Source organism: Variovorax sp. MSC1_012, assembly GCF_023667525.1.
GTDB classification, from domain to species: Bacteria; Pseudomonadota; Gammaproteobacteria; order Burkholderiales; family Burkholderiaceae_C; genus Variovorax; species Variovorax beijingensis_B.
The window spans coordinates 2,638,437-2,751,394 of record NZ_CM174443.1 but is presented as its reverse complement, the minus strand read 5'-3'; the positions used below and the strand labels follow the sequence as shown (position 1 = coordinate 2,751,394).

104 protein-coding genes and 2 tRNA genes (2 of these 106 cut by a window edge) are annotated in these 112,958 nt (G+C 67.6%); 68 read left to right on the top strand and 38 right to left on the bottom strand.

All coding sequences use genetic code 11. The annotated features are described in order from the left end of the window. The 23 genes from L1081_RS13065 to L1081_RS12955 form a co-directional block, all read left to right on the top strand. Nucleotides 1–846 carry the final stretch of a thiamine pyrophosphate-dependent enzyme gene (locus L1081_RS13065; protein WP_489412601.1) on the top strand. It extends 1,347 nt beyond the left edge of the window, so 846 of the gene's 2,193 nt are visible here — the last part of the coding sequence; its start codon lies beyond the left edge, outside the window; the stop codon is at nt 844–846. 4 nt (nt 847–850) lie between these two features. Continuing rightward, nucleotides 851–2,359: an indolepyruvate oxidoreductase subunit beta family protein gene (locus L1081_RS13060; protein ID WP_489412600.1), complete on the top strand. Its 1,509-nt coding sequence runs from the start codon at nt 851–853 to the stop codon at nt 2,357–2,359. Between the two features lie 20 nt (nt 2,360–2,379). Next, a complete protein-coding gene (locus tag L1081_RS13055) occupies nt 2,380–3,372 on the top strand; it encodes a 2Fe-2S iron-sulfur cluster-binding protein (RefSeq protein ID WP_489412599.1) in 993 nt (330 codons plus the stop codon). A gap of 19 nt (nt 3,373–3,391) precedes the next feature. Continuing rightward, nucleotides 3,392–4,705 (top strand): Rieske 2Fe-2S domain-containing protein, encoded by a 1,314-nt coding sequence (locus L1081_RS13050; protein ID WP_489412598.1) that lies wholly within the window; start codon nt 3,392–3,394, stop codon nt 4,703–4,705. Beyond that, complete coding sequence (locus L1081_RS13045) at nt 4,705–5,193, top strand: aromatic-ring-hydroxylating dioxygenase subunit beta (protein ID WP_489412597.1); 489 nt, start codon at nt 4,705–4,707, stop codon at nt 5,191–5,193. Before L1081_RS13050 ends, L1081_RS13045 begins: the two co-directional genes overlap by 1 nt. A 10-nt stretch (nt 5,194–5,203) precedes the next feature. Next, entirely contained in the window at nt 5,204–6,829 is a 1,626-nt protein-coding gene (locus tag L1081_RS13040) for an AMP-binding protein (RefSeq protein ID WP_489412596.1), read from the top strand. Continuing rightward, nucleotides 6,826–7,998: a thiolase C-terminal domain-containing protein gene (locus tag L1081_RS13035; RefSeq protein ID WP_489412595.1), complete on the top strand. Its 1,173-nt coding sequence runs from the start codon at nt 6,826–6,828 to the stop codon at nt 7,996–7,998. The genes L1081_RS13040 and L1081_RS13035 overlap by 4 nt, the downstream gene beginning before the upstream one ends. Then, the gene (locus L1081_RS13030; protein WP_489412594.1) at nt 7,995–9,248 is read left to right on the top strand and encodes an SDR family NAD(P)-dependent oxidoreductase; all 1,254 of its coding nucleotides are present in this window, start codon (nt 7,995–7,997) and stop codon (nt 9,246–9,248) included. Before L1081_RS13035 ends, L1081_RS13030 begins: the two co-directional genes overlap by 4 nt. A 16-nt stretch (nt 9,249–9,264) precedes the next feature. Continuing rightward, nucleotides 9,265–10,080 (top strand): cyclase family protein, encoded by an 816-nt coding sequence (locus L1081_RS13025; RefSeq protein WP_489412593.1) that lies wholly within the window; start codon nt 9,265–9,267, stop codon nt 10,078–10,080. Between the two features lie 139 nt (nt 10,081–10,219). Beyond that, nucleotides 10,220–10,942, top strand: a complete 723-nt coding sequence (locus L1081_RS13020; protein ID WP_489412592.1) for an SDR family oxidoreductase — start codon at nt 10,220–10,222, stop codon at nt 10,940–10,942. A gap of 54 nt (nt 10,943–10,996) precedes the next feature. After that, the gene (locus L1081_RS13015; RefSeq protein ID WP_489412591.1) at nt 10,997–12,163 is read left to right on the top strand and encodes an ABC transporter substrate-binding protein; all 1,167 of its coding nucleotides are present in this window, start codon (nt 10,997–10,999) and stop codon (nt 12,161–12,163) included. A gap of 361 nt (nt 12,164–12,524) precedes the next feature. Beyond that, the gene (locus tag L1081_RS13010; protein WP_489412590.1) at nt 12,525–13,670 is read left to right on the top strand and encodes an ABC transporter substrate-binding protein; all 1,146 of its coding nucleotides are present in this window, start codon (nt 12,525–12,527) and stop codon (nt 13,668–13,670) included. A 36-nt stretch (nt 13,671–13,706) separates the two neighbouring features. Then, the gene (locus tag L1081_RS13005; protein ID WP_489412589.1) at nt 13,707–15,032 is read left to right on the top strand and encodes a Rieske 2Fe-2S domain-containing protein; all 1,326 of its coding nucleotides are present in this window, start codon (nt 13,707–13,709) and stop codon (nt 15,030–15,032) included. Further along, nucleotides 15,029–15,496, top strand: coding sequence for an aromatic-ring-hydroxylating dioxygenase subunit beta (locus L1081_RS13000; protein WP_489412588.1), 468 nt, complete (start codon nt 15,029–15,031; stop codon nt 15,494–15,496). The genes L1081_RS13005 and L1081_RS13000 overlap by 4 nt, the downstream gene beginning before the upstream one ends. A gap of 51 nt (nt 15,497–15,547) precedes the next feature. Continuing rightward, nucleotides 15,548–16,711 (top strand): ABC transporter substrate-binding protein, encoded by a 1,164-nt coding sequence (locus tag L1081_RS12995; RefSeq protein WP_489412587.1) that lies wholly within the window; start codon nt 15,548–15,550, stop codon nt 16,709–16,711. A gap of 52 nt (nt 16,712–16,763) precedes the next feature. Beyond that, on the top strand, nt 16,764–17,819 hold the full coding sequence (locus L1081_RS12990) for an ABC transporter permease subunit (RefSeq protein ID WP_489412586.1): 1,056 nt from the start codon (nt 16,764–16,766) through the stop codon (nt 17,817–17,819). Continuing rightward, complete coding sequence (locus tag L1081_RS12985; RefSeq protein ID WP_489412585.1) at nt 17,816–19,606, top strand: ATP-binding cassette domain-containing protein; 1,791 nt, start codon at nt 17,816–17,818, stop codon at nt 19,604–19,606. Before L1081_RS12990 ends, L1081_RS12985 begins: the two co-directional genes overlap by 4 nt. 82 nt (nt 19,607–19,688) lie before the next feature. Beyond that, complete coding sequence (locus tag L1081_RS12980; RefSeq protein WP_047785234.1) at nt 19,689–20,420, top strand: ABC transporter ATP-binding protein; 732 nt, start codon at nt 19,689–19,691, stop codon at nt 20,418–20,420. Then, nucleotides 20,410–22,014 (top strand): ATP-dependent acyl-CoA ligase, encoded by a 1,605-nt coding sequence (locus L1081_RS12975; RefSeq protein ID WP_489412584.1) that lies wholly within the window; start codon nt 20,410–20,412, stop codon nt 22,012–22,014. Before L1081_RS12980 ends, L1081_RS12975 begins: the two co-directional genes overlap by 11 nt. Continuing rightward, nucleotides 22,011–22,772: a glucose 1-dehydrogenase gene (locus L1081_RS12970; protein ID WP_489412583.1), complete on the top strand. Its 762-nt coding sequence runs from the start codon at nt 22,011–22,013 to the stop codon at nt 22,770–22,772. Before L1081_RS12975 ends, L1081_RS12970 begins: the two co-directional genes overlap by 4 nt. Before the next feature lie 52 nt (nt 22,773–22,824). Next, nucleotides 22,825–23,601 carry an SDR family NAD(P)-dependent oxidoreductase gene (locus tag L1081_RS12965; protein ID WP_489412582.1) on the top strand — a complete coding sequence of 259 codons (777 nt, stop codon included), beginning with the start codon at nt 22,825–22,827 and terminating at the stop codon, nt 23,599–23,601. After that, complete coding sequence (locus L1081_RS12960) at nt 23,601–24,128, top strand: MarR family transcriptional regulator (RefSeq protein WP_489412581.1); 528 nt, start codon at nt 23,601–23,603, stop codon at nt 24,126–24,128. The genes L1081_RS12965 and L1081_RS12960 overlap by 1 nt, the downstream gene beginning before the upstream one ends. After that, nucleotides 24,128–24,586: a thioesterase family protein gene (locus L1081_RS12955; RefSeq protein WP_489412580.1), complete on the top strand. Its 459-nt coding sequence runs from the start codon at nt 24,128–24,130 to the stop codon at nt 24,584–24,586. The genes L1081_RS12960 and L1081_RS12955 overlap by 1 nt, the downstream gene beginning before the upstream one ends. Before the next feature lie 6 nt (nt 24,587–24,592). On the opposite strand, the gene L1081_RS12950 is transcribed toward L1081_RS12955, so the two are convergent. Further along, entirely contained in the window at nt 24,593–24,991 is a 399-nt protein-coding gene (locus tag L1081_RS12950) for a hypothetical protein (protein WP_489412579.1), read from the bottom strand. Between the two features lie 500 nt (nt 24,992–25,491). Between L1081_RS12950 and L1081_RS12945 the strand changes: the two genes are divergently transcribed. Further along, on the top strand, nt 25,492–25,698 hold the full coding sequence (locus L1081_RS12945) for a short-chain dehydrogenase (RefSeq protein WP_489412578.1): 207 nt from the start codon (nt 25,492–25,494) through the stop codon (nt 25,696–25,698). Nucleotides 25,699–25,748: 50 nt separating this feature from the next. Then, nucleotides 25,749–26,156 (top strand): hypothetical protein, encoded by a 408-nt coding sequence (locus tag L1081_RS12940; protein WP_489412577.1) that lies wholly within the window; start codon nt 25,749–25,751, stop codon nt 26,154–26,156. Between the two features lie 54 nt (nt 26,157–26,210). Here L1081_RS12940 and L1081_RS12935 read toward each other — a convergent pair. Further along, nucleotides 26,211–26,286 (bottom strand) — tRNA-Lys (locus L1081_RS12935). 136 nt (nt 26,287–26,422) lie between these two features. Between L1081_RS12935 and L1081_RS12930 the strand changes: the two genes are divergently transcribed. From L1081_RS12930 to L1081_RS12860, 15 genes are all read left to right on the top strand, one after another. Then, nucleotides 26,423–27,130 (top strand): SDR family NAD(P)-dependent oxidoreductase, encoded by a 708-nt coding sequence (locus L1081_RS12930; protein ID WP_489412576.1) that lies wholly within the window; start codon nt 26,423–26,425, stop codon nt 27,128–27,130. A gap of 257 nt (nt 27,131–27,387) precedes the next feature. Beyond that, nucleotides 27,388–27,534: a hypothetical protein gene (locus tag L1081_RS12925; RefSeq protein ID WP_164547758.1), complete on the top strand. Its 147-nt coding sequence runs from the start codon at nt 27,388–27,390 to the stop codon at nt 27,532–27,534. Between the two features lie 10 nt (nt 27,535–27,544). Beyond that, nucleotides 27,545–28,129, top strand: coding sequence for a prepilin peptidase (locus L1081_RS12920; RefSeq protein ID WP_489412575.1), 585 nt, complete (start codon nt 27,545–27,547; stop codon nt 28,127–28,129). A 39-nt stretch (nt 28,130–28,168) separates the two neighbouring features. Then, entirely contained in the window at nt 28,169–29,011 is an 843-nt protein-coding gene (gene cpaB / locus L1081_RS12915) for a Flp pilus assembly protein CpaB (RefSeq protein WP_489412574.1), read from the top strand. A 23-nt stretch (nt 29,012–29,034) separates the two neighbouring features. Beyond that, nucleotides 29,035–30,540: a secretin GspD/PilQ domain-containing protein gene (locus L1081_RS12910; RefSeq protein WP_489412573.1), complete on the top strand. Its 1,506-nt coding sequence runs from the start codon at nt 29,035–29,037 to the stop codon at nt 30,538–30,540. Nucleotides 30,541–30,551: 11 nt separating this feature from the next. Further along, a complete protein-coding gene (locus L1081_RS12905) occupies nt 30,552–30,830 on the top strand; it encodes a hypothetical protein (protein WP_489412572.1) in 279 nt (92 codons plus the stop codon). A gap of 132 nt (nt 30,831–30,962) precedes the next feature. Next, entirely contained in the window at nt 30,963–31,178 is a 216-nt protein-coding gene (locus L1081_RS12900; protein ID WP_489412571.1) for a Flp family type IVb pilin, read from the top strand. 90 nt (nt 31,179–31,268) lie between these two features. Beyond that, on the top strand, nt 31,269–31,445 hold the full coding sequence (locus L1081_RS12895; protein WP_489412570.1) for a Flp family type IVb pilin: 177 nt from the start codon (nt 31,269–31,271) through the stop codon (nt 31,443–31,445). 46 nt (nt 31,446–31,491) lie between these two features. Then, nucleotides 31,492–32,721: a pilus assembly protein TadG-related protein gene (locus L1081_RS12890; RefSeq protein WP_489412569.1), complete on the top strand. Its 1,230-nt coding sequence runs from the start codon at nt 31,492–31,494 to the stop codon at nt 32,719–32,721. Between the two features lie 10 nt (nt 32,722–32,731). Next, entirely contained in the window at nt 32,732–33,190 is a 459-nt protein-coding gene (locus L1081_RS12885) for a TadE/TadG family type IV pilus assembly protein (RefSeq protein ID WP_489412568.1), read from the top strand. After that, nucleotides 33,187–33,636, top strand: coding sequence for a TadE/TadG family type IV pilus assembly protein (locus L1081_RS12880; protein ID WP_489412567.1), 450 nt, complete (start codon nt 33,187–33,189; stop codon nt 33,634–33,636). The genes L1081_RS12885 and L1081_RS12880 overlap by 4 nt, the downstream gene beginning before the upstream one ends. A 29-nt stretch (nt 33,637–33,665) precedes the next feature. Further along, the gene (locus L1081_RS12875) at nt 33,666–34,817 is read left to right on the top strand and encodes an AAA family ATPase (protein ID WP_489412566.1); all 1,152 of its coding nucleotides are present in this window, start codon (nt 33,666–33,668) and stop codon (nt 34,815–34,817) included. A 54-nt stretch (nt 34,818–34,871) separates the two neighbouring features. Beyond that, nucleotides 34,872–36,245, top strand: a complete 1,374-nt coding sequence (locus L1081_RS12870) for an ATPase, T2SS/T4P/T4SS family (protein WP_489412565.1) — start codon at nt 34,872–34,874, stop codon at nt 36,243–36,245. Between the two features lie 9 nt (nt 36,246–36,254). Then, nucleotides 36,255–37,247: a type II secretion system F family protein gene (locus tag L1081_RS12865; protein WP_489412564.1), complete on the top strand. Its 993-nt coding sequence runs from the start codon at nt 36,255–36,257 to the stop codon at nt 37,245–37,247. A 12-nt stretch (nt 37,248–37,259) separates the two neighbouring features. Continuing rightward, nucleotides 37,260–38,165, top strand: a complete 906-nt coding sequence (locus L1081_RS12860) for a type II secretion system F family protein (RefSeq protein ID WP_489412563.1) — start codon at nt 37,260–37,262, stop codon at nt 38,163–38,165. 18 nt (nt 38,166–38,183) lie between these two features. Here L1081_RS12860 and L1081_RS12855 read toward each other — a convergent pair whose 3' ends face one another. The 3 genes from L1081_RS12855 to L1081_RS12845 form a co-directional block, all read right to left on the bottom strand. Beyond that, on the bottom strand, nt 38,184–38,873 hold the full coding sequence (locus tag L1081_RS12855) for a response regulator (RefSeq protein WP_489412562.1): 690 nt from the start codon (nt 38,871–38,873) through the stop codon (nt 38,184–38,186). A gap of 18 nt (nt 38,874–38,891) precedes the next feature. Then, complete coding sequence (locus L1081_RS12850) at nt 38,892–40,580, bottom strand: histidine kinase (RefSeq protein ID WP_489412561.1); 1,689 nt, start codon at nt 40,578–40,580, stop codon at nt 38,892–38,894. A 320-nt stretch (nt 40,581–40,900) separates the two neighbouring features. Next, nucleotides 40,901–40,976 (bottom strand) — tRNA-Ala (locus L1081_RS12845). 94 nt (nt 40,977–41,070) lie between these two features. On the opposite strand from L1081_RS12845, the gene L1081_RS12840 reads away from it, so the two are divergent. Beyond that, nucleotides 41,071–41,937, top strand: coding sequence for an alpha/beta fold hydrolase (locus tag L1081_RS12840; protein ID WP_489412560.1), 867 nt, complete (start codon nt 41,071–41,073; stop codon nt 41,935–41,937). Between the two features lie 12 nt (nt 41,938–41,949). Here L1081_RS12840 and L1081_RS12835 read toward each other — a convergent pair whose 3' ends face one another. After that, nucleotides 41,950–42,927 (bottom strand): GMP reductase, encoded by a 978-nt coding sequence (locus L1081_RS12835; protein WP_489412559.1) that lies wholly within the window; start codon nt 42,925–42,927, stop codon nt 41,950–41,952. A gap of 358 nt (nt 42,928–43,285) precedes the next feature. On the opposite strand from L1081_RS12835, the gene azu reads away from it, so the two are divergent. The 4 genes from azu (at nt 43,286) to L1081_RS12815 (ending at nt 51,592) form a co-directional block, all read left to right on the top strand. Beyond that, nucleotides 43,286–43,738 (top strand): azurin, encoded by a 453-nt coding sequence (gene azu / locus L1081_RS12830; protein WP_489412558.1) that lies wholly within the window; start codon nt 43,286–43,288, stop codon nt 43,736–43,738. A 59-nt stretch (nt 43,739–43,797) separates the two neighbouring features. Further along, nucleotides 43,798–46,227: a UvrD-helicase domain-containing protein gene (locus L1081_RS12825; protein WP_489412557.1), complete on the top strand. Its 2,430-nt coding sequence runs from the start codon at nt 43,798–43,800 to the stop codon at nt 46,225–46,227. Between the two features lie 137 nt (nt 46,228–46,364). Beyond that, entirely contained in the window at nt 46,365–50,075 is a 3,711-nt protein-coding gene (locus tag L1081_RS12820) for a DUF2339 domain-containing protein (RefSeq protein WP_489412556.1), read from the top strand. After that, a complete protein-coding gene (locus L1081_RS12815; protein WP_489416734.1) occupies nt 50,072–51,592 on the top strand; it encodes a DUF3999 family protein in 1,521 nt (506 codons plus the stop codon). The genes L1081_RS12820 and L1081_RS12815 overlap by 4 nt, the downstream gene beginning before the upstream one ends. A gap of 9 nt (nt 51,593–51,601) precedes the next feature. Here the strand turns inward: L1081_RS12815 and L1081_RS12810 are convergent, their stop codons facing one another. From L1081_RS12810 to L1081_RS12800, 3 genes are read right to left on the bottom strand one after another with little or no spacing between them, the layout of a single operon-like run. Continuing rightward, a complete protein-coding gene (locus L1081_RS12810; RefSeq protein ID WP_489416733.1) occupies nt 51,602–52,426 on the bottom strand; it encodes a BPSS1780 family membrane protein in 825 nt (274 codons plus the stop codon). A gap of 10 nt (nt 52,427–52,436) precedes the next feature. Beyond that, nucleotides 52,437–53,483, bottom strand: a complete 1,047-nt coding sequence (locus tag L1081_RS12805) for a homoserine kinase (protein WP_489416732.1) — start codon at nt 53,481–53,483, stop codon at nt 52,437–52,439. A gap of 43 nt (nt 53,484–53,526) precedes the next feature. Next, on the bottom strand, nt 53,527–53,892 hold the full coding sequence (locus L1081_RS12800) for a hypothetical protein (protein WP_124957007.1): 366 nt from the start codon (nt 53,890–53,892) through the stop codon (nt 53,527–53,529). Between the two features lie 97 nt (nt 53,893–53,989). On the opposite strand from L1081_RS12800, the gene polA reads away from it, so the two are divergent. The 3 genes from polA to L1081_RS12785 are packed head-to-tail and all read left to right on the top strand — an operon-like array spanning nt 53,990 to nt 59,042. Then, nucleotides 53,990–56,812, top strand: a complete 2,823-nt coding sequence (polA, locus tag L1081_RS12795; RefSeq protein ID WP_489416731.1) for a DNA polymerase I — start codon at nt 53,990–53,992, stop codon at nt 56,810–56,812. Between the two features lie 33 nt (nt 56,813–56,845). After that, entirely contained in the window at nt 56,846–58,132 is a 1,287-nt protein-coding gene (locus L1081_RS12790; RefSeq protein ID WP_489416730.1) for a glutamate carboxypeptidase, read from the top strand. Between the two features lie 7 nt (nt 58,133–58,139). Then, nucleotides 58,140–59,042: a LysR family transcriptional regulator gene (locus L1081_RS12785; protein ID WP_124957001.1), complete on the top strand. Its 903-nt coding sequence runs from the start codon at nt 58,140–58,142 to the stop codon at nt 59,040–59,042. 16 nt (nt 59,043–59,058) lie between these two features. On the opposite strand, the gene L1081_RS12780 is transcribed toward L1081_RS12785, so the two are convergent. Beyond that, on the bottom strand, nt 59,059–60,279 hold the full coding sequence (locus L1081_RS12780) for a D-amino acid dehydrogenase (RefSeq protein ID WP_489416729.1): 1,221 nt from the start codon (nt 60,277–60,279) through the stop codon (nt 59,059–59,061). Nucleotides 60,280–60,512: 233 nt separating this feature from the next. On the opposite strand from L1081_RS12780, the gene L1081_RS12775 reads away from it, so the two are divergent. The 5 genes from L1081_RS12775 to L1081_RS12755 all read left to right on the top strand — a co-directional run bounded on the left by L1081_RS12775 (nt 60,513) and on the right by L1081_RS12755 (nt 64,600). Further along, nucleotides 60,513–61,400: a transporter substrate-binding domain-containing protein gene (locus tag L1081_RS12775; protein ID WP_489416728.1), complete on the top strand. Its 888-nt coding sequence runs from the start codon at nt 60,513–60,515 to the stop codon at nt 61,398–61,400. Between the two features lie 112 nt (nt 61,401–61,512). Further along, nucleotides 61,513–62,274: an amino acid racemase gene (locus tag L1081_RS12770; RefSeq protein WP_489416727.1), complete on the top strand. Its 762-nt coding sequence runs from the start codon at nt 61,513–61,515 to the stop codon at nt 62,272–62,274. A 107-nt stretch (nt 62,275–62,381) separates the two neighbouring features. Continuing rightward, the gene (locus tag L1081_RS12765; protein ID WP_489416726.1) at nt 62,382–63,281 is read left to right on the top strand and encodes a dienelactone hydrolase family protein; all 900 of its coding nucleotides are present in this window, start codon (nt 62,382–62,384) and stop codon (nt 63,279–63,281) included. A 105-nt stretch (nt 63,282–63,386) separates the two neighbouring features. Further along, on the top strand, nt 63,387–64,253 hold the full coding sequence (locus L1081_RS12760) for a ZIP family metal transporter (protein WP_489416725.1): 867 nt from the start codon (nt 63,387–63,389) through the stop codon (nt 64,251–64,253). Between the two features lie 134 nt (nt 64,254–64,387). Beyond that, a complete protein-coding gene (locus L1081_RS12755; RefSeq protein WP_012746693.1) occupies nt 64,388–64,600 on the top strand; it encodes a hypothetical protein in 213 nt (70 codons plus the stop codon). A 9-nt stretch (nt 64,601–64,609) separates the two neighbouring features. Here the strand turns inward: L1081_RS12755 and L1081_RS12750 are convergent, their stop codons facing one another. The 14 genes from L1081_RS12750 to L1081_RS12685 all read right to left on the bottom strand — a co-directional run bounded on the left by L1081_RS12750 (nt 64,610) and on the right by L1081_RS12685 (nt 81,811). Beyond that, entirely contained in the window at nt 64,610–65,995 is a 1,386-nt protein-coding gene (locus L1081_RS12750) for an amidase (protein WP_489416724.1), read from the bottom strand. Between the two features lie 63 nt (nt 65,996–66,058). Further along, a complete protein-coding gene (locus tag L1081_RS12745) occupies nt 66,059–67,699 on the bottom strand; it encodes a dipeptide ABC transporter ATP-binding protein (protein ID WP_489416723.1) in 1,641 nt (546 codons plus the stop codon). A gap of 2 nt (nt 67,700–67,701) precedes the next feature. After that, nucleotides 67,702–68,667: an ABC transporter permease subunit gene (locus tag L1081_RS12740; RefSeq protein WP_489416722.1), complete on the bottom strand. Its 966-nt coding sequence runs from the start codon at nt 68,665–68,667 to the stop codon at nt 67,702–67,704. Nucleotides 68,668–68,705: 38 nt separating this feature from the next. After that, nucleotides 68,706–69,647, bottom strand: coding sequence for an ABC transporter permease subunit (locus L1081_RS12735; protein ID WP_489416721.1), 942 nt, complete (start codon nt 69,645–69,647; stop codon nt 68,706–68,708). A gap of 142 nt (nt 69,648–69,789) precedes the next feature. Then, nucleotides 69,790–71,388, bottom strand: coding sequence for an ABC transporter substrate-binding protein (locus L1081_RS12730; RefSeq protein ID WP_489416720.1), 1,599 nt, complete (start codon nt 71,386–71,388; stop codon nt 69,790–69,792). A gap of 6 nt (nt 71,389–71,394) precedes the next feature. Next, entirely contained in the window at nt 71,395–71,934 is a 540-nt protein-coding gene (locus tag L1081_RS12725; protein WP_489416719.1) for a MarR family transcriptional regulator, read from the bottom strand. Between the two features lie 234 nt (nt 71,935–72,168). After that, nucleotides 72,169–73,626, bottom strand: a complete 1,458-nt coding sequence (locus tag L1081_RS12720) for an amidohydrolase family protein (RefSeq protein WP_489416718.1) — start codon at nt 73,624–73,626, stop codon at nt 72,169–72,171. Between the two features lie 13 nt (nt 73,627–73,639). Further along, complete coding sequence (locus L1081_RS12715) at nt 73,640–74,638, bottom strand: oligopeptide/dipeptide ABC transporter ATP-binding protein (protein WP_489416717.1); 999 nt, start codon at nt 74,636–74,638, stop codon at nt 73,640–73,642. Beyond that, nucleotides 74,635–75,675 (bottom strand): oligopeptide/dipeptide ABC transporter ATP-binding protein, encoded by a 1,041-nt coding sequence (locus L1081_RS12710; RefSeq protein WP_489416716.1) that lies wholly within the window; start codon nt 75,673–75,675, stop codon nt 74,635–74,637. Before L1081_RS12710 ends, L1081_RS12715 begins: the two co-directional genes overlap by 4 nt. 8 nt (nt 75,676–75,683) lie before the next feature. Beyond that, complete coding sequence (locus tag L1081_RS12705; RefSeq protein WP_489416715.1) at nt 75,684–76,571, bottom strand: ABC transporter permease subunit; 888 nt, start codon at nt 76,569–76,571, stop codon at nt 75,684–75,686. 25 nt (nt 76,572–76,596) lie between these two features. Further along, nucleotides 76,597–77,532: an ABC transporter permease subunit gene (locus tag L1081_RS12700; RefSeq protein ID WP_489416714.1), complete on the bottom strand. Its 936-nt coding sequence runs from the start codon at nt 77,530–77,532 to the stop codon at nt 76,597–76,599. 21 nt (nt 77,533–77,553) lie between these two features. Then, nucleotides 77,554–79,134 carry an ABC transporter substrate-binding protein gene (locus tag L1081_RS12695; RefSeq protein WP_489416713.1) on the bottom strand — a complete coding sequence of 527 codons (1,581 nt, stop codon included), beginning with the start codon at nt 79,132–79,134 and terminating at the stop codon, nt 77,554–77,556. A 31-nt stretch (nt 79,135–79,165) separates the two neighbouring features. Continuing rightward, nucleotides 79,166–80,617, bottom strand: coding sequence for a M81 family metallopeptidase (locus tag L1081_RS12690; protein ID WP_489416712.1), 1,452 nt, complete (start codon nt 80,615–80,617; stop codon nt 79,166–79,168). A gap of 33 nt (nt 80,618–80,650) precedes the next feature. Continuing rightward, on the bottom strand, nt 80,651–81,811 hold the full coding sequence (locus L1081_RS12685; RefSeq protein WP_489416711.1) for an FAD-dependent oxidoreductase: 1,161 nt from the start codon (nt 81,809–81,811) through the stop codon (nt 80,651–80,653). 203 nt (nt 81,812–82,014) lie between these two features. Here L1081_RS12685 and L1081_RS12680 point away from each other — a divergent pair, with 203 nt between their 5' ends. The 3 genes from L1081_RS12680 (at nt 82,015) to L1081_RS12670 (ending at nt 84,765) form a co-directional block, all read left to right on the top strand. Continuing rightward, nucleotides 82,015–82,731, top strand: coding sequence for a helix-turn-helix domain-containing protein (locus L1081_RS12680; RefSeq protein ID WP_489416710.1), 717 nt, complete (start codon nt 82,015–82,017; stop codon nt 82,729–82,731). 14 nt (nt 82,732–82,745) lie between these two features. After that, nucleotides 82,746–83,384: a methyltransferase domain-containing protein gene (locus L1081_RS12675; protein WP_489416709.1), complete on the top strand. Its 639-nt coding sequence runs from the start codon at nt 82,746–82,748 to the stop codon at nt 83,382–83,384. A 109-nt stretch (nt 83,385–83,493) separates the two neighbouring features. Beyond that, the gene (locus tag L1081_RS12670; RefSeq protein ID WP_489416708.1) at nt 83,494–84,765 is read left to right on the top strand and encodes a glutamate carboxypeptidase; all 1,272 of its coding nucleotides are present in this window, start codon (nt 83,494–83,496) and stop codon (nt 84,763–84,765) included. A gap of 21 nt (nt 84,766–84,786) precedes the next feature. Here L1081_RS12670 and L1081_RS12665 read toward each other — a convergent pair whose 3' ends face one another. From L1081_RS12665 to put2H, 8 genes are all read right to left on the bottom strand, one after another. Beyond that, nucleotides 84,787–86,751 carry a DUF3300 domain-containing protein gene (locus L1081_RS12665; RefSeq protein ID WP_489416707.1) on the bottom strand — a complete coding sequence of 655 codons (1,965 nt, stop codon included), beginning with the start codon at nt 86,749–86,751 and terminating at the stop codon, nt 84,787–84,789. 155 nt (nt 86,752–86,906) lie between these two features. Then, entirely contained in the window at nt 86,907–87,548 is a 642-nt protein-coding gene (locus L1081_RS12660) for a DUF3299 domain-containing protein (protein ID WP_489416706.1), read from the bottom strand. Between the two features lie 3 nt (nt 87,549–87,551). Continuing rightward, entirely contained in the window at nt 87,552–88,814 is a 1,263-nt protein-coding gene (locus L1081_RS12655; protein WP_489416705.1) for an FtsX-like permease family protein, read from the bottom strand. Nucleotide 88,815: 1 nt separating this feature from the next. Beyond that, entirely contained in the window at nt 88,816–89,565 is a 750-nt protein-coding gene (locus L1081_RS12650; protein ID WP_489416704.1) for an ATP-binding cassette domain-containing protein, read from the bottom strand. Nucleotides 89,566–89,569: 4 nt separating this feature from the next. Further along, the gene (locus L1081_RS12645; protein ID WP_489416703.1) at nt 89,570–90,148 is read right to left on the bottom strand and encodes a ZrgA family zinc uptake protein; all 579 of its coding nucleotides are present in this window, start codon (nt 90,146–90,148) and stop codon (nt 89,570–89,572) included. Continuing rightward, nucleotides 90,145–91,053, bottom strand: a complete 909-nt coding sequence (locus L1081_RS12640; protein ID WP_489416702.1) for a rhodanese-like domain-containing protein — start codon at nt 91,051–91,053, stop codon at nt 90,145–90,147. Before L1081_RS12640 ends, L1081_RS12645 begins: the two co-directional genes overlap by 4 nt. 38 nt (nt 91,054–91,091) lie before the next feature. Next, the gene (locus L1081_RS12635) at nt 91,092–92,009 is read right to left on the bottom strand and encodes a DMT family transporter (protein WP_489416777.1); all 918 of its coding nucleotides are present in this window, start codon (nt 92,007–92,009) and stop codon (nt 91,092–91,094) included. A gap of 28 nt (nt 92,010–92,037) precedes the next feature. Further along, a complete protein-coding gene (gene put2H, locus L1081_RS12630) occupies nt 92,038–93,180 on the bottom strand; it encodes a putrescine 2-hydroxylase Put2H (RefSeq protein ID WP_489416701.1) in 1,143 nt (380 codons plus the stop codon). Nucleotides 93,181–93,392: 212 nt separating this feature from the next. Here put2H and L1081_RS12625 point away from each other — a divergent pair, with 212 nt between their 5' ends. The 4 genes from L1081_RS12625 to L1081_RS12610 all read left to right on the top strand — a co-directional run bounded on the left by L1081_RS12625 (nt 93,393) and on the right by L1081_RS12610 (nt 97,747). Further along, nucleotides 93,393–93,659: an exodeoxyribonuclease VII small subunit gene (locus tag L1081_RS12625; protein WP_012746712.1), complete on the top strand. Its 267-nt coding sequence runs from the start codon at nt 93,393–93,395 to the stop codon at nt 93,657–93,659. 80 nt (nt 93,660–93,739) lie between these two features. Continuing rightward, nucleotides 93,740–94,657, top strand: coding sequence for a farnesyl diphosphate synthase (locus L1081_RS12620; protein ID WP_489416776.1), 918 nt, complete (start codon nt 93,740–93,742; stop codon nt 94,655–94,657). A gap of 38 nt (nt 94,658–94,695) precedes the next feature. Then, the gene (gene dxs / locus L1081_RS12615) at nt 94,696–96,552 is read left to right on the top strand and encodes a 1-deoxy-D-xylulose-5-phosphate synthase (RefSeq protein WP_489416775.1); all 1,857 of its coding nucleotides are present in this window, start codon (nt 94,696–94,698) and stop codon (nt 96,550–96,552) included. Between the two features lie 112 nt (nt 96,553–96,664). Continuing rightward, complete coding sequence (locus tag L1081_RS12610) at nt 96,665–97,747, top strand: TRAP transporter substrate-binding protein DctP (RefSeq protein WP_489416700.1); 1,083 nt, start codon at nt 96,665–96,667, stop codon at nt 97,745–97,747. Between the two features lie 98 nt (nt 97,748–97,845). Here the strand turns inward: L1081_RS12610 and L1081_RS12605 are convergent, their stop codons facing one another. Then, the gene (locus L1081_RS12605) at nt 97,846–99,654 is read right to left on the bottom strand and encodes a TRAP transporter large permease subunit (RefSeq protein WP_489416699.1); all 1,809 of its coding nucleotides are present in this window, start codon (nt 99,652–99,654) and stop codon (nt 97,846–97,848) included. 12 nt (nt 99,655–99,666) lie between these two features. Continuing rightward, the gene (locus tag L1081_RS12600) at nt 99,667–100,263 is read right to left on the bottom strand and encodes a TRAP transporter small permease subunit (protein WP_489416698.1); all 597 of its coding nucleotides are present in this window, start codon (nt 100,261–100,263) and stop codon (nt 99,667–99,669) included. A gap of 198 nt (nt 100,264–100,461) precedes the next feature. Between L1081_RS12600 and L1081_RS12595 the strand changes: the two genes are divergently transcribed. Beyond that, nucleotides 100,462–101,754, top strand: a complete 1,293-nt coding sequence (locus L1081_RS12595) for an SUMF1/EgtB/PvdO family nonheme iron enzyme (RefSeq protein WP_489416697.1) — start codon at nt 100,462–100,464, stop codon at nt 101,752–101,754. A gap of 6 nt (nt 101,755–101,760) precedes the next feature. Here L1081_RS12595 and L1081_RS12590 read toward each other — a convergent pair whose 3' ends face one another. The 3 genes from L1081_RS12590 to aptA all read right to left on the bottom strand — a co-directional run bounded on the left by L1081_RS12590 (nt 101,761) and on the right by aptA (nt 105,783). Beyond that, the gene (locus tag L1081_RS12590; RefSeq protein ID WP_489416696.1) at nt 101,761–103,212 is read right to left on the bottom strand and encodes an MFS transporter; all 1,452 of its coding nucleotides are present in this window, start codon (nt 103,210–103,212) and stop codon (nt 101,761–101,763) included. 36 nt (nt 103,213–103,248) lie between these two features. Next, nucleotides 103,249–104,361, bottom strand: coding sequence for a substrate-binding domain-containing protein (locus L1081_RS12585; protein WP_489416695.1), 1,113 nt, complete (start codon nt 104,359–104,361; stop codon nt 103,249–103,251). 66 nt (nt 104,362–104,427) lie between these two features. Further along, nucleotides 104,428–105,783 carry an omega-aminotransferase AptA gene (gene aptA / locus L1081_RS12580; protein ID WP_489416694.1) on the bottom strand — a complete coding sequence of 452 codons (1,356 nt, stop codon included), beginning with the start codon at nt 105,781–105,783 and terminating at the stop codon, nt 104,428–104,430. A gap of 108 nt (nt 105,784–105,891) precedes the next feature. Between aptA and L1081_RS12575 the strand changes: the two genes are divergently transcribed. Then, nucleotides 105,892–106,839, top strand: coding sequence for a LysR substrate-binding domain-containing protein (locus L1081_RS12575; protein WP_489416693.1), 948 nt, complete (start codon nt 105,892–105,894; stop codon nt 106,837–106,839). A 172-nt stretch (nt 106,840–107,011) separates the two neighbouring features. On the opposite strand, the gene L1081_RS12570 is transcribed toward L1081_RS12575, so the two are convergent. Continuing rightward, nucleotides 107,012–107,797: an FCD domain-containing protein gene (locus tag L1081_RS12570; RefSeq protein WP_489416692.1), complete on the bottom strand. Its 786-nt coding sequence runs from the start codon at nt 107,795–107,797 to the stop codon at nt 107,012–107,014. A 187-nt stretch (nt 107,798–107,984) separates the two neighbouring features. On the opposite strand from L1081_RS12570, the gene L1081_RS12565 reads away from it, so the two are divergent. The 6 genes from L1081_RS12565 to L1081_RS12540 all read left to right on the top strand — a co-directional run. Beyond that, on the top strand, nt 107,985–109,190 hold the full coding sequence (locus L1081_RS12565; RefSeq protein ID WP_489416691.1) for an ABC transporter substrate-binding protein: 1,206 nt from the start codon (nt 107,985–107,987) through the stop codon (nt 109,188–109,190). A 126-nt stretch (nt 109,191–109,316) separates the two neighbouring features. Then, the gene (locus tag L1081_RS12560; protein ID WP_012746725.1) at nt 109,317–110,177 is read left to right on the top strand and encodes a branched-chain amino acid ABC transporter permease; all 861 of its coding nucleotides are present in this window, start codon (nt 109,317–109,319) and stop codon (nt 110,175–110,177) included. A gap of 8 nt (nt 110,178–110,185) precedes the next feature. Further along, nucleotides 110,186–111,148 carry an ABC transporter permease subunit gene (locus L1081_RS12555; protein ID WP_489416690.1) on the top strand — a complete coding sequence of 321 codons (963 nt, stop codon included), beginning with the start codon at nt 110,186–110,188 and terminating at the stop codon, nt 111,146–111,148. Further along, entirely contained in the window at nt 111,145–111,915 is a 771-nt protein-coding gene (locus L1081_RS12550) for an ATP-binding cassette domain-containing protein (RefSeq protein WP_489416689.1), read from the top strand. The genes L1081_RS12555 and L1081_RS12550 overlap by 4 nt, the downstream gene beginning before the upstream one ends. A gap of 74 nt (nt 111,916–111,989) precedes the next feature. Next, entirely contained in the window at nt 111,990–112,703 is a 714-nt protein-coding gene (locus L1081_RS12545; RefSeq protein WP_489416688.1) for an ATP-binding cassette domain-containing protein, read from the top strand. A gap of 34 nt (nt 112,704–112,737) precedes the next feature. After that, nucleotides 112,738–112,958: the start of an allantoate amidohydrolase gene (locus tag L1081_RS12540; protein ID WP_489416687.1), read on the top strand. Its footprint extends 1,036 nt past the window's final position; only the first 221 of its 1,257 coding nucleotides appear in the window; its start codon is at nt 112,738–112,740; the stop codon falls past the right edge of the window.

The window sequence follows — 112,958 nt, the reverse complement described above, 5'->3', positions numbered from 1 at the left end:
AGCGCCGACATCGGCTGCCACCTGTTCTCGATCCTGCCGCCCTTCAACATCGGCAACACCACCATGGGCTACGGCCTGGGCGGTGCCGGCGCGGCGGCGCTCAATGCACCGGCAGGCAAGCGCGCGATCTCGATGATGGGCGACGGCGGCTTCTGGCACAACGGCCTGACCAGCGGCGTGGCCAACGCGGTGTTCAACAAGAGTGACAACCTCACCATCGTCGTCGACAACAACTACACCTCGGCCACGGGTGGGCAGGACATCCTCTCGTCGAATGCCGTCAACAAGACGCGCAGCACCGGCCACGAGATCGAACGTGCGGTGCGCGGCGTGGGCGTGGAATGGGTCAAGACACTGCGCCGCACCTACGATGTTGCCGGCATGCGCGACGCACTGAAAGAAGCGCTCACCACGTCGAAGAAGGGCCCCAAGGTCCTGATCGCACAGTCGGAGTGCATGCTCAACAAGCAGCGCCGCGAGAAGCCGCTGGTGCGCAAGGCCATTGCGGACGGCAAGCGCATGGTGCGCGAGAAGTTCGGCGTCGATTCCGACACCTGCACCGGCGACCACTCGTGCATCCGCCTGTCGGGCTGTCCTTCGCTCTCGATCAAGCCCAATCCCGATCCGTTGCGCAGCGATCCAGTGGCCACGGTGCTCGACAGCTGTGTGGGCTGCGGCGTGTGCGGCGAGGTTTCGCATGCGGCGGTGCTGTGCCCTTCGTTCTACAAGGCGCAGATCGTGAGCAACCCGAGCCGCTGGGACCTGCTGCGCGAGCGCGTGCGCGCCGCCATCATCGGCTGGCTGCAGCGCGGCGAAGCGCGCCGCCGCGAAACCTATGCCTTCTGAAGCGATGACGAACAAGGTGCAACCGATCAAGATCGCGATCCTTGCCATGGGCGGGGAGGGCGGCGGCGTGCTGGCCGACTGGATCGTCGACATGGGCGAGGCCAACGGCTACGTCGCGCAGACCACCTCGGTGCCCGGCGTGGCGCAGCGCACCGGCGCCACCATCTATTACGTCGAGCTGTATCCCAATGCGCAGGCCGAGGCGGACGGCGGCCGGCCCGTGCTCGCGCTGATGCCGTTGCCGGGCGATGTCGACGTGGTGCTGGCCTCGGAACTCATGGAGGCGGGGCGCGCAGTGCAGCGCGGGCTCGTCACCGGCGACCGCACCACGCTGATCGCGTCGACGCACCGCGTGTTCTCCATTGCCGAGAAGAGCGCGCTCGGCGACGGCCGCGTCGACAGCGCGCAGCTGCTCGCGCACACCGGGCGGGCCGCCAAGCGCTTCATCCGCTTCGACATGGCGCAGGCGGCCGAAGCTTCGGGCAGCGTGATCAGCGCCGTGCTGTTCGGCGCGCTGGCCGGCTCGGGCGTGCTGCCGTTCAGCCGCGCGCAGTTCGAGGCCACCATCGAGCGCGGCGGCGTGGGCGTGAAGCCCAGCCTCAAGGCCTTTGGTGCGGCGTTTGCGCGTGCGCAGGGTGGCGACGACGGCGAGGCGCTGCCCGAAGCGGCGGCTGCCATGCCAGCGCCGCGGCCGCGCCATCCGGCCGTGCGTGCATTGGTCGAGCGTGTGCAGCGCGAATTTCCCGCCGCATCCCACGACCTGCTGCTCGAAGGCGTGCGCCGCCTGATCGACTACCAGGACACGGCCTACGCCAGCCTGTATCTCGATCGCATGGCCGCCGTCGCAGCGCTGCCGGACCATGGCGACCAGCGGCTGCTGCGCGAAACCGCGCGCCATCTTGCGCTCTGGATGTCGTACGAAGACACGGCCCGCGTCGCCGCGCTCAAGACCCGCGCCACCCGCTTCGAGCGCGTGCGCGGCGAGGCCCGCGTGCAGCCGGGCCAGGTGCTTGCCATCAACGAATACATGCATCCGCGCCTGCAGGAAATCTGCGAGACGCTGCCGGGCGGCATTGGCCGCTGGCTCATGAACTCCACGCTGCCGAAGAGGATCGTCGAGCGCTTCACGCAGCACGGCCGCGTGATCCAGACCAGCTCGCTGCACGGCTACCTGATGCTGCGCACGGTGGCCGCCATGAAGCGCTGGCGCCGCTCGACGATGCGCTATGCGGAGGAAAACCGCCGCATCGAGGAATGGCTGCAGCGCATCGCCGCCACCGCCCAGCGCAACCCCGACCTGGCCGTCGAACTCGCGCAGTGCCAGCGACTGGTCAAGGGCTACAGCGACACGCACGAGCGCGGCATTCGCAACTACGACACCGTGATGCGCGCGGTCGAGCGCGCCGGTGCGGGGCTGGCCCCGGCCACGCTGCGCGAGCTGCGCGATGCGGCGCTTGCCGACGAACACGGCCACAAGCTGCAGGCTGCGCTGGCGCAGCACGCATTGGCCTGAAGAGACAAGACGGACGCACGATGACCGCTCCCACCGCCACGCTCCGGCTTCGCATTGCCGAAGCGCGCCAGCTCAATCCGCTGATCCGCATGCTGCGATTGCGCGCGGAAGATGGCCGCGCGCTGCCCGGCTTTGCGGCCGGCGCCCACATCCGCGTGCAGGTCTCGCTGCCGGACGGCAAAACTGACTGGCGCCACTATTCGCTGATCAACTTTGCGACCGAGCGCAATGCCACCAACGCGCCGACGGAATACGTGATTGCCGTGCGCAAGGAAGCCGAGGGCCGCGGCGGCTCGCGCTTCATGCACGAAGGGCTGAACGAGGGCGACACGCTCGCCATCGAGGCACCGAAGAACGACTTTCCGCTGCACACCGGCCCTGGCGGCTCAGTGCTGGTGGCGGGTGGCATCGGCGTCACGCCGCTCGCCGCCATGGCCGCACGCCGCCGCGCCGAGGGTGCCCCGGTGCGCATGCACTATGCCGGCCGCAGCCGCGATCTGATGGCCTTCCTGCCCGAGCTGGAGGCGCTGCTCGGCGACGACCTGCGCGTGCATGCCGACGCCGAAGCCGGCGCGCCGCTCGACATCGACGCGCTGCTCGACGGCGTGCCCGCCGGCGACCGCCTCTACGTCTGCGGCCCCAAGGTCATGCTCGACGCCGTGCTCGCCCGCACCCAGGCGCGCGGCTGGGAACACGACCGCGTGCACTTCGAACTCTTCACCGAACCGGTCGCGGAAGAAGGCGACCAGCCCTTCGAGGTGGAGCTTGCCCAGACGGGCCAGCGCTTCACCGTGCCGGCCGGCCAGAGCATCCTCGACTGCCTGATCGAGCACGGCTGCGACCCGATGTTCGACTGCAAGCGCGGCGAATGCGGCGTGTGCGCCACGCCCGTGCTCGAAGGCGAGATCGATCACCGCGACTACGTGCTGACCGCCCGCGAGAAGGCGGAAGGCAATGTCATGCAGATCTGCATCTCGCGTGCCAAGGGTGCGCGCCTGGTGCTCGATATCTGAAGCAGGAGCCACGAGAACCATGACCTCGTACCGAGACAACCCCGATGCCATCCGCGCGCTGGTGCAGAACGACCGCGTGCACCGCGACCTGTACACCAGCCAGGAGCTGTTCGAGCTGGAGCAGGAGCATTTCTTTGCCAACACCTGGAACTACGTCGGCCACGAGAGCCAGCTGGCCAAGCCCGGCGACTGGATCAGCAACGAGATCGCCGGCCGCCCGCTGATCGTGGTGCGCCACGCCGACGGCAGCGTGCGCGCGATGATGAACCGCTGCGCCCACAAGGGCTCGCGGCTGGTGAACGGGCCTTGCGGCAACACCGGCAAGTTCTTCCGCTGCCCGTACCACGCGTGGACCTTCAAGACCGACGGCTCGCTGCTGGCCATTCCGCTCAAGTCCGGCTACGAGAACACCGCGCTGCACGCGTGCGAATCGGCCAAGGGACTGACCACGCTCGCGCATGTGCGCAGCCACCGCGGCTTCATCTTCGTGAAGATCAGCGATGCGGGGCCGGACTTCGACGAATACTTCGGCGATTCGCTGAGCTCCATCGACAACATGGCCGACCGCTCGCCCGAGGGCGAACTGGAAATCGCGGGCGGATGCCTGCGCTTCATGCACCAGTGCAACTGGAAGATGTTCGTCGAGAACCTCAACGACACCATGCACCCCATGGTGGCGCATGAGTCGTCGGCCGGCACCGCCAAGCGCATGTGGGCCGACAAGCCCGAGGACGAGCCCAAGCCCATGGCGGTGGAGCAGTTCGCGCCCTTCATGTCCGACTACAAGTTCTTCGAGGACATGGGCATCCGCACCTACGATAACGGCCACAGCTTCACGGGCGTGCACTTCAGCATCCACAGCAAGTACAAGGCGATCCCGGCCTATGACGACGCCATGAAGGCGCGCTACGGCGAGGAGAAGACCGCGCAGATCCTTGGCATGGCGCGGCACAACACGGTGTACTACCCGAACCTCACGATCAAGGGCGCGATCCAGGCGATCCGCGTGGTCAAGCCGATCTCGGCCGACAGGACGCTGATCGAGAGCTGGACCTTCCGCCTGAAGGGCGCGCCGCCCGAACTGCTGCAGCGCACCACCATGTACAACCGGCTCATCAACTCGCCGTTCTCGGTAGTGGGGCACGACGACCTGCAGGCCTACCGCGGCATGCAGGCCGGCCTGCATGCAAGCGGCAACGAGTGGGTGAGCCTGCATCGCAACTACGACCCGTCGGAGCTCGAGGGCGGAGAGATCACCACCGGCGGCACCAACGAGCTGCCGATGCGCAACCAGTACCGCGCGTGGGTCCAGCGCATGACGGAGACCATGTGATGGCCGGCATCGAAATCACCCGGCAGGACCTGATCGACTTCGTCGTGAACGAAGCGCACCTGCTCGACACGCGCCGCTACGAGGAGTGGAATGCGCTCTTCACCGACGATGCCTTCTACTGGGTGCCGCTGGTGCCCGACCAGGAAGACGGCCTCAACCACACCTCGCATCTCTACGAGGACAAGCTGCTGCGCGAACTGCGCATCGAGCGCCTCAAGAGCCCGCGCGCGTTTTCGCAGCAGCCGCCGAGCCGCTGCCACCACCTGCTGCAGGTGCCCGTGGTCGAGCAGTTCGACGCCGAGGGCAACCGCTTCGTGGTGCGCACCGAATTCCACTACACCGAATCGCAGGGCGACGAGCTGCAGTTCTATGTCGGCACCTTCTTCCATCACCTCGCGGTGCAGGACGGCGCGCTGCGCATGACGCTCAAGCGCGTGAACCTGCTCAACTGCGACGCGGCCCTGCCGGCCGTGCAGCTCTTCATCTAGCAGGGACGCGATGCCACACGCCACCGTCCACGACGTCTTTGCAGCCACCGCGGCCCGCACGCCGCAGGCCGAATTCCTGTTCACCGAATCGGTGACCGCGGCTGCCTACGGCATCCCGGCGGGTGCCATTCGCTGGGGCGAGGCTGCCGCCGAGGTCGAACGCCTTCGCACGGCCTATGCGCAAGCCGGTTATGGGCACGGCCACCGCGTCGGCCTGTTGCTGGAGAACCGGCCCGCATTCCTGTTCCACTGGTTCGCGCTCAATGCGCTGGGCGCGAGCGTGGTGCCAATCAACGCCGAGATGCGCTCGGCCGAGCTGGTCTACCTGATCGGCCACAGCGAAATCGGCCTTGCCGTCACGCTTCCCGAGCGTGCCGCCGACCTGCGGGCAGCAGCGGCTCAAGCCGGCGTGTCCTTCGAGACCATGGGTCCGGACGATGCCGTGCCCCGCGCGAAGACTCCCGCACCGCGCGCCCACGAGCCCATCGGTGTCGACACCGAATGCGGCCTGCTCTACACCTCCGGCACCACCGGCCGCCCCAAGGGCTGCATCCTGAGCAACGCCTACTTCCTGCGCGCGGGCGAATGGTATGCGGCGCTCGACGGCGTCTGCAGCATCCAGCGCGATGCCGAGCGCGTCATCACGCCGCTGCCGCTCAACCACATGAATGCGATGGCCTTCTCCACCATGGTGGTGCTGGTTGCGGGTGGCTGCCTGGTGCAGCTCGACCGCTTCCACCCGAAGACCTGGCTCGCCAGCGCACGCGAAAGCGGCGCGACCATCGTGCACTACCTGGGCGTGATGCCGGCCATGCTGCTGTCCGCACCCGCATCGGCGGCCGACCGCGACCACGCCATCCGCTGGGGCTTCGGTGCCGGCGTCGACCGCAAGAACCACGCGCCCTTCGAAGAGCGCTTCGGCTTCCCATTGGTCGAGGCCTGGGCCATGACCGAGACCGGCGCGGCCGCCTGCATCATGGCCAACCGCGAGCCGCGCTTGGTGGGCACGAGTTGCTTCGGCCGGCAGGAGGACTTCGTTCAGATCCGCCTCGTGGGCGAAGACGGCAGCGACGTCGGTACCGATGCGCCGGGCGAGTTGCTGGTGCGCTCGGCCGGCGGCGACCCGAAGCGCTACTTCTTCTCCGGCTACCTGAAGGACGAGGAAGCCACGCGCGAGGCATGGGCCGGCGGCTGGTTCCACACCGGCGACCTCGTGCGCCGCGATGCCGAAGGCAACTTCTTCTTCGTCGACCGCAAGAAGAACGTGATCCGCCGCAGCGGCGAGAACATCTCGGCCGTCGAAGTGGAAAGCGTGCTCAACCAGCACCCGGCAGTGAAGGCTTCGGCCGTGGCCGCCACGCCCGACGCGGTGCGCGGCGACGAGGTGCTGGCCTGCATCGTGGTGCGCGAAGGCGCCGATGCATCGCAGCGCGGGCAGCTCGCCGCCAGCATCGTCGAGCATGCGCTCGCGCAGCTGGCCTACTACAAGGCGCCGGGCTACGTGGCCTTCGTCGATGCGCTGCCGCTCACGCCGTCGCAGAAGATCCAGCGCGGCCAGCTGCGCGAGATGGCGCAGTCGCTGCCGGGCCAGGGCCATTGCATCGACACGCGCTCCATGAAAAAGAGGCAGGCATGACGAAGCGACGGCTCTCCTACGAAGGCGTCGCCGTCGCGGTGCCCATCACCGTGCCCTATGTGCGCTACTCCACGCGCACCGCGCACTGGTTCATCGGGCAGGCCATCGAGGCGCTGGTCGAAGCCAGCGGCGTGGCCAAGGAACAGATCGACGGCCTGTGCCTCAGCAGCTTCTCGCTCGCGCCCGACACGGCCGTGGGCGTCACGCAGCACCTGGGCCTGTCGCCGCGCTGGCTCGACCATGTGCCCACGGGCGGTGCCTCGGGCGTGATGTGCCTGCGCCGTGCGGCGCGCGCCGTGCAGGCGGGTGATGCCGACATCGTGGCCTGCGTGGGCGCGGACACCAACCACGTCGACTCCTTCCGCCAGACGCTCGGCAGCTTCAGCAACTTCGCACGCGATGCGAGCTATCCCTACGGTTCCGGCGGGCCCAACTCGATCTTCGCGTTCATCACGGCCAACTACATGCGCACCTACGGCGCAAGGCGCGAGGACTTCGGCCGCATCTGCGTGGACCAGCGCACCAATGCGCTCGGCAATCCGAACGCGATGTTCAAGAAGCCGCTCACGCTCGACGAGTACATGGCCGCGCGGCCCATCTCGGACCCGATCCACCTGTTCGACTGCGTGATGCCCTGCGCGGGTGCCGACGCCTTCCTCGTGATGAGCGAGGAGCGTGCGCGCGACCTCGGTCTTGCGCACGTGGTGATCCGCGGCGCCATCGAGCGCCACAACGCCTATGCCGACGATCCGGTGATGGTGCAGGGCGGCTGGCGCATGGACCGCGACGATCTCTACGCCCAGGCTGGCGTGCAGCCCGCCGCGCTCGACTTCGTGCAGACCTATGACGACTACCCGGTCATCGTGATGATGCAGTTCGAGGACCTGGGCTTTTGCGAGAAGGGCGAGGGCGCGGCTTTCGTGCAGGCCAACACGATGACTTTCGACGGCAGCTTTCCGAACAACACGAGCGGCGGGCAGCTCTCGGCCGGGCAGGCCGGTGCGGCGGGCGGCTTCCTCGGCATGGTCGAGGCGATCCGCCAGTTGACGGATCAAGCCGGCAAGCGCGCAGTGCCGAATGCGCAACTGGGCCTCGTCGCCGGCTTCGGCATGGTGACTTACGACCGCTGCCTGTGCACAGGCGCCGTCATTCTCGGAAGACCCGCATGACGATGCCCTTGATGCGCCCCCCGCGCAAGAACCCGGTGCTGCGCACCCGGCAGATGAACCTGCCGCCTGGCGCGCGCGGCCGCGTGGCGCTCGGCCTCACAGCGGCCGCTGCCGAAGGCCGCTTCGAACTGCAGACCTGCGAGCAATGCGGCACGGTGCAGTACCCGCCGCGCGAGGTCTGCCACAAGTGCCTCTCGGCCTCCTTGCGCTGGCGCGCACAGAGCGGCGAGGGCGAGCTGCTCGGCAGCACCACGCTGCACCACAGCAACGACCTGTTCTTCCGCGAGCGGCTGCCCTGGCGGCTGGGCCTGGTGCAACTGGATGCCGGCCCGACGCTCATGGTCCATCTGCATGGCGAGGTCGGCGATGCGCCGCAACGAGTGCGCGTGGGAGCCCGTCTCGACCGCGCGGGCCAGGCCGTTCTCATTGGTTTTCCGTTTGAAGGGAGTCCCCACATGGCCGACGACAAGATGCTGCGTGAAATGACCAGCGATCCGAAGTTCCGCAAGGTGCTGGTGACCGACGGCAAGACCGAGGTGGGCCAGGCCATCGTGCGCGCGCTGGTGAAGGCCGGCGCCGACATCGTCTGGGTCGGCCATGCCGAGCCGTGGAAGAAGATGGGCGAGGGCCTGGACGACATCTCGGCGCTGCCGCAAGTCACGCTGGTGCCGCTGGACCTGACCAACGGCCGGCAGGTGACCGAGCTCGCGGGCTCCATCGGCGGCAAGGTCGACATCGTGATCAACAACGCGGAGGTGCACCGCACTTTCGGCATCGGCGCGCGCCGCGGCACCGACGTGGCCAAGGCCGAGATGGACATCAACTACTTCGGCCTGCTGCGCCTCGCGCAGGAGTTCGGCCCCGCGCTCAAGGGCCGCTCGGCCGACGGCGCGACGGGTGCCACGGCCTGGGTCAACCTGCTGTCGATCTACGCGCTCAGCAACTTCCCGCCGCACGGCACCTTCAGTGCCTCGAAGGCCGCGGCGCACTCGCTCGCGCAGTGCCTGCGCGCCGAGATGCGGCCGGCCGGCATCCGCGTGATCAACGTGTTTCCCGGCCCCATCGATGACGAATGGAACCAGCACACACCGCCGCCCAAGCTGGCTCCATCTGCGCTGGCCAACGCCATCGTCAAGGCGCTGCGCGACGGCGTCGAGGACGTGTATCCCGGCGACGTCGCCCAGGAGTGGCTGGAACGCTGGCGCGACAACCCGAAGGTGCTCGAACGCGAACTGGCCGCAGGCGGCTGAGAACAGGAGCCACACGATGACGACAACCACCACTGAACTGATGTCCGCCACCGAAATCCTCGGCGGCCTCGTGACCGCGATGGCCAGCGGCCGCATCCGCGTGATCGACCTCACGCAGACGCTCACGCCCGAGTTCCCGCAGATCGCCTTGCCGCCCGAGATGGGCCAGTGCTGGCCCTTCCGCATCGAGGAAGTGTCGAAGTACGACGAGCGCGGGCCGGGCTGGTACTGGAACAATTTTTCCTGCGGCGAGCACACGGGCACGCACTTCGACGCGCCGATCCATTGGATCTCGGGCCGCGACCTGCCGAACAACTCGGTCGATACCATTCCCGTGCAGCACTTCGTGGCGCCGGCCTGCGTGATCGACTGCTCGGCCGACGTGCAGGCCAACGACGACTACCTGCTGAGCGTGGCCGACATCGAGCGCTACGAAGCGGCGCACGGCCGCATTCCGAAGGGCGCGTGGGTGCTGATGCGCACCGACTGGTCCAAGCGCAGCGACCCCGAGGCGTACCAGAACTTCGACGAGACCGGCCAGCACACGCCCGGCCCGAGCACCGAGGCCGTGCGTTTCCTGGTCGAGCAGCGCAACGTGCTGGGCTTCGGATCGGAGGCCATCGGCACCGATGCAGGGCAGGGCTACCACCTGCGGCCGCCGTACCCGTGCCACTACTACATGCACGGCGCGGGGCGCTATGGGCTGCAGTGCCTGAGCAACCTCGACCTGCTGCCGCCCTCGGGCGCGGTGCTGATCTGTCCGCCGCTCAAGATCGAGAGGGGCAGCGGCAGCCCGCTGCGGGTGCTGGCGCTGGTGGGAGCGCCATCATGATCCGCGGTGCCGACTTTGGCTCCTTCTCCCGCTTGCGGGAGAAGGCGGGGGATGAGGGGGCTTGCGAAGGTGGCAGGGGACACCCTCACCCCAACCCTCTCCCGCAAGCGGGAGAGGGAGCAAGTCGGGGAGAGCGCGCATGAACAAGGTAGCTGCAGTCACCGGCGGCAGCGCCGGCATCGGCAAGGCGATCTGCGATGACCTGCTCGCGCAGGGCTACGAGGTGGTCTCGCTCGCGCGCCGCAAGGCCGGCATCGACCATCCGAAGCTGCACAGCATCGAGGTCGACCTGAGCGACCGCGCCGCCACCGGCGAGGCGGTGCGCGAACTGGTCGATCGCTTTGCGCCGACCACCATCGTCCACAACGCCGGGGTCATCCGCGCGGCCTTGCTGCCCGAAGTGAAGCTCGAGGACCTCGATGCGCTGGTCGACCTGCACCTGGCCTCTGCGATCCAGCTGGTGCAGGGCGCATTGCCTGCGATGCGCGCGCAGCGCTTCGGCCGCGTGGTGCTGCTGTCGTCGCGCGCCGCGCTGGGCCTGGCCACACGCACAAGCTATTCGGCCACCAAGGCCGGCATGCTGGGCATGGCGCGCACCTGGGCGCTCGAACTTGCCGCGGACGGCATCACCGTGAACGTGGTGGCGCCGGGCCCGATCCGAACCGACATGTTCTACGACGTGGTCGAGGCCGGCAGCGAGAAGGAACGTGCGCTCGCCGCCTCCGTGCCGGTCAAGCGCCTTGGCGAATCGGCCGACGTGGCGCGCGCCGTGCGTTTCTTCGCCGACCCGGACAGCAGCTTCATTACCGGGCAGGTGCTCTACGTCTGCGGCGGCACCAGCGTCGGCAGCCTCGCCCTCTAGTTTTTCTCCGCGTTCATTCGTTCCGTTCAAAAACATCACCTCTGGAGCATCGCCATGAAAGTCCTGAACCGATTCCGTGCCATTGCGGGTATTGCTGCGGCCTTCGGCGCGCTGAGCGCAGCGGGCGCGTGGGCGGCCGATCTCAAGGTCGGCTTCATCACGTCGCTGTCGGGTCCGGTGTCGTCGCTCGGCATTCCCTACGAGAAGGGCATGAAGGCCGCCATCGCCTACCAGGCGGACATCGGCGGCCGCAAGATCCAGCTGGTGCAGCTCGACGATGCGTCCGACCCGTCCACAGCCGCGCGCAACGCGCGCAAGATGATCGACGAGGACAAGGTCGACGTGATCATCGGCACGGCCGGTTCGCCCGGCGCGCTGGCCATTGCCGGCGTGGCACGCGAAACGAAGACGCCGCTGATCTCGATCGCCAACGCCAACCTGCCGGGCGAGGAAGGTGCATGGATGGTCACGCTGCCGCAGCCTGCGCCGCTGATGGTGAGCGCGGTGGTCGAGCGCATGAAGAAGTCGGGCGTGAAGACGGTCGGCTACATCGGCTTTTCCGACGCCTGGGGCGACCTGGTGTACGGCGCGCTGCAAAAGAGCGCGGAGCCGGCGGGCATCAAGATCGTCTCGAACGAGCGCTATGCGCGCGCCGATTCGTCGGTGACCGGCCAGGTGCTCAAGATCGTGGCACTGCGGCCTGACGCGGTGATCACCGGCACCTCGGGCACGCCTGGCGCGCTGCCCTACCTGGCGCTCGCGGAGCGCGGCTACAAGGGCCAGATCTACGGCATGCACGCGCTGATCAACCCGGACTTCGTGCGCGTGGGCGGTGCCTCGGTCGAAGGCCTGCTGGCACCTACCGGCCCGGTGATCGTGGCCGAGCAACTGCCGAGCGAAAACCCGATCCGCAAGGTGTCGATGGATTTCCGCGCGGCCTACCAGAAGGCCAACGGCGCACCGCCGACCGATGCCTTCTCGGCCTACACCTTCGATGCCTGGCTGCTGTACCTCGACGCGGCCCAGCGCGCGCTCGCCACCAAGGCCGAACCCGGCACGCCGCAGTTCCGGCTCGCGCTGCGCGACGCCATCGTGAGTACCAAGGAGCTGGTGGGCACGCACTCGGTCTACAACTTCAAGCCGACGGACCGCTATGGCTCGGATGAACGTTCGCGCGTTGTCGTGAAGCTCGAGAAGGGGCAGTGGAAGCTGGTTCCCTGAAATGACTGCTTGCTTTCCTTTGCGTCCTGCTGTGGGTCATTCAGGGCGCGCTCCCGCCGACGGGGTACCTTGCTCCGCGAATGTCCTCCGGCCTGTGGCCTCCCCCTTGATTTCGCTGCGCAAGGCACCCCATCGACGGGAGCGTTGTTCAGAGCGGTCGTTGATCAGAGATGCGCAACGAGCGTGCCCTCGTGCACAGGGCATCGGGTGCTCCCCGCAGCGAAATCAAGGAGGAGCCCGAAGGGCGGGGGACATTCGCGGAGGGGAGTACCCGGTGGCCTGTGCACACGCCCTGAACAACAGCGCCCCGAACAGTAGCGCAAGACAACCCAAAAAGACACCACAAGCTGGAGCACCAACAATGAAACAGAACCTGACCCGAATCCTGGCACTCACTGCAGCAGCATTCGCGGCCGCACAAGCCATGGCGGCCGACCTCAAGATCGGCTTCATCAGCTCGCTCTCCGGCCCGGTCGCGGCTTTGGGCGTGCCGTACGAGAAGGGCATTCGCGCCGCCATTGCCGAGCATCCGGAAATCGGCGGCCGCAAGGTCCAGCTGATCGTGCTCGACGATGCCTCCGACCCCACCACCGCCGGCCGCAATGCGCGCAAGCTCGTGGTGGAAGACAAGGTCGACGTGCTGATCGGCACCTCGGGCGTGCCGGGCGCGATGGCCATTGCCTCCGTGGCGCGGGAACTCAACACGCCGCTGATCTCGCCCACGCCCGTCACCATCCCCGGCCCCGAAGGCGCGTGGACCGTCACGGTGTCGCAGCCATTCCAGCTCATGGTCGCGGCCGTGGTCGAGCGCATGCAGAAGTCCGGCGTGAAGACCGTGGCCTTCATCGGCTTTTCCGATGCGCTGGGCGACCTGGCTTACGACTCGCTCGTGAAGAGCGCCGACAAGGCCGGCATCAAGGTGGTGGCGAACGAGCGCTATGCGCGCAGCGACTCGTCGGTGGCGGGGCAGGTGCTCAAGATCGTCGCGCAGCGGCCCGATGCGGTGTTTGCCGGCAACTCGGGCACGCCCGGCGCACTGCCCTACCTCGCGCTCGCCGAGCGCGGCTACAAGGGAAAGATCTACGGCACGCACGGCCTCATCAACGCCGACTTCGTGCGCGTGGGCGGCGCTTCCATCGAAGGCCTGCAGGTGCCCAGCGGCCCCGTGCTGGTGGCCGACCAGCTGCCCGACAGCAACCCGATCAAGAAGGTGTCGATGGGCTTTCGCAGCGCCTACCAGAAGGTCAACGGCGCGGTGCCGACGGATGCCTTCTCGTCGTACACCTACGACGCCTACCTGCTGCTGGCCGATGCCGCCTCGCGCACCAAGGGCGAGCCGGGCACGCCGCAGTACCGCAGCGCGCTGCGCGATGCCATCGCCGGCACCAAGGAATTGGTGGGCACGCACGGCATCTACACCTTCAAGCCTGACGACCGCTATGGCTCCGACCAGCGCGGCGTGGTGATCGTGCAGATGAACAAGGGCCAATGGAAGCTCGTGCCCTGAGCACGTGCTGAACGAACGTCGACCGAGCCCTCGCCGATGACCAGCTACGGCCATCATCCCGACCGCATCGCCGCGCTTGTGCAGGACGACCGCGTGCACCGCGACCTGTACCTGAGCGAGGAGATCTTCGCGCTCGAACAGGAGCACCTTTTCGCGAACACCTGGGTCTATCTGGGCCACGCGAGCCAGGTGCCGGAGCCGGGCGACTTCGTGGCGCAGGACGTTGCGGGCCGGCCGCTGCTCATGGTGCGCCAGCCCGACGGCGCGGTGCACGTCATGTACAACCGCTGCGCCCACAAGGGCACGCAACTCGTGACCGACGAATGCGGCAACACCGGCCGCTTCTTTCGCTGCCCCTACCACGCCTGGACCTACAAGCTCGATGGTGCACCGCTCGGCCTGCCGCTGAAGAACGGCTACGACGGCACGCAGCTCAAGGCCTGCGAGTCGGGCCGGGGGCTCTCTGTGGTGAAGCACGTGAAGGTCTACCGCGACTTCGTCTTCGTGCGGCTCGCGGACAGCGGCCTCTCGTTCGAGGACTACTTCGGCGAGGTGCTCGGCGCCATCGACAACATGGTCGACCGCTCGCCCGAGGGCAGGCTCACGGTTGGCGGTGGCGTGCTGCGCAACATCGTGCACTGCAACTGGAAGATGTACCTCGAGAACATCAACGACACGGTGCATCCGATGTCGACGCACGAGTCGGCCACCAAGGCGGCCGAGGCGCTGTGGGAGGGCCATGCGCCCACCGATCCCAAGCCGATGGCGATGGAGCAGATCCTGCCCTTCGGCTCGGGCTACGAATTCTTCGACAAGATGGGCGGGCGCGTGTTCGCCAACGGCCACAGCGTGCTGGGCGTGAACTTCAGCATCCACTCCAACTATGCGCAGTTGCCCGAGTACGAGGCGGCGATGCACGCTGCGCACGGTGAGGCGCGTGCGGCCGAGATCCTGCAGCGCTCGCCGCAGAACTCGGTCTTCTACCCGAGCCTGTCGGTCAAGGGCTCGCCGCAGGCCATCCGCGTGATCCGCCCGCTGGCCGCGGACCGCACGCTCATCGAAGCCTGGAGCTTCCGCGCAGCGGGTGCGCCCGAACTGCTGTTCGAACGTGCGATGAGCTACAACCGGCTCGTGTTCTCGCCGATGTCGGTGGTCGCGCATGACGACGTGCACCTGTTCGAGAGCATCCAGCAGGGCCTGCGCGCGGGCGGCAACGAATGGGTGAGCCTGCACCGCAATTTCGATGCGGCTGAACTCGCGCAATCGACCCTCACCACCAACGGCACCGACGAATTGCTCATGCGCAACCAGTTCCGCGCCTGGGCGAAGTCGATGGCGGCGGGCATGGAGGCCTCGTCATGAACCGCGATCCGCGCGATTTCGTCGCCCATGAGGCCACACTGCTCGACGAGCGGCGCTTCGACGACTGGCTGGCGCTCTTTGCGGACGACGGCCATTACTGGATACCGCTGCTGGGCGCCGCGCAGGCCGACCCGTTCTCGCACAACTCCCTCGCCTACGAAGACCGGCTGCTGCTGCAACTGCGTGTCGATCGCTTGAAGAACCCGCGCGCCCATTCGCAGCATCCGGCGAGCCATTGCCAGCATGTGTTGCAGCCTTCGCGCATCGAGGTAGAGACGAACGATGCGGCCCGCCTGCGCACGCCTTTTCTCTACGTCGAAGCGCGCGGCGAATCGCAGATCCTTTTGACCGGCACCGCCCGCCACCACCTCGTGCGCACGTCCACGGGATGGGCCGTCCGAGAAAAGCGAATCGACCTGCTCAACGCCGCGCGCCCATTGCCGGCGATCCAGTTGTTCATCTGAGTTTCCCCGTCCATTTTCCATCCATCCATCCATCCTCACCGGAGCTACGACATGAAGAGCCTGATGTTGACCTTGACGCGCGGTGCCCTCGCCGCGGCGCTGACCGCCTGTGGTGTTGCGAGCGTGCTGGCGGCCGACCTCAAGGTCGGCCTGAGCGTGTCGCTGTCGGGGCCCAACTCCTCGCTCGGCGTGCCCTATGCCAAGGGCATGCAGGCCGCGCTGGCCTACAAGCCCGAGATCAATGGCCGCAAGGTGCAGCTCATCGTGCTGGACGACGGCTCCGACCCGACCACTGCCGGGCGCAATGCGCGCAAGCTGATCGAGGAGGACAAGGTCGATGTGCTGATGGGTACCTCGGGCGTGCCGGCCGCCATTGCCATGGCGCAGGTCGGCAAGGAAGCCAAGGTGCCGATGATCGGCCTCACGCCCATCCTGCTCGACGCGAACGAGAACCCGTGGGTCATGACGGTGGCGCAGCCCACGCAGCTGATGATCGATGCGGTGGTCGAGCGCATGAAGCGCAACAACGTCAAGACCGTGGGCTACATCGGCTTCACCGATGCCTGGGGCGACCTGGTCTACAACGCGCTGATGAAGGCCGCGCCCGAGGCCGGCATCAAGGTGGTGAGCAACGAGCGCTATGCGCGCGCCGACGCCTCGGTGACCGGGCAGGTGCTGAAGATCGTCGCGCTGCGGCCCGATGCGGTGATGACCGGCGGCGCCGGAACGCCGGGCGCGCTGCCGTTTCTTGCACTGCAGGAGCGCGGCTACAAGGGCGGCGTGTACGGCCAGCACGGGCTGATCAACCCCGACTTCGTGCGCGTGGTCGGTGCCTCGGGGCAGAACGCGCTGATGCCCACCGGCCCGGTGATCGTGGCCGAGCAGCTGCCCGACAGCCACCCGACCAAGAAGATCGCGACCGATTTCCGCGCCGTGTTCCAGAAGGTCAACAACGCGCCCACCAGCGATGCCTTCTCGGCCTATTCCTTCGATGGCTGGCTGGTGTTTGCCGATGCTGCATCGCGCGCCATGAAGAAGGCCGAGCCGGGCACCGCCGAGTTCCGTGTCGCATTGCGCGATGCCATCTTCAGCACCAGGGAAGTGGTCGGCACGCACGGCGTCTACAGCTTCAAGCCCGGCAGCCTCTACGGCGTGGACGAACGCGCGCGTGTCATCGTCAAGCTCGACAACGGCCAATGGAAGCTCGCACCTTGAACCATCCCATGCAAGCAACAACAACGACAACGATATTGCCAAGGGCTTTTCTATGACATGGGACGTGGCGCTGATTCTCGTCACCGATGGCCTGGCCAACGGTGCCGTCTATCTGCTGGCAGGGCTCGGGCTGGTGCTGATCTTTTCCGTCACGCGGGTGGTGTTCGTGCCGTTCGGCGACATCGCGGCCTTCGCGGCCCTGTCGCTCGCGGCCTTCGAGACCGGCCGCGTGCCGCCGACCATCGGCATGGTCGCCGTGCTTGCGGCGCTCGCGCTGGCGACGGAAATCGGCAGCCTGCTGCGGCGCGGCGAGGCCGCGCGCATTCCCAAGGCGGTGCTGATGTGGGGCGTGCTGCCGGCCATTCCGTGTGTGCTGGCCTGGCTGGCGGCACGGCCCGGCGTGCCGGTGGCGGTGCACATTGCCGTGGCGGTGCTGCTGGTGGTGCCCATTGCGCCGCTGCTCGCGCGGGTGGTGTTCCAGCCAATCGCGGACGCCTCGGTGCTGGTGCTGTTGATCGTGTCGCTGGCGCTGCACTTCCTGCTGTCGGGCCTGGGACTCCTGTTCTTCGGACCCGAGGGTTCGCGCACCACGCCGCTCACCAGCGCGGTGTTCACGCTGGGCGACGGCTTCACGGTCAGCGGCCAGGTGGTGCTGATGGTGGGCGCGGCCATCGTGCTGAGCGGCCTTTTCTTCCTGGTGTTCGAGCGCACGGTGGCCGGCAAGGCGCTGCGCGCCACGGCCGTCAACCGGGTGGGCGCGCGGCTGGTGGGCATCCGGCCGGTGCGCACGGCGCTGCTGGCCTATGGCTGCGCCTCGCTGCTGGCCGGGCTCATCGGCGTGCTGATCGCGCCGGTGACCACCATGTACTACGACTCGGGCTTCATCATCGGCCTGAAGGCCTTCGTGGCCGCGATCATCGGCGGGCTCGTGAGCTATCCGATGACGGCCGTGGGTGCGCTCGCGGTCGGCGTGGTGGAAAGCTTCGCCTCGTTCTGGAGCGGAGCGCTGAAGGACGTGATCGTGTTCAGCCTGCTCATACCGGTGCTCATGCTGCGGTCGTTCATGGCCGCGCACTCCGAAGAGGAAGACGACGAGGTGGAGCAATGAACGGCAACCGAAAACGCATGATGTGGATCGCCGCGGTGGTCGCCGTGCTGGCCCTGGTGCCGGCGATGGCGGGCAGCTTCACGGTCTCGCTGCTCAACGACATCGGCATCGGCGCGCTGGTGGCGCTCGGGCTGGTGCTGCTCACCGGCGTGGGCGGCGCGACCTCGTTCGGGCAGGCGGCCTTCGTCGGCATCGCGGCCTATGCGACGGCCTGGCTCACCACCACGCAGGGCCTGTCGCCGTGGATCGGCCTCTTGTTCGCGCTGCTGCTCACGGGCCTGTCGGCGCTGGCCATCGGCATGCTGACGCTGCGGCTGGGTGGGCACTTCCTGCCGCTGAGCACCATCGCCTGGGGCCTGTCGATTGCGATGCTGTTCGGCAACGTCGATGCGCTCGGACGCCACACGGGCCTGTCGAACATTCCAGCGCTGCAGATCGCAGGCTGGTCGCTGGCCGATCCGCGTTCGATGTACTACCTGATCTGGGTGGTGGTCGGGCTGGCCTGCCTGTTCAGCCACAACCTGCTGCAGTCGCGGCCGGGGCGCGCGATCCGCGGACTGCGCGGCGGTGCCACGCTGCTCGCGAGCGTGGGGGCCGACGCCTACCGCGTGCGGCTCACGCTGTTTGTCACGGCGGCTCTCTTCGCGGGGCTGGCGGGCTGGCTCTATGCGCACATGAACCGGTTCGTGAGCCCTTCGCCCTTCGACGTGCGCGCGAGCATCGAATACCTGCTGATGGCGGTGGCCGGCGGGCTCGGGCAGCTGGCGGGCGCGCTGGTGGGCGCCGCGCTGGTGCTGGTGCTGAAGAACGGCCTGCAGGACGTGCTGCCGATCCTCACGCAGCGCGCAGGCCAGCTGGAGGCCGTGGCTTTTGCGACGCTCTTCATTTTGCTGCTGCACTTTGCGCGCGGCGGGCTCATGGGCCTGCTGCGGCGCTGGACGCGCCGCCGCGCCGGCGCACCGGGCGCTGCGTCGCGCCACGAAGCGCCCGCGGTCGATCCGCTGCCGCACCGCCAGCTGCCCGCGCGCGGCACGCAGGTGCTGTCGGTGAAGGGGGCGGTCAAGCGCTTCGGCGGGCTGGTGGCGGTCAACGATGTGAGCTTCGAGGTGAATGCTGGCGAGATCGTCGGCCTGATCGGGCCCAACGGCGCGGGCAAGTCGACCATGTTCAACCTGCTGACCTGCACGCTGCCGATGACCTCGGGCCAGGTGCGCTTCCTCGACCACGACATCGCCGGCATGCCGCAGCGGCAGGTGGCGCGGCTGGGCCTGGCGCGCACCTTCCAGCACGTGAAGCTCAGGCCGCACATGAGCCTGCTCGACAACGTGGCGCTGGGCGCGCATTCGCGCACCCGCTCGGGCATCCTGAAGGCCGGCCTGCGGCTCGACCGCGGGGAAGAGAGGCAGATCCTGCAGGAAGCGCAGCGCCAGCTCGACCGCATCGGCCTGGGCGACCGCGCGCACGAGCTCGCGGGCAGCCTGCCGCTGGGCACGCAGCGCATCCTGGAAATCGCACGTGCGCTGGCCGCCGACCCGGTGCTGCTGGTGCTCGACGAGCCCGCGGCGGGCCTGCGCCGCAAGGAAAAGATGGCGCTCGGCGACCTGCTGCGCAAGCTGCGCGAGGAGGGCGTGACCATCCTCATCGTCGAGCACGACATGGACTTCGTGATGAAACTGGTGGACCGGCTGGTGGTGATGAACTTCGGCTCCAAGCTCGTGGAGGGCGTGCCGTCGGCGGTGCGCGCCGACGAGCGCGTGCAGGCGGCTTACCTGGGGAGCGTTGTATGAGCGCCGCACGGCCGGCCGAAGGCGCGGGCCCCCTTCAGGGGGTGCGCGAAGTACACGAAGTGACAAGCCTGGGGGTGACGAAATGACCGCAATGCTGGAGATCGGCGACCTGCATGTCTCGTACGGGCAGGTCGAGGCAGTGCGCGGCGTGTCGCTCGACCTGCAGCCGGGCCAGATCATCTCGGTGATCGGGCCCAACGGCGCGGGCAAGACCACGCTGCTCGCGGCCGCCATGGGGCTGCTGCCGTGCAAGGGCACGCTGCGCTTCGAGGGTGAAGACCTGCAGGGCCTCGACGTGGAGGCGCGCGTGGAGCGCGGCCTGTGCCTGGTGCCCGAGAAGCGCGAGCTGTTCGGCGAGCTCACCGTGCTCGACAACCTGCAGCTCGGCGCCTATGCCAAGCGGCTGCGCAGCGATGCGATGAAGCGCCAGCTGCAATCGGTGTACGACCGCTTTCCGCGCCTGGCCGAGCGCCGCTCGCAGCGCGCCGACACGCTCTCGGGCGGCGAGCGGCAGATGCTCGCAGTGGGCCGTGCCCTGATGTCCGCGCCACGCCTGCTGATGCTCGACGAGCCCAGCCTCGGGCTCGCGCCGCTGATCGTGCGCGATATTCTTTCCATCGTTCGCAAGCTGCGCGAGGACGGTGTCTCGATCCTGCTGGTGGAGCAAAACGCGCGCGCTGCGCTCGAAACCTCGGACCATGGCTACGTGCTGGAAACCGGCGAAATCGCGCTGTCGGGCGCATCGGGCGAACTGGCGAGCGATCCGCGGGTGCAGGCCACCTACCTCGGCGGAGGCACGCACGATGACGAGTGAAGCGCGCGCGCTGCCGCCGCACCAGCGCACGCTGCCCGCGATGCTGCAGCGGCAGTCGGAACGCTTCGCCGCTCGTCCGTTGCTGCGTATCGCGGGCCGGCAGTGGACGCATGGCGACGCGGCCGAGGCGGCTGCAGTGCGTGCCGGCGCACTGGCCGAGGCCGGCGTGGCGCGCGGCGATCGCATCGCGGTGATGTGCGGCAACCGCATCGAGTTTCTCGAAATCTTTCTGGGCGCGGGCTGGCTTGGCGCATCGGTGGTACCGGTCAACACCGCGTCGATGGGGCCGCAGATCGAATACTTCCTTGCCAACAGCGAGGCGAAGCTGCTGGTGATCGAGGCGGGTTTTCTCGAACGGCTGGAGGCGGCCGACCTGGGGCGCACCTCCCTGCGCGAGCTCTGGATCGTCGGCGAAGCGCCTGCTTCATGGACGCCGCCCGCGGGTGTTCGCGCCTCCAGCTACCCGGAAGGCGCGCAGGCCATCGTGCCCGCCGCGGTGCAGCCCGGCGATCCGCTCGCCATCCTCTACACCTCCGGCACCACCGGCCCGGCCAAGGGCGTGGTTTGCCCGCATGCGCAGTACTTTTGGTGGGGTGTGAACAGCGCCGAGGTGCTCGGCCTCGGCTGCGACGACGTGCTGTGCACCACGCTGCCGCTGTTCCACATCAATGCGCTCAACACCTTCGCGCAGGCCGCGCTGACCGGGGCCGAGGTGGTGTTCGAATCACGCTTCTCGGCCTCGGGCTTCTGGCCGTCGATGCGCGCCAATGGGGCGACCGTGGTCTATCTGCTGGGCGCGATGGTGCCCATCCTGCTTGCCCAGCCCGAGGGCGAAGGCGAGCGCGATCACCGCGTGCGCATCGGACTCGGGCCGGGCGTGCCGTCGGCGGCCGGGCAGGCCTTCAGGGCGCGCACCGGCGTGGCGCTGCTCGAAGGCTATGGATCGACCGAGACCAACTTCGCGATCGCCACTGCACCGGATTCGCCGCGCGGCGGCGTCATGGGCTGGCTGCGCCCCGGCTTCCAGGCGCGCGTGGCCGATGAAGGCGATGTGGAGCTGCCCGCAGGCGAGGCCGGCGAACTGCTGCTGCGCGCGGACGAGCCGCATGCCTTTGCGAGCGGCTACTTCAACATGCCCGAGAAGACGGTCGAGGCCTGGCGCAACCTCTGGTTCCATACCGGCGACCGCGTGGTGCGCGATGCCGATGGCGCCTTTCGCTTTGTCGACCGCATCAAGGACGCGATCCGCAGGCGCGGCGAAAACATTTCGTCGTTCGAGGTCGAACAGGTGCTGCTGAGCCACCCCGGCGTAGCTTCGTGCGCCGTGTACCCGGTGCAATCCGAACTGGCCGAGGACGAGGTGATGGCCGCGCTGGTGCCGCGCGAGGGCGAGCGCATCGATCCGACCGAACTGGCGCGCTTCTGCGAGAGCCGCCTGCCGTACTTCGCGGTGCCGCGCTACATCGACGTGCTGGCCGACTTGCCGCGCACCGAGAACGGCAAGGTGCAGAAGTTCAAGCTGCGCGAGCGCGGAGTCGGCGAACAGACCTGGGACGGGCGGCCTGCCGTGCGTCCTCCGGCCAGGGCGGCATGAGTTCCGCGCCGCCGCCGCTTGCCGGTCAGGCCGCGTTCGTGACCGGCGCGGGGCAGGGCCTGGGTGCGGCCATTGCGCGCGGGTTGGCCGAAGCGGGTGCGCGCGTGGTGCTTGCGGACATCGACCGAAGCAGCGCCGAATCGGCGGCAGCAAGCTTGCGCGCGAACGGCGCCGATTGCATCGCAATGGAACTCGACGTGCGCAGCGAGCCGGCATTCGCGCGCTGCTTCGATGCGGCAGTGGCTCGCTTCGGCGCGATCGACGTGCTGGTCAACAATGCCGCGCGCACGCCGTTCACTTCGCTCTGGGACATCACGCCCGACGAGTGGGACGATGTGCTGGCCGTCAACCTGCGCGGCAGTTTCTTCGGCTGCCGCATTGCCGGGCGGCACATGCGCGAGCGCGGGTCCGGGCGCATCGTCAACCTGGCGTCGTTGGCAGGCCAGCAGCCCAGCGCCGCAACCGGTGCGCACTACGCGGCCAGCAAGGCCGCGCTGCTGGCACTGACGCGCAGCTTCGCGCAGGAACTCGCGCCGCACGGCGTCACGGTGAACGCACTGGCCCCGGCAGCGGTTCGCAGCCCCGCGCTCGATGCACGGGACCCGGCGCAGCAGCAGGCGCTGAAGGCCGCCATTCCGCTCGGCCGCTTCGGTGAGGCCGAAGAGGTGGCGGCCGCCCTCGTCTATCTCGCGTCGCCGGCGGCGGCCTTCATGACGGGCGCCACGCTGGACCTCAACGGCGGCCGTTTCATGCGCTGAACAGGCGATGCGCCGCACACGCTAAAATAGTTCAGGACTAAACAATTCAGGTATGCACGCAAATTCATTGACCGGCCGCCATGCCCTCGTCACCGGCGCCGCGCGCGGCATCGGGGCCGAGATTGCCCGCACCCTGGCTGCCGAGGGTGCAACGCTCACGCTGCTGGGGCGAGACCTCGATGCGCTCCAGCGCGTAGCCGCGTCGCTCGCGGGCCAGGGCCACGGCGTTGCCGCGGCCGACGTGGCTGACGCGCAGGCCGTGCAGTCGGCCTTCGCGCTGGCGCGTGCCGAGCGCGGGCCGCTTGCCATCCTCGTCAACAATGCGGGCGCAGCCGAGAGCGCGCCTTTTCTCAAGACCTCGGCCGAGCTCTGGCAGCGCATGCTGTCGGTGAACCTCACCGGCACATTCCTGTGCACGCAGGCCGCGCTGCCCGACATGCTCGAAACCGGCTGGGGCCGCATCGTCAACATCGCCAGCACCGCGGGCCAGAAGGGCTATGCCTACGTCGCAGCCTATGCGGCGGCCAAGCATGGCGTGGTCGGGCTCACGCGCTCGCTCGCGCTCGAGGTGGCGCGCAAGGGCGTCACGGTGAACGCGGTGTGCCCCGGCTACACCGACACGGACATCCTGCGCGCGAGCGTTGCCAACGTGGTGGGCAAGACCGGACGCAGCGAGGCCGATGCGCTGGCCGAGTTCTCCAGCGTCAATCCGCAGCGGCGCATCGTTCAGCCCGCCGAGGTGGCCGACGCGGTGCGCTGGCTCTGCGGCAGCGGCGCTGCATCCGTCACCGGGCAGTCGGTTTCGGTGTCGGGCGGAGAGGTGATGTGATGCGCAACGACGCCTCGCACGCCGCGCTCAGCGATGCCGAGGAACTCGGCCACGAGGCCCGCGCCGGCCGCGAAGACCACGCCATGCTCAGGCTGTGGCTGCGCATGCTCGCAAGCACTACGCAGATCGAAGCCGAGATACGGCGCCGGCTGCGCGAGCGCTTCGGCATTTCGCTGGCGCGCTTCGACTACATGGCCCAGCTCTACCGCTATGAAGAGGGCCTCAAGATGCGCGTGCTGTCGCGCTACCTGATGGTGACCGGAGGCAACGTCACGGGCCTGACCGACGAACTCGAGCGCGACGGCCTGGTGGGGCGCGCCCACAGCCCCGACGACCGCCGCTCGTGGATCGTGAGCCTCACGCCCAAGGGCCGCGCGAGCTTCGAGACCATGGCCAAGGAGCACGAGCAATGGATTCTCGAGATGTTCTCCGGCCTCGACATGAAGACCGTCAGGCAGATGCATGCCCAACTCGGCCAGTTGCGCGTGCACGTGATGCGCAGCGAGCCTGCGGGCGAGGAGGGCTGATGGCGACGAGCACAGGCGAAACCGAAACGCCCCAGGCGGAGTTCCAGCGCGCGCGGATGATCCGCTTTTCCGATTGCGACCCCGCGGGCATCGTCTTCTATCCGCAGTACTTCGTGATGCTCAACGGCCTTGTGGAAGACTGGGTAAGCGAAGGGCTCGGCGTCGACTACCACGCGCTCATCAGCGAGCGGCGCATCGGCCTGCCCACGGTGCGGCTCGAGGCCGACTTTCGCGCCGTGAGCCGCATGGGCGACCGCGTCACGCTGGGCCTTGCCGTGGAGCGGCTGGGCTCGCGCTCCATGGCGCTTGCGCTGCGCTGCTTCGACCCCGCCAGCGGTGAGCCGCGCATGCAGGTCAAGCAGGTGCTCGTGACCACTTCGCTCGAGAGCCATCGCGCTGTGGAAATTCCGCAAGACCTGCGCACGGCCATCCTGCGCGGCGCGCCCGCGCTCGCCTGAAGCGCATCAGGGCGGCGGCGGCGGCTCGTCGCCGGGCGCGCGCGCCGCGCGCTGCCTGAGCCAGCCGCTGAGTTCCCTTTTTCCCTTGGCATTGGCCTGCCGCCAGGCCGCGCGCGCGGCCGCGATGAAGCGCTCTTCGGCCGCATCGGGCACTTCCGAGGGCCGGTCTTCCTTGTCGAGCCAGCCCGCCTCCACCTCGCAATGCTGCTCGATCTGCCGTGCCAGGTTGTCGCCGATGGGCCGGGAACTCTTGATCTGGCTCCACATGCTGGGGGAGATCTCGATCTTCCTGGCAAAGGCCTGGTCCAGTCCCTTGGCGGGCAGGCCGGCTGCAATGGCCCCTTCGAGAAAGCGGCGGTGCAGCGCAAGAACATTGCGGCGACGCGCGACGGTGGTATTGGGCACTGTTTGAAAAGAACAACAACGAGACAGGGAAAGATTGTCCCGGTTGTTGACGCTCTCGTAAACACTATTTACAGTTCGGCTCATTCGCGGTTTCGGCCGCGCCAAAGAAAAGCTTAGACCAGGAACCATCGTGACCACCGCCGCACTGAACCTCACCAGCATTCGACCCGCTTCGGGCCGATCGCTCGTGCGCGTTGCAGCGTTCAAAGGTCAGACGCCCCCGGGCGGAGGTTGCGCTTAGAACGCACTTCCCCAGCTCTCTTCACCAGAGGCCCGGACACCGCAAGGTTCCGGGCCTTTTGTTTTTTTGTTTTGCCATTTCGGGTGTGCCTTCGCCACACCGCCAGTTTCCAGCCGCGTGGACGGCCTGGCGGGATGTGCAGGAAAGTGGACCGTTCCTGTGCGGCGACGTCGTACGGGGCAGCACCTGAGGGTGCTGTCCGTCGCGCGAGGACACAACCGAAATGGAAAGCTAAACGCCCTCAACCCAAGGAGTCATCATGCGCAAGCGCAGCAACACCCCCATCCGGATGATCGCGGTCCGTCCGGCGCAGCCGCGCCGCCGCATGGCGTGGGCGCTTGCGCAGCGCCTGGGCATCGGCGCGGTGGCCGGGAAGGGCGCACTGGCGCCTTCGCTTGCGCCAACGGACCGCAGCCTTGAATATCCCGACCTCGACCAGCGCGTGCGCGAAGTCGGCGAATGGTAGTGGTGCAGGCCATCGATACAGACATGAATGAATGAAGGAGTGACTGCCGCATGGACAACAAGCAAGCCATCATCGAAAGCCTTGCGCGGGCGTTGGAAAGCTGGGTCCGCCATGCGGGCGCCGCCCAGCTCTGGCAGGTGCAGCAGCAAGGCGGCCTGGGGGCGTCCATCGCGGTGGAAGAAGACATCGTGCACGTCCGCGTCGAACTCGGCGGTCCGCGCAACCCGCTGTCGGAACTGGGCCGCACCGATGGGCGGCTGCCCGTGACCGAGGCCTTTCTCGGCAACGGCGCTGCATCGTGGGGCGCACCGCCCCCGCATGGAGACCCGGCGCGCGAGGCCTGGTTCTTGTCGAACGAACTGGCCCAGGAGCATGCGCGCCAATACCTGCTCGCAGAGTTCAGGGAAAAGGAGGAAGTCCTTGCGCGGTTTGTGAAGGCCTGGCTGGACAGCCAATAAAAAAGCCTGCTACCGGTGAGATAGCAGGCTTTTCAGCGTTTCCGCGATGTTGGTTGGTGGGCCCTGAGTGACTCGAACACTCGACCTACGGATTAAGAGTCCGCTGCTCTACCAACTGAGCTAAGAGCCCTTGCACAAAACGTTTTGCGTTTTTTGGCAAGACCGCAAGTATAGCGTAAAAATTCCGAGGCTCAACGATTTTGTGCGCGGCGGGGTTAGCATTCGTCATCATCGACGGGCCACGGCCCTCCAGCAGGAGATATTCCATGACAGACACGACCACCATGTCCCATGTTGTGATCACCGGGGCCGCGGGTGCGCTGGGCCGCGCGGTGGCCCAGCATTTCCTCGAGCAGGGCGCGCGCCTGGCGCTGGTCGACCATCGTGCGGGTCGCCTGGCCGAGGTCTTTCCGGGCCTGGACAATTCGCAGCACCTGCTGCTGGCGGGCGACGTGACCTCGGCGGCCGACATGTCGGAACTCGCGAGCCAGGCGCTCAAGGCCTTCGGCCGCATCGATGCGCTGGTCCACATTGCCGGCGGCTTCGAGATGGGCGAGGCCACGCACACGCTCACGCGGGCGAGCTGGGACCGGATGATGAACCTCAACGCCTGGTCCTTCGTGGCGGTGACGCAGGCAGTGCTGCCTTCGATGATCGAGCACGGCGCCGGCCGCATCGTGGCGGTGACGGCCAAGGTGGCGGCGCGCGGCCTGCCGGCCATGGCGGCGTACATCGCGTCGAAGAGCGCGCTGCAGCGCCTGGTCGAGGCCATGGCCGCCGAGGCCGCCCCGCATGGCGTGGCCATCAACAGCGTGGCGCCCAGCGTGCTCGACACGCCGGCCAACCGGCAGGCCATGCCGGACGCCAATCCCGCCGAATGGGTGTCGACCGCGGTCGCGGCGCAGACCATCGGCTTTCTTGCGTCGCCCGCGGCCGCGGCGCTGCATGGGCAGCACCTGACGCTCGACACCTGAGCTGAGGCAAGAGCAGCAGCAAGGGCCCTGGCGGCAACGCCAGGGCCCTTTTTTTGTTCCCTTCGCGCGCCGCTTGCGGGCAGGCGCTTTGTCATGGTTGCGGGCCACGAGGGCGGGGCGCTTGTCTCCCTGGAAAAGGGGCGCACTGCTCATGTGCGCATGCGGCGCGATTTTTACAGTGACTCCACGACAAGACGCTTCGGCCCGACAAGGGGAAGGACGCGGTGCCGGTCGACAACCATCACTGGGGAACACGCATGGAAACGCTCAACCTGCTGCCAAGAAGCTTCATGACCCTGCTGCGCGAGGACGCGGGCATGTCGTTCATGGAAGCCGCGCTCATCGGTTCGCTGGTGGTGGTTGTGTGCCTGCTCCTGCTGCTTGCCGTGCGACGCAGCGCCTGAGGTTCGCACCATGCAGGAATTCGGCGCTTTCCTTGATCTGCTGACGATGCTGGCCTCGGACTTCCGCATGGGCGGGCTCTTCGTGCTGCTGGTGATGGCCGCGGTGAGCGACGTGCGCTTCTACCGCATTCCCAACTGGCTGACCTTCGGCGGCATGGTGTTCGCGATCGTCTACGGCACCTTCGCGGCGCGCACGCCGATGACCGGCGTGCAGAACGCCCTGGGTGGCCTGGGCACCGGCCTCGCGATCATGCTGCCGTTCTATGTGCTCGGGATCATGGGTGCGGGCGACGTCAAGCTGATGGCAATGGTCGGCGCCTTTCTCGGCCCCTATCCGACGCTGCAGGCCATCCTGTTCACTTGCATCGTCGGCGGCTTTGCGGCCGTGGCGGTGGCCATTCACCGTCGCCGCCTGGGCCACATGCTGGCCAACGTCAAGGGTGCCGCGCAGGGCATCGTCGTCTCGGGCATTGCGGGCATACGGCCGAACGGAACGATCGACACGCGGCAATCCATCGGAAAGCTGCCGTACGGCATCTGCATTTGCGTGGGGACGATCGCACAGGTCCTGGCGCATCAGTTGGGCTTCGTCTAGCCCGTCCCGTTCTTCATTTCATCCATGGCGGAGATTCGCATGAAAAACATCAAGGCGCTCGGGCTGCTTCTGCTGGCCCTCCTGACCGGCCTGGCGGCCGCGGTCTACGCAGCGGGCTGGGTCTCCCGGCAGGGTGGAATCGCATCCAACAAGGTGGTGGTGGCCGCCGTCGACATCGAACTGGGCAGCAGGGTCAACCCCCAGATGCTGTCGCTGGTCGACTGGCCGAGCGGCTCGCTGCCGCCCGGTTCGTTCAAGGACGCCAAGTCGCTCGAGGACCGCGTGGTCAAGGTCGGCGTGCTGCGCGGCGAGGCCATCCTGGAAGGCAAGCTCGCGCCGGTCGGCACCAAGGGCGGCCTCTCCGCCGTCATTGCCAGCGGCAAGCGCGCCATGACCGTGCGGGTCAACGACGTGGTCGGTGTGGCGGGCTTTGCGTTGCCGGGCAACTACGTCGACGTGATGGTCAACGCGCAGCAGGACAAGAGCCGCGGCGAGGAGAACCGCCAGATCAGCAAGACCGTGCTTGAAAAGGTGCTGGTGCTGGCGGTGGCGCAGGAGGCCAACCGCGACGAGACAAAACCGAAGGTGGTCAGCGCCGTGACGCTGGAGCTGTCGCTCGAAGACTCCGAAAAGCTCGACCTGGCACGCAGCGTGGGAACCCTCTCGCTGGTGCTGCGCAACCAGATGGACAAGACCACGGTCGCCACCGCGGGCATCACCAAGGGCCAGTTGTTCGGCGAGAAGGAAATCCTGTCGATCTCCACCACCGTGGCAGCGCGGCCGGCCCCAGCGCGCGGGCCGCGTACCGCCCCCGTGGTGCTGCGGCAACCCGAGTGCGTGGAAGTGATCCAGCACGCAGCCCGCTCGCTCACCTGCTTCTGATCACCCGCCTGGAGGAACCGCAAGTGCAACATCTTTCTTCTTCATCCGCCTGGCTGCTGGCGGCGCTCACGACCCTGGCGGCGCCGGGGTTTGCGGCGGAGCCTGCAGCAGCCCCGGCTCCGGCCCTGACCCCGGTCGCGGCGCCGTCGGCGCCCGCGCCGGCCGCCGCACCCGCGATGCGCCGCTGCACGGCCATCATTCCGGACGACCAGCCCACCTACGCGGTGCTGGGCAAGTCGGTGGTCATTCCGCTCAAGGCACGCGTCGCGCGCATCGTGGTCAGCGGGCAGCCGCCGAGCAATGCGCCGGCAGCCGCGGCGCAGCCGGCACAGGCGCCCGCTGCGGCGCGAAACGCCGGCGACGGCGTGGCCGATGTGGACGTAATGCTGCTGAGCCCGAACGATCTCTTCTTCCGCGGCCGCCAGGCTGGCTCGATGAACGTGGTGCTGCAAAACGCCGAGGGCACCTGCTTCATCAAGGACGTCATCGTCACGATCGACCCGGGCGCGCTGCAGTCCAAGCTGGCCGAGCTGATGCCCGAAGAGAGCCGGATTCGTGTGCGCAGCGCCGAGAAGTCCATCGTGCTCACCGGCGAAGTGAGCGACGCGCTCAAGCTCGACGACGTGCTGACCCTGGCCTCGGCCTACGGCGCGGACGGCAAGAAGGTGGTGAACCTGCTGCGCGTCACGGCGCCGCAGCAGGTCATGCTCGAAGTGAAGATCGCCGAGGTCAGCAAGACGCTGCTGGACCGGCTGGGCGCGCGTGTCGGCCTGCTTCGCACAGCCAGCGGCGGGCTCAACACCTATTCGCTGATCTCAGACTTTCTGAGCGGTGGCTCCGGCCTTGTCGAGGCGCTCCGGATCGGCCGTGCGTCCATAGCCATCGACGGCCAGAAAGACGACGGCCTGGTACGCATCCTGGCCGAGCCCAACATCATGTCGATCAGCGGCCAGCAGGCGAGCTTCCTGTCGGGCGGAAAGATCTTCATCCCCGTTTCGCAGAACTCCAACGGTCGCGCCGGCTCGACCATCACACTGGAAGAAAAAGAGTTTGGCATCGGCGTGAAGTTCACGCCCACCGTGCTCAACGGCGGACGGATCAATCTCAAGATGATCTCGGAGGTGTCGGACCTGTCGCAGACGGGATCTCCCTTCACCACCGTGGGCGGCGTCACGGCCGTGCTGCCTTCGCTGACGGTACGCCGCGCAGACACCACCGTGCAGCTCAACGACGGGCAAAGCTTTGTCATCGCGGGGCTCATCAAGAGCAATTCGACCGAAACCGTGAAGCGCTACCCCGGCCTCGGCGAGGTCCCGGTGATGGGGGCGCTGTTCCGCAGCACCGAGTTCCAGAACGACCAGACCGAGCTGATGTTCGTGATCACGCCGCGTCTCGTTCGGCCGCTGGGCGAATCGCCTCGCGTCCCGACCGACAACCACGTGGTTCCAAGCCGCGCCGAGATGTACCTCAACGGAAGTCTCGAAAGCAGCACCCCGGCCCCGGTCGCACCGGCAAGCAATCCCCTGTAAGGAGCATCACCATGTTCAAGTCGACCATTTTTGTGCTGACGCTGCTCGTGGGCACCGGCTGCTCCCACGTCACACCCCACTACGACGCGCGCTTTGGCGATGCCGTACGCGACGCCAAAAGAAAGATGACGCTCAACCCCGATGCCGGCAAGGACGGGAACCCTGTCGTAGGCATGGATGGCCGCGCGGCGCGCGAGTCGATGCTGCAGTACCAGGAGTCCTACAAGAAGCCGCCGCCGGCAGTGAACGTCATCAACATCGGCGGAGCAATTGGCGGTGGCGCCAAGTGACCGCGGATTGCATTACCAACCCCCCCGCTCGGAAAGGAGAACGCCACGAACTGCAACAACTCAATTTCCCAACCTGTTTGATGAACCAACGAAATTCACTCTCGTTTATTTGAACCTTGAAAGGAAAGACTCATGAACAACTTTTTCCAGGCCATCGGCCAATCCACCCGCAGCTTCCTGCGCGACGAAGAGGGCGCTCAGGTCATCGAGTACGCGCTGATCATTGCGGTCGTCTCTATCGCGCTGATCGTCTTGCTGAGAGGGCTCACCGAGGATCCCGCCGGAGGCTTCTCGCTCTTCATCGGTCGCGTTACCACCTGTCTGACTTCAGGGGCCGATTGCATCTAAGTAGCTGGGGCGCGCGAGCTGGGGCATGCCCCACGCTCGCCACCTCGGGTTACTGGCCCGCATTCTTCTCTAAAGAAAAGGAGCAGTCCCATGTTCAAGTCCTTTCTGAAGGAAGAGAGCGGTGCCCAGGTGGTCGAGTACGCGCTGGCTATTGCCGTGATCTCGATCCTGTTGATCATCACGCTGCGACCACTAACAACGGACGCCGGCCTCAGCGATTTCATCGAGCTGGTCCGCACGTGCCTTGGCGGCGTGGAGTGCGACTGAAGCGCCGGGTTTTTCCGAACCGACACCACTGCACAGGAAGCCGATCATGAAAGTTCACACTTCCGACCACCGCCAAGGCGGCGCGGTGATCATCACTGTCGCACTGGTGCTGCTGTTTCTCCTCGGATTCATGGGCATTGCGCTGGACTTTGGCCGGCTCTTCATCGTGAAAACCGAGCTGCAGACCGCCCTGGACAGTTGTGCCCTTTCTGCCGCGCAGGAACTCGACGGCGCCAGCGATGCGTTGACCCGTGCCACCAGCGCAGGCAAGACCGCGGCCGATCTCAACAAGATCAATTTTCAAGGCGCGGCGACCGGCATTGCCGAGACCAACATCGTGTTCAGCGATTCGCTGATCGGCACCTACAGCCATACCTTTACGCCCGTCGACAAAGCCAAATACGCCAAGTGCTTGCACACGAAGTCGGGCATCGCACCATGGATTCTTCATGCGCTGAGCGCGTTCAGTGGAAACGCCACGTATGGGGCATCGAAGAGCGTCGCCGCGGTCGCCGTTGCCACGCGGGCGCCTTCACAGACCAACTGCCTGGTTCCTGTAGGCATCTGCCAGAAATCCACCGCGCCCGGCTGGGGGTTCACGCGGGGTGACTGGATCGAAGGCGTAACCAATAGCAATGACGATGTTGAATCCGGTCAGTTCCGCTGGGTGGATTTTTCCGGCAGCGGTGGCGGGGCGCGCGAGATCAAGGACCTCCTGACGAGCAGCGGGCAATGCGGCCTTCCCGGCATGGAGACGGAGGTCGGCAAGGCGGGCAAGACCAACGGTGCGGTTGCAGCCTGGAATACCCGCTTCGGTATCTATCAGGGCAGCCTCGAGGCCGCGACTGCCGTTCCCGATCAGACCGGGTATGCGTGGTATGCCGACAGCGCTGCCGCCACCAAACCAGGCAGGTATGACGACCCCGGATCGAACGGATTTACCGCCAAGCGCAACGCATTTGCGCCTTACGAAGGGGACAACCAGAACCCCGACACCAAGAACCTCAAGACCCAGGGGAATTTCAGTTCCACCGACTACACCAAGGGCGCCAATCGACGCGTGGTCACGACCGCCGTGATCGAATGCCCATCGATCACGCTCAAGGGCTTTGCCTGCATGCTGATGCTGCATCCGCTGGAGAAGAACGCGAGCGGGAAGAACTCGAAGATGTGGCTCGAGTTCATTGGCGATGCGGAGCTCCCCGGCAGTCCCTGCGCCACCGCAGGTCTGGCCGGCGGCACAAGCGGCCCCAAGGTCCCCACGCTCGTGCAATAGGAGAGATGCCATGAAGAAGAAGCAGAACGGCGTGGCCCTGGTCGAATTTGCCCTGATCCTTCCATTGCTGCTCATCCTGACGTTCATCACGACCGAGTTCGGGCGGGCGCTGTACCAGTACAACACCATCGCGAAATCGCTGCGAGACGCCTCCCGCTATCTGTCCACCCAGGATCCGTCGATCGCAACCACGGATCCCGCCAAGATCACGACCGCCAAGAACCTGGTGGTCTTTGGTAATCCGGCCGGCGGCGTCTCGCCATTGGTCCTGGGCCTCGAAATTTCTCACGTTCCCGATCCGACCTGGCAGTTCAAGGGCAGCGGCCCGGCCATCAATACCGTGACCATCAAGGTCACGGGATACAAGTTCCGCCCGCTCATCACCGGGGCGTTCGGGCTCACCTTCGGCAATGCGGACGGAGACATCCCGTTCGGGGATATCAGCGCCACCATGCGAGGTCAATCATGAATCGAACAAGGCAGACCGGTGCGACCGCGGTGGAGTTCGCGCTGGTCCTGATGCTCTTCCTGACCTTCCTGCTGGGCATCTTGGATTTCGCGCGCATGCTGTGGACGTGGAATGCAGCTGCCGAAGCGACGCGCTGGGGCGCTCGCGCGGCGGTCGTGTGCGACCGAGGCGCCCCCGTCGTGCTTTCCAACATGCAGAAGTTCCTGCCTCAATTGACGGCAGCCAACGTCAGCATCGACTGGTACGACGCGGAAGGCAGCGTCAGCACGACCTGTACCGCCGCCAATTGCAGCGGCGTGAATGTTCGCATCCTCGATCTTGACTACCAGTGGATCTCGCCCATCGGATTCGGAACGCATGCCCCGATCCCGATGCCGAGTTTTTCCACCTACCTGCCGCGCGAAATCATGGGGCAGGACCTGAACAGCGACGCCATCTGCTCCTGATCTGCACTTAACCCTCGAGCCACATCATCATGAAAATCTCCATCATCTCCCCCAACCCCGCCCACCTGCAGGACATGCGCAAGGTGCTGGAGGCCCGCTCCCACGCGGTCTCGGTGTTCGAAGGAGGCAAGAGCCGCATGCAGTGGGTGGTCGAGCAATCGGCGCCGGAGTTGCTGCTGGTGGACGGCATGTGCTGCGACCCCCATGAGGTGGCGATGGTGGAGCAGCTCACGATGCGCCATCCCTCGATTGCGGTGGTGCTGCTGTGCGCGATGCAGACGCCCGAGTTCCTGATTCTTGCCATGCGGTCGGGCGTGCGCGAAGTGCTGCCTTCGCCGCCCGAGCCGGCGGCGCTCGAGGCGGCCGTGGAGCGCATTGCAGTAAAGATGGCCGGCACGCAGGCGCGTGAGATGGGCCAGGTCGTCGCGTTCATGCCCTGCAAGGGAGGCAGCGGTGCCACCTTCCTCGCGACCAACATCGGGCATCAGCTCTCGATGCGGCGCTCGGTGCTGCTGATCGACCTGAACTTGCAGTTCGGCGACGCGCTGTCTTATGTGAGCGACCTGCGGGCGACTTCCACGGTGGCCGACGTGGCGCGCGATATCGGCCGGCTCGATGCCTCGCTGCTCGCCGCAAGCGTGGTGAAGGTTGCGCCGGGTTTCAGCATTCTTGCCGCACCCGAGGACCTTTCGCGCGCCCTGGAGGTCAAGGCCGAGCACATCGATGCCATCCTGCAGGTGGCCGCGGCGCAGTACGACTTTGTGCTGTTCGACCTTGGCCTGCGCATCGACCCGCTCGCCATCCGCGTCATGGACCGCGCGGATCGGATCTTTCCAGTGCTCCAGCCCAGCCTGCCGCACATCCGCAACGTGACGCGCCTCATGCAGGTGTTCAAGTCGCTCGGCTATCCGGCCGGTAAGGTCGAACTGCTGGTCAACCGCAGCGCCGGCGGCACGGAGATCGGCTTGTCCGACATGCGCCGTTCGCTGGGCGGGGCCACGCTGGTCAGCGTGCCCGATGGCGGCAAGGACGTGGACGCCTCGATCAACCGCGGCGTGCCGCTGGCGGAAATGTCCCGGGGCAGCGCGCTCTGCAAGCGGCTCGTGGAAATCGCCCAGACGCTCAGTCCGCGGCAAAAGGAAGCGCCGGGCTTCATCGGCCGGCTCTTTCGCCGGGCCTGACACCCGAATTACGCGCCTACGAATCTTCTTCCTCCAACAGCAAGGCAGGTCCACATGTCATTCAGAGAACAACTCAACGCGATCGAAGCCGCGCCGGTCGTCCGCCCGCCGGCGCTGCCCGTGGCCGATGGGGCGCTTTCGTCCTTCGCCTCGGATGCCTACAAGCTCCTGAAGGAGCGAATGCACCTGAAGCTGCTGGACCGCTTCGACCTCGCGGTGCTCGAAACCCTGAAGCCCGAGGTGCTGCGCCACGAGATATCCACCATGGTCGCGCGGCTGCTGCAGGAAGAGCCCGAGGCGCTGAACGACATCGAGCGACGCACGCTGATCCGCGACATCCAGCACGAGATGCTCGGCTTCGGACCGATCGAGCTGTTGATGGCCGACCCCACGGTGTCGGACATCCTGGTCAACTCGCACGACCAGATCTACGTCGAGCGCAAGGGCCGGCTGGAACTGACGGACGTGAGCTTCACCGACGAGAAGCACCTGCTGCGCATCATCGACAAGATCGTTTCGCTGGTGGGGCGGCGCATCGATGAATCGAGCCCGATGGTCGATGCCCGGCTGCCGGACGGGTCGCGCGTCAATGCGGTGGTCGCGCCGGTAGCGCTGGACGGCCCGATGATGTCGATTCGCCGCTTCGCGAAGATCCCGCTGAAGATGGAAAACCTGGTGAACGACCTCAAGACGCTGACGCCGCAGATGGGGCTGATGCTCGAAGGCTTGGCTGGCGCAAAGATCAATATGCTGATCTCCGGCGGCACCGGCGCCGGCAAGACGACGCTGCTGAACATTCTCTCGGGCTTCATTCCCGCCACCGAACGCATCATCACCATCGAGGACGCGGCTGAGCTCCAGCTCCAGCAGCCGCACGTGGCCCGGATGGAAACCCGGCCGATGAACATCGAAGGCAAGGGCGAGATCACGCAGCGCGCGCTGGTGCGCAACGCCTTGCGCATGCGGCCCGACCGCATCGTGATTGGCGAGGTGCGCGGTGCCGAGGCGGTCGACATGCTGCAGGCCATGAATACGGGTCACGAAGGATCGCTGACCACTATTCACGCCAACACGCCCAGGGATGCGCTGGCGCGGCTGGAGAACATGATCAGCATGGCCAACCTGAACCTGCCGCACCACTCGGTGCGGCAGCAGATCGCGTCAGCCATCACTGTTGTCATACAGGTCCTGCGCTTGGTTGACGGCCGGCGCAAGGTCACCAGCATCCAGGAGATCACCGGCATGGAAGGCGAGGTGGTCACGATGCAGGAGATATTCGCGTTCCGCCAGACCGGCATGGGCCCCGACGGCCGGGTGCGCGGGTACTTCCATGCCACCGGCGTGCGGCCGAAATTCGTCGAGCGCCTGCACTCCTTCGGCGTGGTGCTGCCCGACACCATGTTCGATCCCGACAAGCACTACGAATAGGAGACCATCATGTTCGACAACCTGGTTGGCGACACGCTCATCACACTGTCCGTGCTGGTCTTCGTGACGGTGCTGATGATGATCGAAGGCCTGTACATGCTGTGGCGGTCCTACAGGGGCCCCGAGGCGCAGAAGATCGGCAAGCGGCTGCAGGCGCTGTCGGCGGCCACCGACCGCATCGCGCAGGCGCGACTCGTGAAGGACCGCGTGCTCGGCGAGGCGCCGTGGATGCAGCGCGTTCTCCTGAAGCTGCCGCGAGCCCACAGCCTGGACCGTTTCATTCTTCAGGCCGGACTGGAGTGGACCGTGTCCCACGCGCTGCTGGCCTGCATGCTGTCCGGCGTGCTTGTTTTCTTTGCGATGGCGTCGCTCGCGAACCAGCCCGCGTGGATTGCGATGCTGGTGGGCGCCGCCGGTGCGGCGGTGCCGCTGCTCTATCTGAACCACCGGCGCAGCCGCCGCCTGGCGCATCTGGAGCGGCAGCTGCCGGACGCACTCGACCTGGTGACGCGCGCCCTGCGCGCGGGCCATTCGTTCGCGAGCAGCGTGCAGATGATCGGCGAGGAAATGTCCGAGCCCATTGCGGGCGAGTTCCGCATGGTCGCCGACGAGGTCGGCTTTGGCGTTTCGCTGCAGCAGGCGCTCACGAACATGAGCGAGCGCGTGCCGCTCACCGATATGCGCTATTTCGTGGTGTCGGTGCTGATCCAGCGCGAGTCCGGCGGCAACCTGACCGAGGTGCTGGGCAACCTGAGCCGCCTCATCCGCGACCGGCTCAAGCTGCTGGCGCGGGTGCGGGTGCTGTCGGCGGAAGGGCGTCTGTCGGCCTGGATCCTCGGACTGATGCCCTTTGCGCTGGTGGCGCTCTTGAATGCCTTCAATCCGGAGTTCATGTCGCCGCTGTGGACCGATCCGATCGGCATCACGGTCGTCAAGTACATGCTGGCCCTGATGGTGGTCGGCGCGGTGATCATGCGCAAGATCGTGAAGATTCGTGTCTGAAGGAGAAATGCCATGCTGTTTCCCATACTCGTCTTCGTGACCGTGTCCCTCGCCATCGGCGGATTCGTGGTCTGGATGCTGCCCACGCGCACCGAGCAGCGCCTGCGGGCAGTGGCGCCTTCATCGGGCAAGTCGGCCTGGATTGAAACCGCCGTCAAGATCGTCGGCCCCTTCGCCCAGCTGTCATCGCCCACGGGCGACGGTGAGACCTCGCCGCTGCGATTGAAATTCCTGAACGCAGGCATCCGCCATCCGGATGCGAGCCTCTTCTACTTCGGCCTGAAGACGCTGCTGCCGCTGGGCCTTGCCGGCCTGGCCTTTGTGGCCATGCGCGCGGCAGGGGCGGACAACGGGCTCACCACCCTGCTGTGGCTGGCCGTGGCCGCGCTCCTCGGTTGCTACCTGCCCAACATCATGCTGCGCAGGATGATCAAAGGGCGCCAGCGCGAGATCTTCGAGAACTTTCCCGACGCGGCGGACCTGATGCTGGTGTGCGTCGAGGCGGGCCTCGGGCTCGATGCCGCGCTGGTCAAGGTCACCGAAGAGATCCGCGTCAAGAGCGAAGCGCTGGCGCAGGAGCTGCACTGGACCAATCTCGAGATGCGCGCGGGCGGCACGCGCGAGAAGTCGCTGCATAACCTTGCGCTTCGCACCGGCGTGGAAGAGATCGGAACCTTCGCCACCATGCTGACCCAGGCCGACCGGTTCGGCACCAGCGTCGGCGAATCGCTGCGCGTGTTTTCGGACGACCTGCGCCACAAGCGCCAGGTTCGCGCGGAAGAACTGGCCGCCAAGGTCCCGACCAAGATGCTGTTGCCGCTGGTGTTGTGCATCTTTCCGTGCGTCTCGGCGGTCATCCTGACGCCGGCGGCCATCCGCATGATTCGCATCATCATGCCGATGTTCGGCGGGCACTGAGCCCGACCGCCGCGCTGCTCAATGAGGCGCGGCGTCGAGCTGGTGCTTGATGGCGTAGATATACAGCTCGAGCCGATTGGCAACGTCGAGCTTCTGGTAGATCGACGTGAGGTGATTGCGGAAGGTGTGCTCGGTCACGAACAGCCGCGAGGCGAGCGTCTTGTTCGCCGCACCGCTGCCTTCCACCACGGCGCGAATGATCTGCCGCTCCTTCTGCGTGAGGCTCGCGATCCTGGCCGCTTCGGGATCCACCTTCGCCGGCTTCTTCGGCGCGGTCAGCTCGGAGAACACGCGGCCCATGGCCTGCGCGTCGATGCACAGCTCGCCGTTGTGCACGCGCGCGATCGCGTCGAGCACCTCTTCGGCCGAAGCGTCCTTGCACAGCACGCCCCTGGCGCCGCGCAGTACGGCAAGGTCCAGCGTCTGCTGCTTGCGTTCGGCCGTGAGGATGAGCGCGCGCGAGACGTCGTTCGACAGCAGCTTGGGAAGTATGTCGAGGGAGCATCGGCCCCCCAGGTCCAGATCGAGCAGGATGACGTCGGGCACCACGTGCTCGGTCTGTTCCAGCGCCTGCTCGAAGCAGTTGGCGGTGGCCACGACCTTCATGCGCGGCTGCTCGCCGTCGATCAGCTTCGACAGGCCCCACAGCATGGTCTGGTGGTCGTCCACGAGCATGACGCCGATGGGGTGCGTTGTTGTGGCTTGCATCTTGACACCTTCGCCTTCCTAGATGGGTATTTCGATCAGTACGGCCGTGGCGCCGCCCGCGCCTTGGCCGACCTGCGCGCTTCCGCCGAGGGCGGCTGCGCGTTCGCTGATGGAACGTGGGCGGAAGTCCGAGAAGTCCATGCCGCAGGATTCGTTCTCGATCCTGATCTGCAGCTTGCCGTCCGTGCAGCCGATGCGGATACGGCCGCAGTGCGCATGGGTGTGCTTGCAGATGTTGTTCAGTCCTTCGCGCACCAGCTGGAGCACTTCGGCCGTCATGCGGTCGTCCAGGTGGACATCGCCATCGACCAGGATCTCCATGTCGATGCCGTAGAGCGTCTTGATGCGCGCGGCTTGGCGGTGCAGGTGCGGAAGAATGAACTCGCAGTGGGTTTCGCCGCCATGCTTGACGATGCCCGCATAGTGGCGCAGGTCGGCCACTACGCCATCGGCCATGCTGGCCAGCTTGTCCAGGTCATCGACCAGCGGGTTGTCGGCGCCCGCCTTCTTGCGCAGCGCGCTCAGCCCCAGCTTCAGGCCGATGTAGGGCTGGATCGCGGTGTCGTGCAGGTCGAGCGAGATCTTCAGGCGCTCCTTCGAGGCCGCCTCCGACGCCATCCGGTCGAGCACCCCGATCGTCTCGATCACCGGAAAGACCTGGCCCATCATGTGCGCCAGGAACAGCGCGTCCGATTTGCGGAACAACCCCTCGCTGGACGATACGTAGATGCGTCCCTCACCCTGGCGCATCGGCAGCGGTGCGCTGATGAAGGAGCGCGCCTCCAGCATGGCGGCAACCGCGGCGCTGCGCCGCAGGCCGGGATCGTCCTGTGCGTGCCAGCGGCGCAGGCGAAGGTCGAAGGCATGGCCCTGCACGCACAGCCGGCTCAGCGGCCAGGGCAGGCGATTGCGCAGCACGATGTGCCCGGGGTTCAGTGCCATCAGCGGCAGTTCGAAGGTCTGGTCGATCGTCTCGACGTCCACCGCCTCGCCCGCATGGCTTTGCCTGAGCGTGCGCATGACCCAGTTGCTGGTTGCCGTGTCGCGCGTCAGGAGAACGCAGTGGCTTGCCCTGTAGAAGGCCAGCGTCTTCTCCATGGTGCTGGCGATCGTGCGGGCCACGCCGAACCGGGGATTCGACAGCCGGCTCACTTGGCTCAGCAGCGAAAGGCGCCGCCGCAGCTCGACCTTCGATCCACCCCAGTGTCCGATCATGTGGCCCAGCGCCAGCAGGAAGGTGGTGCGCATCAGCAGCTGCGGCGTGTCGCTTCCGATGCCCGTGCCCAGGCCGCAGACGGCCAAGGAGGCTACCGAGGCCATGGTTACCCGCGCGCCTTCCTCGTATCCCCACCGGAAGGACGAGGTGAGGATGGCGAAGAAGTAGAAGAGGAAATAAAGGCTTCCGGTGCCGCCGGTCGCGAAGACGATCTGCGTGAACCACAGCACGTCGAACCAGTGGATGGCCTTGCCCTGGAAATAGGGCTGGCCCTTTCGCGTGCAGATGTACACGCCGAGGCTGTAGAGCGCGTAGCAGGAAAACGTGAGCCAGACGGCGCTGCCTATGCGCTGTTGCGGGTCGCGAAGGTCAACCGCAACCGCCAGCAGCGCCGACACCGCCAGCACCAGCCGCATCCGCGACACCATCAGCGCATCGGCGGTGAGGCTGGAGTCGGTCCCGCAATCCGGGTCGATGGAGTGGGCTTGCATGGCGATTTTTCAAGTGCATGGAACGGTTCATGCCCTGCCAGCCAACCATGGCGAGGCGCCCATGCCCCTGGGAAGGAAGCCTTGCGACGTAACACCTTGGTTCACTTTTGCGCCAAAATTAATATTTGCGAAGATTTCACATTACTACTTTTGTAGTCGAAAGCAATACTTTTCGGTTAACCCCGTTTGCAATGTGTACTTTTGTTACCGAATGATGCAAATTGCGGTTACCAACCAGCAGATGTATCGGCGCCCAAGGGAGTGCCCAGCGGTCGGGCAAAGAAAAAGGGCTCGGAAAAATCCGAGCCCTTCTGATGGGTTGGTGGAGAGGATGAGGATCGAACTCACGACCTCCGCATTGCGAACGCGGCGCTCTCCCAGCTGAGCTACCCCCCCAACGCAAGCCGGATTTTAACCAGAACAGGCCCGGGAACGCATGGCCCGCATGCCAAGATGCGCGCTTCGAAAAAAGTAGGAAAGCACAACCCGCATGGCCTCGTACGAACCCGCCTGGCTGGAAGGCATGTACAACAATCTTGCGCGCGTGAAGGATCACCCGGCGTACTTCGCCCGCTGGGGCCGCGATTCGCAAGCCGTGCGCGAAACCCTGGCCGGCCGGATCGACGTACCCTACGGCCAGGGCCTGAACGAGACGCTCGACATCTTTCCGGCACCCGTGCCCGGCGCGCCGGTGCTGGTGTTCATTCACGGCGGATACTGGCGCGCGATGGACAAGCGGGACCATTCGTTCATTGCGCCCGCATTCAACGACCGCGGCGTGTGCGTGGTGATGCCCAACTACGCGCTGTGTCCCGGAACAGCGGAGGAACCCGTCACCGTGCCGGGCATCCTCATGCAGATGGTGCGCGCGCTCGAGTGGACCTGGCGCCATGCCGCGAGCTTTGGCGCCGACCCCTCGCGCATCACCGTGGCCGGGCACTCGGCCGGCGGCCACATGGCGGCCGCGCTGCTGGCCTGCAACTGGAAGGCGGTCTCGCCCGAGCTGCCGGCGCAGCTGGTGCGTAGCGCACTGTCCATCTCGGGCCTCTACGACCTTCGCCCGCTGCAGCGCACGCCCTTCCTGGAAAAGGTCCTGAAGCTCTCCGATGCGGATGCGCTGCGCGCCAGCCCCGCGCTGTGGCCGGCCCCTGCGCGCGGCCAGTTGCATGCGCTGGTGGGCGGCGACGAAAGCGAGGAGTTCATCCGCCACAACGCGCTGATCCGCCAGGCGTGGGGCCGCAACGCCGTGCCCGTGTGCGAATCTCTGCCGGGGCTGAACCACTTCAGCATCGTCGATGCGCTGGCGGACCCGGCCCACAGGCTGCATCGCGACGCGGTGCAGCTGCTGGAGGCCTGACCCGGCCGGGGCCTACATCAGCAGGTGCTCGCCCGCGTTGTCGCCGCCGAGCGTGACGTAGTTGACCTTGCGGATGTCCATCAGCGCGCGGCCGCCCGCGTAGCTGATGGAGCTCTGCACGTCCTGCTCCATCTCGATCAGCGTGTCGGCCAGCTTGCCCTTGATGGGCTCGAGGATGCGCTTGCCCTCGACGTGCTTGTATTCGCCCTTGTTGAAGTCGCTGGCGGAGCCGTAGTACTCCTTGAAGAGCGCGCCGTCGACCTCCACCGTCCGGCCCGGCGATTCCTCGTGCCCCGCGAAGAGCGAGCCGATCATCACCATCGAGGCGCCGAAGCGCACGCTCTTGGCAATGTCGCCGTGGTCGCGGATGCCGCCGTCCGCGATGATCGGCTTGGTGGCCACGCGTGCGCACCACTTGAGCGCGCTGAGCTGCCAGCCGCCGGTGCCGAAGCCGGTCTTGAGCTTGGTGATGCAGACCTTGCCCGGGCCGATGCCGACCTTGGTGGCGTCGGCGCCCCAGTTCTCCAGGTCGATCACCGCTTCGGGCGTGCCGATGTTGCCGGCAATCACGAAGGAGCCCGGCAGCTTCTGCTTCAGGTAGCCGATCATGTTCTTCACGCTGTCGGCGTGGCCGTGCGCGATGTCGATGGTGATGTATTCGGGCACCAGGCCCTCGGCCGCCAGCTGGTCGACGGTGTCGTAGTCGGGCTTCTTCACGCCCAGCGAGATCGAGGCGAACACGCCCTTGCCGTGCATCCGCTTGACGAACTTCACGTTGTCCAGGTCGAAGCGGTGCATCACGTAGAAATAGCCGTTCTGCGCCAGCCACAGGCAGATCGGCTCGTCGACCACCGTCTTCATGTTGGCGGGCACCACCGGCAGGCGGAAGCTGCGTGTGCCGAGCGTCACGCTGGCGTCGCACTCCGAGCGGCTTTCCACGCGGCACTTGCGCGGCAGCAGGAGGATGTTGTCGTAATCGAAGATTTGCATGAGAAACCAAGCTTCCTGTGAAAGGTGCGCCGCCGAACGATTTCGGCGGCGTGGGCGCTTGGTCCCGGCCCGGTCATTGGCGCCATGCAGGCACAAAAAAAACCGGGCGACAAGAAACTTGGGCCCGGTGATTGATTATAGGGAGGTGGTGCCCCGCCTTCTTCCGCGCTTTCGTATAGACCTTATTCGCCGGCCGGTCTGCCCGGCCGGCAAGGCCGGGCCGCGGTGGCGAAGGGCACCATGCGGCGGCGCCACTTGATGCAGATCAGTGCCGCGCGGCGCCCGCGCCCGACAATGCGGCCACCGCAGCGCGCCGTGCGCCGCCTTTCGTTTTTTTGTTTTCCTGGAGATCGTTCCCATGCTTCGCCACCGCCTCCCCGCCATCGCCGTCCTGGCGCTCGCTTCTTCCTCCGCCTTCGCTGCCGACTGCACAGTCGAGATCGAAAGCAACGACGCCATGCAGTTCAACAAGCCCGCCGTCGAGGTGAGCAGGAGTTGCAAGGAATTCACCGTCAAGCTCAAACATGTCGGCAAGCTGCCGAAGCAGGCCATGGGCCACAACTGGGTGCTTGCCAAGACGGCCGACGTGCAGGCGGTCGCCGCCGACGGCATCGCTGCGGGCCTGCCGCAAAATTATGTGAAGGCCGGCGACGCGCGCGTCGTGGCGCACACCAAGATCATCGGCGGCGGCGAAAGCGACAGCGTCACCTTTCCGGTCGCCAAGCTGGGCGCGGCCGACAGCTACACCTTCTTCTGCTCCTTCCCCGGCCATTCGTCGATCATGAAGGGCACGCTGAAACTCGTGAAGTAAAAAGGGCGCGGGCAACCCCGCCGCCGCGTCGGGACGCCCCGGCTTCCTACAATGCCGGGATGTCTCTTTTCGGCTCGTACGACGCCACTGCCGGCGCACCCCAATCCCCAGCGGCCGATTCGCCCCTGCTTGCCAACCTCAACCCGGAGCAGCGCGCCGCGGTCACCCTGCCTGCGGGCAATGCCCTGATCCTCGCCGGCGCCGGTTCGGGCAAGACGCGGGTGCTGACCACCCGCATCGCCTGGCTGCTGCAGACCGGCCAGGTCTCCGCCGGCGGCATCCTGGCCGTGACCTTCACCAACAAGGCCGCCAAGGAAATGATGACGCGGCTCACGGCGATGCTGCCCGTCAACGTGCGCGGCATGTGGATCGGCACCTTCCACGGCCTGTGCAACCGCTTCCTGCGCGCGCACTGGAAGCTGGCCAACCTGCCGTCCACCTTCCAGATCCTCGACACGCAGGACCAGCTCTCGGCCATCAAGCGGCTGATGAAGCAGTTCAACGTCGACGACGAGCGCTTTCCGGCCAAGCAGACCCAGTGGTTCATCGCCGGCGCCAAGGAAGACGGCCTGCGCCCGAAGGACGTCGAGATCCGCACCGAGGACGACCGCAAGAAGGTCGAGCTCTACCAGCTCTACGAAGAGCAGTGCCAGCGCGAAGGCGTGGTCGACTTCGGCGAGCTCATGCTGCGCAGCTACGAGCTGCTGCGCGACAACGACCCGGTGCGCGAGCACTACCAGCGGCGCTTCCGCCACATCCTGATCGACGAGTTCCAGGACACCAATCGCCTGCAGTACGCGTGGATCAAGATGCTCTCGGGCAGCACCGCGGCGGGAGGCCAGTTCGTGCCGGGTGAGAACAACAGCGTGATTGCCGTGGGCGACGACGACCAGAGCATCTACGCCTTTCGCGGTGCGCGCGTGGGCAACATGGCCGACTTCGTGCGCGAGTTCGACGTGCAGCACCAGATCAAGCTGGAGCAGAACTACCGCAGCTACAGCAACATCCTCGACTCGGCCAACGAGCTCATCAGCCACAACAAGAAGCGCCTGGGCAAGAACCTGCGCACCGACCAGGGCCCCGGCGAGCCGGTGCGCGTGTACGAGTCGCCCACCGACCTGGCCGAGGCGCAGTGGATGGTCGAGGAAATGCGCCAGCTCGTGCGCGACGGCTTCGACCGCAAGGAAATGGCCGTGCTCTACCGCAGCAATGCGCAGAGCCGGGTGATCGAAACGGCGCTCTTCAACGCCTCGGTGCCGTACCGCGTGTACGGTGGCCTGCGCTTCTTCGAGCGCGCCGAAATCAAGCATGCGCTGGCCTACCTGCGCCTGCTCGAGAACAAGGATGACGACACCAGCTTCCTGCGCGTGGTCAACTTTCCGCCTCGCGGCATCGGCGCGCGCACGCTGGAGCAGTTGCAGGACGCGGCGCGCACGGCGGGCCGCTCGCTGCACGACGCGGTGCATGCCGTCGGCGGCAAGGCGGGCTCGAACCTCACGGCCTTCGTCGCCAAGATCGACGTGCTGCGCGAGCAGACGCAGGGCGCGAGCCTGCGCGAGATCATCGAGCTGGTGCTCGACCACAGCGGCCTCGTCGAACACTACAAGGCCGACCGCGAAGGCGCCGACCGCATCGAGAATCTGGAAGAACTGGTGAATGCGGCAGAGAGTTTCGTCACGCAGGAAGGCTTCGGCCGCGATGCCGTGGCGCTGCCCATCGACGAACTGCGCCAGTCGCCCGCGAGCCAGGGCCTGGACCCGAACCGGCCCGTCATCGATGAGCCGCTCGCGCCCGATGCCGAAACCGGCGAAACGCTGAGCCCGCTGGCCGCGTTCCTCACGCATGCGGCGCTCGAGTCGGGCGACAACCAGGCGCAGGCGGGGCAGGACGCGGTGCAGCTCATGACCGTTCACGCCGCCAAGGGCCTGGAGTTCGACTGCGTGTTCATCACCGGCATGGAAGAGGGCCTGTTCCCGCACGAGAACTCGATGAGCGATTTCGAGAGCCTCGAGGAAGAGCGCCGCCTGATGTACGTGGCGATCACGCGCGCGCGCAAGCGCCTGTATTTGAGCCATTCGCAGACGCGCATGCTGCACGGCCAGACGCGTTACAACGTGAAGAGCCGCTTCTTCGAAGAGCTGCCCGAAGGCGCGCTCAAATGGCTCACTCCGAAAAACCAGGCCTTCACGCCTTCGGCCTTCGGCTATGGCGGCGGCTATGCGAGCACGCGCGGCGGTGGAGGCAGTTACAGCGGCGGTGGCGGCTACGTCGGCAGCAAGGACACCTTCGCGAGCCCGCCGGTGCCACCGCAGAAGACCACGCCCTCGCACGGCCTGCGCTCGGGCATGCAGGTGTTCCACAACAAGTTCGGCGAAGGCACGGTGCTGTCGCTCGAAGGCACGGGCGACGATGCGCGCGCGCAGGTCAAGTTCGCGCGGCATGGCGTGAAGTGGCTCGCGCTGTCGGTGGCCAAGCTCACACCGGTGTGAGCGATGCCCTCGGTTTGCTATTAAACAAATAGCTGAGGCCACAGTAACCACGGGCCTTTCGAGCGATTTTTAATCGGGCAATCGCCGTACACTCCGTGCTCGCCAAACATGGGGAGTTGAGGATGTGGTTCCTTGGCATGATCGCCGGCCTTTTCATCGGGGCCCTGGCCGAATCGGTTCCGGCCGCGCTGATCCTGGCGGTGGTGGGCGCGTTCGCGGTGCCGAAGATCATCGGCAAGAAAACCGCCGCCGGACCCGCGCGCAGCGAGGCTGAGAGCGCACAGCCTTCCAGCGGTGCGGCGGCGCCCCCGGCAGGCGGCATGCCGGCGCTGCAGCAGCGCGTGGCCGAGCTCGAACAGCGCGTGAGCCTGCTCGAACAGCGGCTGGCGCAAGGCGCGAGCAGCGCAGTGGCTGTGCCTGCCAGGCAAGAGATCCCGATCGTGCAATCCGCGCCGGTTGCCGCGCGGCCTGCGGCTGTGGCCGATGCCGGTGTCGCCGCGGCGCACGTTCCGGTGCCGGAGATCGGGCCGGCGGCGGTCAGGCCGCCTCCCGAACCTGTCGCGCCCGTGGCCGCCAAGCCCCCCACGGCCGAGCCGGCGCCGCCGCGGCGCCTGCCTCCGCCTCCACCACCTCCACCGGTCCCATGGCGCGACCGCCTGCCCGCGCCCATCGCCAACCTGATCTTCGGCGGCAACATGCTGGTGAAGCTCGGCGTGCTGATCCTGTTCCTGGGGCTGGCCTTCCTGCTGCGCTACACGGCCGAGCGCGTCACGGTGCCTGTCGAGCTGCGCTATGCGGCGGTGGCACTGGTCGGCGCGGGTCTGCTAGCGCTGGGCTGGCTGCTGCGCCGCAAGCGCGCCGGCTACGCGCTGATCCTGCAGGGCGCCGGCATCGGCGTGTTCTACCTGACGACGCTGGCGGCGATGAAGGTGCACGAGCTGCTGCCGCCGACAGCCGGCTTCGCCTTCCTGTTCGGCGTGGCCGTGCTGAGTGCGGTGCTCGCGGTGCTGCAGAACGCGCCGCTGCTGGCCATCGTCGCGGTGCTCGAGGGCTTTGCGGCGCCGGTGCTCGCATCCACCGGGCAGAACCGGCCGGTGGGGCTTTTTACCTACCTGCTGGTGCTCGATGTGGGCATCGTGCTGATCGCGTGGTTCAAGGCCTGGCGCGTGCTGAACCTGATCGGCTTCGTCGGCACCTTCACGCTGGCCGCGGGCTGGGCGCACAGGTACTACACGCCCGACCAGTACGGCATCGTGCAGCCCTTCCTGCTCGTGTTCTTCCTGCTGTTCGTCGCCATCGGCCTGCTGTTCGCGCGCCGCACGCTGTTCGACGCACCGGTGCAGCCCGCGCAGCCGCTGGCCGCGCGTGCGCTTGATACGCTGCGCCGTGCGGGCCGCGTCGACAGCTCGCTGGTGTTCGGCACGCCCATGGTTGCCTTCGGCATGCAGGTGCTGCTGATGCAGCCGTGGGAATACGGCGCCGCGTTCTCGGCCATGGCGCTCGCGGCCTTCTACCTGATGCTGGGCCGCCTGGTGTTCGCCACGCAGCCGAAGGGCCTGGCCCTGCTGGCGGAGGCCTACGCCATCGTGGGCGTGATCTTCGGCACGCTCGCGATTCCGCTGGGGCTGGAGGGCCGGTGGACCGGCGCCGCCTGGGCCGTGGAAGCGGCCGGCATGTACTGGCTGGGCGCGCGGCAGCAGCGCGTGTATGCGCGTGCCTTCTCGTTCGTGGTTTTTGCCGGCGCGGTGTGGAAACTGCTGCAGGCCACGCAGCTTGACGGCGCGGCAGGGCATCCGCTGCTGCAGGGGTCTGTGATCGGGCCGCTGCTGGTCGCGGTCAGCGCTTTCGCGATGTGGGCGATTCATCGCCGTGCCAGGCTCGATGAAGGCAACGGCTGGGAGGCGCTGGCGGGTACCGCGCTGCCATGGCTCGGCATGAGCGCGCTCACGCTGCTGCTGTGGCAATGGTTCACGCCGCCCTGGGCGGCGGCCGCAACCGCAGTGCTGGCCTCCGCCGCCTTTGCGGTGTCGGTGCGCTTCCAGCTGCGGCCGCTGGCTTTCGTGAGCTACGGCTTGCAGGCGCTGGCGGTGGCCGGCTTCATCGCCACGCTGCACCGCGTCGCCGATGCACGCGGCGGCGACGAGGTGCTGGCCAGCGGTTGGCAGGGCGCGGCGGTGGCGAGCCTGATCGCGCTGAGCCTGCTCGGCAGCGCCGCGTGGTCGATGCTGCAGGTGCACCGCGCGGCATTGGCGCGCGGCATCCAGCCGGTGTGGTCGCTGGGCAATGCCATCGCGGTGATTGCGGGCGTGGGCCTGCTTCATCTGGCGATGCTGTTCCAGCTGAGCCTTGCGCAGGCGGCGCTGCTGTGGCCGATCACGGCGACCATCACGCTCTGGGTGGCGCTGCGCATCGCGCACGGGCCGCTCGCGGCGCTGGCGGGCGTGCTGCAGCTTGTCTCGGCGCTGCTTCACGTCTACGGCCGCATCTTTCACGCCGAAGCCGCGCCGCCGGCTTTCGCGCACCTGGGCTTCTGGACGCCGGTGGTGCTGGGGCTCGCGGCGCTGCTGGCCGGCGGCTGGATCAGCGGCGAAGCGGGCCGGCGCGCCACCGGCGGCGACACCGCGGCTCCGCGCAAGCACTGGATCAACGACTGGTGTGCCCATCCGCTGGCCCTGTGGCTGCCGGTGGTCTGGGGGCTGGGCTGGTGGCTCTTCGGCTGGTTCGACGAAACGGGCGAGGTGCTGCGCCGCATGGGACTGGCCGCACACCTGGCCGCGGCCGCGGTGGCGATCGTGCTCGTGACCTCCATGCTGTCGGCGCTCGTGGCGCACCGGCGCGGTTGGCCGCAGCTCGGCCGCGCGACCCTGGCCACCTTGCCGGGCTTCGGCCTGATTGCCGTCCATGTCATTGCCTTGGCCGTGCCGCTGGTCTACGTGCCGTCGAGCGCGCTGGGCTGGATCGCCTGGCCGCTGGCGCTGCTGTGGCACCTGCGGCTGCTGCATGCGCAGAAGCGCTGGTTGGCTTCGTCGGCGCTGGTGCCTTTGCATGTGGCGGGCTTCTGGTTCTTCCTGCTGCTCGCGGCGCGCGAATGCCAATGGCAGCTCGGGCGCATTGGCGCGGAATGGTCGAGCTGGCAGCTGCTGGGCTGGGCCGTCGTGCCGGCCGCGGCGCTCTGGATGCTGCGCTCGCGCGCACTGCTGCAGCGCTGGCCGCTGGCCGAGTACCGCGCCGCCTACCTCGAAGTCGCGGCGATGCCGGTGGCGGCCTATCTGCTCGCATGGGCCTGGATCACCAACGCCATGAGCCCGGGCGACGCGGCGCCGCTGCCCTACGTGCCGCTGCTGAACCCGCTCGAGCTCGCCCAGTGGCTGGTGCTGTTCGCGCTGGTGCTGTGGTGGCGCGCCTTGCCCGAGGCGTCGTTCGCGCGCGTGCAGCCGATGGTGGCGAAGGGCGTGCTCGGCCTCACCGGCTTGGCGCTCTTGACCGGCATGGTGCTGCGCAGCTGCCACCACTATGCTGGCGTCGAATGGCGCTTCGACGCGCTCTATGCCTCGTGGCTCACACAAGCGGCGCTCTCGATCACCTGGGCTGTCTGCGGCGTGGTCGCGATGGTGCTCGGCCATGGCCGCGGGGTGCGCACTTTGTGGGTCGGCGGCGCGGCGCTGCTCGGCGTTGTGGTGCTGAAACTGTTTTTTGTCGAATTGGCGGACCGGGGCGGGCTGTTCCGCATCGTGTCGTTCATCGCGGTGGGCGCATTGCTGCTGCTGGTGGGCTATTTCGCGCCCGTGCCGCCGAAGAAGAGGGAAATGGAGAAAGATGTTGTGTTGCCCGAAGGAGGTGCAGCATGAAGCAAAACACGAAGTCGTCGTTTCTTCTGGCGGGTGTTCGCCTCGCCATGGCCATGGCTGCGGCCTGGTGTGGCGCAGCCGGGGCGCAGCCCACCACCACCGCGCCCATTGCCCTGCAAGGCAGCGGGCCGTACTACCGGCTCGCGCTGCCGCTGGGCATCTACGGCCTGGCCGCGCGTGGCGACCTGCGCGACGTCCGCGTGCGCAATGCCACCGGCGATGCGGTGCCCTACGCATGGCTGCGCGACGAGGCCGCCGCCCCGCGCTTCAGCTCGAAGGAGGTGCCGATCTTCGCGCTGCCCGCGAGTGCCGACCATGCATCGGACGACGCGTCGCCGAGCTTCAGGGTGCGGCCCGACGGCTCGCTGGCGCTGGCTCGCAAGCCTGCGCGCAAGCAGGCCGACGCGGCGCAGTGGCTGATCGATGCGAGCCAGCTCAAGGGCGGCCTGCTGCAGGCGCGTTTCGAGGTGGCGCCGGATGCGCGCGGCCTGTTCGCTTTCAGGCTGGAGGCCAGCGACGACCTGCGGCACTGGCGGCCGGTCGGAGGCGAGGAACAGCTGGTGCGGCTCGCGCACGGCGAGCAGACCATCGAGCGCCTCGCGGTCGAGCTGGGCGGCGTGCATGCGCGCTTCCTGCGCCTGCGCTGGAGCGATCCGCAGAGCGGCGCGCCGCTGACCGGCGTGGCGATCGACAGCGTGCAGGAGGCCGAACCCGCGGCGCCACTCCAATGGTCCGGCGCGCTCAAGCCGGAGCGCTGCGGCGCCGACCACTGCGACTACGCACTGCCGCGCGGCCTGCCGGTGGAAGCGCTGCGCATCGACCTGGCCGACGTCAACACGCTGGCGCAGGTTGGCATCTCGGGCCTGCTCGCCGCCACGCCGACGGTCCCCGCCGATCCGGCGCCCATGCCACGCAATCCGCTCTACGCGCTGCGGCATCGGCAGCGCCCGCCGGTGGCGCCCACCGGCAGTGCGGGCGAGGTGCCGCTGCTCGACACGGTGGTGTACCGCCTGGCGCAGCCCGGCGGCGAGGCGCACTCGCCGGTGCTGGCGCTGGACGGCGCACGCTACACGCACCTGCGGCTGCGCACTGCGGGGCCGGTGAGCCTGCTGGGTGCGGCGCCGCCGTCGATTGCTGTGGGCGCCACGCCGCGCACGCTGGTGTTTTTGGCGCAGGGCGCCGCACCCTATTCGCTGGCCTGGAATGCCGTGCCGCCGAAGAACGCCGTGCAGGGCGGTCCGCCCGGTGCGGCGCTGGCGCTTGCCACGCTGCTGCCGGGCTACAGCGCGAACAAGCCGGTGGCGGCGGACGAGGCCACCGTTGTGCTGCCGCAGCCGCCGGTGGCCGCCGTCGATGCAGCAGTGGCCGCGGCGGCGCAATTGCCAGTGCCCACGCAGCCGGATCCGGCGCGCAAGTGGTGGCTGTGGGGAGCGCTGGGCATCGGCCTGCTGCTCCTGGCCGGCATGGCCTGGTCGCTGTTCGCGAGCCTGCGAAAGGACAGGGCTGCGGCCGATTGAGAAGAAGGATCAGCTCGGATCGAAGCTGTCGCGGAAGGTGAACCAGGTGGAGCTCAGCGACATGGCCGCAAGCACCAGCGCCGACCCCACGATCAGCACGTTGCCGATGAGGGCCGCGCCGCCGGCCGCCGCGCCCACGCCGATCAGCACGGTGGCGATGAGTCCCATGCCGATGCCCGCGAGCAGGAACACGCCGAACCACGCCAGCACGAAGAGCGCGTAGGCTCCGAAGTTGCGGAACAGCGCCACCACGCTGAAGAAGATGCTCTTGACCGGCTCCACGCCGTGCCAGTGCACGAGCGCCGGGGCGTGCCACATTGCCAGCGAGAGCGGCAGATTCAGGCACATGAGGAACATGCGCGCCACCTGGAAGTCGCTGCTTGCCATGGTTTCGGCTGACGGCATGTCGTCGAGCAGGTAGGCGCGTGCCAGCTCTCCGCCGTCGATGAAGCTCGTGAGCAGTACCGCCACCACGAAATACGCTGCCGAGATCACGCCGAGCTTGACCAGCGAGCGCCACTCGGTGCGCATGGCGCCGGCCACCGCCACGAACATGGCCGAGCCGGTGGGCCGCTGTGCGTGGCCGGCAATGCCGGCGCCCTCTGCGTTGTCGGTGTAGGCCACCGAGGTGGCCACCATCAGGCCCAGCGTCATGAAGGGCAGCAGGATCGGCGCCAGCACGCTGCCCACCAGCGGCAGCAGCGACACCGTCGAGATCAGCGCCATCAGCAGGAAGAACAGCGAGATGAAGGCGAGCGGCTGCCGCCAGAAGGTCTTGAGCCCGAGGCGGACCCATACGGCGCCGGTTCGCGCCGGCACGATGTGGAGTTTCATTTTTGAAGGGTCAGGCGGGCAGCGGCTCGAGCGACTGCGCCATGGCATGCGGATGGGTGGCGCGCTCGCGCAGCACGCGCTCGAAGTGCGCCGGGTCGTGCGGCTTCAGCATGCTGGCTTCGCGCGGCAGATGAAAGTCCCACAGCCGCGAGATCCAGAAGCGCAGTGCCGCGGCGCGCAGCATGGCGGGCAGCAGCGCGCGCTCGGACGCATTCAGCGGGCGCACGCCTTCGTAGGCCGCGAGCAGCGCGTCGGCGCGTTCGGCGTCGTGCCGGCCGGTCGGAAGATCGACGGCCCAGTCGTTCAGGCATACGGCCAGGTCGAACAGCCAGGTGTCGGTGCCCGCGAAATAGAAGTCGAACACGCCGGTCAGGCGCGGCGCCGCGCCGGCGTTTTCACCGGTGGCGAACATCACGTTGTCGCGGAACATGTCGGCATGCACGGGGCCGCGCGGCAGCGCCGCGTAGGCCGACGACTCGGCGATGTGGTTCTGGTACGCGAGTTCGCCGCGCAGCAGCGCCGCCTGCGATTCGTCCACGTAGGGCAGCACCACCGGCACGGTGTCGTTCCACCATGCGAGGCCGCGCAGGTTCGGCTGGATGCGCGGAAAGTCGCGCGCGGCCAGGTGCATGCGCGCGAGCAGGGCGCCCAACTCGGCGCAGTGGGCCGTGCCCGGTGCCAGTTCGCTTCGGCCCGAGAGCCGCTGCACCAGCGCGGCCGGCTTGCCCGCCACCTTGAGCAGCAGTTCGCACGGGGCGTTTGCGGGAATCGTCAGCGCATGGCCCGAGGGCGGCTGGATGGCCGGATCGGCCACCGGTTCGGGCACCGGCAGGCCGCGGCCCGCCAGGTGCTTCATGAGGCAAAGGTAGTAGGGAAGCTGCTCGGCGCTCAGGCGCTCGAACAGCGTCAGCACGAACTCGCCGCTTTCGGTGGTCGCGAAGTAGTTGGTGTTCTCGATGCCGCCCTCGATGCCGCGCAGCTCGCGCAGGGGGCCGAGGCCCAGGCGCTGCACGAGCGCGTCTGCCTCGCCGAAATCGACTTCGGTAAAAACTGCCATGGCGGTGCTCAGCGTCTTGCTGCAGATGGAAGGCGCGGCACGGTCAGAACTTCATCACGTTCCAGACCCGGGCGCCGTTGCCGTTCGAGTTGGCATCGCCCGAACCGGTGCGCGCGCCTGGATCGTTGGGCCGCACCTCGTAGCCCGGCACGTTGGCCTTGGGCTTCACGTTGATGCTCTGCGTGCGGCCGCCGTAGCGCACCTCGTCGACCGAGGCGCCGCTGTCTTCCGTGTGGATGTGCTCGACCTTCTGGTTGCGGCGGCCGTCGGCCTGCTCCTGGTTTTGTAGCGGCTCGGGCGGCGCAGGCGTTGCGGCGGGCGCAGGCTGCGCCTGGACGGCGGCAACGGGGACGGCAAAGGCCAGCGCCAGCAGGATGCGGCGGGCGACCAGGAGTGTGGGGCTAGGCATGCAGGGATTGTAGGCGCGGGGGCGTTTTCGGGGTGTCGGCGGGCGGCGCTTGCCGGCGTGGTTCGGAATGCCGGTCCGGGCACGGCAAAATGGCCCGATGACCGACAAGAAAACGCTGCTGCTCGTCGATGGCTCGAGCTATCTCTACCGCGCCTTCCATGCCATGCCCGACCTGCGGGCCGTGCCCGGCGACCCGAAGAGCCCGGCGACCGGCGCCATCCGCGGAATGATCAACATGATGACGGCGCTGCGCCGCGAGGTGCGCGCCGACTATGCGGCCTGCATCTTCGATGCGCCCGGCAAGACCTTCCGCGACGACCTGTACCCCGAATACAAGGCCAACCGCTCCCCCATGCCCGACGATCTGCGCAGCCAGATCGACCCCATCCACGAGGTGGTCAAGCTGATGGGTTGGCCGGTGCTCTGCGTGCCCGACATCGAGGCCGACGACGTGATCGGCACGCTTGCCAAGACCGCGGCGCAGCAGGGCATCGAGGTCATCGTTTCCAGCGGCGACAAGGACCTGAGCCAGCTGGTGGACGAGCACATCACGATCATCGACACGATGAACGGCAAAAAGCGCGACGTGGCGGGCGTTACGGCCGAATTCGGCGTGCCGCCCAACCTGATGATCGACTATCAGACGCTGGTGGGCGATGCGGTCGACAACGTGCCCGGCGTCGAGAAGGTCGGCCCGAAGACGGCTGCCAAATGGCTGCTGGAATACGGTTCGCTCGACGCGCTGATCGAGCGCGCCGCCGAGGTGAAGGGCCAGGCCGGCGAGAACCTGCGCAAGGCGCTCGACAAGCTCCCGCTGAGCCGCCAGCTCGTCACCATCCGCACCGACTGCGACCTGGCCGCGCACGTCGCCGGCCTGCCCTCGCTCGAAGGCCTGCCGGTGGGCGCGCCGCAGACGGCCGAGCTCAAGCCTTTCTACGAGAGGTTCGGCTTCAAGAGCCTGGTCAAGTCGATCGAGGCGCTGGAAGTGCCGCCCGAGCTGATCGAAGAGAACATCAAGAAGCAGATCGCGCGCGGCGCCGCGGCGAGTGCCGACCAGGGCGGGCTGTTCGACGAATCGGCCGAGCTCGGCGCGCTCGAAGCCGCATCGCCCGCGAGCAACCTGCGCTACGAGACCGTCACCACCTGGGAGCAGTTCGATGCCTGGCTCGCCAAGCTCGAGGCCGCCGAGCTGGCCGCCATCGACACCGAGACCACCTCGCTCGACGAGATGGTGGCGCGCATCGTCGGCGTGAGCTTCAGTATCGAGCCCGGCGCGGCGGCCTACGTTCCCTTGGCGCACAACTATCCGGACGCGCCCGCGCAGCTGCCCATCGACGAGGTGCTCGCCAGGCTCAAGCCCTGGCTCGAAAACCCCGCGAAGAAAAAGCTCGGCCAGCACATCAAGTACGACCGCCACGTACTCGCCAACCACGGCATCGAGGTGCAGGGCTATGCGCACGACACCATGCTGCAGAGCTATGTGCTGGAGGCGCACCGGCCGCACGGGCTCGCGAGCCTGGCCGAACGCCACCTGGGCCGCAGCGGCATCTCGTACGAGGACCTGTGCGGCAAGGGCGCGCACCAGATACCGTTCAGCCAGGTCGACATCGCCAAGGCCGCCGAATACTCGTGCGAGGACAGCGACCAGACGCTCGATGTCCACCGGGCGCTCTGGCCCCAGATCGAGCGCGACGAGAAGCTGCGCTTCATCTACCAGCTCGAGATGGATTCGAGCGAGGCGCTCTACCGCGTCGAGCGCAACGGCGTGCTGATCGATGCGCCCACGCTCGCCGCGCAGAGCCACGAGCTCGGCACGCGCATCATGGCGCTCGAGCAGGAAGCCTACGAGATCGCGGGCCAGCCCTTCAACCTGGGTTCGCCCAAGCAGATCGGCGAGATCTTCTTCACCAAGCTGGGCCTGCCGGTGGTCAAGAAGACGCCGAGCGGCGCACCGAGCACCGACGAGGAAGTGCTCGAAAAACTGGCCGAGGACTATCCGCTGCCGGCCAAGATCCTCGAGCACCGCGGCCTGTCCAAGCTCAAGGGCACCTACACCGACAAGCTGGGCCAGCTCGCCAACCCGCGCACCGGCCGCGTCCACACGCACTATGCACAGGCGGTGGCGGTCACGGGGCGGCTGTCGAGCAACGATCCCAACCTGCAGAACATCCCGATCCGCACGCCCGAAGGCCGCCGCGTGCGCGAGGCCTTCGTTGCGCCGCCCGGCAGCGTGATCGCAAGCGCCGACTACTCGCAGATCGAGCTGCGCATCATGGCCCACATCAGCGGCGACGAGTCGCTGCTTCGCGCCTTCAGGGAAGGCATCGACGTGCACCGCGCCACCGCGGCGGAGGTGTTCGGCGCCACGCCCGACCAGGTGTCGAGCGAGCAACGCCGCTATGCCAAGGTGATCAACTTCGGGTTGATCTACGGCATGAGCAGCTTCGGCCTGGCGCGCAACCTGGGCATCGAGACCAAGGCCGCGGCCTCCTACATCGACCGCTACTTCGCGCGCTATCCGGGCGTGAAGGCGTACATGGACGAGACCAAGGCGCTGGCCAAGGAGAAGGGCTATGTCGAGACCGTGTTCGGCCGGCGCCTCTACCTGCCCGAGATCAACTCGCCCAACGGCCCGCGCCGCGGCGGCGCCGAGCGCGCGGCCATCAATGCGCCCATGCAGGGCACGGCGGCCGACCTGATCAAGCTCAGCATGATCAAGGTACAGAACGTGCTTGACGAGGAGAAGCGCGCCACCCGCATGATCATGCAGGTGCACGACGAACTGGTGTTCGAGGTGCCCGAGGCCGAGATCGAATGGGTGCGCACCGAAATCCCGCGCCTGATGGCCGGCGTGGCCGAACTCAAGGTGCCGCTGCTGGCCGAGATCGGCGTCGGGCCCAACTGGGACAAGGCGCACTGATCCCAACCCACTGAAGAAAGAAGAAGCACGCACATGACATTCCAGCCCCGCAAATTTTTGCTCGCCGCCGTTTGCGCCGCCTGCCTGGGCACCGCGTTTGCCGCGCCCGATGCCCGCATCGCCTCGCTGGCCGCCAAGGAAAAGCCCGCGCTGCTCGAGACGCTGAAGGAACTGGTCTCGATCGAATCGGGCAGCCGCGACCTCGAAGGCCTCGAGAAGATCTCCGACCTCATCGCCGCGAAGTTCAAAGCCATGGGCGGCGAGGTCGAGCTCGTCGACACCAGCGCCGAGGCCTACCGCATGGAAGACACGCCCGAGAAGATCGGCCGCGCGGTGCGCGCCACCTTCAAGGGCACGGGCAAGAAGAAGATCTTGCTCATCGCGCACATGGACACGGTCTACACCGTGGGCATGCTCGACAAGCAGCCGTTCCGCGTCGAAGGCGACAAGGCCTATGGCCTGGGCATCGCCGACGACAAGCAGGGCGTGGCCGTCATCACGCACACGGTTGCGATGCTGCAGGCGCTGAAGTTCAAGGACTACGGCACGCTCACGGTGCTGATCAACGGCGACGAGGAAATCAGCTCGCCGGGTTCGCGCGCGCTCATCACGCGGCTGGGCGGCGAGCATGACGCTGTGCTGTCGTTCGAGGGCGCCTCGGTCAAGGAAGACAAGCTCTCGCTGGCCACCGCGGGCATTGCCTCGGTCTCGCTGAACGTCACGGGCAAGGCCTCGCACGCGGGCTCGGCGCCGGAACTGGGCGTGAACGCGCTCTACGAGCTGTCGCACCAGATCCTGCAGATGCGCGACCTGTCCGACCCGGCCACCGGGCTCAAGATGAACTGGACCATCTCGCGCTCGGGCAGCAACCGCAACGTGATTCCGGCCAGCGCCACCGCGGGCGCCGACGTGCGCGTGCTCAAGGTGAGCGACTATGACCGCATCGAGCAGCAGGTGCAGGAGCGCGTGAAGAAGCAGCTGATTCCGGAGGCAAAGGTCGAAATGAAGTTCGAGCGCCGCCGTCCGCCGCTCGAAGCCACCGGCGCCTCGCTCGCGCTCGCGAAGCATGCGCAGCAGATCTACAAGGACGAGCTCGGCCGTCCGCTGGGCGCCGACGACAAGGTGGCCGGCGGCGGCACCGATGCCGCCTTTGCCGCGCTCAAGACCAAGGCGCCGGTGGTGGAGCGCTTCGGCCTGCAGGGCTTCGGCGCGCATTCGGCCGATGCCGAGTACGTGCTGCTCGACTCCATCGAGCCGAGGCTCTATCTTGCGACCCGCATGGTGATGGACCTTTCGCGCAGCAAGGTCGCAGGCAACTGAGCCGGCCATGCGGCTGCGCCACATCGAGGTCTTCAACGCGATCATGCTCACGGGCAGCGTGAGCGCGGCGGCGCGGCTCATCAACATCACGCAGCCGGCCGTGAGCCGGACCTTGCAGCATGCCGAGCTGCAGCTGGGCTTTCCGCTGTTCCAGCGCGCCAAGGGCCGGCTCACGCCGACCACCGAGGCGCTCACGCTGTATCCGCACATTGAGCGGCTGTTTGCGCAGCTCGACGAGGTGCAGCGCCTTGCGGCCAACCTGCGCGCGGGCAGCGACACCGGCGAGCTGCGCATCCTGAGCGTGCTGGCGCTGAGCTACGAGGTGCTGCCGCGCGCGCTCAAGGCCTTCCGCGAGAAGCACCCGGGCTATGCGATCACGGTGGAGTCGCTGCACTCGCCGCAGATCATGTCGGCGCTGCTGCTGCAGGAGGCCGACGTGGGCTTTGTCTTCAGCCCCGCGGTGCATCCCTCGCTCACGCAGGAAACGCTGGCGGACACGCGCATGGTGTGCATCGCGCCCAAGGGCATGCTGCCGCGCGCGCTGGTGCGCAACGGCTCGGTGGCGCTGCACGACCTGGTCGACCGGCCGGTGATCGGCCTGGACAGCCGCGACCCGGTGGGCACCAGCCTGAGCCAGGCCTGCCGCCAGGCGGGCGTCGGTTTCCAGCAGGCCGTGGTCACGGTGCAGACCTACCACGCCGCGCTGTCGATGGCACACCACGGGTTGGGCGTGGCGCTGGTCGATGGCTGCACGGCCCGCTCGGCGGACGCCGCCAAGGTCGACGTGCTGGCGCTGGAGCCGCACATTCCGGTGCCGGTGCGCGCCTTGCGCTTTGCGGGAAAGCCCGATTCGGTGGCGGTGCGCGGCATCACGCGCTGCATGCGCGAGGCGATCGAGCAGGCGGCCTGATCAGCGGCGCCGCAGCTCAGGAAGCCGCGGACTCCAGCGCCTCGGCAATCCGCTGCGCCGAGCCGAAGGCCAGCGTGAAGCCCAGCGCGCCGTGCCCGGTGTTGAACAGCATGTTCGCCGGCGCGCTCGGCAGCCGGCCGATGATCGGCAGCCCCTTGGGCGTGGCCGGCCGCATGCCGGTCCAGGGATGCAGCTCTTCGAGCCGGCTTGCATGCGGGAACACGGCGCGCGTGGCGGCGGCCAGCGTCTCGATGCGCGTGGCCGGAATGCTCGCGTCGTGCCCCACCAGTTCTGCCATGCCCGCCACGCGCAGCCGCGAGCCGATGCGCGCGAACACCACCTTGCGGGCGCTGTCGGTCACGTTCACCGTGGGCGCCGCGCCGGGCGAGGGATCGACCTCCACCGTGATGCTGTAGCCCTTGAGCGGATACACCGGAAGGTAGGCGCCCAGCGCGCGCCCGAGCCTGTGCGAGGCCGAGCCGAGCGCCATCACGAAGGCATCGGCCTCGATGTCGCCGGCACTGGTGTCCACTGCGGCCACCCGGCCGTTGCTGCGTGCGAAGCCGTGCACGTCGGTGTCGATCAGAAAGCGCACGCCGCGTGCGCCGAGCACCCGCTGCAGTTCGGCGCAGACCTTGAGGCAGTCGGCCGCGCATTCGCTCGGCGTATGGACCGCGCCGGCCATCTGGCCGCGGTAGCCCGCGAGCGCGGGCTCGATGGCGGCGCATTCGTCGGGCGAGACGATGCGCTGCTCGCTGCCCATGGCGCGCTGCAGTTCGAGCTGCGCGCGTGCACCGTCGAGCGAGGCCGCACTGGCGTACAGCACCAGCTTGCCGGTGGCGGAAAAGTCGCAGTCGGGTGCCACGTCCGCCTGCATCGCCTCGAAGCCGGCACGGCTCTGCGCGGCCAGCGCGAGCAACTGCGCCGTGGTGCTGCGGGAGGTCTGCGCATTGCAGGCGGCCAGGAAGGCCAGCCCCCAGCGCCACTGGAGCGGGTCGAGCTGGGGCCGCAGCTTGAGCGGCGAGGAGGGCGAGAGCAGCAGCTTGGGCAGCTGCTTCCAGATCGATGGATCGGCCAGCGGCTGCACATACGAGTAGCTCAGCTGTGCGCCGTTGCCGCCGCTCGCGCCCGCACCGGGGGCGGCGCGATCGATCACCGTGACTTGGTGGCCCCGGCGTTCGAGCTGCCAGGCGGTGGCCAGGCCCACGATGCCGGCGCCGAGCACACACACATGCATGGAGGCAGCTTTCCGGGAGGGAGTGAAGAGGGGACAGCGTCGACTGTAGGTGCGCGCCGCGCCGGCCGGAAATGCCAAAAGCGCGGTGGCCCATAGCCAAAGCGCATGCCTTGCCGCCCCGTTTCCCTAACCCATAACCTTTGGGTATGGCCTAGGGTTCAATTGGAATTGTCGCGGTGTGTCACTCCTTCTTACACTGGCCGCTCTGTTCAACCAACCTGAAGAAGGCTCGCATGAAACTCTCCGCATTGATGGCTGCCGCTGCCGTGGTGCTGCTTACCGCCACCGGCGTCCAGGCCGCCGATACGCTGGCCAAGATCGCCGAGTCCGGCAAGATCACGCTCGCCTACCGCGAGTCGTCGGTGCCCTTCAGCTACCTGGACGGTCCCAACAAGCCGATCGGTTTCTCGGTCGAACTCTCCAATGCCGTGGTCGAGGCGGTGAAGAAGAAGCTCAACAAGCCCAGCCTGCAGGTGCAGCTGATGCCGGTGACCTCGCAGAACCGCATTCCGCTCATCACCAACGGCACCGTCGACCTGGAGTGCGGTTCCACCACCAACAACAGCGCGCGCGGCAAGGACGTGGCCTTTGCCGTCAACCATTTCTACACGGGCACGCGCCTGCTGGTGAAGAAGTCCTCGAAGATCAAGGACTACGCCGACCTCGCCAAGAAGACGGTGGCCAGCACCACCGGCACCACCAATGCGCTGGTCATGCGCAAGTACAACACCGAGAAGAACCTCGACATGGACATCGTGCTCGGCAAGGACCACGCCGACGCCTTCCTGCTCGTGGAAAGCGACCGTGCCGTGGCGTTTGCGATGGACGACATCCTGCTGTTCGGCCTGATCGCCAACGCCAAGAATCCGGCCGACTACGAGGTGGTGGGCGAGGCGCTGCAGGTCGAGCCTTATGCCTGCATGCTGCCCAAGGACGACCCGGCCTTCAAGAAGCTGGTGGACGACACCTTCATCGGCATGATGAAGAGCGGCGAGTTCGAGAAGCTCTACACCAAGTGGTTCATGTCGCCGATCCCGCCGAAGAACGTGCCGCTGAACCTGCCCATGAGCCAGCAGCTCAAGGACAACATCAAGGCGCCTTCCGACAAACCCGCTACTTGAGCTCGCCCCCAGGCTGCGCGCACTTCGTGTCGCTTCGCCCACCCCCTACCGGGGGCAATACCAGCGGCCCGGCAAAGCCGGTTCCGCGGTATTCCTGAAACAGAGAAAGATCATGGCTTCGACGAATGTAGTTGGCATCCTGGGCGGCATGGGCCCGGCGGCGGGAGCCGACTTCGTCCGGCTGTTCGTGCAGGCCTGCGCGCAGCAGATGCGCGCGCGTGGGGAGCCGGTGCGGGACCAGTCCTTTCCGGAGCACTGGCTCGCGCAGGTGCCGGTGCCCGACCGCACCGATGCGCTGGGCTCGACCGAGAACGGCGCGCACCAGCCGCTCGAACCGATGCTGCAGGCGCTCGGGCGCCTTGCCGCGCTGGGCAGCCAGGCGGTGGCCATTGCCTGCAACACCGCGCATGCCTGGCATGCCCGGCTGCAGGAGCGCTTTCCGCAGGTCGAGCTGCTGCACATGGCGCGCGAGGTGGCGCAGCATCTTGCCGCACAACGCGCGGGCAGCGTGGCGCTGATGGCCACCGAAGGCACCTACCGCGTGCGGCTCTACGAACAGGCGCTGGCCGAGGCGGGGCTCGATTGCCACGTGCCGCTGGCCGAAGAGCGCCGAATCATCACGCGCGGCATCTTCGAGGGCGTCAAGGCCGGCAACATGGAGCTCGCCGAAGCCTGCTTCTCACAAGTGGCGCTGCGGCTCGCAGAGCGCCACGGGCCGGTCACCATCATCATGGGCTGCACCGAGGTGCCGCTCGGGCTGCAGGGGTCAGCCGCCGTGGCCGGGCTGAGCCTGGTCGATCCGGCGCAGGTGCTGGCCGCCGCGCTGGCGCGCCGCGCCTACCGCGACCCCTTCCATAGCGTTAACAGGCCCTAGGCCGGCAGCAACCCTGCAGACATACGGGCCGGGCTGATTTCGCCTACATTGCGGCGTGCGTTTTCACGCATGCCCCCTTGTCCGACGATTCAACTGGAGCCCAACCCATGTCCCTTCGCGACGACAGCCGTTCCGATTTCGATTCGCTTCGCCCCGGCGAGAGCACAGAGCAGGGCGCCACGCGCCGCACCGCGCTCAAGGCCGCCATTGGCGTGGGCTATGCGGCCGCGGTCATGCCGGTCATGGCGCAGACCGCGATCAGCACCTCGGCCGAGGGCCTGAAGGCCGGGCCGGTCAAGTACACCGTCAATGGCTTCGAGGTGCCGGCCTATGCGGCCGCACCCGCCGGCAAGACCGGCCTGCCCGTGATCCTGGTGATCCAGGAAATCTTCGGCGTGCACGAATACATTGCCGACACCTGCCGGCGCTTCGCCAAGCTCGGCTACCTGGCCATTGCGCCCGAACTCTACGCGCGCCAGGGCGATGCCAAGAGCTATACCGACATTCCCAAGCTGCAGGCCGACATCGTGAGCAAGGTGCCCGATGCGCAGGTGCTGGCGGACCTCGATGGCGCACTTTCGTATGCATCGGCCAATGGCGGCAACGTGGCCAAGGCCGGCATCACTGGCTTCTGCTGGGGCGGCCGCATCGTGTGGCTCTATGCGGCCACCGGCAAGGTCAAGGCCGGCGTGGCCTGGTACGGCCGGCTGGTCGGCCAGCCGAGCGAGCTCACGCCCAGGCACCCGGTCGACGTCGCCGCCAGCCTGCAGGCGCCGGTGCTCGGCCTCTACGGCGGCAAGGACCAGGGCATCCCCCTTGACACGGTTGATAAGATGAAAGCCGCCCTGGCCACCGGAACTCCGGCTGCCAAGGCTTCGAGCTTCGTCGTGTATCCCGAAGCAGGCCACGCGTTCCATGCCGACTACCGCCCGAGCTATGTGAAGAGCGCGGCCGATGACGGATGGCAGCGCGCCACGGCCTGGTTCAAAGCCAATGGCGTCGCCTGACGGCGGCCTGTAGCCACCCACCGCCGAAGGCCGTCCCAGCGACGGCCTTTCTCTTTTTATGAACGGTATCGGGCATCAATGCCCATCGACATTGCGCAAGCAGCTATGAATTTGATAGTGATCATCGCGGCGACCCTGGTTGCCGGCATCGGAAGCGTGTGGCTGGCCGCACTGCTCTTGCGCGTGGGCGTCCGCAACGGGTCGGGCGGGGTGAATTCGCAGCACCTGCTGAGCCTGGCCGCGGGCGCGCTGCTAGCCACCGCGTTCATGCACCTCTTGCCGGAAGCCTTCGAAAGCCGCATCGAGCCCGCGCTGCTGTTCGGCGTGCTGCTGTTCGGGCTGGTGTTCTTCTTCCTGCTCGACAAGGCCGAGCTCTGGCATCACGGGCACGAGCACCATCATGGCGATCACGGCCATGCCCATGATCACGGCCATGCGCACAGCCACGCGCCCCGCATGGGCGGCGGCTGGGCCGTGCTCACCGGCGACAGCGTGCACTGCTTCGGCGACGGCATCCTGATCGCGTCGGCCTTCATCGCGGACATCCGCCTGGGCCTGGTGGCGGCCGTGGCCGTGCTGGCGCACGAGGTTCCGCACCACATCGGCGACCTGGTCGTGCTGCGCCAGAGCTCGGCCAACCAGCGTGCGGCCCTGGTCAAGGTGTCGCTGGCCGGCACCATGACCATGCTCGGCGGCATCGTGGGATGGTGGCTGGTCGACCAGCTGCACGGCTGGCTGCCGTACTTCCTGGTGCTGGCCAGCAGCAGCTTCGTCTACGTGGCGCTGGCCGACCTGATCCCCCAGCTGCAGAAGCGGCTGCCCGCGCGGCAGACCGCGGCACAGATCGTGTGGCTGGTGGTGGGCATTGCGCTGGTCTCGCTGGTGAGCCGGCTGGCGCACGGCGAACACGGCCATGGCGACCATGGCCACGACGAAGGCCACGGGGAACACGGCCACGTCCACAAGGACTGAAGGCAGGGCCGGCAAGGCCGCTGGCGCCGGTGCGGGAAACTTTCCGACACCGACGCCGCGCTCCAGGTGAACCGGAATGGCCGAAACAGGCGCACTATAGGGGCTCGTTCCGTATCCAGCCTGAGGAGCCGATCATGATTCACGTCGACGCCACCGCGCGTTCCGCCTCGTCGTCCGACGAAGACGACGACAACACGCCAGCCGACGATTTCGAGGAAACCGACAGCGAAATCTCCGACGACCTGTCGGAGGAAACCGGCATCGATCTCACGGACGCGAGCGAACTCGACGCCGACAACGTTCCGGCTGACGAGGAGTTCGACCGCGTGATGAACGCGCCGGACTGATCGGCCTGCTCAGGCCGGTTCAGGCCAGCGCGCCTGCGCAGGCCGAACCGATTCGTAGAAGCGCGCCATCTGCAGCACGCCCAGGTCGTCGAAGCGGCGCCCCGCGATCTGCATGCCGATCGGCAGTCCATTTTTCGCATGGCCGCAGTTGATCGACGCGGCCGGTTGTTCCGACTGGTTGAACACCGACGTGAAGTGCGAATCCTTGAGTGGATTGTCCGAGCCGCTGTTGATCGCGTCCGCCGCGAACGGCAGCACCGGCGACACCGGCGACAGCACGTAGTCGAAGGGCTGCGTGGCCGCCACGGTGGCCGCGCGCAGCGCCTGCATGCGCGTGAAGGCGCGGAAGGTGTCTTCGGGCGTGAGCGAGGCCGCGAACTCCGCCGCCTGGTGGATGTAGCCGGCCGCGAGCTTCGCGCGCTCCGGCGGCATCGCGGCCAGGTCGACGCGGCAGCGCATGGTGAAGAAGTGGGCCATGCCCATGCGCATGTCCGGCGTGCTCCAGTCGGCCAGCGGCTCGACGATGGCGCCGGCCTGCTCGAACAGGCGGGCCGCGGCGAGCACGGCCTCTATGACTTCCGCATCGATGGGCCAGCCGCCGATGGTCTCGGTCCACAGGCCGATGCGCAGGCCTTTCACATTGCGTTCGAGCCGCTGCCACGCGAAGTCGTTCGGCGGCAGGCTCATGTAATCGCGCGCGTCGGGGCGCGTCACCACCTGCATCAGCAGCGCGGCGTCGGCCACGGTGCGTGTCATCGGGCCGATCACGCGTGCGGGGGCGGGCGGGTCGACCGGGATGCGGCCGTGGCTCGGCTTCAGGCCGAACACGCCGCAGAAGCTGGCCGGAATGCGCACCGAGCCGCCGATGTCGGTGCCAAGGTGCAGCGGACCGTAGCCTGCAGCTGCGGCGGCACCGGCGCCCGAGCTCGAACCGCCGGTGTTGCGGCCCAGGTCCCACGGGTTGCGCGTGAGCGCGTGGAAGCTCGACGGTGCCGCGCCGAGGAAGCCGAAGTCGGGCATCGTCGTCTTGGTCACGATCACCGCGCCGGTTTCGCGCAGGCGTGCGGCGGCGGGGGCATCGGCCGCGGCGGGTGCCAGCACGGTGGCCGCGCTGCCGATCGGCGTGGGCGTGCCGCGCGTGGCGATGTTTTCCTTCAGCGTGACCGGCACGCCGTCGAGCTCGCCCTGCGGCGCGCCCTGCGCCCAGCGTGCCTCGGAGGCGCGCGCCGACGCGAGCGCGGCCTCGGCGTCCAGATCGTAGGTGGCGTGGATGTGCGGCTCCCAGCGCTCGATGCGCGCGAGCACGGCCTGCGTCACCTCGACCGGCGACAAGGCGCGGTCACGGTAGTGCTCGAGCAACTGGAGCGCACTGAGTTCGTACAAGGGTGTGGTCATGGCTTCGTTTCTTCTTGGGTGGTTGAATGAAGGTGATCGGAAAATTCAGGAGGGCGACGGCGCTCAGCCGCCTCCGAACGCATAGCCCTGGCCCGGCGCCGCGGCCAGCAGCGTGCGCGTGTAGGCCTCGCGCGGCGACAGCAGCACGTCGTGTGCGCTGCCTTCTTCGACGATGCGGCCTCCGTGCATCACGATGAGTCGGTCGCAGATCTGGCTGGCCACGCGCAGGTCGTGGGTGATGAACAGAATGCCGATCGACAGCCGCTGCTGGATCTCCGCGAGCAGCTTCAGGATCTGGTCCTGCACCGACACGTCGAGCGCCGACACGGCCTCGTCGGCGATCAGCACGCGCGGCTCGCAGGCCAGCGCGCGCGCAATGCACAGGCGCTGGCGCTGGCCGCCCGAGAACTCGCTCGGGTAGCGGTGCAGCACCTCGGGCTGCAGCCGCACCAGCGCCATCAGCTCCTCGGCGCGCTGCCAGGCCTTGGCGTGCGGCATGCCGAAATTCACCGGCCCCTCGACGATCGACTGCCCCACCGTGCGGCGCGGGTTGAGCGAGCGGTTCGGGTCCTGGAACACGACCTGCACCATGCGCCGGAACGCCGAGCGTTGCGCGCCGCGCGAGCCCTCGATGCCTGGCACGCGGATGTCGCCGTCGGTCGGCTCGATCAGCCGCGCGATGCAGCGCGCCACGGTCGACTTGCCCGAGCCCGATTCGCCCACGATGCCGACCGTTTCGCCCGCATGCAGCTTCAGCGACACGTCGACCGCCGCATGCACCGTGCGGCGTTTACCGGGCCAGTTGCCCGTGCGGTAGACCTTGCCCACGCAGCGCGCATCGAGCAGCGGCGCCTTCGCTTCGATGGGCGCGCGCAGCACCGGGGCCAGCCGCGGCACGGCGTCGAGCAGCATCCGCGTGTAGGCCTCTTTCGGTCGGCGCAGCACCTCGTCTTTCGGGCCGCTCTCGACCTGCCGGCCCAGCTGCAGCACCACCACCTGGTCGGCAATGTCCGCCACCACGCCGAAGTCGTGCGTGATGAACAGCACCGCGGTGCCGTTCTCCTGCTGCATCTCGCGGATCAGCGAAAGAATCTCGGCCTGCGTGGTCACGTCGAGCGCGGTGGTGGGCTCGTCGCAGATCAGCAGTGCGGGGCGCAGGATCAGCGCAATGGCGATCACGATGCGCTGGCGCTGACCGCCCGAGAGCTGGTGCGGGTAGGCGTCGTAGATGCGCTGGGGCTCGGGCAGCCGCACGCGCTCGAAGATGGCGAGCACGCGCTCACGGCGCGCGGCGGCGCCCAGTGTCGTGTGCTCGGCCAGGATCTCGTCGACCTGCGCGCCGCAGCGCATCACCGGGTTCAGCGCGGTCATCGGCTCCTGGAACACCATTGCCATGCGCGCGCCGCGCAGGGCCCGCAGCCGCTTCGCATCGGCCGCGAGCACGTTCTCGCCCTGCACCTCGATGCGCCCGGCCGAGGGCCGCAGCGACGCGGGCAACAGGCCCATCGCGGCCTGCGCGATGACCGACTTGCCGGAGCCCGACTCGCCGAGCAGGCACACGACCTGGCCGGGCATCACGTCGAACGAGATGCCGTGCACCGCATGCGCGCGGTCGGCGCCGGCGGGCAGGTCGATGGTGAGGTCGCACACCACGAGGCAGGGCGCGCCTGATGTCGCAGAAGCAGAAGAAGGAGTGGATGTCATGGTCAGCCTCCGCGCGGTTTGAACTTGGGATCGAGCGCGTCGCGCAGGCCGTCGCCGAGCATGTTCACGGCCAGCACCGTGAGCGCCAGGAAGAGGCCGGGCAGCAGCACGGTCGAGGGGTGCGAGGTGAAGTGCGTGCGGCCTTCGGACATGATGTTTCCCCAGGTCGGCACGTCGGACGGCAGGCCGATGCCCAGGAACGACATCACGGCCTCCACCAGCATTGCCGCCGCGCAGATGAAAGTGCCCTGCACGATCAGCGGCGCCACCGTGTTGGGCAGGATGTGGCGCAGCATCAGCTTCCAGGTCGGCGTGTCGAGCGCAACGGCTGCTTCCACATACGGTTCTTCGCGCACCGACAACACCACCGAGCGCACCAGCCGTGCCACGCGCGGCGTCTCGGGCACCACGATGGCCAGGATCACCGTGAACAGGCTGGGCCGCCACACGGCCACCAGCACGATCGCGAACAGGATGCCGGGAATGGCCATCATCCCGTCCATCACCCGCATGATCACGCCGTCGAGCCGGCGGAAGTAGCCCGCCACCATGCCGATCACGAGGCCGAACGCGACCGAGCCCAGCGCCACCGCCACGCCCACCGACAACGAGATGCGCGCGCCGTAGGCAGTGCGGCTCCACAGGTCGCGGCCCATGCTGTCGGTGCCCAGCGGAAAGAAGCGCTCGAAGCTGTCGCCTGCGAGCGTGGTGAATTCGGTGTGCGCGCCGGGCGGGAGGTGCGAATTCGCCGGGTCCATCGCGTTCGGGTCGATGGTGTAGAGCCAGGGCGCGGCCACCGCCAGCACCAGCATCGCGACCAGCAGGGCACCGCCGACGCGCACGGCGCCGTTGGCGAGCAGGCGGCGCAGCAGCGACCGGGTCGGGGCCCGGGGCGCGGCGGGAGGAATCCCGGCCGCTGCGGCAGCAGCCGGGGTGGGCGCATCGTCGCGCAGGGAAATCGAAGTCATGGCGGGCTTTCGAAGGGAGTGCGTGAATGCGATCGCTGTCAGTAACGGATGCGCGGATCGAGCAGCAGGTAGCTCAGGTCCACCAGCAGGTTGACCACCACGTAGACGAGCGAGAAGAAGAGGGTGATGCCCTGGATCAGCGGGTAGTCGCGCGAGAGCACGGCGTCCACCGTGAGCTGGCCGAGGCCGGGAATCGCGTAGATCGTTTCGGTGACCACCACACCGCCGATCAGACCCGCCACACTCAGGCCGATGACGGTGGCGATCGGCACGGCCGCGTTGGCCAGCGCGTGGCGCAGCAGCATGCGCCACTCCGAAATTCCCTTGGCGCGCGCGGTGCGCACGTAGTCTTCGGTGAGTGCCTCGGACACCGCCGCGCGCGTGACCCGCGCAATGAGTGCCGCGTACATCACGGCCAGCGTGATGCAGGGCAGCGCCAGGTGGCGCAGCCACGGGCCGATGCCGTCGCCGATGCGCTGGTAGCCCTGCGAGGGCAGCCACCCGAGCTGCATCGAGAACAGCCAGATCATCACGTAGCCGGCCACGAACACCGGCACCGAGAAGCCGAGCACCGAGGCGCCCATGATGAAGCGGTCGAGCCGGCCGCCGCGCCGCGAGGCCGCGAGCACGCCGATCGGCACGGCGATCAGCACCGTGAGCACCACCGTCACCGCCGCCACCGAGAGCGTGGGCTCCAGGCGCTGGCCGATCAGGTCGGTCACGCGCATCCGGTAGAAGAACGAGTAGCCGAGGTCGCCGCGCAGCACCTGGCCGAGCCAGTGCACGAACTGCGTGACGATCGATGCGTCGAGGCCCAGCTGGGCGCGGATGCGTGCGATGTCCTGCGCATTGGCCGCGTCGCCCGCGATGGCGGCCGCCGGATCGCCGGGCGTCATGCGCAGCAGCAGGAAGACGATGACGGCCACGATCAGGAGCACGGGCGCGGTGGCCAGTCCGCGGCGCAACAGGAAGTGGAGCATGTGAATCAGGTCCGTGACGAAGGGCCGGGCGTCCGGCGCGGGCAAAGGAAGTCCCGCCCGGCTGCCGCGCAAGGCGCAACCGGTCAGGGGTTTCGATCAGAAAGGGGAGAGGGGCGGGCGCGCGGGCCGGCTTATGGCGCGGTCATGGCGATGGCGCCGTCTTTTTGCGCACGTTCCAGTACAGAACCGCCGGCGAGGGCAGCAGGCCGGTGATCGTGCCGCGGCGCACGGCCGTGGGTGCCTTGGCTTCGCCGAGCGGTGCGAGCACGCCGTGCTCGAGCACGACCTGCTGGATCTGCGTGGCGATTTCCTTGCGCTGCGCGAGGTCGGCGGTGGCGATGAACTTCGTCTTCAGTGCCTCGAGCTCGGGCACCACCGGCCAGCCGAAGTAGCCTTGGTCGCCGTTGCCGGTCAGGGGGCTGTAGCCGATGGGGCTGCTCGCGTCCACGCCGCCCCAGAAGGTGATGAAGGCGTTCCAGCCGCCGTTCTCGGGCAGGTCCTTCTTGGCGCGCCGGGTCACGAGCGTGGCCCAGTCGGTGGTCTGCACGTCGACGTTGAAGCCCACCTGCTTGAGCAGCTGGCCGTACACCGCGGGCAGCTTGTTCAGCGCGGGCGCATCGCCCGGCAGCATGAGCACCACGGGCTTGCCGTCGTAGCCCGATTCCTTGAGAAGCTTGCGTGCTTCTTCGAACTGCGGCTTGCCGGTGTAGAAGCCGGTCTTGTCGCTCGCGTAGAGCGAGCCGCACAGGTAGATCGAGGCGCAGGGCTTGTAGAAATCGCGGAAGGTGACCTGTGCGCGAAGCATGGCCTCCTGGTTGATGGCGAGCATCGCGGCCTTCAGCGCCTTCGGATTGTTGAAGGGCGGCACCTTGTGGTTGTAGAGCACCGTGAAGGGGCCCGCCGGCATCAGGTCGACCAGCTCGATCTTGTCGTTGGTGCGCATGCCGGTGTAGCCCGACACGGGCACGGTCTCGATCATGTCGACCTCGCCGTTGAGCAGTGCATTGGCCTGCGTCTGCGGGTCGCGCAGCATCACCCACTCGACGCGGTCGACATGCACCACCTTGCCGCCGGCTAGGCCCGAGGCGGGCTCCTTGCGCGGAACGTAGGCGGCGTTCTTGCGGTAGATGACGCGGTCGCCCGGGCGGAAGTCTTCCTTGGCAAGCGTGAAGGGGCCGGAGCCGGTCATCTCGTCGATCTGCTTGTCGGCGGGCGTGTCGGCCACGCGCTTGGGCATGATGAAAGGCACCAGCGGGTTGGGCTTTCCGAGCGCGTCGAGCACCACGCCGAAGGGCTGCCTGAAGCTCATGCGAAAGCCGTTCGGCCCGTCGGCGACGATGCTGTCCATGGCCTCATACATCTTCTGGCCCAGCGTGTCGCGCTTGGCCCAGCGGGCCAGCGAGGCGATCACGTCCTGCGAGGTGACCGGCGCACCGTCGTGGAACTTCAGGCCCGGGCGCAGCGCGAAGGTCCAGACCTTGTTGTCGGCGCTCGCGCTGTACTTGTCGACCATCTGCGGTTGGATGACGCCCTTCTCGTCCATCGCGAAGAGGGTGTCGTAGATCATCAGGCCGTGGTTGCGCGTGATGTTGGCGGTGGTCCAGATCGGGTCGACGATCTTCAGGTCCGACGAGGGCACGGTGCGAAGCACGGTCTCGGCGGACGCGGTGATGGCGAAGCACAAGGCCAGCGCCGACAGGGAGGCCGCCGCAACGCGGCGCGGTGAAAGGTGGATTGCCATGGAGCCTTACTTCTTTCGGGAGGGCGCGGAAGACGCGGGAGAGGAAGACGGGCGCGGTTCCTTGCTTTCGCGCAGCTGCACCAGCAGGAATTCGAAGATGTCGCGCGAGCCTTCTTCCGCGTCGATGAGCTTGTGCAGGATGCGGCGCAGGCTCTCGATCTCGGCAACGCTCAGGCAGTCAAGGAAGCGCGCTTCCATCTCGTACCCGATGGGCTCGGCGCGCTGCACCATCTCGACGCCGGCCTGGCTCAGGCACAGGTGGATCTGCCGTGCGTCCTCGGTGCCGATCTGGCGCTCGACCAGCTTGCGCTGCACCAGCGAGCCCACCAGCTTGGAGACCAGCGTCTTCTCGATGCCGCAGGTCTGCACCAGCTGTCCCATGGTGATGCCGGGCGCGCCGCCGATCATGCGCAGCAGGCGCACGTCGCGGATCGACAGGCCGAGCTCGATCTCGTAGACGCGCGAGCCGCGGTCGCGCGTGCGCTGCGAGGCCAGGTCGAGCAGCACGTTGAGGTAGTCGTTCTTCAGGCGGAGCGGAGCGTGCATGGCGGGTTGGTAGAAGTCTTCAATAGTTGAAATATTCAACTATATAGACGAACTACGCAAGCTCCGGGCCAGCTGTCAAGGGAAATCCCCTAGGTGCGCGCCGCCAGAGGGTGGAAGCGCAAAGGAGAGAGAAAAGGCGGGCCCGCGAGGCCCGGCGTGTTCACCGATCCGGTGCTGCGCATGCACCAGGATGCGAGGGCGGGCGCCATGCAGGTGCCGCCGTGGCGTGAGGTGTCAGGCCGCGTCCTTGCGCATGATCACCTGCCCGTTGCGCGCACCGCTGTGCATGCCGTGCTGCCACGTGACGGCGCCGTTCACGATCACCGCATCGATGCCTTCGGCGGGCTCGATCGGCGTTTCGTAGTTCGCGGTGTCGCGCACCGTAGCCGCATTGAAGATCACCACGTCGGCGTGGTGGCCCGGCTTCAAAGTGCCGCGCTCGTGCAGCCCGAAGTTGCGTGCGGTGAGCCCGGTCATCTTCCACACCGCCGTCTCCAGCGGAAACAGGCCGACGTCGCGGCTGTAGTGACCCAGCACGCGCGGAAAGGTGCCCCACAGCCGAGGATGCGGCTTCTCGCCGAGCGGAATGCCGTCGGAGCCGATCATGGTGTCTTCAAAGGCGAGGATGCGCTGCACGTCGTCCTCGTCCATCATGAAATAGATCGCGCTGCCGGGCGAAAGCCGCTTCGCCGCCTCTTCGCCCGATACCCCCCATTCGGCCGCGATGTCCTTCAGGTCGCGGCCCGCGCACTCGGGATGCGGCGCGCTCGACGCGATCAGCACGCGGCCATCGATCATGCCGCGGTCGGCGCGGATCATGGTGGAGCCCGCCGTGTAGGGGTAGCAGTCGAGCCCGATGCACTGGTGCTTCATCGCTTCCTGGATGAAGGGCAGCGTGACCTTGCTCTTGCCGAAGTTCTGCGCGTTCTGCACCTTGTGGTGCGACACCACCACCGGAACGCCGAGCGCGCGGCCGATGTGGAAGGTTTCTTCGAGCGACTCCATCACGCGGTCCGCCTCGTCGCGCATGTGCGTCACGTACAGCGCCTTGCGCGCCGTGAGCGGGCGGCCGACCTCGATGATCTCCTCGGTCGTCGCCTTCACGGCCGGCGGGTAGAAGGTGCCGGTCGACAGGCCGATCGCGCCGGCCTGCATCGCTTCTTCGACCAGCGCCTGCATGGCGGCGATCTCCTGGGCGGTCGCGGGCCGGTCGAGGTCGGACATGGTCACGGCGCGCAGGGTCGAGTGGCCGACCATCGCCGCCACGTTGACCGACGAGGGCGTGGCGCGCAGTGCATCGAGGTAGGCCGCGAAGGTCGTGAAGCGGTCTTCGGCCGGCGTCTCGAGCAGGCTCAGCGGCATCGGCAGCTCCATGTCTTCGCGCAGCGGCGCGGCGCTGATGCCGCAGTTGCCCGCAATCACGGTGGTCACGCCCTGCGACACCTTGAACGGCATCTGCGCCTGCGACAGCACGGCCTGGTCGTCGTGCGTGTGCGAGTCGATGAAGCCCGGCGCGACGATGCGGCCGGTGGCGTCGAGCGTCCGGTCGGCCGTGTGGCCCGCGAGCTTGCCGATGGCGGCGATGCGGCCATTGACGATGCCCACGTCGGCGTCGAAGCGCGGCGCCTTGGTGCCGTCGATCACGGTGCCGCCGCGGATCAAGAGGTCGTAGTGGGGTGTCTTGTCGGTCATGAGGGCAATGCTTTCAACGGAAGTGGCAGGCGACCCAATGGCCACCCTTGGAAGACGAAGGGCGCTCCGTCAGTTCGGGCGTCTTCTCCTTGCACACGTCCTGCGCCATCGGGCAGCGCGTGTGGAAACGGCAGCCCAAGGGCGGGTTGGCGGGGCTCGGCGGATCGCCCTGCAGCAGCAGGCGGCGCGCGGGAGTGCGCGGGTTCGGCACGGGTACCGCCGAGAGAAGGATTTCCGTGTACGGATGGCGCGGCGCGGAGAACAGCGTATTGCGGTCTGCAATCTCGACGATGTGGCCGAGGTACATCACGGCCACGCGGTGGCTGATGTGGCGCACCACGGCGAGGTCGTGCGCGACGAACAGGTAGGCAATGCCGAACTCGGCCTGCAGATCCATCAGCAGGTTCACCACCTGCGCCTGCACCGACACGTCGAGCGCGGACACCGGCTCGTCGCAGACGATCAGCTTGGGGTTGAGCGCCAGCGCGCGCGCGATGCCCAGACGCTGCCGCTGGCCGCCCGAGAACTCGTGCGGAAATTTCTTCGCCGCCTCGGGCCTGAGGCCCACGCGCGAGAACAGCCACTGCACGCGCTCGCGCCGCTCGGCGGCCGTGCCCGTGCCGAAGTTGCTGAAGTTGCGCATGGGCTCGGCCACGATGTCGCCAGCCGTGAGGCGCGGATTGAGCGAGGCATACGGGTCCTGGAAGATGATCTGCAGCTGGCGCCGGCGCAGCCGCATCTCGCTGGCGGAGAGCGTCAGCAATTCCTCGCCTTCGAGCTGCACCGAGCCCGAGGTCGGCTCGACCAGCCGCATCACCGACTTGGCGGTGGTCGTCTTGCCGCAGCCCGATTCACCGACCAGCGACAGCGTTTCGCCGCGCGCCACCGAGAACGAGACGCCATCGACCGCCTGGATCGCGGGCCTGGCCGGCCGCAGCCAGCGCTTGGGCGAGATGTAGTGCTTGCGCAGGTCGCGCACCTGGAGCAGCGGGGCCGCGGTTGTTGTGGTCATGCCATCACCTCGCCGGCCGCCTGGCCGATGGGAGCCCATTGTTCTTCGACGGCGAAGCAGGCCACCACGTGGTCACCGCCCTGCATCGTGAGCTGCGGCGTCTCGGCGCGGCAGCGCTCGCGCGCATGGCTGCAGCGCGCCGCAAAGGCGCAGCCGCGGCCCAGCTCGTGCGCGGCCGGCACCAGCCCCGGAATCTCGGCCAGCCGCGTGCTCGCGGTGTTCATCGACGGCATCGAAGCCATCAGCGCGCGCGTGTAGGGGTGCAGCGGCCGGTCGAACAGGTCGACCACGTCGGCCTCTTCGACCTTCTTGCCGGCATACATCACGACCACGCGGTCGCAGCTCTCGGCCACCACGCCGAGGTCGTGCGTGATCATCACCACGCCCATGCCAAGCTCCTTCTGCAGCCGCTTGATGAGGTCGAGGATCTGCGCCTGAATCGTCACGTCGAGCGCGGTGGTGGGTTCGTCGGCAATCAGCACCTCGGGGTTGCAGGCCAGGGCCAGTGCAATCATCACACGCTGGCGCATGCCGCCGGAGAGCTGGTGCGGATACTCGTTCACGCGCCGCTCGGGCTCGGGGATCTGCACCACGCGCAGCATCTCGACCGCGCGCTGCAGCGCTTCGGCGCGGCTGGCCTTCTGGTGCAGCTGCACCGTCTCGGCGATCTGCCGGCCCACGGTGAGCACCGGGTTGAGCGAGGTCATCGGCTCCTGGAAGATCATCGAGATGCGGTTGCCGCGGATCTGCCGCATCTCGCGTTCGCCGAGCTGCATCAGGTCGGTGCCGCGCAGGCGCACGGCACCCGTGTGGCGGCCCGGCGGCGTGGGCACCAGCCGCAGGATCGAGAGCGCGGTCACGCTCTTGCCGCAGCCCGATTCGCCGACCACGCCGAGCGTGCGGCCCGCGCGCACGGTGTACGACACGCCATCGACCGAGCGCACCACGCCGGCCAGCGTATGGAAATGGGTGCGCAGGTTGTCGACTTCGAGCAGGGGCTCGCCGGGCGCGAGCGCGAGGTGGGACATCGGTGCCATGGCGGGCCTCAAAGCTGCCGCGCCAGGCGCGGGTCGAGCGCATCGCGCAGGCCATCGCCCAGCAGGTTGATCGCCAGCACCGTGGCCGCCAGCAGCAGGCCCGGGTACAGGATGATGTGGAACGCTACTGCCACGAAGTTGCGGCCCTCGGCCATCATGTTGCCCCAGCTCGGCGTCTGCGCCGGCACGCCCACGCCAAGGAAGGAAAGCGCCGCTTCGGTCAGCACCGCGGCGGCGGCCACGAAGGTCGACTGCACGATCAGCGGGGCCACCATGTTGGGCAGCACGTGTCGCAGCAGGATCACCGGCAGCCGCGTGCCGACCGCATGCGCTGCCTCCACATACAGCTGCTCGCGCAGGGTGAGCGCGAGCGAGCGCACCAGCCGCACCACGCGCGGGATCTCCGGCACCGTGATGGCGACGATCACCGTCGTGAGGCTGGCGCGCGTCACCGCCATGAGCGCAATGGCGAGCAGGATGCCGGGAATGGCCATGAGCCCGTCCATCACGCGCATCACCGGCCCGTCGGCCCAGCGCACGAAGCCCGCGAACAGGCCGATCAGCACGCCGAAGAAGGTGGCGAGCAGCGCGACCGAGGCACCGACGATCATCGACACCTGCCCGCCCCACACGGCGCGGCTGAACACGTCGCGGCCGAGTGCGTCGGTGCCGAACAGGTGCTCGGCCGACGGCGGCTGCATGCGCGCGAGCGGATCGATGTCCTGCGGATCGAAGGTGGCGATCCAGGGTGCGCCGATGGAGACCGCAGCCACTGCAACCAGCAGCAGCCCGCCGACGATCAGCGTCGGATGCTTGCGCACCCAGCGCCAGCGTGGCGGCACGAAGGGCGCATCGTCGGCCACGGTGATGGCAACGGGCGGTGGAAGTTCACTCATCGGAAGTACGGTGGACATGGGTCATCTAGTACTGGATGCGCGGATCGAACAGCCGGTAGCTCAGATCGATCAGCAGGTTGATCAGCACGTACACGCCGGCCGACAGCAGCAGCACGCTCTGGATCACGGGATAGTCGTGGCGCTGCACCGAATCGATCACGAGGCGGCCCACGCCCGGAATGGCGAACACCGTCTCCGTCACCACCACGCCGCCGATCAAGAGCGCGATGCCCACGCCCACCGTGGTGGCGATGGGAATGGCCGCGTTGCGCAGTGCATGGCCCAGCACCGGCAGCACGCCCAGGCCCTTGGCGCGCGCGGTGCGGATGTAGTCTTCATGCAGCACCTCGAGCACGGTGGCGCGCGTCATGCGCGTGACGAGCGCGATGTACACCAGCGCCAGGTTCACGCAGGGCAGCACCAGGCCGCGCAGCCATTGGCCGGGGCTGTCGGAAAAGCGCACGTAGCCCTGCACCGGAAACCACGGCAGCTGGATCGCAAAAGCGTAGATCAGCAGGTAGCCCACCAGGAACACCGGCACCGAGAACGCAAGCACCGCGAACAGCATCACGAGCCGGTCGATCCAGCTGCCCGCGCGGTAGGCCGCGAGCGTGCCCAGCGGCACAGCCAGCACCAGCGTGAGTGCCATGGTCAGCACCGCGATCGACACCGTGGGCTCCAGCCGCTGCGAGAGCAGCTGCGCCACCGGCACCTGCGTGAAGATCGAGGTGCCGAGATCGCCCGTGAAGAGCTTGCCGAGCCAGATCGCGAACTGCTGCCACAGCGGCAGGTTCAGGCCCAGCGCGGCGCGCAGCTTCTCGATGTCTTCGACCGAGGCCAGGTCGCCCGCGATCAGCGCCGCGGGGTCGCCCGGCGACAGGTGGATCAGCAGGAACACCACCACCGCCACCACTGCCATCACGGGCAGCGTCGAGAGAAATCGCCTGAGGATGTAGCCCATGGTGCTGCCGCGCGGTGCCGGTTACTTGTCGAGCATCCAGACCGTCGGCATGCCGGCCCAGAGCTTGTCGGTGCCCTTGAGGCTGGCGCGGGCGGCAAACGCAGCCGTGTACTGGCCTGCGTTGATGTAGGGCACCGTTTCGTAGGCGCGGGCCTGGAAGGCGTCGAGGATCTCGCGGCGCTTGGCCGGCACGGTTTCCTTCAGCCAGGCGTTGCGCAGCTCGTCGAGCGGCTTGTCGCAGGGCCAGCCGGGCAGGGTGTTGCCGCAGGCCGCGCTCAGGTAGGCGTTGGTGATGGGGGAGTTGACGTCGAACTCGCCGGCCACGGTGACGTACATGTTCCAGCCGCCGGCCTCCGGCGCATCGCGCTTGGCGCGGCGCGCACCGATGGAGGCCCAGTCCATGGTCTGCGCATCGACGTTCATGCCGATGCTGCGCATGGTCTGCGCGGCCATCAGCGCCTCGGCGTTGAGATAGGTGACGTCGCTCGGCACCAGGATGGTGACCTTCTCGCCCTTGTAGCCCGCGTCGGCGAGCATCTTCTTGGCCTTGGCCACGTCGGCCTTGCGGTAGGGCTCGGCGCCCGCGGCGGTGTCGTTGGGGCTGCCGCAGATGAAGAAGGTCTGGCAGTAGGCCATGCGCATGTCCAGCGGATAGCCCATGGCCGCAACGATGCGTTCCTGGCTCACGGCCTGCAGCAGCGCCTGGCGCACCTTCGGGTTGTTGAAAGGCGGCAGCAGGTGGTTCATGACCAGGAAGCCCTGGTAGGTGCCACCCGAGCCGATCTTCACGCCGGGGTCGGTGCGCAGCGGCGCGATGTAGTCGGGCGGCACCTGCTCGACCAGGTCGACCTCTCCGCGCTTGAGCGCCGCAATGGCGCTGTTAGCGTCGGGCAGGTAGAGCCATTCGACGCGGTCGAAGCTGGTCTTCTTGCTGCCGGCCAGGCCGCTCGGCGGTTCGCTGCGCGGCAGGTAGTTGGGGTTGCGCACGAACACGGTCTTGTTGCCCGGCACCCATTCGTCGCGCTTGAAGATGAAGGGGCCGGAGCCGATCACCTCGGGCAGCGGCGCCGTGGCGGGCATCTTCGCTAGCCGCTCGGGCAGGATCACGGGCGGAAAGCTCGAGGGCTTGGCCAGGCCCTCGAGCACCAGGCCGAAGGGCTCGGCGAGCGTGAGCGTGAAGGTGCGCGCATCCACCGCCTTCCACTCGGCGCCGCCCGCCACCATGGCGCGGCCGATGCTGTCGCGCGCGGCCCAGCGCTGCAGCGAGGCAATGGCGTCGGCCGAGGTCACGGCGGCGCCGTCGGAGAACTTCAGGCCCGGGCGCAGCGTGAAGCTCCACTGCTTGCCGTCTTTGGAGGAGGTGTACTTCTCGGCCATCTGCGGCTGCGGCTTGCCGTTCGCATCCTGCGCGAACAGCGTGTCGTAGACCATGTAGCCGAAGTTGCGCGAGATGTAGGCGGTGGTGAAGGTCGGGTCGAGGATCTTCAGGTCGGCATGCGCCACCACCTTGAGCGTCTTGGGCGGCGTCTGGGCGAGCGCCGGCAGGCACGCGGCCGAAAGCGCCAGGGTGGTGGCAAGGGCTGCGAGCGTTCGTCGTTTCATCGTCGGTTCTCCGGTGGGGCAATAAACAGGATCAGGCGGCAACGCCGATGGGCCACTTGGGGAGGCGGGCTTTTCGGTAGGGCAGGGTGTTCAGGTCGAGCGTCACTGCACCGGGGGCGCCGGCGTAGATCACATGCTTCGCTACCTTGGAGTAAGAGGCGTAGAAATGCTGCGACGACTTCACGACGACGATCTTCCTGGCCGCCAGGTCGCATCCGAGCTGCGTGAACAGGTCAGTGCCCATGGCTTGGTTGCGCAGCGTGATCAGCACGATCTCGATGCCGTTGGCCTCGACCAGTGCGCTGTCGCCCATCAGCGTGGGCGTGCCCGCGAGGCCCGTCATCACCAGGTCGTGCTTGAGCGCCTTCACGGTGCAGTCGAGGTCGATCGGATCGCCCGACAGCGGGCTGATCTTGCCGCCGATGCGCATCGCGAGCTTCGCGCCCACGCCCGCATCGAAGGCAATGCGCACCGCGATCGGGTCCCACATCGGGCCGATGGCCGCGTTCGTGATGCCGCGCTCGACCATGCGGCGCAGGATGAAGGTGGAGTCGCTGGCCGCGCCGCCGCCGGGGTTGTCGGCGCCGTCAGACAGCACCACCGGGCCGCCGTCGAAGGCCAGTGCCTGGTCGAGCGAGGCGTCGATGCTCGGGTAGTCGATGGCGAGGCCGTCGCGCATGGCAATGACTTCGTCGGCAAGCTGGCGGGCCAGCGCATCGGCCTTGGCTTGATCGCCGTCGGTATAGACCAGCACCTTGGTGCCCATCTCGGGCACATCGCCCCACGAGAAGCCGTGCGTGAGCGAGATCGACAGCACACCGTCCTTACCCTCGAGCGACTGCATGCGTTCGACGAAGCCGCGCGCCGGCTCGCGCGAGGTGTGCACGGTGACGATCATGTCGCAGTCGACCATCGCGGCCACCGGCTTCACCTTGCCTTCGGCCATGGCGGTGCAGATGTCGACCAGCTCCAGGCCGCGCTCGAGCACATCGGTGTGCGGATATTCCTTGAACGAGATCATCAGGTCGGCGTTGTCGACCATCTCGGGCGTGAGGTGGTTGTGCGGATCGAGCTCGGCGCCGATCACCACGCCGGGCCCGACGATCTGCCGCACGCGCGCGAGCAGGTCGCCCTCGCAGTCGTCGTAGCCGTCGGCCACCATGGCGCCGTGCAGCCCGAGCAGCACCATGTCGACCGGCAGCACCGCACGCAGGTCGGCCAGCAGCTCGTCGCGCAGCGTTTCGTAGGCGTGGCGCGTGGTGGTGCCGCTGGGCTGCGCGCCGGCCACCATGCCCTCGAACAGCTCCCAGCCGCGATCGGCGCCGCGCATGCGTGCGGCCCACAGCGGGCCCGAGAACAGTGTCATCGCGTCCGGGTGCTGGCCGGCCGGAAAGTAGCCGCGGTCTTTGAAGGAGGCAAGGCCGGTCGGCATCGGGCCGAAGGTGTTGGTTTCGGTGGCCAGGGAGGCGCTGAAGACACGCATGGGTTTGTCTCTGTGGTTGTGGGAGTGTTCTTGTCAGCCGGCTGCGGCAGTGCGCAGCCGCTGCGGCCCGAGCATCTCGGCCGTGAGGCCGAAGCCCGCGATGCGTTCGGGCAGCGGCAGTCCGCGTGCCAGCGCGGCGCAGGCTTCGCCCATGGCCGCCGAGGTCTGGATGCCGTAGCCGCCCTGCGCCGCAACCCAGAAGAAGCCCGGCGCGCCCGGATCGAAGCCTCCCACCAGGTCGCCGTCGGCCACGAAGGAGCGCAGGCCGGCCCAGGTGCGCGCGGGCCGGCGGATGGCGAGCGTGGTCGCTTCCTCGATGCGGTGGATCGCGAAGGCGATGTCCAGCTCTTCGGGCTGCACGTCCTGCGGCTCGACCAGGTCGGCATTGGCTGGCGAGCCGAGCAGCATGCCGGCATCGGGCTTGATGTACCAGCCTTCGTCGGCGCCGAACACCATGGGCCAGTGCGCGACGCTGCTGCCTTCGGGCGGCGCGAAGACGAAGGCCGAGCGCCGGCGCGGCTCGATGCCGATGGGCTGCACGCCCGCCATCTGCGCGATAGTGTCGACCCAGGCGCCCGCGGCGTTGAGCAGCACCGGCGCTTCGTACACGGCACCGCCGGCTGTCACGCGCCAGTGGCCGCCGATGCGTTCGATGGCCGTCACGCCAGCATCGCACACCAGCTTGCCGCCGGCCTGCCGCATGCCGCGCAGGTAGCCCTGGTGGATGGCGTGCACGTCCATGTCGGCAGCGTCGGGCTCGTAGACGGCGCCGGCCACCTGCTCGGGCCTGAGCGCAGGCACCATCGCGAGCGCTTCTTCACTGCCAAGCCGCGTGGCGCCGGTATTCATGGCGCGCAGCACGTTCCAGTGGGCTTCGAGCTCCGGCAGGTGCTCGGTGCTCGCGACCATCATCGCGCCGCGCGGCGTGAGCAGCGGGTGCTCGGAAAAGCCTTCGGGCGGATGCTCGAGAAAGGCGCGGCTCGCCATGGTGAGGGCGCGCACTTGCGCGGTGCCATAGCTTTCCATGAAGAGCGCGGCCGAGCGGCCGGTGGAGTGATAGCCCGGCTGGGCTTCGCGTTCGAGCAGGATCACGCGGGCATGCGGCGCGAGCCAATGGGCCACCGAAGCCCCGGCAATGCCGCCGCCAATCACAAGGTAGTCGGCCACTGTGGGCGCTGGAGAGTTTGCAGTCATCGGCGAAAAGTGTAGGTAGAAATTTGCGGATACGCAAATAAAATAGGAGGCACCAAGGGGAAACCATGGTGCACTGCATCGGTGAAATTTGCGCCAACGCAATTTGCGTATATGCAAATTTCGGGCCAGCGCGACGCGGGTCGTCATGGATGGCGCGGCACCGGGCTGGCAGAATTGCGCTGCACCACAAGAGAAAGCCAAGCGTGAATCCACACACAGGGACCAAGCCGGGAACAAGGCCGAAGGACGAGGCGCCCACGCTCGACCGCACTACCTTCGGCCATCGTCTGCGCGCTGCGCGCAAGCGCTTCGGCTGGACGCTGGCGCAGCTGGCCGAGCGCTCGGGCGTGTCGATCACCACCATCTCGCGCGCCGAGCGCGGCCAGCTCGCGCTGGGCTACGAGAACTTCACCGCGCTCGGCCGCGCGCTGGAGATGGACATGAACGCTATGTTCGCGGGCGCCGGCGTCAAGCCCGCGCAGCTCGACGGGCCGGTGGTCACGCGCGCGGGCAAGGGCGTGGTGTACCGGGGCCTGTCGATCGCCTACGAGTTCCTCGGCACCACGGCGGCCGGCAAGCAGATGAGCCCCATCGTGGGCACGGTGCATGCGCGGCGCATCCATGGCCCGGAAGACTTCGTTCGGCATGCGGGCGAGGAATTCGCCTATGTGCTGTCGGGCGAGATCGAGGTGCACTTCGAGAACGGCGAGGTGGTGCACCTGGGGCGCGGCGACTCGCTGTATTTCGACAGCCGCCTCGGCCATGCCTATGTGAGCGTGAGCCGGCAGCTCGCGAAGATCGTGGGCATGACCACGGCGGAGAGCGGGCACATGCAGTCCGCGCGCGAGGCGCCTGCGCTGAAGGCCGCGGCGCGCAAGACCGGGCCTGCGAAGAAGGCGGCAGCGCGCGGCAAGGGCTGAAGAGGCTGCCCGACATGAGCCTGGCGAGCGACGCCGCATTCTGGGACCGGGCTTCGCGAAGGTACGCGAGGGGCGCCATCGCGGATCCGGCCGGCTACGAGCGGACGCTGGAGCGGACCCGTACGCTGCTGGAACCGGATGCCAGGGTGCTGGAGCTGGGCTGCGGGACAGGCAGCACGGCGTTGCGGATCGCGGGCCATGTCCGGGCGTATGTCGCGACGGATATCTCCAGCGGAATGATCGAGATCGCCAACGAGAGGCTCGCCGCCGCCCCTGTTCCTGCGCTTGTCTTTCGCACGGCGACCGCGGAGGCGCTCATGCCGCAAGCCGCACGCTTCGAAGTTGTGCTGGGGTTCAACTACCTCCACCTGGTGCGCGACCTGCCCGGCACGCTGCGCTGCATCCACGCCCTGCTTGCGACGCAGGGGCTGTTCATTTCCAAGACGCCTTGCGTCCGGGACATGAATCCGCTGATCCGGCTTGTCTTGCTGCCCGCCATGCGCGCGATCGGCAAGGCACCGCATGCCGGTGTCTTCGGGGCGGAGGACCTGAGACGGCAGATGCATGCCGCGGGCTTCGACATTCTTGCCATGGAGAGCCACGCGACGAAGGGCAAGAACGATCGCCCCTACATCGTGGCGCGCAAGAGGTGATGTGTCCGGCGGCGTCGCACGCGCGGTCCGATGTCGCCGAGGCGTACCGATGCTCTGCATCGGACCGCTATGCTGGCGCCCGCGACTCACTCCATGAAAAGAATCTCTCATGACCATGCGTTCTTCGCCTTTCTTCACTCCGCGTTCCGTTGCACTGGCCTGCGGCCTGGCCCTCGGTGCCGCCGTCGCGGCGCACGCCGCGCCCGACGCAAAGCTGCTCGCTGCCGCCGAAAAGGCGCAGCCCGCGGTGATCGACAACCTCAAGGAGATGGTGCTGATCGAATCGGGCAGCCTCAACGTGGATGGCCTGCTCAAGATGGCTGATGCGGTGGAGGCACGGCTGAAGTCCGCGGGGTTCAAGGTCGAGCGGCGCAAGGCCACGGGAGGCGCGGGCGCCGACATCGTCATCGGCACCATCAAGGGAACGGGCAAGCGCAGGATCATGCTGCAGGGCCACATGGACACGGTGTACGCCGCAGGCATCCTGAACAGCCAGCCCTACAAGGTCGATGGCAACCGCATCTACGGACCGGGCATCGCGGACGACAAGGGCGGGCTCGCGGTCATGATGGCTTCGCTGAAGATCCTGGCCGATGCAGGCTGGCGCGACTACGACACGCTCACGGTGCTCATGAATCCCGACGAAGAGGTGGGTTCGGTCGGCTCCGGCGAGCTCATCGCGGCCATGGCCGATCAGCACGACACGGTGCTGTCGTTCGAACCCACCGCCGCCAAGTCGGTGGCCAAGGGCGAATCGCTGCTGCTGGGCGCGGCAGGCATCGCGCAGGCCACGCTCGAAGTGAAGGGCCGGGCATCGCATGCGGGTGCGGCGCCCGAGCTGGGTCGCAACGCCCTGTACGAGCTGTCGTACCAGTTGCTGCAGACCAGGGACGTCGCGAAGGACATCCCCGGTGTCGCGCTCAACTGGACCGTGGCGCGCGCCACCGGCCCGATCAACCAGATCACCGAAAAGGCCCAGGCACTCGGCGACATCCGCATCACGCAGCCCGGCGCCGAGAAGAAGCTGGAGGCAGCATTGCAGGCGAAGATCGCGAGTGGCAAGCTGGTGCCCGATACCGAAACCACGGTCAAGGTCGAAGTGGGCCGCCCGGCTTTCGTGGCAGGCGAGAAAGGCCGCGCACTGGCCGAGAAGGCCCAGGCCATCTACAAGGAAATCGGCCGCGAACTCGCTCTCACGCCAATGACCGGCGGCGGCACCGATGCGGGCTATGCGGGCCGCTCCGGCAAGGCCACCGTGGTCGAGAGCTTCGGCCTTGCGGGCTTCGGCTATCACGCACGCGACGAATACATCGAGGTCGACTCGATCGTGCCGCGGCTCTATCTCGTCACTCGGCTGCTGACGGAAATCGGCAAGCAGTAACGGGCGTCGCGGCGGCCGCCCTCAGGGCTGCTCCTTGGGAGGTTCGCCGGGGCGGCCGGGCGGGCGGCGATGGGCCGCTGCTGCTGCTGCGTGCTGCTGGGCCTGTTGCTGCTGTTGGCGGATTTGCTGTGCCTGCTGCGCCTGTTGCTGTTGGCGTTGCTGCTGTTGTTGCATCGCCTGCTGCCGTTGTTGTTGCTGCTGCTGTTGTTGTTGTTGTTGCTGTTGTTGCTGTTGTTGCTGTTGTTGCTGGCGCGCCGCTTGCGCCTGTTGCTGCTGCCGCTGCAATTGCTCTTGATGCTGCTGTTGTCGGGCCTGTTGCTGCCCCTGCTGCCGCTGCACCTGTTGCTGTTGAGCCTGCTGCTGCTGGAGCACGCGGGCCTGTTGCTGGGCCTGCTGCTGCTGCATCTGCTGGCGCCGTGATTGCTCCTGCTGCGCCGATTGCCTTTGTTGCTGGCGCTCCTGCATGGCCTGCTGCTGCTGTTGAGCCTGGCTGGCGGCGCGTGCCTGTTGCTGCTGGGCCGCCTGCTGTCGCCGCGCCTGGTCCTGCTGTTGCTGTTGTTGAAGCAAGGCCTGCGGCGCTTGCGGGGGCGCGTTGTGCGCCTGCTGCCGCGCCAGCCGCTCCTGCTGTCGTGCCTGCTGCCGCGTCTGTTGCTGGGCCTGCTGCGCTTGCTGGCGCTGCAACCGGTCTTGCTGCTGTTGCTGCTGAAGGCGTGCCTGCCGTTCCTGCTCGCGCTGGCGGGCCTGCAACTGCTGTGCTTGTTGTGCGGCTTGCTGCTGCTCCTGCTGCTGGCGCATGAAGGCCTGCTGCTGCCGTGCCTGCTGCTCCCGTTGCTCCCGTTGCTGTTGTTGTTGCTGTTGTTGTTGCTGTTGTTGCGCGAACTGGGCGTTCTGTGGCGGGGGCAGACCCGGCCCGCCCGCGAAACTGGGCGCGGGAGCGCCAGGCGGCAGGCCGCGCGGCGCGTTGTTGTTGTAGACGTTGCGCACGTTGTTGACCACGGTGGTCGAGCGCGAGATGTAGGTGCTGTTGTTGTAGACCACCGCGGGCCGCGCATAGGCCGGCTGCACCGCGCGGTCGCGATCCCGATAACGCGGCGCGCCCCAGTTCACGTCCCACGAACGCCAGCCCCAGTCGTGCCGTTCGAGTGCGGCGCCCACGACCACGCCGAGCCCGAAAGTGAATGCGCCGGCTGCCGCGACCTGGCCGCGGCTGTAGCCGGGCGCAACCTCGACGGGCGGGGTGTATGCATAGCCGGGGTACACGGGCACCGGTTCGCCGTAGATGCGCTGCGGGTCGTAGCTCGGCACGTAGACCACGTCGGGCCGCGCGGGCTCGATGGTGATGAACTGCGGTGGCGGCTCGACCACGGCAGGGCCCGCATAGATGGGCTGCACGTCCGGCGCCGGCGCGTAGTTGCGCGATGGGGCGGCGCTGGTGACGCGCAGCTTGTCGTTGTTCTTGAGCCGCCCCGCCGCCGAGGCGCGCTGGCGCATGACCTGGATCGCGTTCATCACATCGGCCGGATCGTTGTAGTAGGCCTGGCCGAGTGCCTCGGTCCACGCGATGTTGCCGGCCATCTGGTCGAGCACCGGGCGGAATGCGGTGAGCGACTTCACGCTCGGATCCCAGGGCTGCTGGTTGGCCGCGTCGGCGAGCGGGCCGCCCTTGAGCGGCGCGTTCTGCGCCAGCCAGCCGTGTGCGGCGGTGACCTGGTCGGGATAGGTGGCGCCGGCCAGCACCTGCGCCACCAGCTTGTCTGGATACAGCGCGATGGGGGCGACCAGCTGGTAGAGCTGCTCGGCCGAGGGCGGCGTGTAGGCCGCTGGCGCCGGAGCGGCCGGAGCGGCGGCCGCTGGAGGCGCGGGCGCAGGTGCCGGGGCCGAAGGCGTGCTGTCGGTCTTGTTGCAGCCGGCGATGCCGAGCGCGCCGATGCACAGCGAGATCGTCAGGAGCCGCGCGACCGGCGTGCGGTGCAGTGATGTTGTCATCTGGAGTTCCTATGGGCGCTGAAGTCACGCCTTCGAAACTCTTCAACGGCGCGCCACCTGTAGCGACGACGCCAGCCTGCATCGTCGATGCAACGGTCTGTGTCGGTGTTGCGCCGCCTGCGCTGTCGGCGCAGAACCACAAGCGCCGGGCCGTGCTACTTGGCGCCGCCCGTGTACTTGGTGACGCTCGTCGCGTTCACGTGGTAGCCGCTCACGCCCATCATCGAATCGTTGCGCAGGGTCTGCAGCTTGCCGGTGACCCACACGGTGTCCATGGCGCGGAACTTGGCACCCTTGGGCGTGACCACGTGCAGGATCTGGTTGGCCGGCGGCGGCGGCGTGTGGATGCAGGCGCCGAAGTAGGGCACGAGCAGGAACTCGGTCACTTCGCCCTTGGCTTCCTCGAGCGGCACGATGAAGCCCGGGATCTTGATGTCCGCGCCGTTCATGGCCGGATTGGTCGGCGCGTTGTTCGACACTTCCTGCATCTTCATGAGCAGCTCGTTGGCGCGCGGGTCGCCGTCGTTGAGCGCACTCAGGTCGATGCCCTTGAATTCCTTGGCCGGGTCCCAGTCCTTGGGCACGAGTTCTTCCCAGGTGATCTGGCGCGGCTGGCCAGGCGGGGCCTTGGCCGCGGCGGCAGGCGGTGCGGCTTTGCCGCCGAGCGGGTTCGATGCGGTGGTGTCCTTGGGCGCCGGGTCGGCGGCCCATGTGGCGGCGGCAAGGCCGGCACCGGCCAGCAGCATCGAAAGCCGCATGAAAGCGTTGATCGTGAAGGTCCTCTTTGCGATGCGCATGGTTCAAATCCTGGGTGAGAGGCCGTCGGCCAAAGAGAGCCGGTAGGCCCGGATGCCGGGCAAGAGGCTCGCCAGCCAGCCCGCCACCAGCAGGCTCGCCATCAGCAGCCATTCGTTCAGTGTAGGTGGCGAAAGGCTCAATGTCAGCCCGAACTGCGCCTGCAGCCATGGCGCGAGCAGGGCGATGCCGAGCACCGCCATCAGCACGCCGAAGGCCACGCCCAGCACGGTGACCATGGCGCCCTCGAGCGCGAGCAGCGCCAGCACGTGGCGCAGGCCGGCGCCCACGGCACGCAGCACGGCCAGCTCGCGCCGCCTTTCGTTCAGCCCCGCCATCACCACGGAGACCAGGCCCGCGAGGCTCACCAGTGCCACCAGCGCCGACATCAGCAGCAGGGCGTTCTCGCCGATGCCGATCACGCTCCACAGCTCGTCGAGCGCCACGCCCGGCAGGATGGCCATCAGCGGTTCGCCGGTGTAGGTGGAGATCCAGCGCTGCACGCCGAACACGGCGGAGCGGTTTTGCAGGCCCACGAGCGCGGCCGTCACGTTCTTGGGCGTGAGGTCGAACTTGCGCACCTGCTCGGCCGGGATCTTCACGCCCGGCATCGGCGCGCCGCCCACCCATTCGAGGTGGATGGCCTCCATTGCTTCGAGGCCGATGTGCACCGTGCGGTCGACCGGCGTGCCGGTGCGCGCGAGCACGCCGACCACGGTGAAGGGCTTGTCGGCATGCTCGGATGCGTTGAGTTCGCCGCTGCCGTGGGCCAGCGTGATCTTCTGGCCGACGTGGTAGCCGAGCTTGTCGGCCACTTCGGCGCCCACCACCGCATCGAACAGCGCGCTGAAGGGCTTGCCTTCGCGCAGCGCGAGCGACTGCCGGTTGCCGTAGCGAAAGCGCGTGAAGTACTCGGGCGAAGTGGCGAGCACCGCGAAGCCGCGGTGCGAGTCACCGAGCGAAAGCGGCACCACCCAGTCGACGCCGGTGTGCGCGGCCAGGGCCTGCACGCTCTTCCACGAAATGTTGTTGGTGGCCGCGCCGATGCGGAACACCGAGTACAGCAGCAACTGCGTGGAGCCGGTGCGCGCACCCACGATCAGATCGGTGCCCGACACGGACGACGCGAAGTTCTGGCGCAGCTCGGTGCGGATGCGTTCCACGCCGAGCAGGAGGAAGGTCGACAGCGCGATCGAGAACACCGTGAGCGCCAGCGTGAAGCGCCGGTTCCACGCGCTGCGCCAGGCGATGGAAAAGAGCGCCTTCATTTCAGGTATCCGCCGCCATGGCCGCCGGCGCCGCGCGGTTGATCTCGGGCAGCAGCACATGCCGCGCAAAGCGCTGCGCAATGCGCTGGTCGTGGCTCACGAACACGAGCGCGCTGTTGTTCACGGCGCAGGCCGTCAGCAGCACGTCGAGAAATGCTTCGCGCCGGTCTTCGTCGAGCGCGGAAGTGGGCTCGTCGGCAATGACCACCTCGGGCTGGCCGATGAGTGCGCGCGCCGCGGCCACGCGCTGCTGCTGGCCCACGGAGAGCTGCATCGCCTGCCGCTTCCACAGGTTGCGGTCGAGCCCCATCTGCTCGAGCAGGTGCTCGGCCTCTTCTCGCGCGCTGCCGCCGCGCGCGGCCTGGGACTCGCGCCGCTGCGAGAAGCGGCAGGGCAGCAGCACGTTGTCGAGCACGCTCAAATACGGCAGCAGGTTGAACTGCTGGAAGATGTAGCCGACATGCGCAACGCGGCAGCGGTCGCGTGCGGCGCCCGAGAGCTGCGACCAGTCGTGCCCCAGCAGCGTGACACGGCCTTCGTCCGCCACCAGCACACCGGCCAGCAGCGACAGCAGCGTGCTCTTGCCGCAGCCGCTCGGCCCGTGCAGGAAGACCGCCTCGCCCGCGGTGATGCGCAAGGCCTCGATGTCGATGCAAGGCCTTGGCATACCGGGCCACGAGAAGCGCAGCCCTTCGGCGGCGAGCACCACGCGCAGTGGCGGCGCGGCCTCGCCCTGGGGGACGGTGCTCACAGTGTCACTTGCCCAGGTTCAGGCGAACGGGCTGGGCGGCTTGCGCGCCGGCCGGGCGCTTGAGCTGGCGCTTGAACTGGCCTTGGGCGGATGCAATCTGCGAATCGATTTGGCGCGTGCCCTTGAAGGCGGAGAAAAGACTCACGTCGATGAACTTTGCCGCGGCCGCATTGGTGCAGTTGAACGAAAAGGTGGCGTCGAGGTCTGCATGGCCCGCAGGCTCGCTGGGGTCGGGGTTGCCGAGGCCCAGTGCGCTGGAGCGCAGCTCGACCGGGCCGAGCTTGCAGTTGGCGGCCGGGTCGATGGCAAAGAGCTTGTCGGCCGCGCGCAGCTGGGCGATGGCGTCTTCGGCGGTCTTCTTCTCGGCAGCGGTCTTGGGCGCGCGCTCGAAGCCGACGATGTTGTCGAGCGGGGACTCCATCTCGATCACGACCGTGGGCCCGTCGATCGCCACGTCGAGCTTGAGCTGGCCATGCACGTGCGCATGCTGCTGCTGCGCCTGCGCTGAAAGAAAGGGGGCTGCGAACAGTGCCGCGGCCAATGCGAAGCCGGATGAAATGCGTCGAAGTCGGATCTGTTTCATGGTTCTGCGCCTTGCCGGGTCGGCAGCCCCGGCGTGTTGCTCCATTCGCTCCAGCTGCCGGCATAGAGCGCTGTCGTCCCAAGGCCCGCGATCTGCATCGCGAGCAGGTTGGGCACAGCGCTCACGCCGCTGCCGCAATGGTGGACGACCGTCGCCGGGTCGCGTCCCGCGAGCAGCGCCTCGAACTCGGCACGCAATTGCGATGCCGGCTTGAACTTGCCGTCGGGGCCGAGGTTCTCGGCGAAGGGCCGGTTCACAGCCCCGGGGATGTGACCCGCAATCGGGTCCAGAGGTTCCACCTCTCCGCGATAGCGTGCGGCGGCACGTGCGTCGATCAGGTTCTGGTCAGGCTGGCCGAGCCGGCGCACCACGGCGTCGGTGGTCACGAGTTCCACCAGCGGCTCGCCCGTCACGAAGTTCGACTGGAAGCGCGCGGGCTCCTCGCGGTTCGTGACTTCGCCGCCCGCGGCCTGCCAGGCCTGCAGGCCGCCGTCGAGCACGGCCACCGCGTCGTGGCCCATCCACTTGAGCATCCACCAGAGCCGGCCGCAGTAGTTGGCGCCGTTGCGGTCATACACCACGGCCTGCATGTCGTTGGAAAAGCCGATGCTCGACAGCCATGCCGCGAACTTCTCGCGGCTCGGCAGCGGATGGCGCCCGCCCGAGGCCGGCACGCCGTCTTCCTGCGCGACCACCACGTCGCCCTGGGCGCCCGGCACGCCGTGCTTCGCGCTCAGGTCGGTGTCGAGGTTCGCATACAGGGCGCCCGGGATGTGCGCGGCGGCATATTGCTGCGCACCGGCTTCGGGCTTCATGAGATCGAAGCTGCAGTCGAAGACCATCAGGGGCGCGTCGCCAGCCTGCAGCTGCTGGAGTTGTTCGACGCTGAGGAGGGTGGTGTACATGGCGGAGTTCCTTCGTTGTCGATGAGCTTCGATGCGGATCAGTGTTCTTCGGCCGGTGCCTTGGGCACTGCGCGCTGTCGCAGCACGGTGGCCGCGATGCCGCTCACGATGATGAGCGCCATGCCGGCCCAGCCGGCGGCGTCGATGCGGTCGTCGAACAGCACCACACCATAGAACGCCGCAAAGATGATGCCGGAGTACTGCAGGTTGGCCACCACGAGCGTGCCGGCCTGCGTCTTGGCCGTGGCATAGGCGCGCGTCATGCAGAGCTGCCCGAGGGCCGCCAGCAGGCCGATCGGCAGCAGCCACAGCGCATGCTGCCACGTCCAGGAATTTCCGCCCGAAAACCCCGTGGCCGCCGTGGCAAAGGCGCCCGCCACGGCGGAGCCCACCGCGAAATAGAACACCGTGCGCAGCTCGGGTTCGCCGATGCGCGACAGCGCCACCACCTGCATGTAGGCGAAGGCGGCCGTGAGGCCCGACAGCAGGCCCAGCATTCCCGCGAAGCCGTCGCTGCCGCTGACCGTGGGCTTGAGCATCAGCACCACGCCGACAAAGCCTGCGAGCACGGTCAGCGCGAGCGTGCCCTGCAGCGGCGGCCGCTCGATGCGCCCGTCGCGCCCGGGCACCGGCACCCAGGCCAGCAGCGCGCCGCCGACCAGGAAGGCCGCGATCCACACGCTGCTCATGTAGTTGAGCGTGACGGCCGTGGCCAGCGGCATGTGGGCAATGGCATAGAACCACGCGCCCAGCGACACCACGCCGATGGTGCTGCGCCAAGCGTGCATGCCGGGGTAGCGGGTGGCCATGGAGACGCCGCGGTTGCGCGCCAGCAGCCATACGAACACGATGCCGATCAGGCCGCGCCCGAGCACCATCTCACCGCTGTTGAACCAGGCCGAGGCGATCTTCACGACCACGCTCATGGTGGCGAACAAAAAGGCGCCGAGCACCATCCAGAGCGCTTGCACTGTGTTCTTCGGCTCAGGCGTTGTTCTGCATCGCGCTGCGGTACCACTCGTGGAACTGCTGCATGCCGTCTTCCATCGGGCTCTGGTAGGGGCCGCTCTCGTCGTCGCCGCGCAGCATGAGCGCGCGGCGGCCGGCGTCCATGCGCTCGGCGATCTCGTCGTCCTCCACGCAAGTTTCCATGTAGGCGGCCTGCTGGGCCTCGACGAACTCGCGCTCGAAGGCCACGATTTCCTCTGGGTAGAAGAACTCCACCATGTTGAGCGTCTTGGTGGGGCTCACCGGATGCAGCGTCGACACCGTGAGCACATGCGGATACCACTCGATCATGACGTGCGGATAGTAGGTGAGCCAGATGGCGCCGTACTTGGGCGGCTTGCCTTCGCGGTACTTGAGGAGCTGCTCCTGCCACTTCTGGTAGATGGGGCTGCCCGCGCGGCCCAGCCGGTTGGCCACGCCCACGGTCTGCACCGAGAAGTTGCGGTTGAACTCCCAGCGCAGGTCGTCGCAGGTGACGAAGCTGCCCAGGCCCGGGTGGAACGGGCCGACGTGGTAGTCCTCCAGGTAGACCTCGATGAAGGTCTTCCAGTTGTAGTTGCACTCGTGCAGCTCGACGCGGTCGAGCGCATAGCCCGTGAAGTCGAGGTCGGCACGCGGGCCGAGTTCGGCCATGTCGGCTGCCACGTCGCGCCCTGTGCCATCGGGGCCGCGCTCGAACAGCAGGCCGTTCCACTCGGTGAGCGGATAGTTGTGCAGGTTGAGGCAGGGGTCCTGCTGGAAGTGCGGCGCGCCGATCAGCGTGCCCGTGGTGCGCGCGTCGCTTGCCGCATAGGTCCAGCGGTGCAGCGGGCACACGATGTTGCCGCCGGCCTGGCTGTCGAGCTGGCCGCGGCCCTGAAGAATGAGCGCCTGGCGGTGGCGGCACACGTTGGAGATGAGTTCCACGCCCTTGGGCGTGTGCACCAGCGCGCGGCCCTGGTGCTCCTGCGGCAGGGTGTGGAAGTTGCCGGGCTCGGGCACGGCCAGCCGGTGGCCCACATAGCGCGGGCCCTGGGCGAACAGCGTTTGCATCTCGCGCGCGTAGAGCGACTCGTCGAAGTACGCGGAAACTGGAAGTTGGCTCGTGGCCTGCTGCAGTTGAAGACTTAAATCAGACATGGAGGACCTGACCAAGCTCCCCACAGGGAGAAAAAAGAAAAGACGGAAGGCGCCGTCTGGAGGGCGACGGCCCGAAGAGTTGAGCCGGGTTGGCCGGCATGGGAAGCCAGGATTGTACCCAAGGGGGCAGCGCAGTGCCCGTGGCGCGCCGCATGCCGGCGGCCGTTTGCTTCCCCGTCCTAAAATGCGCGGTTTCACACTCGTTCGCTCGCATGCCCAAGGTCCCTTCTTCCGCCACGTCCAGCCCGGCCGCCACGCCCGACACGGGGCCGTTGCCGGCCAGCTACGAAGCCGGGCTCCAGGAGTTGGAACAATTGGTTGCAGAACTCGAGTCGGGCCAATTGCCGCTCGACCAGCTGCTCGGCAGCTACCAGCGCGGCGCGGCGCTGCTCGCCTTCTGCCGCGAAAAGCTCCAGGCGGTCGAAGACCAGATCAAGGTGCTCGACGCGGGCAGTCTCAAGCCCTGGACCGCCGAATGAGCGCCGCACGGCCGCCCGAAGGCGCGAGCGCCCCCTGGGGGGGCAGCGAAGTACACGCAGTGACGAGCGTGGGGGCTCGAATGAGCGCGGTCAAGGTGGTCGACTGGGACGCCGCGCGCCTGGCCAGCTGGAGCGACCCGCACCTGGCGCGCGTCGAGGCGGCGCTGTCGCGCTGGGTCGGCGTCGATGCGCCGGTGCTGCTCGGCGATGCCATGCGCTATGCCGTGCTCGACGGCGGCAAGCGGCTGCGGCCGCTGCTGGTGCTGGCGGCGAGCGAAGCGGTCGGCGGCAATGAGGCCGCGGCGCTGCGCGCAGCCTGCGCCACCGAGCTGATCCACGCCTACTCGCTGGTGCACGACGACCTGCCGAGCATGGACAACGACGTGCTGCGGCGTGGCAAGCCCACCGTGCACGTGAAGTTCGGCGAAGCCGACGCGCTGCTGGCCGGCGACGCGCTGCAGGCCCTGGCCTTCGAGCTGCTCACGCCCGACGGCGACGAGATTCCCGCGTCGATCCAGGCCACGCTGTGCCGGCTGCTCGCACGCGCCGCGGGCAGCCAGGGCATGGCGGGCGGCCAGGCCATCGACCTGGCCAGCGTAGGCCTGGCGCTGAACGAAGCGCAGCTGCGTGAAATGCACCGCCTGAAGACCGGTGCGCTGCTGCAGGGCAGCGTCGAGATGGGCGCGGCCTGCGCCGGCGCCGTGGCGCCCGCAGCGCTCTCTGCCCTGCGCGACTATGGCGCCGCCATCGGCCTGGCATTTCAGGTGGTCGACGACATCCTCGATGTCACGGCCGATTCGCAGACTCTCGGCAAGACGGCCGGCAAGGATGCGGCCGCCGACAAGCCCACCTATGTTTCGCTGTGGGGCCTGGACGGTGCGCGTGCGCAGGCAAGGCAGCTGCTGGCCGAATCGCTCTCGGCGCTGGACCGCAGCGGCCTGGCCGACACCGCGGCCTTGCGCGCGCTGGCCCACATGGTCGTCGACCGCGACCGATGAACAACTCACAGATGGACAAGAAGACCCACGACGATCCCATGGCTGCGCTGCTTCCCACGCTTCACGATCCATCGCCGATCCGCCAGTTCGACCGCGCCCAGCTCAGGCAGTTGGCGGCCGAGGTGCGCGCCTGCGTGCTCGACAACGTCTCGCGCACCGGCGGCCACCTGAGCTCGAACCTCGGCACGGTCGAGCTCACGGTCGCACTGCACCATGTGTTCAACACGCCGCACGACCGCCTGGTGTGGGACGTGGGCCACCAGACCTATCCGCACAAGATCCTCACGGGCCGGCGCGAGCGCATGCCCACGCTGCGGCAGATCGGCGGCATCTCGGGCTTCCCGCAGCGCAGCGAGAGCGAATACGACACCTTCGGCACGGCGCATTCGTCGACCAGCATCTCGGCCGCGCTCGGCATGGCCATGGCAGCCAAGCAGAAGGGCGAGGACCGCCATTCCGTGGCCATCATCGGCGACGGCGCGCTCACGGCCGGCATGGCCTTCGAGGCGCTCAACAACGCCGGCGTGTGCGACTGCAAGCTGCTGGTGATCCTGAACGACAACGACATGTCGATCAGCCCGCCCGTGGGCGCGCTCAACCGCTACCTCGCGCAGCTCATGAGCGGCAACTTCTACGCCGCGGCCAAGAACGTCGGCAAGAGCGTGCTGCGCGCCGCGCCGCCGCTGTTCGAGCTGGCCAAGCGCTTCGAGCAGCATGCCAAGGGCATGGTGGTTCCGGCCACGCTGTTCGAGCAGTTCGGCTTCAACTACGTCGGCCCCATCGACGGCCACGACCTCGATTCGCTGGTGCCCACGCTCGAGAACCTCAAGCACCTGGACGGCCCGCAGTTCCTGCACGTGGTCACCAAGAAGGGGCAGGGCTACAAGCTGGCCGAGGCCGACCCGGTGGCCTACCACGGGCCCGGCAAGTTCGATCCGCAGGTGGGGCTGGTCAAGCCCACCGCGGTGGCCAAGCAGACCTTCACGCAGGTCTTCGGCCAGTGGCTCTGCGACATGGCCGCGCACGACGGCCGGCTGGTGGGCATCACGCCGGCCATGCGTGAAGGCTCGGGGCTGGTCGAGTTCGAGCAGCGCTTTCCCGGCCGCTACTACGACGTCGGCATTGCCGAGCAGCATGCCGTCACCTTTGCGGCGGGCCTGGCCTGCGAGGGCCTGAAGCCGGTGGTGGCGATCTACTCGACCTTTTTGCAGCGCGCCTACGACCAGCTGATCCACGACGTCGCGATCCAGAACCTGCCGGTGGTGTTCGCGCTCGACCGCGCCGGCCTCGTGGGTGCCGACGGCGCCACACACGCGGGCGCCTACGACATCCCGTTCCTGCGCTGCATTCCCAACATGAGCATTGCCTGCCCGGCCGACGAGCGCGAGTGCCGCCAGCTGCTGTCGAGCGCCTACGAGCAGAACCACCCGGTGGCCGTGCGCTATCCGCGCGGGGCCGGTGCCGGCGTGGTGCCGCATCTCGCGCTCGACGCGCTGCCGTTCGGCAAGGGCGAAGTGCGCAGGGAGGGCAGGCGCATCGCCATCCTCGCCTTCGGCACCCTGCTGTACCCGGCGCTCACGGCGGCCGAATCGCTCGATGCCACGGTGGTCAACATGCGCTGGGCCAAGCCGCTGGACGTCGAGCTGCTGCTGAAGGTGGCGGGCACGCACGACGCCATCGTCACGCTCGAAGAGGGCGCCGTCATGGGCGGTGCGGGCAGCGCGGTGCTCGAGGCACTGCAGGCGGCCAATGTGCAAAGGCCGGTGTTGCAGCTGGGCCTGCCGGACCGCTTCATCGAGCATGGCGATCCGGGCAAATTGCTCGCCTCGATCGGGCTCGATGCGGCCGGCATTGCCGCCTCGATCACGCAGCGCTTCGGCGCTGCCGCAGGGTAAACCCCCGCCGGACGCGTGTAAGCGCGTTTTTACAATAAGCAAGACTTATCAAAGTCCTCGACGCGGCCACAAGCCGCGTTTCGTTTTTTCCAATGCACTCGGAGTGAATTCAATGGATCGTCGTTCCCTCATCAAAAACGCCGGCATCGCTGGCGTTCTGGCCGCCGGCATTGCGCCCGCAGTTCATGCGCAGGCGGCCGTCCGCTGGCGCCTGGCATCGAGCTTTCCCAAGTCGCTCGACACCATCTATGGCGGCGCGGAAGTCTTCGCCAAGGCGGTCAAGGCCATGTCGGGCGGCAAGTTCGAAATCTCGGTTCATGCCGGCGGTGAGCTGATGCCCCCCTTCGGCGTGGTGGACGGCGTGCAGAACGGCTCGGTCGAGATGTGCCACACCGTGCCTTACTACTTCTACGGCAAGAACCCCGCGTTCGCGCTGGGCTCGGCCATTCCGTTCGGCCTGAACTCGCGCCAGATGAACGCGTGGATGATGCATGGCAATGGTCGCAAGCTCATGAACGAGTTCTACGCCAAGTACAACATGCTGAGCTTTGCCGGCGGCAACACGGGCTGCCAGATGGGCGGCTGGTACCGCAAGGAAATCAAGTCGCCGGCCGATTTCAAGGGCATGAAGATGCGCCTGGGCGGCGGCCTCATCGGCGACGTCATGACCAAGCTGGGCGCGGTGCCGCAGAGCATCCCCGGCGGCGAGATCTACCAGTCGCTCGAAAAGGGCACGCTGGATGCCGCCGAATGGGTCGGCCCCTATGACGACCAGAAGCTCGGCTTCAACAAGGTGGCTCCGTTCTACTACTACCCCGGCTGGTGGGAAGGCGGTCCGGAAGTGGACTTCTTCATCAACCAGAAGGCGTTCGACGGCCTTTCGGCCGAGAACAAGGCCATCGTGGAAGCGGCTGCCGCCGTCGCTTCGTCCGACATGCTCGCCAAGTACGACGCGCTGAACCCCACCGCGCTGAAGCAGCTGGTGGCGTCCAAGACCAAGGTGCTGCCGTTCTCGCAGGCCGTGCTCGACGCCTCCTTCAAGGCCTCGATGGAAGTGTTTGCGGAGAACGACGCCAAGAGCCCCGAGTGGAAGAAGATCTACGCCGACCTGCGCACCTTCCAGCGCGACCAGGTGTTGTGGTTCCGCTTCGCCGAATCGGCCTTCGACAGCTTCATGGCCAAGCAGAAGCTCTGATCCGCGGGCTTCGGCCCGGCAAAAGAAAAGCCCGCATCGCGCGGGCTTTTTTTCGTCTGCGGCCCGCGCGGTGCGCGGGCCTGGAGCCAAGGGATGGGCTATTTCTTGTCCCGCTCCATCGATTCCAGCATGGCCTTCATCGGGTCGTCCTCGGCCGCAGGGGCCGCCGGCGCCGAAGCTCCGGTTTCCGGCGCGGGCGCCGGTGCGCCACCCGCATCGGGCGCGGGCACCTCGGGAGCCGGCACCTCGGGCGTGGTGCCGGGCATGTTGGCTTCCATCTCGCGCATGACCTTGTCGAGGTCATAGACCTCCTTCTCGTCCAGCCCGCTCGACACGATGCCCGGGAACGCGATGATCAGGCCGACCATCGTGAGCTGGATCAGCAGGAACGGCACGGCCCCCCAATAGATCTGCATCGTGGTGACAGGCTCGATCATCTTGCCCGTGACACGGTCCTTGTAGGCCTTGGTCGGCGCCACGCTGCGCAGGTAGAACAGCGCAAAGCCGAACGGCGGATGCATGAACGAAGTCTGCATGTTTACCGCCAGCAGCACGCCGAACCAGATCAGGTCGATGCCCAGCTTGTCGGCCACCGGCGCCAAGAGCGGCACCACGATGAACGACAGCTCGAAGAAGTCGAGGAAGAACGCCAGGAAGAAGATCAGCACGTTCACCAAGATCAGGAAACCGAGCTGGCCGCCGGGCATGCCGGTCAGCAGGTGCTCGACCCAGCGCGGTCCGTCCACGCCCTGGAACACCAGGCTGAAGATGGTCGAGCCGATCAGGATGAACACCACGAAGCAGGACAGCTTGGTGGTGGTGTTGAGCGCCTGCTTGAGCAGCGCCATGCTGAGGCGCCCGCGCACCATCGCCATGACGAAGGCGCCGAGCGCACCCATGGCGCCGCCCTCGGTAGGGGTTGCCACGCCGAGAAAGATCGTGCCGAGCACCAGGAAGATCAGCAGCAGCGGGGGAATCAGCACGAAGGTCACGCGCTCGGCAATGCGCGACAGCAGGCGCAGCCGCAGCAGCCGGTTGGCCACCGCGATCAGGAAGGCCAGCAGCACGCCGACGCACATCGACACCACGATGGTCTCGTCGGTTGCCACGCTGGTGACCGGCGTACCGGTCCACCAGGTGTGGACGTCGGCGATGTGCTCGGCGAAGAACACCGCGGCGGCCGTGGAGACGATGGTCAGCACCAGCAGCGACGGCAGGCCGCTGCTGCCGCTCGGCTCGCGGAAGGTGCGTGCCTCGATCGGCAGGGCCGGTACCCACTTGGGCTTGAAGATGGCCAACAGGATCACGTAGCCCGCATACATGGCGGTCAGCAGGAAGCCCGGCACGAATGCGCCCTTGTACATGTCGCCGACACTGCGGCCGAGCTGGTCGGCCATGATGATCAGCACCAGCGAAGGTGGAATGATCTGCGCCAGCGTGCCCGATGCCGCGATCACCCCCGACGCGAGGCGCCGGTCATAGCCGTAGCGCATCATGATCGGCAGCGAGATCAGGCCCATCGAGATGACCGAGGCCGCCACCACGCCGGTGGTGGCCGCGAGCAGCGCGCCCACGAAGATCACCGCGAGCGCGAGGCCGCCGCGCACCGGGCCGAAGAGCTGGCCGATCGAGTCGAGCAGGTCTTCCGCCATGCCGCTTCGCTCGAGGATCAGTCCCATGAGCGTGAAGAACGGAATGGCCAGCAGCGTGTCGTTCTGCATGATGCCGAACACCCGCAGCGGGAGCGCCTGCAACAGGGCTTCGGGCAACAGGCCGAGCTCCACGCCGACGAAGCCGAAGAACAGGCCGCAGGCACCGAGGCTGAATGCCACCGGAAAGCCGACCAGCAGGAAGACGATCAGCCCCGCGAACATGATCGGGGCGAAGTTTTGCGTAATGAATTCCATGGGTGCTACCGCTCAGCCTTTGACGTTGGATTCGGCGAGCCGGCGGATCGACTCGGCCAGTTCTTCTTCGGCGGACTTTTCTTCACGCTTCTGCGTGGGGTCGTCGATGCGGCCCTGCAGGAAGGCGATGCGCTTGATGAGTTCGGACCATCCCTGGAGCATCAGCAGCGAGAAACCCAGCGGGATCATGGCGTAGATGGGCCAGCGCAGCAGGCCGCCGGCGTTGTTCGACATTTCGCCCGAGCGGTAGCCCTGCAGGAAGAACGGAATGCCGTACCAGAGGATGGCCAGGCAGACCGGCGTGAGAAAGAAGCTGAAGCCGATGATGTCGACCCAGATCTGGCTTCGCTTGGAGAGGCGGCTCAGGATCACGTCCACCTTCACGTGCTCCTGGTTCAGGAGGGTGTAGCCCGCGGCAATCAGGAAGGACGCAGCGAACAGGTACCACTGGACCTCGAGAAAGGCATTGGAGCTGATGTTGAAGGCCTTTCGAACCACGGCATTGACGCCGCTGATCACGGTGGACGCAAGGATGAGCCAGATCACGTACTTGCCGATCTGGCCATTGAGCCAATCGACCGCGCGCGAAAATCTGAGCAGGAAATTCATGCTCTTCTCCAGAGAGGAAATGGATGCTTGGATGCAAAAGCGGGCCGGATTCCGCCAGCGAGCGGCGGTCCGGGGGCTTTCGGCGGACGCGCGATTTTATCGGCGCGGGAAGCCGTTTTCGGACCAGGCCGGGCGGTGTATTCCCGTAGGTGCGGGCGCAATGCGCCGCGACGGTGCGGCGGCTCGCGATAATGAAACATGCCGCCGTCGTCGCCGCCCCTGTTGCCCGCGGGCTTGCCGCACTCCATCGACTCGCCCGACATGCAGCGCGCCGGCCGCGAACTGCTCTCGCTGGCCCTGATCGATGCGCGCAACCACACGCTTCATCTGCTCTCGCTCTACGAAGAGGCGCTGGGCTCGCCCGCGCTCGCGGTGGAACGCAGGGGCGATGCGGGCGTGGTGCCGCCGGTCTGGCTGGCCGGGCACATCGGCTGGTTCGCCGAATGGTGGATCGGGCGCAACACCCAGCGTGCCTTCGGCGCCGATTGCCCGGTGCGGCCGACCCGCCTGGCCGCCATCGAGCCCGCTGCCGACGACTGGTGGAACCCGGCCCAGTTGTCTCCCGCGCAGCGCTGGTCGCCCGGCCTGCCGGACCTGGCCCAGACCAAGGCCTACCTGCTCGAAACGCTGGAGAGCACGCTCGAACTGCTCGAGCATGCGGCCGAGACCGACCCGGGCCTGTACTTCTACCGCCTTGCGCTTTTCCATGAAGACCTGCGCGGCGAGCAGTTCATCGTGATGGCGCAGACACTGGGGCTGCCTTTAGGCATCGAGCCGATGCCCGCGGCCGTCACGCGCGAGCCGCTGCTGCTGCCGGCCACGCAATGGGAGCTCGGCCTGCCAGAGGGTTGCGGATTCGCCTTTGCGCAGGAGCAGGGCGCGCACCGCGTCGAGGTGCCCGAGTTCGAGATCGACGCCCAGCCCGTGACGTGGAGCCAGTACATCGAATTCGTCGACGAGGGCGGCTACGACCGCGAGGAGTTCTGGCATCCCCAGGGCTGGCGCTGGCTGGCCTCGCAGATCGAAGGGCGGCGCGGGCCACGCCACGTCGAACAGATCGGGCTTGCGCGCAATGGCACCGGCGGCTCGGTGCTGCAGCACCGTTTTGGTGCCACCGTGCGCGCGGCCGGCCACCACAGCGCAGTGCACCTGAGCTGGTGGGAGGCCGACGCCTGGGCGCGCTGGGCCGGCCGGCGCATCGCGACCGAGGTCGAATGGGAGATTGCGGCGCACACGGCGGCGCGGCGCGGATTCCGCTGGGCCGACGTGCACGAGTGGACCGCGGGCACGCTGCGGCCCTGGCCGGGCTTTCGCGCCGATCCCTGGAGCGCGGGCAGCGAGTTCGATCCCGTGCCCGCATTCGGCGAGGCGCGCGTGCTGCGCGGCGCTTCGTTCGCGACCCGCTCGCGCTTGCGTTCGCCGCGCCGCCGGAGCTTTGCATTGCCCGGCCGCGACGATGGATTCTTCGGTTTCAGGACCTGTGCACTTTGACCTTGCCTAGTCTCCGATGCCGGTGCTCCCGATGTCCGACGACAGCGGCGGCGCCACTTCCTCCAGCGGCTTGCACTCCGCATCGGCCGCATAGCGCAGCGCCAGCAGCCCCGCGACGATGACCAGCGTGGCGCCGATCGCGTAGCCCACCATCACCGCGCCGCGGCTGCCGGTTTCGATCAGCACGCCGAACAGCACCGGCGCCACGAAGCCGCCCGCGCCCATGCCGATGGCGTAGAAGATCGCGATGGCCATCGCCCGCATCTCGAGCGGGAACACTTCGCTGACCGTGAGGTAGGCCGAACTCGCCGCGGCCGAGGCCAGGAAGAACACCGCCGACCAGCACAGCGCCTGGCTGCGCGCGTCGAGCCAGCCCATCATGAAGGCCCAGCCGGTGAGCGCGAGCCCGACACCCGCGAGCACGTAGGTCAGCGCAATCATCTTGCGCCGCCCCACGCTGTCGAACAGCGGGCCCAGCAGCAGCGGCCCGAGCACATTGCCGAGCGCGAACGGAAAGATGTAGAGCGCCACGTTGTCCTCGGCCACGCCGTAGAAGCGCGTGAGCACCAGCGCATAGGTGAAGAAGATCGCGTTGTAGAAGAAGGCCTGCGAGACCATCAGCGCCACCGCGACCACGCTGCGTTCGCGGTAGCGGCGCAGCAGCACGTGGGCCACCTCGCGCATCGACGGGCTGCGGTGGTGCCCGCCGGCATACGCTACGCGGCCTTCCGCCAGCGCGAGCGGGCCGTGCTGTGCGCGAACCTCGGCCTCGATGGTCTCGACGATGCGCAGCGCCTCGTCGGCGCGGCCACGCGACATCAGCCAGCGCGGACTTTCGGGCACGTCGCGCCGCACCAGCAGGATGGCCACCGCCAGCACTGCGCCCAGCGCGAAACCCACGCGCCAGCCCCACACCGGGCCGATCACCCGCGGATCGAGCAGCACCAGGCTGAGCCCGGCCCCCAGCGCCGCGCCGATCCAGAAGCTGCCGTTGATCGCGAGGTTGACGCGGCCGCGCACCCGCGCCGGAATGAGCTCGTCGATGGCCGAGTTGATGGCCGCGTATTCGCCGCCGATGCCCAGGCCCGTGATGAAGCGGCACAGCGCAAAGAAGGCGAAGTTCGGCGAGAACGCAGTGGCCAGCGTGCCCAGGGTGTAGACCACCAGCGTGACCAGGAACAGCTTCTTGCGCCCGAGCCGGTCGGTCAGGCGGCCGAAGAGCAGGGCGCCAATGACCGCGCCCGCGATGTAGATCGAGCCCGACCAGCCGATCTCGCCGGCGCTGAGCCCCAGCGTGTCGGGCCGCTCGAGCACGGCGCCGATCGAGCCGACCAGCGTCACCTCGAGCCCGTCGAGCACCCAGGCCACGCCGAGCGCGATCACCACGCGCCAATGCCAACGCGACCAGGGCAGGCGATCGAGACGGGCGGGAATGTCGCTGTGCACCGCAGCTGTCATGGGCACAACCTTAACCCATGTGCCCGGACCGCCTCTTCAAGCCCCGTGGTGTGCCTTCTTCTCGTGCGCGAAGGTCCACCAGGGCAGCAGCGCGCGCAGCGACTGCACCTCGCCGCTGTCCGCGGCTTCGTAGCCGGGCAGTGTTCCCAGCAGGTGCTGCCAGCTTGCGCTGCGCAGCACCGCCACCAGAGCCTGCATGGCGGGCTGGTCGAGCGCCGACTTGAGGCAGGCCAGGTGATAGCGCTCCCGCACCAGCGGCACGAAGTCGAGCCCTTCGGCGTGCGCGGCCGATTCGAGCCCGAGTCCCGCATCGGCCTGCCCGGACGCCACGGCATGCGCCACCGCGGCATGCGAGGTTTCGCAGCGCTCGTAGCCCGCGAGCACGGTGGCGTCGAGTCCGGCCTGCGCCAGCAACTCGTCCAGCAGCAGGCGCGTGCCGGTGCCGATGGCCCGGTTGACGTAGCGCGCACGCAGCCGCGCGGCGTCGGCCAGCGAGCGCAGGCTGAGCGGATTGCCCGGCGCCACGAGCAGGCCCTGCCTGCGCCGCGCGAATCCGATGAGCTTGTGCTGCCCCGGCTTGAGCAGCGGCTGGTAGGTGCGCTGCGCCAGCGAGCCGCGCGGCGGATGCTCCAGCGTGTGGAAGCCCGCCATCACGCAGCGGCCCTGGTTGAGCGCGCGGATCGCATCGACGCTGCCGGTGAAGTGAATGTCCAGGTGCAGCTGCGCAGTGCCCGCCGCATGCGTGCGCAGCAGCGCGAGCGCATCGTCGTGGCTCGCCTGCAGGCTCAGCACATGGGTGCGGTCGTCGAAGGCGAGGGCGAAGGCGCGCTCCAGTTCGGCATGCAGCGCCTCGATCTGCGGCGCCAGCCGCGCCTGGGCCTGGCGCTCGGCCCACAGCAGCTTGTCGCCGAATTCGGAAAGCTGCGCGCGCTGGCCCTGCTCGCCCTGCACCAGCGGATGGCCGAGCGCCTGCTCCCAGTGCTTGAGCTCGCCCCACACGTGGCGGTAGGACAGGTCGAGCGCGCGCGACGCGGCCGAGATGGAGCCGTGCTCGCGCACCGCCTGCAGGATCTGCATCAGCGGATTGCGGATCTGCCGCGATCCGCTGCGGCGGGGCCGGATCGCGTAGGAAAGGTCGATCTGTTGCACGGGGGCTGGCAGGAAAATGGAGGCCGGCTCATTATGCAGAGCCGTCCATTGCCTGCCTGCCGTGCGTCAGGCTGTTTCGGCCAGCGCGTCTGCCAGGGCGTTGACGAGGCGGTCGATCTCCGCCTTCTCGGCGATGAAGGGCGGCGCGAGCTGGATCGTGTCGCCGCCGTAGCGCACGTAGAAGCCCTTCTTCCAGCAGTTCATCGCGATCTCGTACGGGCGGCGCGCCGGCTCGCCGGGCAGGGCGGCGATCGTGATGCCCGCGGCCAGGCCGTAGTTGCGGATGTCCGTCACGTGCTTGCTGCCCTTGAGGCTGTGCACCGCGTTCTCGAAGTGCGGTGCGAGCGCCTGCACGCGGCCGATCATGTCCTCCTTCTGCAGCACGTCGAGCGCCGCGATGCCGGCCGCGCAGGCCACCGGATGCGCGCCGTAGGTGTAGCCGTGCGGGAATTCGAGCATGTAGTCGGGCCCGCCTGCCGCCATGAAGGTGTCGTAGATCTCCTTGCTGGCAATCACCGCGCCCAGCGGCTGCGCGCCGTTGGTCACCTGCTTGGCGATGTTCATGATGTCGGGCGTCACGCCGAAGGCTTCCGAGCCCGTGAGCGCGCCGCAGCGGCCGAAGCCGGTGATGACCTCGTCGAAGATCAGCAGGATGTTGTTGGCCGTGCAGATGTCGCGCAGGCGCTTCAGGTAGCCCTTGGGCGGAATCACCACGCCGGCCGAACCCGCGAAGGGTTCCACGATCACGGCCGCAATGTTCGAGGCGTCGTGCAGCGCGATCAGGTCGAGCAGGCGGTCGGCCAGTTCGGCGCCGTTCTCGGACATGCCGCGCGTGAAGGCGTTGGCCGCAATCTGCGTGTGCGGCAGGTGGTCCGCTTCCACGGCCTGGCCGAAGAGCTTGCGGTTGGCCGCGATGCCGCCCACCGAGATGCCGCCGAAGTTGACGCCGTGGTAGCCCTTCTCGCGGCCGATCAGGCGCGTCTTGCTGGCGAGGCCCTTGGTGCGCCAGTAGGCGCGCGCCATCTTCAGCGAGGTGTCGGCGGCTTCCGAACCAGAGCCGGTGAAGAACACGTAGTCCAGGCCCGCGGGCGTGAGCTCCTTGATCCTGTTGGCCAGCTCGAACGAGAGCGGATGGCCGAACTGGAAGGCGGGCGAGTAGTCGAGCTTGGCGATCTGGCGGCTCACTGCCTCGGTGATCTCGGGGCGGCCGTGGCCGAGCCCCGAGCACCACAGGCCCGAGAGGCCGTCGAAGATCTTGCGGCCGTCGCCATCGGTGAAGTAGGCGCCCCTGGCCTCCACGATCATGCGCGGATCGGCCTTGAAGTTGCGGTTGCCGGTGTAGGGCATCCAGTGCGCGTCGAGCCAGGCGGCGTCGGTGCGCAGGGCGGGCGTCGGTTCGATGGCGGGCGTTGCAAGGGTCATGGCGCTTCCCGCGCAAGCGGGCTCCGGAAAGGGTGATGAGGTGTGCCGATTGTTGGCAGAGCCTTCAGTGTGGAGAATGGCGCAATATCAATGTTCACTTGACACTTTATGCAAGTAAAGGCGAAAGCCCAAAACAGTGCCCGGAATCGCGCCGTCCTGGGGCAGCTCAGCGACATGGACCTGCGCCTGCTCAAGGTGTTCAAGAGCGTGGTCGACTGCGGCGGCATGGCGGCGGCCGAGCTGGAGCTGAACATCGGCACCTCCACCGTGAGCCGGCATGTGAAAGACCTGGAAACGAGGCTCGGCCTGGTGCTGTGCCGGCGCGGCCGCGCAGGCTTCGCGCTCACGGCCGAGGGCCAGCGCGTGTACGACGAGACGCTGCGCCTGCTGGCCTCGGTCGATGCCTTTCGCGGCAGCATCGACGACATCCACAACCGCATGGGCGGTCAGCTCGACGTGGCGCTGTTCGACAAGACGGCCACCAATCCGAAGGCGCGCATCGGCGACGCCATCGCGCGCTTCACCGAACTTGCGCCGGAGGTGAACCTGGCGGTGCATGTAGGCTCGATCAACGCCATAGAGCAGGGCGTGCTGGAAGGCAATTTCCAGATCGGCATCATCCCGGCGCACCGCGCCTCGAAGAGCCTGGTGTACGCCGACCTGTTCGACGAGACGATGCTGCTGTACTGCGGCAACGGACACCCGCTCTTCGAGAGCAACAACGCAAAGCTCACCTGGGCCAAGCTGCGGGAGCATCACTTCGCGGGCCTGGGCTACCACTCGCCCAACATGGAACTCAGTCACCGTGCCAAGCTCTCGCGCAAGGCCACGGGCTTCGACCAGGAGGCGATTGCGACGCTGATTCTTTCGGGGCGTTTTCTCGGTTTCCTGCCCGACCACTATGCGCAGGTGTTCGAGCACCGCGGGCTGATGAAGCCTGTGCTGCCGGCGCGCTTCAGCTACGCATGCCGGTTCGTGAGTCTGCTGCGGCGTTCGCCCAAGCCTTCGCGGGCGGTGCTGGCGTTTCAGGAATGCCTGGAGAAGGCACACAATTAAAGCCCGTCTACGACCTCGGACTTGCTCCCTCGCCCGCTTGCGGGAGAGGGCTGGGGTGAGGGCTTCGGCGATGGCAAGGGGCGTGCGGTTGCGAAGGCCCGCGGCCCTCACCCTAACCCTCTCCCCAGGGGGAGAGGGGACAAGACAAGCGGCCTGCTCTCAACCCAGCCGGTCAGCGCTGCCCACTGGGCAGCAGCAGATGCTTCGCCCCGATGTGCGCCTCCATCTCGTGCATGTGCGCCTCGGCATCGACCATGTGCTCGGCCATCAGCCGTCGCACCTCGTCCGCATCCTCCCGCCGATAGGCCGCCAGCAACTGCGTGTGATAGTCGACGTTGGCCTCGCCGAAGTGGTGATGGTCCAGCGCCTTCTTGTAGACCACGAGGTCGCGCAGCAGGTCGTTCAGGAAGCGGCACATGAAGGACAGCACCGGATTGGGGCAGGCCTCGGCCAGCATCGTGTGAAACGCGAGCTCGGCCTCCCGCTGCGTGCGCAGCTCGTCCTCGTTGGTGGGCTCCAGCGTGCAAAGGCGCACGTTGGCTTCGAGCCGCTCGAAATGTTCGGGCGTCAGCTTGCCCACCACGCTCACGGCCAGCTCGGGCTCCAGCACCTTGCGCAGCTGGTAGATGTGGTGCCCGTCCAGGTGGTGGAAGTGCAAAAAGTTGCGCAGCGGCTCCGACGCATGGTCGACCGACACCTGCTGCAGGTAGGCGCCGCCGCCGGGGCCCGTACGGATCGAGACCAGCCCGCGCACCTCCAGCGCCTTCAGCGCCTCGCGCACCGTGCTCTTCGAATAGCCGAAGAGCTCGATCAATTCCTTCTCGTTCGGCAGCCGGTCGCCGGGCTGCTTGCGCTCGGCAACGATCCAGCGCTTGACGTCCTCGACGATGACGTCGGAGAGCTTCTGCCGCTTGGCGCGGGTGTGCCCGAAGGTCATGGCGTCCTGCGTCGGTTTCATGCGTAGAGGGTCGTTTCGGGTGATGTGAGGGCGCTGGAGCAGGTATCGGGCCCGGGCCTTCCCGGATTTTGGCACGGGCATTGCTAGCGGGTTTTTACCAGCATATTAATCATATTTATCCGCTTAAATTCGGTGCCGACTTCAGGCAGCGCCTTCTCTTACCTCCCACCCACGTCCGGAGAATTCCATGCAACGCAGACACCTTCTTCAGCTCGCCGCCCTGTCGGCCGCTCCCGCCTCCCTGCTGGCCGGCCGCACGGCCTTCGCCCAATCGGCCGATGCGATCCGCTTCGGCTGCCCGGTGCCGATGTCGGGCGCCTTCGCGGCCAACGGCAAGTTCGCCGACCTGGGCATGAAGCTGGCCATCGAGCAGTACGGCAGCGTGCTCAAGCGCCCGCTGGTCTACACGGTGCTCGACACCGAAGGCAAGCCGGCCACCGCGGTGCGCAAGGTGCAGGAAGCCTCGCAGCAGCAGGGCGCGAAGTTCTTCGCGGGCGGCATCCTGTCGTCGGAAGCGCTGGCCATGGGCAAGGAGGCCGAGAAGGCCGGCGGCATCTTCATCACCACCGCGGGTGCCGACGAGATCACGGGCAAGGACTGCAACCCCGCCACCTTCCGCTGGTCGGTGCCCACCTTCGGCGCCATCGAGCAGACGGTGCGCCCGCTGATCGCCACCATGCCGAAGGCAAAGCGCTGGTACACGATCACGCCGCAGTACGTGTTCGGCGAAGGCCTGCTGGGCGCGGCGAAGAACATCTTCCAGGAGAAGGGCATCGAGCACGTGGGCAACAGCTACCACTCGCTCAACGAGAAGGAGTTCAGCGGCTATCTCACCAACGCCATGGCGGCCAAGCCCGACGTGCTGCTGCTCTTGAACTTCGGCGCGCAGTCGTCGGCCGCACTGCGCCAGGCGGTGAGCTTCGGCATGCACAAGAACATGACGATCCTCATGGCCTGGGCTTCGGGCCTGGAGCAGTTCGACGAGCTGGGCGCCGACCTGTGCGATGGCGTCTACTTCGGCGCGCAGTACTGGCACACGGCCGACACCAGCCTCAACAAGGACCTGGTGAAGCTCACGGCCGACAAGCTCAAGATCGTGCCCAACTACAGCCTCGCGGGCTCGTATGTCTGCACCAAGATCCTGATCGACGGCATCGTGAAGGCGGGCACGGTGGACCAGAAGGCCGTCATCGCGGCGCTCGAAGGCATGAAGTACGAGGGGCTCACGGGCACGGAAGAAATCCGCAAGGCCGACCATCAGGTCATCAAGGACTACTACCTGCTCAAGGGCAAGGCCAAGTCGAAGATGAAGAACCCGGCCGACTATGTGGACGTGGTGAGTTCGGGCAAGTCCTTCCTTGCAGTAGACAAGACCGGCTGCAAATTGGGCTAACCCCCAGGCTTGCCCACTGCGTGTGGCCTCCAACCCCCTTGCAGGGGGCAACACCTGCGGCCCGGCAAAGCCGGTTCCGCGGTGTTCCTGGAAGGGAGGAGAGCCGCGCCACCACTACTCACCCCTATGACCGTCTACCTGCTCCAGACCATCAACGGAATCGGCATCGGCATGCTGTATTTCCTGCTGGCCGTTGGCTTGTCCATCGTGTTCGGCCTGCTGCGCTTCGTGAATTTCGCGCACGGGGCCTTCTACCTGCTGGGCGCCTACCTGTGCTTCCAGGCCATGCAGTGGGGGCTCGACTTCTGGGCCGCGCTGGTGCTGGTGCCCTTGTTCGTGGGTGCGCTCGGCTGGCTGGCCGAGAAGCTGCTGCTGCGCCGCGTCTACGCCAAGGCGCACGAGTTCCACATCCTCGTGACCGTGGGGCTTGCGCTTGCGGTGCAGGAGATCGTCATCGTGTTCTGGGGGCCTCTCGGCAACAGCGTGGCGACGCCGGACCTGCTGCAGGGCGTGGTGATGTGGGGCAGCTTCATCTATCCCAAGTACCGGTTGTTCGTGATCGGCTTCACCGCCGTGCTCGCGGTGCTGCTGTGGTGGGTGCTCGAAGGCACGCGCCTGGGCAGCGCGGTGCGTGCGGGCAGCGAGTCGACCGAGATGGTGTCGCTGCTCGGCATCAATGTGTTCCGCGTGTTCAGCCTGGTGTTCGCGCTGGGTGCGGCCACCGCGGCACTGGCCGGCGTGCTGGCCGCGCCGATCCGCGGGGCGGAGCCTTTCATGGGCGTGGAGGCGCTCAGCGTCGCTTTCGTGGTGGTGGTGATCGGCGGGCTCGGCAGCTTCGGCGGCGCGCTGGTCGGCGGCCTCTTGATCGGCATCGTGCAGAGCCTGATGAGCACCATCTGGCCGCCGGGCGCGAGCCTGATGATCTATGTGGCGATGGGGGCCGTGCTGCTGCTGCGCCCGCATGGCCTGCTCGGCCGCAGAGGATGAACATCGCCATGCCCAAAAAAATCACTTTCCTGCTGGCGCTCGTCGTTGCGCTGGTCCTGCCGCTGGTGCTGCGCTCGGGTTCGCTCGCGAGCGAAGTGCTCATCTACGCGCTCGCGGCCCTGGGCTGCAACCTGCTGCTGGGCTACACGGGGCTGCTCTCGTTCGGGCAGGGCATCTTCTTCGGGCTGGGCAGCTACACGATCGCGATCCTGCTCACGCGCCTGCAACTGCCAATGCCGTTTGCGCTGCTCGCAGCCGTTGCCATGGGCGCATCGGGCGCGGCGGTGGTCGGCTGGGTCGCCATTCGCCAGCGCGGCACCTACTTCGTGATGCTCACGCTGGCCTTCGCGCAGATGTTCTACTTTGTGGCGTACACCGCTTCGGGACTCACGGGCGGCGACAACGGCCTTCTCGACGTGCCGCGCCCCGCCTTCATGGACACGCCCTGGAAGTACTACGCCTTCGTGGCCCTGATGTTCCTCATCGCCTTCGGCCTGTTGCTGCGCGTGACCGATTCGGTGTTCGGCCGCACGCTGCTTGCCATCCGCGACAACGAGGACCGCGCCGCCGCGGTGGGCTACGACCTCAAGCGCTTCAAGCTGCTGGCCTTCGTGATCTCGGGTGCCGTCACGGGCCTCGCGGGCGGGCTGCACGCCATGATGACCGGCATCGCGCCGCTGTCGAACGCCGAATACCACACGAGCGAGATGATCCTGGTCATTACCGTGATCGGCGGCACCGGCAACCTGTTTGCCTCGGTGCTGGGCTCGGCCTTCTATGTGCTGCTGGCCGACTGGCTCTCCACGCTGTGGCCACGGTGGCTGCTGTTGCTGGGGCTGATGTTGATTGCAGTGAGCATCGGCATGCAGCGCGGCCTCTGGGGCCTGGGCGAAAGCGCATGGCGACGCGTGTTCCGCAAGGCTCCGCCTTCTGCGCCGGCCGTGCCTGGCGTGCAGGGAGAAAAAGCATGACGCAACCCATCCTGATCGAGGCCATCGGCGTCACCAAGCACTACGGCAAGTTCGCCGCGCTCGGCGGGGTCGACCTGAAGATCAAGCGCAACACCGTGCATTCGGTCATCGGGCCCAACGGCGCCGGCAAGACCACGCTGTTCCACATGCTCACGGGCACCGGCACCACCACGGGCGGCCGCATCTTGTTCGACGGCCACGACGTGACGCACGAGCCCGACCACAAGCGCGTGCAGCGCGGCATGGCGCGTTCGTTCCAGGTGACCAGCCTGTTCGCGAGCCTCTCGGTGCGCGAGAACCTGCGCGTGGCGGCGCAGGGCGTCGCGCCGCGCCAGGCCATGAACTGCTGGCGCGCGCCGGTCGGCGAGCGCGCTTGCGCGGAAACCGTGGCCGAGGTGCTGGAACGCGTGGGCCTGCAACGACTGGCCGACGTGCCGGCGAGCGAGCTGTCGCACGGGCAGCAGCGCCGCCTGGAGGTGGGCATGGCGCTCGCCGCGAAGCCCAAGGCCATTTTCCTGGACGAGCCCACCTCGGGCATGGGCATCGACGACCTCGACGACATGAAGCGGCTGATCCGCGGCCTGCGCGATGCCCACACTGTGGTGCTGATCGAGCACAACATGAACATCGTGATGGACATTTCCGACACCGTGACCGTGATGCAGCTGGGCCGCGTGCTGGCCGAGGGGCTGCCGGGCGACATCCGGGCCGATGCGCGCGTGCGCACGGCCTACCTGGGCAACATGATCACCGGGGGCAAGGCATGAGCGCCGCGCCGGGCCGCCCCCAAGCAAGCTCGCTCCCGCTTGGCGGGAAGGCGCGCAGCGCCAAGGGTGCACCAGTGAGCGCTGCGAACATCCTCGAAGTCGAAGGCCTGCACGCGCACTACGGCAAGAGCCACGTGCTGCAGGGCGTGTCGATGAGGGTGGGCGAGGCCGAACTGGTCACGCTGCTGGGCCGCAACGGCGCGGGCAAGTCGACCACGCTCAAGGGCATTGCCGGCGCCGTCACGCCCACCGGCGGCCGCGTGCGCTTCCAGGGCGCGGACATCGCGGGCCTGCCGCCGCATCGCATTGCCACGCGCGGCGTGTGCCTGGTGCCCGAGCACCGCGGGGTCTTCAAGCTGCTCACGGTGGAAGAAAACCTGCTGCTCGGCCAGCGCCGCGATTCGCCCTGGCAGCTGGGCGACATCTACCGCATCTTCCCGCGCCTGAAGGAGCGGCGCCGCAATGGCGGCGGCCAGCTGTCGGGCGGCGAGCAGCAGATGCTGGCCATTGGCCGAGCGCTCATGAACCATCCGCGGCTGTTGATCCTCGATGAGCCGGTCGAAGGGCTCGCGCCGGTGATCGTGGAAGAAATCGTCGCGCAGCTCAAGCTCATCAAGGCGGCCGGCGTGGCCATCCTGCTGGTCGAGCAGAACCTGGAAGTCTGCGTGCAGCTCGCCGACCGCCACTACATCCTGGAGCAGGGCGTGATCGTGCACGAGGCGGGCAACACCGCCTTCATGGCCGACCACGATGTGAAAGACCGCTACCTGGGCGTGGGCCTTGCTTGAGGCTTCGCGCATCCCTTCTTCTTTTTGCAAAGCCATGAACTCACCAACCCAACTCCGCATCAACGGCGACCGTCTCTGGAATTCGCTGATGGAACTGGCGAAGCTCGGCGCCACCGAGAAGGGCGGCGTCTGCCGCATCGCGCTGACCGAGCTCGACCGCCAGGGCCGCGATCTCTTCACCCGCTGGGCGCGCGAGGCCGGCTGCGAGGTGCGCGTCGACCGGATCGGCAACATCTTTGCGCGCCGCGCCGGCCG

What these genes read in the sequence shown, in the direction of transcription:
- L1081_RS13040 (WP_489412596.1), top strand. Translation starts at nt 5,204, where the DNA reads ATGCCACACGCCACCGTCCACGACGTCTTTGCAGCCACCGCGGCCCGC.
- azu (WP_489412558.1), top strand. Translation starts at nt 43,286, where the DNA reads ATGCTTCGCCACCGCCTCCCCGCCATCGCCGTCCTGGCGCTCGCTTCT.
- put2H (WP_489416701.1), bottom strand. Translation starts at nt 93,180, where the DNA reads ATGTCTGATTTAAGTCTTCAACTGCAGCAGGCCACGAGCCAACTTCCA.
- L1081_RS12975 (WP_489412584.1), top strand. Translation starts at nt 20,410, where the DNA reads ATGACGAGTGAAGCGCGCGCGCTGCCGCCGCACCAGCGCACGCTGCCC.
- L1081_RS12700 (WP_489416714.1), bottom strand. Translation starts at nt 77,532, where the DNA reads ATGGGCTACATCCTCAGGCGATTTCTCTCGACGCTGCCCGTGATGGCA.
- L1081_RS12865 (WP_489412564.1), top strand. Translation starts at nt 36,255, where the DNA reads ATGTTCGACAACCTGGTTGGCGACACGCTCATCACACTGTCCGTGCTG.
- L1081_RS12780 (WP_489416729.1), bottom strand. Translation starts at nt 60,279, where the DNA reads ATGCATGTGTGTGTGCTCGGCGCCGGCATCGTGGGCCTGGCCACCGCC.
- L1081_RS12870 (WP_489412565.1), top strand. Translation starts at nt 34,872, where the DNA reads ATGTCATTCAGAGAACAACTCAACGCGATCGAAGCCGCGCCGGTCGTC.
- L1081_RS13045 (WP_489412597.1), top strand. Translation starts at nt 4,705, where the DNA reads ATGGCCGGCATCGAAATCACCCGGCAGGACCTGATCGACTTCGTCGTG.
- L1081_RS12775 (WP_489416728.1), top strand. Translation starts at nt 60,513, where the DNA reads ATGAAACTCTCCGCATTGATGGCTGCCGCTGCCGTGGTGCTGCTTACC.
- L1081_RS12875 (WP_489412566.1), top strand. Translation starts at nt 33,666, where the DNA reads ATGAAAATCTCCATCATCTCCCCCAACCCCGCCCACCTGCAGGACATG.
- L1081_RS12755 (WP_012746693.1), top strand. Translation starts at nt 64,388, where the DNA reads ATGATTCACGTCGACGCCACCGCGCGTTCCGCCTCGTCGTCCGACGAA.
- L1081_RS12560 (WP_012746725.1), top strand. Translation starts at nt 109,317, where the DNA reads ATGACCGTCTACCTGCTCCAGACCATCAACGGAATCGGCATCGGCATG.
- L1081_RS12930 (WP_489412576.1), top strand. Translation starts at nt 26,423, where the DNA reads ATGACAGACACGACCACCATGTCCCATGTTGTGATCACCGGGGCCGCG.
- L1081_RS12570 (WP_489416692.1), bottom strand. Translation starts at nt 107,797, where the DNA reads ATGAAACCGACGCAGGACGCCATGACCTTCGGGCACACCCGCGCCAAG.
- L1081_RS12895 (WP_489412570.1), top strand. Translation starts at nt 31,269, where the DNA reads ATGTTCAAGTCCTTTCTGAAGGAAGAGAGCGGTGCCCAGGTGGTCGAG.
- L1081_RS13025 (WP_489412593.1), top strand. Translation starts at nt 9,265, where the DNA reads ATGACGACAACCACCACTGAACTGATGTCCGCCACCGAAATCCTCGGC.
- L1081_RS12885 (WP_489412568.1), top strand. Translation starts at nt 32,732, where the DNA reads ATGAAGAAGAAGCAGAACGGCGTGGCCCTGGTCGAATTTGCCCTGATC.
- L1081_RS12765 (WP_489416726.1), top strand. Translation starts at nt 62,382, where the DNA reads ATGTCCCTTCGCGACGACAGCCGTTCCGATTTCGATTCGCTTCGCCCC.
- cpaB (WP_489412574.1), top strand. Translation starts at nt 28,169, where the DNA reads ATGAAAAACATCAAGGCGCTCGGGCTGCTTCTGCTGGCCCTCCTGACC.
- L1081_RS12610 (WP_489416700.1), top strand. Translation starts at nt 96,665, where the DNA reads ATGGATCGTCGTTCCCTCATCAAAAACGCCGGCATCGCTGGCGTTCTG.
- L1081_RS12840 (WP_489412560.1), top strand. Translation starts at nt 41,071, where the DNA reads ATGGCCTCGTACGAACCCGCCTGGCTGGAAGGCATGTACAACAATCTT.
- L1081_RS12995 (WP_489412587.1), top strand. Translation starts at nt 15,548, where the DNA reads ATGAAGAGCCTGATGTTGACCTTGACGCGCGGTGCCCTCGCCGCGGCG.
- L1081_RS12640 (WP_489416702.1), bottom strand. Translation starts at nt 91,053, where the DNA reads ATGTACACCACCCTCCTCAGCGTCGAACAACTCCAGCAGCTGCAGGCT.
- L1081_RS13015 (WP_489412591.1), top strand. Translation starts at nt 10,997, where the DNA reads ATGAAAGTCCTGAACCGATTCCGTGCCATTGCGGGTATTGCTGCGGCC.
- L1081_RS12955 (WP_489412580.1), top strand. Translation starts at nt 24,128, where the DNA reads ATGGCGACGAGCACAGGCGAAACCGAAACGCCCCAGGCGGAGTTCCAG.
- L1081_RS12665 (WP_489416707.1), bottom strand. Translation starts at nt 86,751, where the DNA reads ATGACAACATCACTGCACCGCACGCCGGTCGCGCGGCTCCTGACGATC.
- L1081_RS12990 (WP_489412586.1), top strand. Translation starts at nt 16,764, where the DNA reads ATGACATGGGACGTGGCGCTGATTCTCGTCACCGATGGCCTGGCCAAC.
- L1081_RS12760 (WP_489416725.1), top strand. Translation starts at nt 63,387, where the DNA reads ATGAATTTGATAGTGATCATCGCGGCGACCCTGGTTGCCGGCATCGGA.
- L1081_RS12730 (WP_489416720.1), bottom strand. Translation starts at nt 71,388, where the DNA reads ATGGCAATCCACCTTTCACCGCGCCGCGTTGCGGCGGCCTCCCTGTCG.
- L1081_RS12905 (WP_489412572.1), top strand. Translation starts at nt 30,552, where the DNA reads ATGTTCAAGTCGACCATTTTTGTGCTGACGCTGCTCGTGGGCACCGGC.
- L1081_RS12635 (WP_489416777.1), bottom strand. Translation starts at nt 92,009, where the DNA reads ATGGTGCTCGGCGCCTTTTTGTTCGCCACCATGAGCGTGGTCGTGAAG.
- L1081_RS12660 (WP_489416706.1), bottom strand. Translation starts at nt 87,548, where the DNA reads ATGCGCATCGCAAAGAGGACCTTCACGATCAACGCTTTCATGCGGCTT.
- L1081_RS12690 (WP_489416712.1), bottom strand. Translation starts at nt 80,617, where the DNA reads ATGCGTGTCTTCAGCGCCTCCCTGGCCACCGAAACCAACACCTTCGGC.
- L1081_RS13035 (WP_489412595.1), top strand. Translation starts at nt 6,826, where the DNA reads ATGACGAAGCGACGGCTCTCCTACGAAGGCGTCGCCGTCGCGGTGCCC.
- L1081_RS12725 (WP_489416719.1), bottom strand. Translation starts at nt 71,934, where the DNA reads ATGCACGCTCCGCTCCGCCTGAAGAACGACTACCTCAACGTGCTGCTC.
- L1081_RS12740 (WP_489416722.1), bottom strand. Translation starts at nt 68,667, where the DNA reads ATGACTTCGATTTCCCTGCGCGACGATGCGCCCACCCCGGCTGCTGCC.
- L1081_RS13030 (WP_489412594.1), top strand. Translation starts at nt 7,995, where the DNA reads ATGACGATGCCCTTGATGCGCCCCCCGCGCAAGAACCCGGTGCTGCGC.
- L1081_RS12770 (WP_489416727.1), top strand. Translation starts at nt 61,513, where the DNA reads ATGGCTTCGACGAATGTAGTTGGCATCCTGGGCGGCATGGGCCCGGCG.
- L1081_RS12565 (WP_489416691.1), top strand. Translation starts at nt 107,985, where the DNA reads ATGCAACGCAGACACCTTCTTCAGCTCGCCGCCCTGTCGGCCGCTCCC.
- L1081_RS12800 (WP_124957007.1), bottom strand. Translation starts at nt 53,892, where the DNA reads ATGCCTAGCCCCACACTCCTGGTCGCCCGCCGCATCCTGCTGGCGCTG.
- L1081_RS12810 (WP_489416733.1), bottom strand. Translation starts at nt 52,426, where the DNA reads ATGAAACTCCACATCGTGCCGGCGCGAACCGGCGCCGTATGGGTCCGC.
- L1081_RS12625 (WP_012746712.1), top strand. Translation starts at nt 93,393, where the DNA reads ATGCCCAAGGTCCCTTCTTCCGCCACGTCCAGCCCGGCCGCCACGCCC.
- L1081_RS12695 (WP_489416713.1), bottom strand. Translation starts at nt 79,134, where the DNA reads ATGAAACGACGAACGCTCGCAGCCCTTGCCACCACCCTGGCGCTTTCG.
- L1081_RS12860 (WP_489412563.1), top strand. Translation starts at nt 37,260, where the DNA reads ATGCTGTTTCCCATACTCGTCTTCGTGACCGTGTCCCTCGCCATCGGC.
- L1081_RS12850 (WP_489412561.1), bottom strand. Translation starts at nt 40,580, where the DNA reads ATGCAAGCCCACTCCATCGACCCGGATTGCGGGACCGACTCCAGCCTC.
- L1081_RS12855 (WP_489412562.1), bottom strand. Translation starts at nt 38,873, where the DNA reads ATGCAAGCCACAACAACGCACCCCATCGGCGTCATGCTCGTGGACGAC.
- L1081_RS12820 (WP_489412556.1), top strand. Translation starts at nt 46,365, where the DNA reads ATGATCGCCGGCCTTTTCATCGGGGCCCTGGCCGAATCGGTTCCGGCC.
- L1081_RS12735 (WP_489416721.1), bottom strand. Translation starts at nt 69,647, where the DNA reads ATGCTCCACTTCCTGTTGCGCCGCGGACTGGCCACCGCGCCCGTGCTC.
- L1081_RS12890 (WP_489412569.1), top strand. Translation starts at nt 31,492, where the DNA reads ATGAAAGTTCACACTTCCGACCACCGCCAAGGCGGCGCGGTGATCATC.
- dxs (WP_489416775.1), top strand. Translation starts at nt 94,696, where the DNA reads ATGGCTGCGCTGCTTCCCACGCTTCACGATCCATCGCCGATCCGCCAG.
- L1081_RS12925 (WP_164547758.1), top strand. Translation starts at nt 27,388, where the DNA reads ATGGAAACGCTCAACCTGCTGCCAAGAAGCTTCATGACCCTGCTGCGC.
- L1081_RS13050 (WP_489412598.1), top strand. Translation starts at nt 3,392, where the DNA reads ATGACCTCGTACCGAGACAACCCCGATGCCATCCGCGCGCTGGTGCAG.
- L1081_RS12600 (WP_489416698.1), bottom strand. Translation starts at nt 100,263, where the DNA reads ATGAATTTCCTGCTCAGATTTTCGCGCGCGGTCGATTGGCTCAATGGC.
- L1081_RS12750 (WP_489416724.1), bottom strand. Translation starts at nt 65,995, where the DNA reads ATGACCACACCCTTGTACGAACTCAGTGCGCTCCAGTTGCTCGAGCAC.
- L1081_RS12785 (WP_124957001.1), top strand. Translation starts at nt 58,140, where the DNA reads ATGCGGCTGCGCCACATCGAGGTCTTCAACGCGATCATGCTCACGGGC.
- L1081_RS12970 (WP_489412583.1), top strand. Translation starts at nt 22,011, where the DNA reads ATGAGTTCCGCGCCGCCGCCGCTTGCCGGTCAGGCCGCGTTCGTGACC.
- L1081_RS12555 (WP_489416690.1), top strand. Translation starts at nt 110,186, where the DNA reads ATGCCCAAAAAAATCACTTTCCTGCTGGCGCTCGTCGTTGCGCTGGTC.
- L1081_RS12815 (WP_489416734.1), top strand. Translation starts at nt 50,072, where the DNA reads ATGAAGCAAAACACGAAGTCGTCGTTTCTTCTGGCGGGTGTTCGCCTC.
- L1081_RS12965 (WP_489412582.1), top strand. Translation starts at nt 22,825, where the DNA reads ATGCACGCAAATTCATTGACCGGCCGCCATGCCCTCGTCACCGGCGCC.
- L1081_RS12550 (WP_489416689.1), top strand. Translation starts at nt 111,145, where the DNA reads ATGACGCAACCCATCCTGATCGAGGCCATCGGCGTCACCAAGCACTAC.
- L1081_RS12805 (WP_489416732.1), bottom strand. Translation starts at nt 53,483, where the DNA reads ATGGCAGTTTTTACCGAAGTCGATTTCGGCGAGGCAGACGCGCTCGTG.
- L1081_RS12675 (WP_489416709.1), top strand. Translation starts at nt 82,746, where the DNA reads ATGAGCCTGGCGAGCGACGCCGCATTCTGGGACCGGGCTTCGCGAAGG.
- L1081_RS12590 (WP_489416696.1), bottom strand. Translation starts at nt 103,212, where the DNA reads ATGACAGCTGCGGTGCACAGCGACATTCCCGCCCGTCTCGATCGCCTG.
- L1081_RS12715 (WP_489416717.1), bottom strand. Translation starts at nt 74,638, where the DNA reads ATGACCACAACAACCGCGGCCCCGCTGCTCCAGGTGCGCGACCTGCGC.
- polA (WP_489416731.1), top strand. Translation starts at nt 53,990, where the DNA reads ATGACCGACAAGAAAACGCTGCTGCTCGTCGATGGCTCGAGCTATCTC.
- L1081_RS12900 (WP_489412571.1), top strand. Translation starts at nt 30,963, where the DNA reads ATGAACAACTTTTTCCAGGCCATCGGCCAATCCACCCGCAGCTTCCTG.
- L1081_RS13000 (WP_489412588.1), top strand. Translation starts at nt 15,029, where the DNA reads ATGAACCGCGATCCGCGCGATTTCGTCGCCCATGAGGCCACACTGCTC.
- L1081_RS12655 (WP_489416705.1), bottom strand. Translation starts at nt 88,814, where the DNA reads ATGAAGGCGCTCTTTTCCATCGCCTGGCGCAGCGCGTGGAACCGGCGC.
- L1081_RS12710 (WP_489416716.1), bottom strand. Translation starts at nt 75,675, where the DNA reads ATGGCACCGATGTCCCACCTCGCGCTCGCGCCCGGCGAGCCCCTGCTC.
- L1081_RS12880 (WP_489412567.1), top strand. Translation starts at nt 33,187, where the DNA reads ATGAATCGAACAAGGCAGACCGGTGCGACCGCGGTGGAGTTCGCGCTG.
- L1081_RS12745 (WP_489416723.1), bottom strand. Translation starts at nt 67,699, where the DNA reads ATGACATCCACTCCTTCTTCTGCTTCTGCGACATCAGGCGCGCCCTGC.
- L1081_RS13060 (WP_489412600.1), top strand. Translation starts at nt 851, where the DNA reads ATGACGAACAAGGTGCAACCGATCAAGATCGCGATCCTTGCCATGGGC.
- L1081_RS13010 (WP_489412590.1), top strand. Translation starts at nt 12,525, where the DNA reads ATGAAACAGAACCTGACCCGAATCCTGGCACTCACTGCAGCAGCATTC.
- L1081_RS12575 (WP_489416693.1), top strand. Translation starts at nt 105,892, where the DNA reads ATGCAAGTAAAGGCGAAAGCCCAAAACAGTGCCCGGAATCGCGCCGTC.
- L1081_RS12825 (WP_489412557.1), top strand. Translation starts at nt 43,798, where the DNA reads ATGTCTCTTTTCGGCTCGTACGACGCCACTGCCGGCGCACCCCAATCC.
- L1081_RS12920 (WP_489412575.1), top strand. Translation starts at nt 27,545, where the DNA reads ATGCAGGAATTCGGCGCTTTCCTTGATCTGCTGACGATGCTGGCCTCG.
- L1081_RS12720 (WP_489416718.1), bottom strand. Translation starts at nt 73,626, where the DNA reads ATGACCGACAAGACACCCCACTACGACCTCTTGATCCGCGGCGGCACC.
- L1081_RS12980 (WP_047785234.1), top strand. Translation starts at nt 19,689, where the DNA reads ATGACCGCAATGCTGGAGATCGGCGACCTGCATGTCTCGTACGGGCAG.
- L1081_RS13020 (WP_489412592.1), top strand. Translation starts at nt 10,220, where the DNA reads ATGAACAAGGTAGCTGCAGTCACCGGCGGCAGCGCCGGCATCGGCAAG.
- L1081_RS12620 (WP_489416776.1), top strand. Translation starts at nt 93,740, where the DNA reads ATGAGCGCGGTCAAGGTGGTCGACTGGGACGCCGCGCGCCTGGCCAGC.
- L1081_RS12985 (WP_489412585.1), top strand. Translation starts at nt 17,816, where the DNA reads ATGAACGGCAACCGAAAACGCATGATGTGGATCGCCGCGGTGGTCGCC.
- L1081_RS12960 (WP_489412581.1), top strand. Translation starts at nt 23,601, where the DNA reads ATGCGCAACGACGCCTCGCACGCCGCGCTCAGCGATGCCGAGGAACTC.
- L1081_RS12595 (WP_489416697.1), top strand. Translation starts at nt 100,462, where the DNA reads ATGCCGCCGTCGTCGCCGCCCCTGTTGCCCGCGGGCTTGCCGCACTCC.
- L1081_RS12790 (WP_489416730.1), top strand. Translation starts at nt 56,846, where the DNA reads ATGACATTCCAGCCCCGCAAATTTTTGCTCGCCGCCGTTTGCGCCGCC.
- L1081_RS13005 (WP_489412589.1), top strand. Translation starts at nt 13,707, where the DNA reads ATGACCAGCTACGGCCATCATCCCGACCGCATCGCCGCGCTTGTGCAG.
- L1081_RS12605 (WP_489416699.1), bottom strand. Translation starts at nt 99,654, where the DNA reads ATGGAATTCATTACGCAAAACTTCGCCCCGATCATGTTCGCGGGGCTG.
- L1081_RS13055 (WP_489412599.1), top strand. Translation starts at nt 2,380, where the DNA reads ATGACCGCTCCCACCGCCACGCTCCGGCTTCGCATTGCCGAAGCGCGC.
- aptA (WP_489416694.1), bottom strand. Translation starts at nt 105,783, where the DNA reads ATGACCCTTGCAACGCCCGCCATCGAACCGACGCCCGCCCTGCGCACC.
- L1081_RS12705 (WP_489416715.1), bottom strand. Translation starts at nt 76,571, where the DNA reads ATGAGTGAACTTCCACCGCCCGTTGCCATCACCGTGGCCGACGATGCG.
- L1081_RS12945 (WP_489412578.1), top strand. Translation starts at nt 25,492, where the DNA reads ATGCGCAAGCGCAGCAACACCCCCATCCGGATGATCGCGGTCCGTCCG.
- L1081_RS12940 (WP_489412577.1), top strand. Translation starts at nt 25,749, where the DNA reads ATGGACAACAAGCAAGCCATCATCGAAAGCCTTGCGCGGGCGTTGGAA.
- L1081_RS12670 (WP_489416708.1), top strand. Translation starts at nt 83,494, where the DNA reads ATGACCATGCGTTCTTCGCCTTTCTTCACTCCGCGTTCCGTTGCACTG.
- L1081_RS12645 (WP_489416703.1), bottom strand. Translation starts at nt 90,148, where the DNA reads ATGAAACAGATCCGACTTCGACGCATTTCATCCGGCTTCGCATTGGCC.
- L1081_RS12835 (WP_489412559.1), bottom strand. Translation starts at nt 42,927, where the DNA reads ATGCAAATCTTCGATTACGACAACATCCTCCTGCTGCCGCGCAAGTGC.
- L1081_RS12685 (WP_489416711.1), bottom strand. Translation starts at nt 81,811, where the DNA reads ATGACTGCAAACTCTCCAGCGCCCACAGTGGCCGACTACCTTGTGATT.